We start from the raw sequence: 115,343 nt of genomic DNA, 5'->3' as shown, positions 1-115,343 counted from the left end.
TGCTGCTCGACGAACTGCTCGACCCGAATACGCTCTATCAGCCGACGGCGACGGATGCTTACCGCGACGAGCTGCGTCAGTATCTGCTGCGCGTGCCGGAAGAGGACGAAGAGCAACAGCTTGAGGCGCTGCGTCAGTTTAAGCAGGCACAGATGTTGCGCGTGGCGGCGGCAGATATCGCCGGTACCCTGCCGGTAATGAAAGTGAGCGATCACTTAACCTGGCTGGCGGAAGCGATCATCGACGCGGTGGTCCACCAGGCGTGGGTGCAGATGGTGGCCCGCTACGGGCAGCCGAAGCACCTTGCTGACCGTGAAGGCCGCGGTTTTGCGGTGGTGGGGTACGGCAAGCTGGGCGGCTGGGAGCTGGGCTACAGCTCCGATCTGGATCTGATTTTCCTGCACGACTGTCCGGTTGACGTGATGACCGACGGCGAGCGCGAAATCGACGGGCGGCAGTTCTACCTGCGCCTGGCCCAGCGCATCATGCACCTGTTCAGCACTCGCACCTCATCCGGCATTCTGTATGAAGTGGATGCGCGTCTGCGCCCGTCCGGCGCGGCAGGCATGCTGGTTACCTCCACGGAGGCTTTCGCCGACTATCAGAAGAACGAAGCCTGGACGTGGGAGCATCAGGCGCTGGTGCGCGCCCGCGTGGTGTACGGCGATCCGCAGCTCAAAACGCAGTTCGATGCGATCCGCAAGGCGGTCATGACGACCCCGCGCGAAGGCTGTACGCTGCAAACCGAAGTGCGGGAAATGCGTGAGAAAATGCGCGCGCACCTTAGCAACAAACATCGCGATCGCTTTGATATCAAAGCTGATGAGGGCGGGATTACCGATATTGAGTTTATCACTCAGTATCTGGTGCTGTTGCACGCGCACGATAAGCCGAAGCTGACCCGCTGGTCGGATAACGTGCGCATACTGGAACTGCTGGCGCAGAACGACATTATGGATGAGCAGGAGGCGCAGGCATTAACCCGCGCCTACACCACGCTGCGTGACGAGCTGCACCATCTGGCCTTACAGGAACAGCCGGGCCATGTGGCGCTGGACGGTTTCACCGATGAACGCGCGCAGGTGACCGCAAGCTGGCAGAAGTGGCTGGTGGAACCGTGCGTAACAAAACAAGTGTGATATTATCGCGCGCAAATTGTGAATCTTTCTGGAGTCAGGAATGAAAGTAACACTGCCAGAGTTTGAACGTGCTGGAGTTATGGTTGTCGGGGATGTGATGCTGGATCGCTACTGGTATGGGCCGACCAGCCGTATCTCTCCGGAAGCGCCGGTGCCGGTAGTTAAGGTCGACACCATTGAAGAACGTCCAGGCGGCGCGGCAAACGTGGCGATGAACATAGCCTCGCTGGGCGCGCATTCGCGTCTGGTGGGCCTGACCGGCATTGACGATGCGGCGCGTGCGCTGAGCCAGTCGCTGGCGGACGTGAACGTGAAGTGCGACTTCGTTTCTGTTCCGACCCACCCAACCATCACCAAGCTGCGCGTGCTGTCGCGTAACCAGCAGCTGATCCGCCTCGACTTTGAAGAAGGGTTCGAAGGCGTTGATCCTGAGCCGCTGCATGAGCGCATTAGCCAGGCGCTGGGCAATATCGGCGCGCTGGTGCTGTCTGATTATGCCAAAGGCGCGCTGGCGAGCGTGCAGACCATGATCCAGCTGGCGCGCAAAGCCAGCGTTCCGGTGCTGATCGACCCGAAAGGCACCGATTTCGAGCGCTATCGCGGCGCAACCCTGCTGACGCCCAACCTCTCTGAGTTCGAAGCGGTGGCGGGCAAGTGCAAAACTGAAGAAGAGCTGGTTGAGCGCGGCATGAAAATCATCGCTGATTTCGAGCTGTCTGCGCTGCTGGTGACCCGTTCCGAACAGGGCATGACGCTGCTGCAACCGGGCAAGGCGCCGCTGCATATGCCAACCCAGGCGCAGGAAGTGTACGACGTGACCGGTGCCGGTGATACGGTGATTGGCGTGCTGGCGGCGACGCTGGCGGCGGGGAACTCCCTGGAAGAAGCGTGCTACTTCGCGAACGCCGCGGCGGGCGTGGTCGTCGGTAAACTCGGAACCTCCACCGTTTCGCCAATCGAGCTGGAAAATGCGGTGCGTGGGCGTGCGGATACCGGCTTTGGCGTCATGACCGAAGACGAGCTGAAAGTGGCCGTTGCCGCCGCGCGCAAACGCGGTGAAAAAGTGGTGATGACGAACGGCGTGTTCGACATCCTGCATGCGGGTCATGTCTCGTATCTGGCGAATGCGCGCAAGCTGGGCGACCGCCTGATTGTGGCGGTCAACAGCGATGCCTCAACCAAACGACTGAAGGGTGAAACGCGTCCGGTGAACCCGCTGGAGCAGCGCATGATAGTACTCGGCGCGCTGGAAGCGGTGGACTGGGTGGTCTCATTTGAAGAAGACACCCCGCAGCGCCTGATTGCCGGAATTCTGCCTGACCTGCTGGTGAAGGGCGGTGATTACAAGCCAGAGCAAATCGCAGGTAGCGAAGAGGTCTGGGCGAATGGCGGTGAAGTGATGGTGCTCAACTTTGAGGACGGGTGTTCAACCACTAACATCATTAAGAAGATCCAGAAAGACAGTCAGTAAAAAACGGGCCAGTTGGCCCGTTTTTTTATGTCGGGTGGCGGCTGCGCCTTACCCGACCTACGCGTTCATGTAGGCCCGGTAAGGCGTAGCCGCCACCGGGCACAACAGGCCGCACTATGCCTGGTCATCCACCGGTGGAATAGCTGGCGCTGGCTTCACCTCTTCCGGCGCATTGCGGCTCTCCAGCTCGCTCAGACGCTGTTCCAGCAGCGCCAGCTTCTCGCGGGTGCGCAGCAGCACCTGCGTCTGCACGTCAAACTCTTCGCGGCTGACTAAATCAAGGCGAACCAACTGTGCCTGCAACGTCTGGCGAATTTTCTTCTCAACGTCATCACCAAACTCACGAATACCTTTCGGCATGGACTCATGAACCTGACGCGCGATCTGCTCAATTTTCTTTGGGTCAATCATTGTCGTTTCCCTTGATGAAAAGGTGTTAGTGCCTATTGTAGCGCGTCATGCCGCGGGTTAAACAAAATTGTTTGAAGCTTATGCATTGCCCAGGGTAATCAATAGCGTTATAGTTATCTCGCTTATTCTCAGGGCGGGGCGAAATTCCCCACCGGCGGTAAATCAGCTTAACGCTGAAAGCCCGCGAGCGCTTTGGGTGAATTCTCAAAGGTCAGCAGATCCGGTGTAATTCCGGGGCCGACGGTTAGAGTCCGGATGGGAGAGAGTAACGATCCAGTCGGGCAAGGCCCGCTCACGTTATTTTTTTGCCGCTTGTACGGCGCTCCTAAGACTGCCCTGATTCTGGTAACCATAAAGTTAATGAGGTTTTTTTACCATGAATCAGACGCTACTTTCCTCTTTTGGCACTTCAACTCAACGTGTTGAACATGCACTGGATGCACTGCGCGAAGGCCGCGGTGTGATGGTGCTTGACGATGAAAACCGTGAAAACGAAGGCGACATGATTTTTGCCGCCGAGAACATGACCGTTGAGCAGATGGCGCTGACCATCCGTCACGGTAGCGGCATCGTATGCCTGTGCATCACCGAAGACCGTCGCCAGCAGCTTGATCTGCCGATGATGGTTGAAAACAACACCAGCGCCTTTGGTACCGGCTTCACCGTGACCATTGAAGCGGCACATGGCGTCACCACCGGGGTGTCGGCGGCTGACCGCCTGACTACCGTGCGTGCAGCGATTGCTGATGGTGCAAAACCCTCCGATCTGCACCGCCCTGGTCATGTCTTCCCGCTGCGCGCGCAGCCGGGCGGCGTGCTGACCCGTGGTGGTCATACCGAAGCGACCATCGATCTGGTGACGCTGGCTGGCTTCAAACCCGCAGGCGTGCTGTGCGAACTGACCAACGATGATGGCACCATGGCGCGCGCGCCGGAGTGCATCACCTTTGCGCGTCTGCACAATATGCCAGTGGTGACGATTGAAGACCTGGTTGAATACCGCCGGGCGCATGAGCGTAAAGCCAGCTGAACATGCTGATGTGAAAAAGCCGGGGAAACCCGGCTTTTTTGTTTCTAGTGGTAGTTAATTTTGAACAGTACCACGGTTTCAAACGGCCCGGACTGAATCGCTTTTCCTTCATCCCGCGAAAGTTCAGCCGTGTAGTTTTGCTCAAGATTCATCATATCGCCCGTAAAATCGGCGTATTCCTTGTACTGGTTGAATGTGTAAGGCTCCGTTCCGTTAAGAATACGCAGCTTTAACCCATTCCCTATCAGTACCGCGGTGTCGTCTGCGCTGAGCGTTTCGGTTGTGTAAAATGACGAGTCCATCTTAAATCCGTCCGAGCACTGGGCATCCTGCACTTTGGTGGTTCGAATTGAAAACGTGCGAATACGCTTCTGCTGATTCACAATGTCGCGCGCACTGAAGGTGCCGAAGTCGATCTCCTGATTCTCAGGGTAAATGCTAAACGTCGCCCCGCAATCAAGTACCGTAATGTTTTGCAGCCCGTTGATGTGATACTTCAGGTTCTTCGCGTCGGCCATCTGATTAACGCCACCCTTACCGTCAAATTGCACAACGATGTAATCGCTGAGCGAACTGACATAGCCATGCGGCGGCACAGCCTTTATTCTCACGAAAAGTCGTAATCGGGCGACGAACGTGCGCGAAATATGGATATCATCCGGATTACCAGAGCAAATGCGATTCTCCCAACCCATCTGGCGGATTTGAGCAGGGGTGTAAATAGTGATGTTATTGTTGTCCAGACACTGGCGGGTATCCACGCCGTTGGGCTGACCTGTAGCATCGTAATCTATACCTTCATAGGTGACGCCCAGCTCATAATAGGGATCAGTTGCGGCAGGATAAGGGTTTACCCAGGCAAAGACATCTTCCGGCTTAAAATTGCTCGAGACGTTGTTGTCACACGTCACCGGAATCCTAATGTCATCAGACTCCCATATTTTTTGGCCAATTTGGGCGTTGCTGGGTATGGCAAAGGGGGAGATCGTTTTTGTCTCCTCGACGGAACCGCCAGAGCCACCCAGATAACAGTTAAGCGCCATCGCATCTTCCAAAGGTAGCGCTGAAAGCAGCAATGTAAGCAGGACACTAGCGAGCTTTCGCATCTTTATCGATTTTCCGTTCGGTAAGTTTACATTGCGCCGTTCCGGTGCACTGCACGTCGACTTTTTTCAGGGCACCGTAATCGTCGATATAGCCAATGCTGTAATAACTACCGTGGTAATCGCCGGTAGACGCGGTTGCCGTGGCGAAAGGCGCAATCATCAGACTGTCAAAACCCGGCAGCATGGTTTTAGCATTTTTGCTCAGCCACGCCAGCGTGATGTAGTACGGCGTAGGGTTGTGGACCGTGAGCCCATTCGCGTTGGCGGAAATTTCCATTCGCATTTCAGTCAGTTCGCCGGATTTTTTGCTAATCGCTTCTGGACGCCAGAACAGCTTAATTCGGCTCTGCATTGCTACCTGCATCACGCTGCGCTCCTCGCTGGCGCTGGTGTTTTTTGGCGGTACTTCACGCAGGTTGAAATAAAACAGCGATTCCCTGTCTCCTGGCAGCTGGCGAGTAGCGGCTTGTTTAACAATCCTTATCTGCGACGAGGTGCCCGCTTCGATACGTTGAATGGGGGGAAGCGCCATAAAGTGCGTATCTTCTTTTTGTCCCTTTTCATCTTCAATCCAGGAGAGCGCCAGATAAGGCAGCACCTTGCTCTGGTTGTCCACTTTCAGGCTGCTGGCCTTGTCGCTTTCTGGAAAAACAATGCGCGTGCGGTCCAGATTAATGGCTGCGTGGGTAGCAAATGCTGTGCTGGTTAGCATCAGGCACAGGCTTTTAAACGGCGTTAATTTCATGATGATTTCTTACTGACACGGCAGTATCAACTGCATATTGTTTTCTAAGTGAGAAGGTAACGAGAAGCGACACTGTTGGTTGTCGCCCCATGTCACGCGAAACTGCTGTTCTGGCTCAACGGCGGCCAGCCAGACGCGGCCTTCATCGGCCACCATCCCAACCTGCAAATTGCTTGCTTCCAGGCGAACAATCGCCCCGAGAGGTGGCGCTCCTGATGACATTCGCAGAACGCCTGTCACGTCCTGACCTGCGCGCGTGGCAATCTGACGATAACCAATGGCTCCCTCAGTCCAGGTTGAGGTCACGACGCGGTTGTCTACGTCCACGCCATCAGGGAGGTTGTTCAGATTGACCTGCACGCTGGAGGGGGAATAGCTGGAGAATGACGGTAAAACGCCGATGCCAAAACGGTTGGTCTCATCTCGCGACATGTTCAGCGGGATATTGCCTACCCCGTCGGTGCTGACCATCACACGAGGTTCATTACCGTAGCTGCGCCGGTGCAGCGCGGCGCCTTTCGCCGTTGAGGTGAAGGAACCACTCCAGCTCGCGCTGAGGGAGTTATATTCGTCAGCTTTATAGCTGCCTGAGAGATTGAGATCGCCGTACGTAGAATAATGCTGATAATTCCCGCTGACCTGCGCGCCGGAATCTGGCTTTCCGCTCTCCGCGCCTGCGGAAACGCCCCAGGTATTATTGCGATCCGACGTGTCATACCACGACACGTTATGACTCAGCGTGTCGCTGTTACGCAGGTCATAGTTAAGACGATGATCGGGATCGAGCGGTACGCTGAGCGAGAGATAGAACTGAGTATCGTCACTTTCGTCTTCCTCATCGTAATGCGTTTTACTCCAGGACAGGGTTACGCCGAGGTTCTTCCAGCGGCCCATATCAAAGTTGTAGCCCGCCGTGATGCTGCCGGTCGTGGAAGGTGAATCATTCCACCATGTCTGACGCAGCATGTTGACGTACAGGTTCAGGGATAACGCCGAAATGTACTGGCTTGCCGTCACGCTCAGGGTTTGTTTCTCCGACTGGCGGTCACCGTCGTCATAATCAAGGTAGCGGGCGTAGCTCAAAAACTGGGGGTCTGAGTAGCGGTAGCTGGCAAGCGTAAGCTGACTGCCGGTGGTATCGAAACGCTTGCTGTAGTTAATGCGATAGCTGTAACCCGTCTGACTGCGCTGGTGTGGCAGCTGGCTGGTGGCCTGCGTGACGTCAAAAGAGAGCGCCCCCAGCCAGGCCATATTCTGGCCGATCCCGGCAGCGACGGAACGATAACCGTCGCCATCGGTCAGCGTGCCGCCATACAGGGAGGTGTGTGACAGCACGCCCCAGGAAAATTCGCCGCTCATGAAGGCGTTATCTTCGACGTCATGGGAGGCACCCTGGCGCGCTTTACCCGCCGCGAACTTGTAGCGAACCTGACCCTTGCGCGTTAAAAACGGCACGGACTCGGCAGAGACCTGGAAGGTGCTGACGCGGCCGTCCTCTTCCGTGACTTTGACGTCCAGCGTGCCCTGAACCGACTGGTTAAGATCCTGAATAACAAACGGGCCTGGTGGCACTTTACTTTGGTAAATCACGCGATCGGCAAGGCTTACGGTCACCGTGGCGTTGGTTTGCGCTATCCCGGTAATCTGCGGGGCATAGCCGCGCAGCGACCATGGCAGCATACGTTCTTCGCTGATAAGCGATGCGCCGGTATAGGTAAAGGCGTCAAAAATTGCGGACTGGAAATCCGTTTCACCCAGCGTCAGTTTCGCTCCGATTGAGGGCAGAGGGCGGAACATATAAACGCGTGAAAAACGGCCATCCTGCTCTGAGCCTGCTTCAGTATCGCTTCGCGTGTACTGGTAATCGCTTCGCAGGCGCCACGCGCCCATGTTCGCACCGACGGTGCCATAGGTATTGGCGTTGTTATTGCTGCTGCCGCTATTGGGCTGATAATGGCTGGCAAAAAGATTGTAATCCAGCAGTACGCCCGGCACGCCGTTGTCCCAGGTGGATGGCGGCATCCAGTCCACCGCACGGTATTGCAGCCATGCCTAGGGGATCGTCACATTCAGGGATTGGCTATCTTGCTCAAACGTAAATCTGATGTCTGGTCTGGCGGCGAAATCAACGCATCCCTCTTTTTCTGGCAAAGCGTGACGAACCTCATCCTGTAACGCAAATGTATCGGCCAGTTCGGGAGGAATACACACTTGAACTGCATTATTTATTTCTCTCCAGCGAAGGAGCCAGCCATTTGCCAGCGGAATATCATTAACTGAAACCGTAACGAAATAGCTTCCCGGCGTAACCGATATTTGATCTTTAAAACGTGATAAATCGACGCTGCCGCGCTGATCTTTATCGATGGCGTTTATATTAAATTCAGTGGCAGAGGTAAGTCTCGTCATTAACAGGGATGCAATGATGATTATCCATTGTAATTTGTATGTCATCATCCTGTTACTCGAATATATAAAGGATGCCGACCGGCATGAATTACCAGTCGGCTAATACTGTGACGTAACAGAACTATTTGTACAACAGGACGTAGTTAGCCGTGGCTTCAACCTGGCCTGCCGTCGCAGTTTTACCCGTGGGGACTTCCATAACCGCTTTGAAATGCAGCGTCTGGGTGGTTGATCCTGCCAGCAACTCAACCTCGTTGGATTCTCCCAGCGTGATAGCAGCCTCCGCATTATCCAGCAGACGTACACCCACGTTCTGCGCACCACTTGCATAGGTGTTACTCATCAGGCTGGTGTCTGTCGCGTCTGTCGCTGCGCTGGTGAAGGTGACATCCACTTTGGTAATTGGCGTGTCGGTTTCGTCTGCCGGATCGTCAAGCTGGCAGTTTTCCAGATTAATATCGACCGGAACCGGCGTGGATTTTTTGTTGGCGTTGATAACGGCCGTAGTCACTTCACCCAGATCGACTTCTTTATCAACGCTGTCTGGTGCGATGCTGCACGGTGCGTCAATAACAACACCTTTGAATTTGATTTTGCCAGAGCCTTGATCTTCAGCAAAAGCAGAACCCGACACAATGCCAGCCATAGCCGCTGCTAACAGTAATTTCTTACCCATATACATGGAAATATCCTTTTTCAGAGTGATTCATAATGTGAATATTAATTTCAGAATACTTGCAAAGTATACGGATTGGGGTGGGAATACGCGATTAACGTGACTTAAATATATTTGTAGGCGCTTTTAATTAATATTTTCAGGCTATCTTAAGAGACGCCTTTTTTTGAAATTCTAATGGGTTTATATTTGGTGAGTTATTATAGGATAAATATATAGGATTGTTATTTTGAATAGTATAATGCCTCCGTATGAAACGGAGGCATTAATTCTTAACCTATACCTGCCGTTTGTAGCAGAACCAGACTCATCCCCATCACTGACATTCCACACAGCACGCCGTAGCTTGGGTTATTGTTGGGATCGATCTCTTTTGCCAGCGGCATCAGCTCATCGACAGATAGCGCGACCATAATCCCGGCCACGGCAGCCATAATTGCAGCCATTACAACCGGGGATACGAGGCTACCGAGGATCAGCCACGCCAGCACGCCGCCGAGAATTTCAGCCATCCCGGAGATACCCGCCCAAAAGACAGCTGTACGTTTTGAACCCGTGGCGGCATAAACGGGCCCGGCAACGGCAAGTCCTTCAGGAATATTGTGCAAAGCAACGGCCAGCGCGACACCAAAACCCATTTCCAGGTTGCTGCTGGCCGTGACATAGGTGGCGATACCTTCCGGAAAGTTATGCAGGCTGATACCCAGCGTCAGCAGAATGGCCGTGCGTTTGATATTGCCAGGGATGGGGGCAACGCTTTTTTGCATTAGATCCTGCGGGTGCGCGTGAGGAAGGATACGGTAGAGTGCAAAATAACCCAGCAGGCCAATGATAAACATGCCATAGCCCAGAACAGGCGACATCCCTTCGGCGTGAAGCGCGGCGGGCAGCATCTCCATCAGCGAGATAAGCAGCATAATCCCGGCGGCGAAACCCAGAGAGAAGGCCAGCAGGCGATTAGAGGGTTTTTGACCGAGTACCCCAAGGAACGCACCGATAAAGGTCGCGGCGCCCGCAAGTAAGGTCAAAATCAACGGTACTGACATGCATTCTCCTTAAGCGATATCTGGCATTCAAATTTCCTGATGATGATCTTCACGGTTATCTACGTTCATCTTCACCTGAATGCGCGTAATGTAGGCCCATCACTTTGTCACTTCCTCTAAGGATATCACCATGTCTCCTTCTCGTATGCCAGCACTGTTTTTAGGCCATGGCAGCCCCATGAACGTTCTGGAAGATAACGTCTATACCCGCGCCTGGCGTCAGCTGGGTAAGACGTTACCGCGTCCGAAGGCAATTGTGGTGGTCTCTGCGCACTGGTTTACCCGGGGTACCGGCGTGACGGCCATGGAAGCGCCAAAAACGATCCATGATTTTGGCGGTTTTCCGCAGGCGCTATACGATACGCATTATCCGGCCCCCGGTTCGCCTGAGCTGGCGCAAACGCTGGTGGATTTGCTGGCACCTTTCCCGGTCACCCTGGATAAAGAGGCCTGGGGCTTTGACCATGGCTCGTGGGGCGTGCTGATTAAGATGTATCCTGATGCGGATATCCCGATGGTGCAACTGAGTATCGACAGCACCAAACCGGCTGCCTGGCACATGGAGATGGGGCGTAAGCTGGCTTCGCTTCGTGATGAGGACATCATGCTGATTGCCAGTGGCAACGTGGTACACAATCTGCGTACGGTACGCTGGCACGGTGAAAATACGCCGTACCCTTGGGCAACAGCCTTTAATGACTATGTAAAAGACAACCTGACCTGGCAAGGGCCGGTCGAACGGCACCCTTTGGTGAACTATCTGGATCACGACGGCGGTTCGCTCTCTAACCCGACGCCGGAACACTTCTTGCCATTGCTGTATGTATTAGGCGCATGGGACGGTCAGGAGGTTATTACAACACCGGTCGACGGTATTGAGATGGGGAGCTTGAGTATGCTGTCGGTGCAGGTGGGGTAAAACATGCCCGGTGGCGCTGCGCTTACCGGGCCTACGCTCAACATGTAGGCCGGGTAAGGCGAAGCCGCCACCCGGCAAGTCTTATTCAATAAAAATATGCGGGTAGAAACGCGACAGATCCTGCGTAATCAGCGCGCGATCTTCGCGAATACCAATCCCGGCAGGCTGATCGTTAATAAGCCAGCTGCCGATCAGCGTATAGCTGTCGCCAAACTTCGGCAGTTGATAAAACGCCTGGACGATCATCCCTTCCTCACCGTACGGCCCTTCAACCGCTTCCAGCGTTTTACCGTTTTCGATAATCGAGACGTTCGCGCCTTCACGGGAGAAGATTGGCTTAACGACGTATTTCTCCATCGGCGGGAAATCATCTTCGGCAAAGTAAGCAGGCAGCAGGTTCGGGTGGTTCGGGAACATCTCCCACAGCATTGGCAGCAGGGCTTTATTGGAGATAATGCTCTTCCAGGCTGGTTCCAGCCAGCGCACACCGGCGTCTTCCAGCTTGGTAGAAAACATTTCGCGCAGCATGTATTCCCACGGGTAGAGCTTGAACAGGTTGCTGATCACCTGATCCTGCGTGTCCGTAAACTGACCTTTTTCACCTAAACCGATCTCTTCGATATAGAGGAATTCCGTCGCCACTTCCGCTTCGGCTGCGCAGTCCTGCAAATACTGAACCGTACCGCGATCTTCTTCGGTATCGCGACAGCAGGCGAGGTGCAACAGGTTGAAACCGTGCTGTTCTCGCAGTTCGGCGAAACGCTCAATCAGTTTTTCCTGAAGGCTGTTGAACTGGTCGCTGCCTTCCGGCAAGTTTCCGGCATTCGCCTGATCTTCCAGCCAGATCCACTGGAAGAACGCGGCTTCGTACAGGGAGGTTGGCGTATCTGCGTTGTTTTCTAAAAGCTTCGGTTCACCCACGCCATCCCATGCCAAATCGAGGCGAGAGTAGAGCGAAGGCTGGTTCGTTTTCCAGGACTGACGAACAAAGCTCCAGGTGTGCTTCGGAATGCGGAATTTGGTCATCAGCTCATCGCTGTCGATGACTTTCTCTACCACCTTCAGGCACATCTGGTGCAGTTCTGCGGTCACCTCTTCAAGCTTTTCGACCTGCGCGAGCGTGAGCTTATAGTAAGCGTCTTCACACCAGTACGGCTCGCCGTACATGGTGTGAAAGTTGAAACCGTATTCGGTGGCTTTTTCGCGCCAGTCCGGGCGCTCGACAATGCTGACTCGTTCCATGATCAGCCGCCCATTGAGCGAGTCGAAGAGCCGGTCGCACTACGCTGCATGGTGGTTTGTTTCGCCACAGACTCACCGAAGCCGCCACGGGTAATGGTGCTGGTAGTGGCTGGTTTCGGTGCCATCGCGGTTTTCGGTACGGTCATCGTACGGCCAGGCGTTGCCGCACCGTAACCCTTGCCGGTGGCATCGGTGTATTTACCGTACGCCGGGCTGTTTGGGTTTTTAGAACTAAACAGCGGTTGCTGCTGGTAGCCCGCGCCGCCGCTCATCAGACGGCCCATCATATAACCCGCCATCAGAGGCATCCAGAAGCTACCGCTGGACTGTGCCTGCGCCTGGTTTTCTGGTGCCATACCTGCCTGAGCAGGAGCCTGCTGGCACTGGCCTTCGCCGAATTCGGCTACACAGTCTTCGCGTGAGGCATATTTCGGCGCGGTACGTTCTGCCTCTTTCAGGGCGTTGTTATAGGCCGTCGTACACTCGGCGGCTTTACCGGTTGCGCTCGCACAATCGTCAGCGTTTTGATAGAGCGACACCGTTTCGTCGCTTTGCTCACAGCCTGCCAGCATAAAGACGGCGGTGACCGCCAGCGCGACAGGTGTCAGGTGGCGTGCGTTCCAGCTTTTGCGGAACGACGCGTGATTCATCGTTTTTGTCCGTTTCATATTTGTCTTCCAGGACCCAGGGGTATTAACGCTCAGGATAGAGGATGAGTGGTTGAAAATGAAGCGAAGAGGGGCGAAATCCGGGGGATCTTTACGTTGGCTTACGTTCGGGGGGGATTAGTGTGCTCCCTCTCCCTGTGGGAGAGGGCTGGGGTGAGGGCATCAGGCCGCACTGGGCCTGATGACACACTTAGTTGCGGAACGGATTCGTGCCGCTGCTGGCAGGTGAGGTGCTACGCGCTGCCGCTGGCTGTGCAGCCGGGGCGCTGCCGTTAGCGTTGAAGTTATCAACCGCGGCATCCTGCTCTGGATTTTCCGGCGCCACGCTGTCAGGCGACGTGGATACCGGTTTACCCAGCGTACTGTTCAGCATTTGCAGATCCTGCTCGTTCAGCGTACCCAGCGCCTGCTTGATGTTCAGCTGGTTAATCAGGTACTGGTAACGTGCGCTGGAGAGCTGCTGTTTCGCGTTATACAGCGTGGTCGTTGCGTCTAACACGTCAACGATGGTACGCGTACCGACGGAGTAGCCTGCTTCCATCGCGTCCAGAGAGCTTTGCGCAGAGACAACGGCCTGTTTGTAAGCGTTGATGCTACTGATAGAGGCATTGACGTTGTTAAAGGAAGAACGCACGGTCTGCACCACGTTACGGTGCGCGCTTTCCAGCTGCTCGCTGGCGCCCACAAAGTTGTACTGCGCCTGTTTCACCTGAGAGTTAACCATCCCGCCCTGGTACAGCGGCAGAGAGAAACTAAGGCCCACTTTGTTCTGGCCAACGTTGCTGTCGTCATAGGCCTGAGACGTCGTTTTAGACCCGCTGTAGCTGGTATCCGATACGCCGGTAGAGGCGCTCAGGCTCAGGGTTGGCAGGTGACCATCCTGTGCAAGGCGGATCTGCTCGCGTGCCAGATCCTGGCTCAGGCGCGCCTGCAATAAGGTCAGGTTACGGTTTTCCGCTTCTTTCAGCAGAGCATTAACCGCCTGCGGTTTGTCCGTTTTGAAACTGTCCACGTTCAGAGAGGCCAGCTCAGGATAGTAGTTACCGGTGACCTGACGCAGTGCTTCCAGTGCGTTGTCGAGGTTGTTACGTGCGGTCACTTCGTTAGCCAGTACGGTATCGTACTGTGAACGGGCGTTCTGCACGTCAGTGATCGCAACCAGACCTACGTTAAAACGCTGGGTGGTTTGATCTAACTGGCGGTAAATCGCCTGTTTCTGCGCTTCGGTATAGGAGAGCGCGTCAATCGCGCTCAGTACCTGGAAATAGGCGGTCGCGGTATTCAGGATCAGCGTTTGCTGATCGGTCTGATAGGTGACATCCTGAATGCCTGCGCTCTTTTCCTGCAAACTCAGTTCACGCCATTTGGACATGTCGAACAGGGTCTGTGTAAGCTGTAAAGAGGCGCTGGTGGCATTCGAGTCGATGCCATTGTTATCGCGAAAACCGTTAGTGTAGGTATAATCTGCACCTAAGCCTAACTGCGGCAACAGTGGACTACGTGCTTCGTTAATCTTTTCAAACGCAGCATCACGATCGGCCGCTGATTTACGTAAATCAGGGTTGCCCAGACGTGCCTGCTGGTAGACCTGTAACAGGTTCTCTGCCTGGCTCATTGCACTGAAGCCCGTCAGGCTCAGGCCGATAAGGATGGGGAGCAATTTCTTCATTTGCATTCCTTGTTGTGAAGCAGTATTAGCGCTGATCTAATTAAAAATAATTGCCGATTCTAACAGAATCATCCACACCAAAAGGTTGGCGTAACGTGCCATCTGGCGGTAATTTGCTCCAATCTACCATATAGCCATACAAACGGCAGCCAAACAGCCTTGAAATTCACAATTTCATCACCATTGCTACCAGGACTCGACCGATGCAAAAACCAGAAAACGTGCCTGTCACCTTCGCCAAAAACGATGTAGAAATTATTGCACGAGAAACGCTTTATAGCGGTTTTTTTTCAATGGAACTTTACCGTTTCAGGCATCGCCTGTTTAACGGTGAAATGAGCGGTGAAATCAAACGCGAAATTTTTGAGCGCGGGCATGCGGCAGTCTTGCTACCCTTTGACCCAGTGCGTGATGAAGTCGTGCTGGTCGAGCAGGTCCGTATTGCGGCGTATGATACCAGCGAAACGCCGTGGTTGCTGGAGATGGTGGCCGGGATGATCGAGGAGGGTGAGTCGGTCGAAGACGTCGCTCGCCGCGAGGCGCTGGAAGAGGCAGGCCTGGCGATCGGTCGGACGAAACCGGTGTTGAGCTACCTGGCAAGTCCGGGGGGAACAACGGAACGCTCATCTATTATGGTGGGCGAAGTGGACGCCACGACAGCGAAAGGGATCCACGGTCTGGCAGATGAAAACGAAGATATTCGGGTTCATGTGGTGAGTCGGGAGCAGGCTTACCAATGGGTAGAAGAGGGTTTAATCGACAACGCAGCGTCTGTCATCGCCTTGCAATGGCTGCAACTGCATCATCAGAATTTACGAAACGAGTGGAAAAAATGAAGCGCTATACACCTGACTTCCCAGAAATGATGCGCCTGTGCGAAACCAATTTCGCCCAGCTGCGCCGCCTGCTGCCGCGAAACGACGCGCCCGGCGAAACGGTAAGCTATCAGGTGAGCAACGCGCAGTATCGGTTAACGATAACAGAATCAACGCGCTACACTACGCTGGTGGAGATTGAGCAAACGGCGCCGAGCATCAGCTACTGGAGCCTGCCGTCAATGACGGTACGTCTTTATCATGATGCGATGGTCGCTGAAGTGTGTTCAAGCCAGCAGATCTTTCGCTTCAAAGCGCGGTATGATTATCCGAATAAAAAGTTGCATCAACGCGACGAAAAGCATCAAATTAACCAGTTTTTAGCCGACTGGCTAAGATATTGTTTAGCACATGGAGCAATGGCGATTCCGGTTTGTTAGCGTCATAAACCTACCTAAGGACACCATTTGGAAAGCCTGTTGAACCTGACTGTTGCTGGTGGGGCGCCAGTCAGGATATTACAAATCACCGACACCCACCTTTTTGCCGAAAAGCATGAGACGCTTCTGGGCGTGAACACCTGGGAGAGTTATCAGGCGGTTCTTGACGCGATCCATGCTGAAAAGCGGCCATGCGATCTGATCGTCGCGACAGGCGATCTGGCGCAGGATCAATCCTCCGCAGCCTATCAGCATTTCGCCGAAGGAATTGCGAGCTTTAGTGTGCCTTGCGTCTGGCTACCGGGCAATCACGATTTTCAGCCCGCCATGTACAGTTCGCTTCAGGAGGCGGGGATTTCGCCGGCAAAATGTGTCTTTACGGGGGACCAGTGGCAAATTCTGCTCCTCGACAGTCAGGTGTTTGGCGTTCCGCACGGTGAGTTGAGCGACTATCAGCTTGACTGGCTGGAGACAAAACTGGCCGCCGAACCGAATCGTAATACGCTGCTGTTACTGCATCATCATCCGCTGCCGGCGGGCTGTAGCTGGCTTGATCAGCACAGCTTACGCAACTCTGCGGCGCTGGATAGCGTGCTGGCGAAATTCCCGCGCGTGAAAAATTTGCTGTGTGGGCACATTCACCAGGAACAGGATCTCGACTGGAACGGTCGCCGCCTGCTCGCGACGCCGTCCACCTGCGTGCAGTTCAAGCCCCATTGCGCTAACTTCACGCTGGACACCATCGCACCGGGCTGGCGCTGGCTGGACCTGCATGCCGACGGCTCGCTGACCACCGAAGTGTGCCGTCTGGCTGGCGCGCAGTTCCGCCCGGATACCGCTTCAGAAGGCTATTGATGTCGACGCTCCTCTATCTGCACGGGTTCAACAGTTCTCCGCGTTCCGCAAAGGCGACGCAGTTTCGCCAGTGGCTGAGCGAACATCATCCGCACGTGGAGATGATTATTCCGCAGCTGCCCCCTTATCCGGCGGACGCGGCAGAAATGCTGGAATCGATTGTGCTTGAACACGGCGGCGAATCGTTTGGCGTTGTTGGCTCGTCCCTCGGCGGCTACTACGCCACCTGGCTGTCGCAATGCTTTATGGTGCCCGCTGTCGTCGTTAACCCGGCGGTCCGGCCATTTGAGCTGTTAAGGGACTTTCTTGGCGAAAACGAGAACCCCTACACCGGCCAACAATATGTGCTAGAGTCACGCCATATTTACGATCTCAAAGTTATGCAGGTCGACCCGCTTGAAGCGCCCGATCTTATCTGGCTGCTGCAACAGACGGGAGATGAAGTGCTGGATTACCGCCAGGCAGTGGCGTATTACGCATCCTGCCGCCAGACTGTAGAAGAGGGCGGAAACCATGCTTTCACGGGCTTTGAAGATCATTTCACCCAGATTGTCGATTTTCTTGGACTGCACAGCCACTGACAATCAATGCGAATTGCTAGCTTAAATCATGACGCAAACCTATAACGCTGATGCCATTGAGGTACTCACCGGGCTTGAGCCGGTTCGCCGCCGCCCGGGGATGTACACCGATACGACGCGCCCAAACCACCTGGGCCAGGAAGTAATTGATAACAGTGTGGACGAAGCGCTGGCAGGTCATGCCAAACGCGTGGACGTTATCCTGCACGCCGATCAGTCGCTGGAAGTCATCGACGATGGCCGCGGCATGCCGGTGGATATTCACCCGGAAGAGGGGGTTCCTGCCGTTGAGCTGATCCTCTGCCGTCTGCATGCGGGCGGTAAGTTCTCCAACAAAAACTACCAGTTCTCTGGCGGCTTGCACGGCGTGGGGATCTCTGTGGTTAACGCCCTGTCAAAGCGCGTGGAAGTGAACGTCCGTCGCGACGGCCAGGTGTATAACATCGCGTTTGAAAACGGCGAAAAAGTGCAGGATTTGCAGGTCGTCGGGACGTGCGGTAAACGCAACACCGGCACCAGCGTCCATTTCTGGCCTGACGAAAGCTTCTTCGACAGCCCACGCTTTTCTGTTTCCCGCCTGACGCACCTGCTGAAAGCCAAAGCGGTGCTGTGCCCAGGCGTAGAAATCACCTTTAAAGATCACGTTAACAACACCGAACAGAGCTGGCGCTACGAAAAGGGTCTGAACGACTACCTGTGCGAAGCGGTTAACGGCCTGCCGACCCTGCCGGAAAAACCGTTCGTCGGGAATTTCGAAGGTGATACCGAGGCGGTGGACTGGGCGCTGCTGTGGCTACCTGAAGGCGGTGAGCTGCTGACGGAAAGCTACGTCAACCTGATCCCAACGCTGCTCGGTGGGACGCACGTCAACGGCCTGCGTCAGGGTCTGCTGGATGCGATGCGCGAGTTCTGCGAATACCGCAACATTCTGCCGCGCGGCGTGAAGCTTTCCGCAGAAGATATCTGGGACCGCTGCGCCTACGTGCTTTCCGTGAAAATGCAGGATCCGCAGTTTGCCGGTCAGACTAAAGAGCGCCTGTCGTCACGCCAGTGTGCGGCGTTTGTTTCCGGCGTGGTGAAAGATGCGTTTACCCTGTGGCTGAACCAGAACGTTCAGGCCGCAGAAATGCTGGCTGAAATGGCGATCTCCAGCGCCCAGCGTCGTCTGCGCGCGGCGAAGAAAGTGGTGCGTAAAAAACTGACCAGCGGCCCCGCGCTGCCGGGCAAGCTGGCGGATTGTACCGCGCAGGATCTCAACCGCACCGAGCTTTTCCTGGTGGAAGGGGACTCGGCGGGCGGATCGGCCAAGCAGGCGCGCGATCGTGAGTATCAGGCGATCATGCCGCTCAAGGGTAAGATCCTCAACACCTGGGAAGTCTCGTCTGATGAAGTGCTGGCCTCGCAGGAAGTACACGACATCTCCGTGGCGATCGGCATCGATCCGGACAGCGACGATCTGAGCCAGCTGCGCTACGGCAAGATCTGCATTCTCGCGGATGCGGACTCCGATGGTCTGCACATCGCCACGCTGCTGTGCGCGCTGTTCGTGAAGCACTTCCGCACGCTGGTGAAAAACGGTCACGTCCACGTGGCGCTGCCGCCGCTGTACCGTATCGACCTTGGCAAAGAAGTCTACTATGCGCTGACGGAAGAAGAGAAAGCGGGCGTGCTGGAACAGCTGAAGCGCAAGAAGGGCAAACCGAACGTGCAGCGCTTTAAAGGGCTGGGCGAGATGAACCCGATGCAGCTTCGCGAAACGACGTTGGATCCGAACACGCGCCGTCTGGTGCAGCTGACGATCAGCGACGAAGACGAACAGCAAACCAACGCCATGATGGATATGCTCCTTGCCAAGAAACGTTCGGAAGACCGACGTAACTGGCTGCAGGAGAAAGGCGATATGGCGGATATTGAGGCCTGATGCTGAAAAAGCCCTGCGATGCAGGGCTTTTTTTTGCCCGGTGGCGCTGCGCTTACCGGGCCTACGATCGATCCCCTCGCCCCTCTGGGGAGAGGGTTAGGGTGAGGGGAACGCCTCGCACTGACGTCAAAACTCCATCTTCACCGTAAACTGCACTTCACGCGGGTCGCCAATCTGGTTGCCCAGGTTGTTGGTCGCAATCGACGACGTGTAGTAGGTCTTATCAAACAGATTCTTCACGTTCACCTGTAGCGTCACCGGATATTGCAGCTTCATTTTGTACGCCGCAAATGCATCCGCCACGAAATAGCCCGGCAGATAATAATCCGCACCGTTAGTCGCTGAACGACGGCTCACGCCGTGCCCGCCGCCGCCAATTGTCAGCGTATTCCCGGCAAACGCATTGTGAATATCGTACGTCAGGAACAGGGAGCCGGTATGGTGCGGCACGTTCGGCAGCGGTTTGCCCGCGTAGTCCGGGTCTTCCAGCACCTTCGCATCGGTATAGCCGTAGCTGGCGATAATGTTGGTGTTCTCGGTCAGCGATCCGGCGAGATCCACTTCGACACCCTGCGAGCGCACGCGGCCCGCGGTTTTGGCGACGGTTTCATCACCGATGCTCTCGGTGTACAGCACGTTGCGCTTGTGGATATCAAACAGCGCGATGTTGGCAGTAATGCCGTCGAACAGGTCGAATTTAGCGCCTATTTCATACGCGTTCGACGTTTCCGGCGGCAGGTCGCCGATGTAGCTCGCAATGGACGACTGCGGCATAAACGTCTGGGAATAGTTAGCAAACAGGGAGACTGCCGGCGTGAGCTTGTATACCAGGCCCAGCTTCGGCGTCCACTGGTCGTCGCGGCTGTCGGTGTTGACGTTAAACGGACGGCCTTTGCCCGCGTACTGGGTGTAATACTGGTAGCGCAGTCCGGCAACGGCGATCCATTTATCGGTCAGGTACAGCGCGTCCTGCGCGTAAGCGGAGTAGCTCTCCTGCTTGATGGTTTGATCGCTGTCGGATGCCGAGACGGTGGTGCACTTGCCGAGGCTGCCATAGCTCGGGTTGTAAATATTGAAATCCTTAACGTTCTTACAACGGATCATGTCCGTACGCAGCAGATCGTAATTCTCATACGACACGCCGGTCAGGATCTCATTGTAAAAGCCCGCGATGTCCACGTTCCCCTGCAAATCTGCCCGCGTTGTGTGCATACGCTGGGTCGAACCCTGGGTCGCATCCACGCGGCGGGTCAGGTTGCCGGTTTTTGAATCGTAGGCCATCACGCGAGCCTGGTTATCGCTGTACTTATCCTGGCTGTAGCTGTAGTCGAACTTCGCGGTCCACTGGCTGTTAAGGCGATACTCCGCGTTAAGCTGAGCGAGGTCGGACTGACCGTCGGTCACGTTAAATGGCTCATCAAAGCGGGTTTTGCGATCGACGTCGACGGCCTTTTTGGTGTTGAGATCGAAGATCGTTCCGCGATCGAACGGCGTTTTATAGTCGCGATGCGAATAGAGCACGGTCACGGTGGCATCATCGCCGAACCAGGTCAAAGACGGGGCGATAAAGGTGCTGCGTTCGGTGCCGTAATTACGCCAGTAATCCTCGTCCTGATACTCCCCCGTCAGGCGATAGGCCAGACGCGTACCTTCAATCGGACCGGTGACGTCAAACTGTCCGGTACCGCCGCCAAAGCTGGTTGATGTGGCAGAAATCGAGCCGCCGAAGGTTTTCTCCGGGCGTTTGGTCACTACGTTAATCAGGCCGCCGGGGTCGAGAATACCGTAAAGGGTCGAGGCCGGGCCTTTTAGCACCTCCACGCGCTCGGTTGCGGCATTGAAGCTGCGCGGCAGCACGGTGCGCAGGCCGTTGGTCATGATCGAGCCGTCGCGGTTTGCGCCGAAGCCACGGCGCACGAAAGCATCCTGCGTGCCGCCCAGGGTGTTGGTCTGCACCACGTTGCTGACGTTATACAGCGCCTCGTCGAGCGTGGTCGCGTTTTGGTCTTCCAGCACTTCATCGCTGACGGTATTGACCACCTGCGGGATGTCCAGCATCGGCATGTTGGTCAGCGTGGCGGTGGAGGTGTTCAGGGGCTGATAGCCGCTGGTGGCGTCGGTGGAAGCGTAAGGGTCGGCAGTGACGGTAAGCGTCTCACCGTCTTTTGCTGCTGCGTGCACCAGAGGCGCCATGAACAGGAGTGAAAAGAGCGCGCGCCCTTTTACCCCGGCGAATGAAGGTGTGAACTTAGCCATTACATCTGTTTTCCCAAAATATCCTGCGATGAAATGCTCGCGGAAGAATGTGTGAGTCATTGCCCTTACGGTCTGTCCGTTAGCCTCTACGGCATCGGACTTGTAATTGAGAATCATTCAAGCATGAGGGGGTGTAGTAGTAAATGGAATAAATAAAAATTTCGCTACAGAGGTTTCTCTCTGGCTAATACGCGTTGGTTTCTTGTTTAAGGCATTGAAAATACTTGATAAAAATGAATTTTAATTTGTGCGGAGATGCTCAATTATCCCTGGGGTTTACAGGGTGTATCTTCGCTTGACTACTACATGGCGCGGCGGCAAACTCACAAAAGAGAATGAGTTTTATTTTTATTTGTTGGTTTTTTTTCTTACGTTGGCGTTCACGTGGCTCACTACATCAAAAAGCCGGGACTGGTTCTTGAGAACCTCTCCGCGGGTTACCAGAAAAAAATCATCGTTGATGATATCTCCCTTGCGATCCCCCAGCAGAAAATGACTGTTCTGGTGGGCGCAAACGGCTGCGGAAAATCGACGCTGTTAAGTACCCTCGCGCGGCTGCTTCAGCCGCTCGGCGGCAGCGCGGTGCTGGACGGCAAAGCCATCCACTCGCAGCCAACCAAAGCGGTCGCCCGCCAGCTCGGGATCCTGCCGCAGTCTCCGCTGCTTCCAGAAGGGTTAACCGTATTTGAGCTGGTCTCGCGCGGACGTTTCCCCTGGCAGAACGTGATGCGCCAGTGGAGCGAAGAAGACGAGCGGGCCGTGGAGGAGGCGTTACGCCTGACCGGAACGGCAGAGTTTGCCCATCATCTGGTTGAAAGCCTGTCCGGCGGCCAGCGCCAGCGCTGTTGGATCGCCATGGTACTGGCGCAGCAAACGCCCTATATCCTGCTGGATGAACCCACGACGTACCTCGATCTTCGCTACCAGGTGGAGATCCTCGAACTGTTGCACACGCTGACTCGCCGGCACGGGCGCACCGTGGTGGTGGTTCTGCACGATCTCAACTTCGCCGTGAACTACGGTGATTCGCTGGTCTTTTTACGTGAGGGAAAGGTTGAGGGGGTACTGCATGAGGGCGACGCCTGCACGCCGGAGCTGATCAAAGCGGTGTTTGATGTCGACGTGCATATGTCGGTTAACCCGCTGACCGGCAAGCCGTTCTTTATGCCGTTCCGTCAGGCTGTCGACAAACCATGATGCGCACGTCTGTGGCCTTTATTCTCTTTACGCTGCTGCTTCTGGCAGGCGCGATTGCGCACCTGAGCATCGGGGCGCGCGTTATCGCCCCCCGGACGGTAGTAGACGCATTTTTCCACTTCGACCCGCGCAATTTTGAGCATAGCGTGATCGTCAGGCTGCGCTTGATGCGACTGTGCGCCGCCCTGGTGACGGGCGCGGCGCTCGGCGTCGCGGGCGTGCTGCTGCAGTCAGTGATCCGCAACCCGCTCGGCGAGCCGCATATCCTGGGGCTAAATGCAGGGGCGGCGCTGGCGGTGGTGCTGACGAGTGCCCTCGGGCTGTCGCTGCCGTTTGGCCGCCCTCTGATAGCCGCAGCCGGCGCCGCCGCGCTCTTTTTGCTGGTGCTAACGTTCTCCTCATCCGGGCGTACCGGTCTCACGCCGATGAAAGTCACGCTGTGCGGCGTGGCGATGTCGGCATTTGCCTCATCGATAACCGCCACGGTGTTGATTCTGGATGAACAGACGCTGCTGGCCATGCGGACCTGGCTTGCGGGGGATGTGGCGGGAGTCATCGGCGAGACGACCGCTAGCGCCGCGGGGGCCGCTGCCGTGGGTTTTGCGCTGGCGCTCTGGCTGTCGCCGTCGCTGAACATGCTGGCGCTGGGGGACAGAATGGCGCAGGGGCTTGGCGTGTCGCTGCTGAAAACGCGCCTGCTCGCGCTGCTGGCCATCGCCCTGCTGTGCGGCGCGGCGGTTTCAGTTGCCGGACCGATCGGGTTTATCGGACTCGTTGTGCCGCAGCTGATTCGCCGTCTGGTATCGGTGGACCTGCGCGTAATGGTGCTGCTCTCAGCCCTCTGCGGGGCGCTGGTTCTGCTGATGGCGGATATCGCCGCCCGCACGCTGTTTACGCCGTATGAGCTGGCAACCGGCGTGATGACTGCGCTGGTCGGCGCGCCGGTCTTTATCCTTATGGCGTCAAGGATGTTCAAATGAACCGGGCTGGATTGAGGGCAGTACGATTTTCCTCCTTCTCGGCGCTGGTTCGCCCGAGGGCGCTGCTGTATCTGACCGTTTTAACCCTTGCCGTTTTACTGCTGCTAAGTTTTGGCCTGACGCACGGCTCGCTGCCCATTCCTGCTTCCGCCATCGGACGTGCGCTGTTTTATCCTGAACGTCTGACGGCGGATGCGCATTACATTGTGATGGATATCCGCCTGCCGCGCCTGCTGATGGCGGTGCTGTGCGGCGCGATGCTCGGCATGGCGGGGGCGGCCATGCAGTCCATTACCCTCAACGGCCTTGCTGACCCCGGACTTATCGGCGTGAAAGAGGGCTGTAGCGCGGCGGTGCTGCTGCTGATTTTTCAGTTTCCGGGATTGGGGCCGTACTGGCGTCCACTTATCGGCATGGCCGGTGGGCTGCTGACCGCGCTGCTGGTAGTGGCGCTGGCGCGTGATATCTCGCGCCCGCGATTCATCCTGATCGGCATCGGCGTGTCATGGGCGTTTGCCGCCGCGATGGGGGTCTTTATGACGACCGCCGACGTGCGCGACGTCCAGACGGCGATGCTGTGGCTGGCGGGGAGTCTGCATGCGGCAAGCTGGACGCTGGTCAGCATCGCTGCTGCCTGGACAGTGCCGGCGTTTGCGCTGCTGCTCTTTTCCGCGCGCGCCGCAGACGTAGCCTTGCTCGGCAACCACACTGCGACGGGGCTGGGCGTGCGGACTTCACGCCTCGCACTGCTGCGCGTGTTTGCCCCCGTGGTGCTCACCGCGGCCTGCGTCTCCTGCGTGGGGAGTATCGGCTTTGTCGGGCTGATTGCCCCGCACATGGCGCGCCTGCTGCTGCGCGGAGGGCAAACGGCACTGCTGACGGGAAGTGCCGTACTGGGCGCGCTGCTGGTGCTGCTGGCGGATAACGTCGGGCGGCTGGCATTTCTCCCGTTGCAGCTGCCGGCGGGAATTGTCATTTCACTGATTGGCGGACCGTTTTTCCTGCTGCTGCTCTGGCAGCGTCGGGATCGATTTTAGGGGATAGAAATGCGCGTATTTTTTGCAATGCTGGTGCTGGTGGGTTTTGCTGCAGGAGCCGCAGAGCCAACGCAGACGTTTACTGACGACCTGAACCGCAAAGTGGTGGTGCCGGTTAACCCGAAGCGGATTGTGTCCCTGCACGACCTGGATATCACCATTCCGCTGATCGAGCTTGGCGTACCGCCGGTTGCCAGCCATGGCCGTACCCGACCGGACGGCAGCCATTTTCTGCGCTCCAGCGGCATGCTGACGGGCATCGATTTTGATAATTCCGACATCACATTCATCGGCACCGCCGATATCGATATTGAAGCCATCGCCGCGGCGAAGCCGGATCTTATCATCACCGAGCCGACCCGCAACACGCCGGTCGAACAGCTGGAAAAAATTGCCCCGACGGTGAGTATCGATCACCTCGACGGCGGCGCGCCGGAGATCTACCGCAAGCTGGCGCAGCTTACCGGGACAGAGACGCGGCTGAAGATTCTGGAGCGTCGCTATCAGGAGCAGATCGAGGCGCTAAAGACGACCATCGATACGAGCAAACTGACCGTCTCGGTGATTCAGGCCAATCAGGGCAAAATCAACGCCATGCACAGCTACCACTCGCTTGGGCGCGTGCTGCGCGACGCAGGGTTCAGGTTCCCGCCGCTAATTGAGAGCATCCCGGAGGGCGGGCGCATCGACGTCAGCGCCGAGCGTCTGCCGGAGCTGGATGCTGACTTTGTCTTTGCAACCTGGCGCGGGGACACCGGCGGAAAACCGCAGGACGAGCTGGCGGCGATGGATGCGGTGATGCCGGGCTGGTGTCAGTTTCTCAACGCCTGCCGAACCGGGCATTACGTGCTCATCTCCCGCGAGGAAGCGATCTCAAATTCATTTGCCTCGCTGGGGCTGATGGCCGCGCAGGTGCAGTCGCAGATAGCGGGCCGTCCGCTGCCGGAGGCCGCTCGATGATCCGAAAAATTGATGTCTACGGCGACCGCCTCCGCTCGCGGGCGCACCAGCTGACGCCGCGCCTGCTGCAGGTGGCGAGCTATATCAATGAAAATCGTGAAGCGGTTATGGAGCAGACGGCAATGGAGATTGCCGCTGTGCTACACACCTCGGACGCCACCGTGGTGCGTGCCATTCAGGCGCTTGGGTTTGGCGGGCTGCGGGATCTCAAGCAGACCCTGGAGCAGTGGTTTGGCCCGGTGGTCACCTCCAGCGAGAAGATGTCCACGACGGTAAACACGCTTACCAGCGACGTCGACGCGAGCATCGATTTTGTGCTGGAAGGCCATCAACACACCTGCGCGGTGTTGTCCGAACCGGGCAACCGCTACGCGATGGCGCAGGCGGTGTCGCTGCTGGCGCAGGCGAGACAGGTCGCTATTTTTGGCATTGGCGCATCCGGCATTCTGGCTGAGTACACCTCGCGACTGTTTAGCCGTATAGGCCTGCCTGCGATCCCGCTCAACCGCACCGGTATTGGCCTCGCCGAACAGCTGATTGCCCTACAGCGCGGTGACGTGCTGGTAATGATGGCGCAAAAATCCGCGCACCGGGAGGGACAGACCACGCTGCGCGAAGCGAAGCGCCTGGGTATTCCCACCATTTTGCTGACCAACGCCACTGACTCGCGCTTTAGCAAAGAGGCAAGCGTAGTGATCCACGTCCCGCGCGGCGGCGAGAAGGGCAAAATCCCGCTGCACGGCACGGTGCTGCTGTGCCTGGAGATGATTATTCTGTCCGTCGCCTCCACCGAGCCGCAGCGCACCATCAAGTCGATGAAGCGCATCAACGAGTTACACCGCGGATTAAAGCCGGGCAAGAAGAGCGGTTGATTTTCCCCCTCTCCCCGTGGGCTGAGGGATCCCCAGTAATTTTTTTATGCAGAAGCAATAAAGTTGCTTTCTAAATGACTGAGGGCTGTCAGCGATGCCCTGGTCCGGCTGTAAATCGCTGAGGCGTTTGCCTTCCGGCCGGGGCGAGGCGCAGGGATGCGCCGAGAGGGCGGCTTTACAGGGACGTTGCCTCCGCCCGTACCCGATAAGCCGGAAGGAATAAGCCGAGGGCACCGCGAAGCGGCGATTTACCGCCGGGAGCCCGGGTCGCCAGGGTGGTGGCGACTGAGCCACCCTGGCACGTTCACCGGTCATGTCGTTACAGAGTAGCAAGGAACATAAAGTGAACGGAATGACCACCACCGCCGTATGTTCCCCTCACCCTAACCCTCTCCCCGGAGGGGCGAGGGGATTGCTCAGTGCTCGCATTAATTTGTGGGGAACCCTCAGCCCGGTGGGTGAGGGCGTCAAACCGCACGATGGTTCTTCCGGTACTGCAGCGGCGTCTCGCCAATCCCTTTTTTAAACGCGCTGATAAACCACGTCACGTCGGAAAAACCCGTCTGTGCGGCAATGTCACGCACGCTCGAATCAGTGTGGAGTAAACACTCACACGCCTTACGCAACCTTAGCGTATTCAGGTAGTCGTGAATTTTTTCGCCCGTTTCCGCATGGAATTTTCGCGATACGTAGCTGCGGGATTTTCCCAGCTCATTGGCCAGCGCATCCAGACGAAATTTCTCCTGATAATGCTCGTCGAGCCAAAACATCACCTGGCTGGCGATCCCCTGGCTGTTTCCCGGCTCGCCGTCGCGATCGTCGGGCAGCATCGCGAACAGGCCGATCAGCAGGCTGGCGATGCTCTCGCCGTTCATCGGCGGTTTATAGCAGCTAAACAGATGGTCGATATGGTGATGGAAGTGGGCTAAATCGGCGACCCACGCTTCGCCGCCACGGCGTGACAGCCGCTCCAGACGCTGCCGGGTCTGGGGAAAATCCCGCAGGATCTTCAGCACCGCGTGCTGGTCGAGATGAATAATGGTGCGGCGGTAAATTGCCTCCGCCTGTTCGTCCACCATGACCTTGTGCAGCGTAAAAGGCGGGAAGAAAAACAGCCGTCCGGGGCGCATGGTGTAGTGACGATTATCGACAATCGCCACGCCAAAGCCCTCTTCCACATAGAGGATCTCCAGACACTGGTGCCAGTGATGGTAGCGCACGGTATTGGCAAACAGGCGGCTGAACGAGGCCACGGTATCGTTCAGGGCGATCAGTTCCAGAAGATCGGATGTCGGCGTGTCGCGCATAGTGCAATAAAACTCAACTTTTTCCCGTCTGACCGTCTTTATAAACCACCTTTTTAAATTTTCTCAACTGGAGGTTTATTCATCGTTCATGCCTGTGACACGGCTAACATTTCTGCCCCTTGGGGATTCACTATGCTTTGCCGCAGTTGATTACGAGGGCGAACCGATGTGGGCGGCAAACAAAGAAAAATCAAATCCGTTGTCTTCACGCCAGGAGGTAGTGGCGTCGTTGAATGCACTTTTACAGGCGCTGGACACGCAATTTCCGGCGAACCTTTCACGATTCTCGCTGGGTGATACCTGCGCCCATTACACAGCGGATATTGCGCAGATGGAGGGACTTTCCCGCGCGCTGTGGGGGCTGTTTCCGCTGATGGCATCCGGCGAAAGCACGCCGTTCAGCGAGAAGTACCTTACTGCCATTAAGCTTGGTACCGACCCGCAAAGCACCGGCTACTGGGGTGAAACCGGCCCGTACGATCAGCGTCTGGTGGAGATGGCGGCCTACGGTCTGGGGCTCGCTCTGCTGGGGGAGACGCTCACCGCGCGCTTTACCGGACGCGAGGTGATGAACCTGCACGCGTGGCTCAACCAAATCACCGACGCGCAGATGCCGGACAGCAACTGGAACTATTTTGCCATTATGGTTCAGCTCGGCTTTAAGCGCGCCGGGCTGCCGTACGACCAGGCCGCCATTGACCGTCGCTTTACGCTGATGGACGCCTACTACCTCGGCGACGGCTGGTACTCCGACGGTCCCGGCCGCCCGAAAGACTATTACATCTCCATGGCTTTCCATTTTTATGGCCTGATTTACGCCACCCTGAGTGACGACGAGGCGAGGGCAAAGGTGCTGCGCGAGCGCTCGCGTCTGTTCGCGGAAGACTTTATCTACTGGTCCGCCGCCGATGGTGCCTCGGTGCCGTTTGGCCGCAGCCTGACCTACCGCTTTGCCATGGTTGCCTTCTGGAGCGCGGTGGCTTTTTCTCAGCTGGACGTCTTCACCCCGGGTATCGTGAAGGGCATTGTGCTGCGGCATCTGCGCTGGTGGCAGCAGCAGTCGATTGTCGATCGCGACGGTATTCTTACCCTGGGGTTTGCGTATCCGAACCTGGCGATGTGCGAGGATTACAACTCCCCCGGTTCACCGTACTGGGCGCTGAAAACCTACCTGATCCTGGCGCTGCCGGAGGCGCATCCGTTCTGGCAGGCCGACGAGCAGCCGCTGCCCGCGCTTGCTGAAAAACATGTGATCCCGCATGCGCAGCAGATCCTGATGCATTCGAAAGCTTCGCAGCACGTCGTCATGCTCACCGCTGGTCAGCTGGAGCTGAATAACTACGTCAACACCGAAGCGAAATACACCAAATTTGCCTACTCCAGCCGCTTCGGATTCACCATTGAGCGCGGGCGTTTTGGCCTGAAGCATGCCGCCTGCGATTCCATGCTGCTGCTGGCGGACGAAGATGACTATTTCCGCGGTCGTCGCGAGTGCGAAGAGGTTCGGGTGGATGAACATTACATTTTCTCGCGCTGGTCGCCGTGGCGCGACGTGCAGATTGCGACCTGGCAGATCCCGTTCGGGGAGTGGCACCTGCGCCTGCACCGCATCAACAGCGCGCGCACTCTGCAAACCGTCGAGGGCGGCTTTGCGGTGATGAAAACCGCCCACCAGGTGCGCGATCGCGGTTGTTATCTGATGGCTGAAAACGGCAGCAGCGTCATTGTCGATCTTTCGCCGGTCATTCACCGCCAGCCAGACAGCATCGTCACGCCGCCGAACAGCAGCATTATGTTTGCGGAGTGCGCTTCCATTCCGTTGTTAAAGGCCGACCTCCCGCAAGGGGAAAGCTGGCTCTGTTGCGCCGTTCTGGCTGACGGAAAACAGCCCGTTGCGGCGACGCCGCAGCTGAATATAACCCATAGCCGGGTCGTCATTAGCGAACCCGGAAGCGAACGTAAGCTGTCGTTCACATTATAAAAATCTGGCCCTACACGTCGGCGAGGATGATATGAAAAGCACATCGACAACTAACAGAACTGAATATTACAAAATCAGTAGCTTTATCTTTCTCTATTTCTTTACCTGGTCTGCCAGTATTGGACTGCTGGCGATCTGGCTTGGCCAGAAAGCCAATCTCAGCGGCTCGGTGATTGGAACCGTTTTTGCGGTGAACGGGATATTCTCCGTTATTCTTAAACCGATCTACGGCTATATTCTCGATAAGATCGGCATGAGCAAATACCTGCTCTATTTTGTGGTGATCATGTCGGCCCTGATGGCGCCGTTCTTTATTTACGTATACCAGCCGCTGTTAATGTCTAATACCCTGCTGGGGATTATTATCGGCGCGCTCTATTTAAGCTTTGCCTGGTACGCGGGTGTGGCGGCGTGCGAATCGTATTCTGACCGCTTTAGCCGCTTAAACGGCATGGAGTTCGGGCAAATTCGCATGTGGGGTTCGCTCGGCTGGGCGGTGGCATCGTCCTTCTCCGGCCTGCTGTTTAACCTCTCACCGGCGTATAACTTTATTCTCGGCAGCGTGGCGTCGGTGGTGATGCTGATCGTCCTGCTGAGCCTGAAAGTGAACACTAACTCCATTCACGCGGGCGAGGTGCTGACGAAAGAGAAAATCGCCCCGTCAGACGTTTACGCCCTGCTGCGAAACCGCAAATTCTGGGCCTTCTGCCTGTACGTGGCGGGCGTGGCGTGGATGATGTTTATCGCCGAACAGCAGTTCTCGCGCTATTTCGTCACCTTCTTCGATGATATTCATGAGGGCAACGCGGTATTCGGTTATCTCGGGACCGTGCAGTCGGGCATGGAATTTGTCATGTATATGGTGGTCCCGCTGTTTGTGAACTTTATTGGCGCCAAACGCGGGCTATTAATTGTCGGGCTGGTGGTCGGGGCGCGTCTGATTATTTCCGGCATGTGTGATTCTCACCTGTTAATTTCAGTGCTTAAGCCGCTGTACGGTCTGGAAATTTGTCTCCTGCTGGTGTCGGTATTTAAATATATCGCCGAGCATTTCGACAAGCGCGTCAATGCCACCATGTATTTACTCGGCTATCAGGCAATGCTCTACGTTGGCAACGTGGTGGTCTCTTCCCCAGCCGGGTATATGTATGACCGTATTGGCTTTGAGCACACCTATATCATCATGGGCGCAACGGCGCTGACCTTTACCCTTATTTCTGCTTTTACGTTATCCGCCTGTCAGAGCAAATGGCGCGGGGCTCGTGCGCTGAACGTAGCAGAAACGTCAACACGATAAATTACGCCGTCAAAGAAGGAACCGAAATATGTTAAGTCGTATCAAAGAAGAACGTCTGCCTGTTATCGCTGCGCCCGTTGACTCCCGCGCATTCAGCGATGAACTGAATTCGGCGCGCAGCCACGTTCTGGACCTGATTAGCCGTCATTTAACGGAGTTCGGCGACAAATTCCCGGCGGAAACCTGCCAGAACGGTTTTTATCCGCTGACTGACAACGTGGAGTGGACCACCAGCTTCTGGACCGGGCAGCTATGGCTGGCATGGGAGATGAGCGGCGAGGAAAAATTCCGCGCGATGGCGGAAAAACACGTGCGCTCGTTTGGCCTGCGCATCGCCGGGCGCAACGACACCAACACCCACGATTTAGGCTTCCTCTACACGCTCTCCTGCGTAGCCGCGTGGCGGCTGACCGGAAACCGCGAGGCGCGCGGCTTCTCGCTGCTGGCGGCGGAAGCTCTGCTGGAACGCTTCCACGAGAAGGCGAAGATCATCCAGGCGTGGGGCGATCTCTCCGATCCGGACCAGGCCGGGCGGATGATCATCGACTGCAACATGAACCTGCCGCTGCTCTACTGGGCAACGGAGCAGACGGGCGATCCGCGCTTTGCCGACGCCGCAAAAGCGCACGTCATGCAGGCGGCGACGTACCTCATTCGTGACGATGCCTCCACATTCCACACCTACTATATGGATGTGACAACCGGCGCACCGCGCTACGGCAACACCCAGCAGGGCTACGCCGACGACTCCTGCTGGTCACGCGGGCAGGCGTGGGGAATTTACGGCTTCCTGCTGAGCTATATCTATACCGGCGACGAGACGATGATCGCCCTGTCAAAACGGCTGGCGAACTACTTCCTCAATCGCCTGCCCGAAGACTACGTCTGCCACTGGGATCTGGCGCTGGTGGGCACCGACGCGCTGCGTGATTCTTCCTCGGCGGCGATTGCGGTATGTGGGCTGCTGGAGCTGGTGAAACACCTGCCGGTCACGGATCCGGATCGCGAGCGCTATATGGAGTGGGCTAAAGGGATTATGTCGTCACTGACGAAACACTATCTGATGGGGAGAGAAGAAAAGGGCAACGGGCTGCTTAAACACTCGGTTTACCACCTCGGGAGCAACAAAGGCGTGGATGAGTGCGCAAGCTGGGGAGATTACTTCTACGTTGAGGCGCTGGTGCGTTTCACCCGGAGCTGGAAACTGTACTGGTAACTGGCCGGGGGATTACCATCCAAGCACGTCTTTAATGACGCGCCGGTAGGGCGTATCAAGCTGGGCAGGCACGCGGCAAATATAGTCCCGCGCATGGCTGCGGGTCTCTCCGCTGAGGCCGTCGAGATAAGCGATGGCTTCGTCCACGGCAGGAACCCTGCCTTCCTGTGACGCGCTTCTCGGCGGGAGCCCGGTCCAGATGATCGCTTCAATACCTTTCTCCCTGGCCCATGTTGTCAGGATACCCGTGTCGCGTCCGGTGATTAGCAGCGAGCCAATACCATCGCAGCGATCCTCGGGAATGGCTTCGCGCTCACGCAAAGCGCGGCAGGCCACGCTCAACGTTGTGGCCTCCAGCCATGCCCAAAGCACCGGCACGGCAGGGGCATTCATACAGATGGCGGTCGCCAGTTCACCGCCATCGCTGACCCGACAGAACTCGACGGGCAAAGAAGGCCCGTCGGTCTGCCACTCACCGGCTACCGGTAACGCGCCGCTTTTCCAGATTAACGAACCCCAGCCAAGACAAGCTATTTTCATTCTGTTCCTCTGCGCGACGTGAACCGACTGTTTTAGACGTTATGCTTTAGGAATACGCAGCGTCTGGCCGGGATAGATTTTATCGGGGCTGGAGAGCATAGGGCGGTTAGCCTCAAAAATCTTGTTGTACTGGTTAGCATCGCCGTACACGGTTTTAGAGATCGCGCTCAGGGTATCGCCGGATTTTACCGTATAGTAAGTAGCTTCATCTTTGGCATCTGTCGCGGTGATGTTGTTCTCCACCTCGCTGACGCCTGCGATGTTGCCGACGGCGACCTGGATTTTTTCTTTCTGCTCCTGCGTCAGCCCGTCGCCCGTCACGCTGGCTTTGCCGTCGGTGACGTCAACCTGAACCTTATCGGAACCGGGAATGTTGAGTTTCTTGAGGTGCTCGGTGATTTTGTCGCTCTGACCCTTATGATCGGTCAGATTGTCCCACAGCTTTTCGCCTGCTTCTTTTACGAAATTAAAAAGACCCATTCCATCCTCCTGTTTAACATGAAGTCAGAATAAGCATAGCAGTTGAGTGTTAAGGTGATAAAAAAAGCCCGGTGGCGTTAACGCTTACCGGGCCTGGGAGGGAAGTTGTAGGCCGGGTAAACGCAGTGCTACCCGGCAAATTTCACAGAACTTAGACCCCTTGCTCCAGAATACGAATATGGGTTTCCAGAACGTCCCCTTTCACCGCGTCGCTCCACGCTTTCATATGCGCGGTCTGCAAATGCGCTTCAAGGTGCGCGACGGTTTCCCACTGCTCAACCATGATGATCGAGTCTGGCGCGGTCGCCTGGAAGCTTGCGCTGGTGGCGGCGTCCACCATTGGCGCGTAGCCGTGGCAGCCTTCTTCTTTCAGTACGGTCGGGATGATCTTTGCGAACTCATCCAGCACCGCCTGGCGGTGATGTTGGCCAGGACGCGTACGGATTTCAGCAATAACGGTAAGCATAATTAACTCCTTCTAATTCCAGGCTACCAGTTAAGCAAAAATTTCCGCGAGATGCTTGCGATATTCTGCGATATAGCGTGGGACGTCCGGCATTTTAATTACGTCATTGACGATAAAGGTCGGCAGCGGCTCCATAGCCAGGAACTGATTCGCCTTGTGGAATGGCAGATACGCGCCGTCTACGCCTACGCCTTCAAAGAACTGATCTTGCTCGGTGAACGCTTCAAGCGGGGCATTCCAGGTCAGGGAGAGCATGTATTTCTTGCCCTGCAACAGGCCGCCGGAACCGTATTTTTTAGACGCGTCTGAGCGGGTGCGGCCGTCGCTGGCATACAGCGAACCGTGACCTTCGGTAAACACATCGTCCATGTATTTTTTCACGGTCCACGGTGCGCCCATCCACCAGCCCGGCATCTGCCAGATAACCACGTCGGCCCACAGGAAGTTCTGCACTTCGGCCTTCACGTCGTAATCGCTGTCCGCGCGCACAACCTTAACATCATGTCCGGCGTCGCGCAGGAAACCATCCGCGACCTCGGTCAGGGTGTCATTGAGCTGGCCTTTAGAGTGCGCAAATTCTTTCGCGCCGTTGATAATCAGAATGTTGCTCATTATTTGTCCTCGATGCTGAGAGTATGCTAGGTATTCTACGCGCGAGGACGGAGCGGAAAAATAAGCAAAATGTGCAAAGTCTTTTGCGCTCATCGCAATAATGGCTACCAGCTGACGGTCACCTCAAAGCCCCCTTCAGGCGCATTGCCCAGCGAGACGCGCATCCCGTGTAACGCCGCGATGCGCTTCACGATAGACAACCCCAGACCGCTGCCGGTGGCGTCCTGGCCCGGTGGACGATAAAAGCGCTCGCCGAGACGCGCCAGCGCATCGGTTGAAATGCCCGGGCCGTTGTCGCGCACGGTAAAGCTTTGGGTGTTCAGCGTCACGTCCACCACGCTGCCGCGCGGGCTGTAACGAACGGCGTTGTCCAGCAGGTTACGCGCCAGCAGGCTCAGCAATAGCGGCTGTCCGTGACGCATCACCTCGGGCGCGTTGACGTTGAGCCGAATATCAATGCCCGCCTGCTGCGCCGGATGCCAGATATCAAGCACCGCGGATTGCAGCAAATCGGCCATCATCACGGGTTCGACGTCATCAAGATTATCCAGTGAATCCAGGCGCGACAGGGTGAGAAGCTGATCCACCAGCCGGGAGGCGCGGTCGATGCCCGCATGCAATTGCCCCAGCGCTTTAGACTGCGCCCCGGGATCGTCAAGGGAAAGCTGCGCCACGTCGGTTTGCACCTTCAGCGCGGCAAGCGGGCTGCGCAACTCATGAGCGGCATCCGAGGTGAAGCGGCGCTCGCGGGCCATCATCTCCTGCGTACGGGCGAAAAGATGGTTAAGCGCATCAAGCAGCGGGCGAACCTCCGTCGGCACGCCGTGGGTGGGCAGCGTATCGGTCGCATCCGGCGAGCGTGAACGCAGGGTCTGCGCCAGGTTTTTCAGCGGTTTCAATTCCCGGCTCAGCAGGACAATCAGCAACAGAAGCATTACGGGCAGCGCCACCAGCCACGGCGTCAGCTGCGAGCTGACCACGTCCAGCGCCATATCCTGTCGGTACTCCCACTCCTGGCCAACCACCACGCGGTATTTCCCGTCCGGGGAGGTCAGCCACAGGAAACGCCATTCGTCGTTGTCATCCTGCAACCTACCGTCATCAAATCCGTCCCGGCGGTAGTGATAAGGTATGTCGCGCCCGTTCTCACCGTCGTTAAGCACCATGCTGCCGTCTGCGGTGAAGATTGCGAAGGCCAGCGCATCGTCGTCAAGATGGCCGTGTTTGGCTTTTTTCGGCACCTCGCGCATGCGTTCCGGGGCGCGGAGTTCGTCCACGTCCATCGTCAGCAGCCGTTTGGCAAACAGCATCTGCTGGGTATCGAACAGCTTATCGAGCTTGTCGGTCGTCTGGTGCCAGGCCACCACGCTTGCGGCAAACCAGGCCGCCAGGGACAGCAGCAAAAAGAGGAGCGTCAGGCGCAGCTTCAGGCTCAGGCGTTGGGTCAGTTTCATGCGTCACCCAGGGTATAACCGATGCCGTGCACGGTGCGGATAAATTCGCTGCCGAGCTTGCGGCGTAAATGATGAACGTGGACTTCGACGGCGTTGCTGGAGACGTCATCATCCCAGTTGTAGAGTTTCTCTTCGATGGCCTTGCGCGGCAGCACGCGGCCCGCGTTGCGCATCAGCAGTTCCAGCAGGGCGAACTCTTTGGGTTTGAGCACCAGCGTTTCGCCCTCCAGCGTGGCGACAAGACTTGCCGGATCGAGCGTGACCTTGCCGTGACGCAGCTCGCTGCGCGCCTGCCCGTGGCTGCGGCGCACCAGCGCTTCGAGGCGGGCTGCCACTTCAATCAGCGCGAACGGCTTACACAGGTAATCATCCGCCCCCAGGCGTAACCCTTCGACGCGCTGATTCAGCGCATCCCGCGCGGTGAGGATCAGCACCGGTTCGCTCTTACCGCTTTCGCGCCAGGCGCGCAGGATCTCAAGCCCGTCGATTTCCGGCAGCGTCAGGTCCAGCACCACGGCATCGTACGGCGCGGTGTACAGGGCCGCCTGCCCGGTTTTACCGTCGGTAAACCAGTCCACGTTAAAGCCCATTTTGCTTAAGCCCGCTTTGATGCCATCGCCGATGAGCTTGTCGTCTTCTACCAGTAAAATGCGCATATTTCCTCCTTGATGCCGTCAGTAAACCTTCTGCAAGCGCCTGCTGTACAGTAAAAATAAATAAATTTTCCCCTTAAGAAGTTGTTAAGGTTTACCCTGTTTAATGGATTGTGAAACGACATTAAAGGGAGAGATTAAGATGAAAAAATACGCTGCAATTGCTGCCATTATGATGATGACCACTGCCCCTGTTTTTGCTGCACAGGGTGGCTTCTCTGGCCCATCTGCGACACAGACCCAGACGCAAACCCAGCAGGGTGGCTTTGTCGATAATAACGCCAACCTCACTACCGCGGCTAAAGTCAAAGATATGAAGGACGACAGCTGGGTGAAGCTGCGCGGTAATATTACCGAGCGCCTGTCCGATGACCGTTACACCTTCCGCGATGAAAGCGGCACGGTGGTGGTGGAGATCGACCACAAGCGCTGGAACGGCGTGACGGTGACGCCCCAGGATAAAGTCGAACTGCAGGGTAAAATCGATAAAGACTGGAACGAGTTTGAAATCGACGTGAAGCAGGTTATCAAGCTGAACAAATAACCCGGAAAGGGCCGCATGAGCGGCCCTTTTTCTTTGTGACTCAACTCGCCAGATGAGGTAGTATCTGCGGCAATATTGCCTGAAACCCATCGGTTTCTGAGTTGAGGAATCACACGTAATGAGCGATATGGCAGAGCGCCTCGCGCTACATGAATTCACGGAAAACGCCTACCTGAACTACTCCATGTACGTCATCATGGACAGGGCGTTGCCGTTTATCGGGGATGGCCTGAAGCCCGTTCAGCGCCGCATCGTCTATGCGATGTCCGAACTGGGGCTGAATGCGACCGCCAAGTTCAAGAAATCCGCCCGTACCGTCGGTGACGTGCTGGGGAAATACCATCCGCACGGTGACAGCGCCTGCTATGAAGCGATGGTGCTGATGGCCCAGCCGTTCTCTTACCGCTATCCGCTGGTGGATGGTCAGGGGAACTGGGGGGCGCCGGACGATCCGAAATCCTTCGCGGCGATGCGTTATACCGAATCCCGTCTGTCTAAATATGCCGAAGTGCTGTTGGGCGAGCTGGGGCAGGGTACGGTCGACTGGGTGCCAAACTTCGACGGTACGATGCAGGAGCCGAAAATGCTGCCTGCGCGTCTGCCGAACATCCTGCTGAACGGCACGACCGGTATCGCCGTGGGCATGGCGACGGACATTCCGCCGCACAACCTGCGTGAAGTGGCGAAAGCCGCCATCACCCTGATTGAGCAGCCAAAAACCTCGCTGGACGATCTGCTGGATATCGTGCAGGGGCCGGACTATCCGACCGAAGCCGAGATCATCACCTCGCGTGCGGAAATCCGTAAAATCTACCAGAACGGCCGAGGCTCCGTGCGCATGCGCGCGGTATGGACCAAAGAGGATGGCGCCGTGGTGATCACCGCGCTGCCGCACCAGGTCTCCGGCGCGAAGGTGCTGGAGCAGATTGCCTCCCAGATGCGCAATAAAAAGCTGCCGATGGTGGACGACCTGCGTGACGAATCGGACCACGAAAACCCGACCCGTCTGGTGATTGTGCCGCGTTCTAACCGCGTGGATATGGAGCAGGTGATGAACCACCTGTTCGCCACTACCGATCTGGAAAAAAGCTACCGCATCAACCTGAACATGATTGGTCTGGACGGTCGTCCGGCGGTGAAAAACCTGCTGGAGATCCTCACCGAATGGCTGGCCTTCCGCCGCGATACGGTGCGCCGCCGTCTGAACCATCGGCTGGAGAAAGTGCTTAAGCGCCTGCATATCCTCGAAGGTTTGCTGGTGGCGTTCCTCAACATTGACGAAGTGATTGAGATCATTCGTACCGAGGACGAACCTAAGCCTGCCCTGATGTCGCGCTTTGGCATCAGCGAAACCCAGGCCGAAGCGATCCTCGAACTGAAGCTGCGCCATCTCGCTAAGCTGGAAGAGATGAAGATCCGCGGCGAGCAGAACGAGCTGGAAAAAGAGCGCGATCAGCTTCAGGCGATTCTGGCGTCCGAGCGCAAGATGAACACCCTGCTGAAGAAAGAGTTGCAGGCCGATGCCGACGCCTTTGGCGACGACCGTCGTTCTCCGCTGCATGAGCGCGAAGAAGCGAAGGCGATGAACGAGCACGACATGCTGCCGTCCGAGCCGGTGACCATCGTGCTTTCCCAGAGCGGCTGGGTGCGTAGCGCCAAAGGCCACGATATCGACGCGCCGGGTCTGAGCTACAAATCCGGTGACAGCTTCAAGGCGGCGGTGAAGGGCAAGAGCAACCAGCCGGTGGCGTTTATCGACTCCACGGGCCGCAGCTACGCCATTGATCCGATCACGCTGCCGTCCGCGCGCGGGCAGGGCGAACCGCTGACCGGCAAGCTGACGCTGCCGCCGGGCGCCACGGTTGACCATATGCTGATGGAAGCCGACGATCAAAAACTGCTGATGGCGTCTGATGCTGGCTACGGCTTTATCTGCACCTTTAACGATCTGGTGTCGCGTAACCGCGCCGGTAAAGCGCTGATCAGCCTGCCGGATAACGCCCACGTCATGCCGCCGCTGATCATCGAGAACGAAAGCGATATGCTGCTGGCGATCACCGCTGCCGGACGCATGCTGATGTTCCCGGTCAGCGATCTGCCGGAGCTGTCGAAAGGGAAGGGCAACAAGATCATCAGTATCCCGTCAGCGGAAGCGGCAAAAGGCGAAGATAGCCTGGCGCATCTCTTCCTGCTGCCGCCGCAGAGCACGCTGACCATTCATGTCGGCAAACGTAAGATCAAACTGCGTCCGGAAGAGTTGCAGAAGGTGGTTGGCGAGCGCGGACGTCGCGGCTCACTGATGCGTGGCCTGCAGCGCATCGACCGCGTGGAGATCGACTCGCCGGCGCGCAGCAAAGCGGACGACAGCGAAGAGTAACCTGTTTCATCCCCCCCTCTTTCCGGAGGGGGATTACCATAAAATTTCCCGTAAAAACGTTGTTAATTCGTGCGTTGCGATTAACAATACGCGCTCGTAATAAAGTCCTTACCTGGCCACAGGTGAAGTATAATTGTCAGCTGTCAGGGCTTCAGAGGTCGCTATGCTATACATTGTTCGTCTTATTCTTACCGTTATTTACTGCATTCTGGTCTGTATTTTCGGATCGATTTATTGCCTGTTCAGCCCGCGTAACCCAAAACATGTCGCGACGTTCGGGCACATGTTTGGTCGCCTTGCGCCATTGTTCGGCCTGAAGGTTGAAAAGCGTCTGCCTGAAGGGGCGGAGAATTTCGGTAACGCCATCTATATCGCTAACCATCAGAACAACTACGATATGGTGACGGCCTCAAATATTGTTATTCCGCCGACCGTAACCGTCGGGAAAAAGAGCCTGCTGTGGATCCCGCTTTTCGGCCAACTGTACTGGCTCACCGGTAACTTGCTGATTGACCGCAACAACCGTGCGAAAGCGCATGGCACCATTGCGGAAGTGGTGGATCAGTTTAAAAAGCGCCGGATCTCAATCTGGATGTTCCCGGAAGGGACGCGCAGCCGCGGTCGCGGCCTGCTGCCGTTCAAGACCGGCGCGTTTCATGCTGCAATTGCGGCAGGCGTTCCAATTATTCCCGTGTGCGTTTCCAATACATCGAATAAGATTAATCTTAACCGTCTGAAAAACGGACTGGTCATTGTCGAAATGCTACCGCCGGTGGATACCTCCAAATACGGTAAAGACCAGGTGCGCGAGCTGGCCACGCACTGCCGCGAGCTGATGGCTCAGCACATTGCACAGCTCGATAAAGAAGTTGCAGAGCGAGAAGCCGCCGGTAAGATTTAACCCGGTTTCGTTCAAGGGAAAACGAATTCCCGCGTTGTTAGTCGTTTCAGATGGAGCTTATATGTCACTCAGTCGGCGTCAGTTTATTCAGGCTTCGGGTATCGCCCTTTGTGCGGGTGCGATGCCGCGGACAGCCAGCGCCGCCGGGCAGCAACAGCCGCTGCCTATTCCGCCGTTGATTGAATCCCGTCGCGGACAGCCGCTATTCCTCACGCTTCAGCGTAGCCACTGGTCCTTTACCCAGGGAACGCGCGCGCAGGTATGGGGCATTAACGGACGCTACCTCGGGCCGACCATTCGCGTGTGGAATGGGGATGACGTCAAGCTCATCTACAGTAACCGGACGACGGAAAATGTCGCAATGACCGTCAGTGGGTTGCAGGTGCCGGGGCCGCTGATGGGCGGCGCGGCGCGCATGATGTCGCCGAATGCCGACTGGGCGCCCGTCCTCCCGATTCGTCAGAGCGCGGCGACATTGTGGTATCACGCCAACACCCCGAACCGCACCGCCCAGCAGGTCTATAACGGCCTGGCCGGGATGTGGCTGATTGAAGATGAGGTCAGTAAAACGCTGCCGATCCCGAATCACTACGGTGTTGATGATTTCCCGATCATTATTCAGGACAAGCGTCTGGATAACTTCGGTACGCCGGAGTACAGCGAGCCGGGCAGTGGTGGCTTTGTGGGCGATACGCTGCTGGTTAACGGCGCGCAAAGCCCGTATGTCGAAGTGTCTCGTGGCTGGGTGCGCCTGCGTCTGTTGAATGCCTCTAACTCGCGCCGCTACCTGCTGCAAATGAGCGACGGCCGCGCCCTGCATGTGATTTCAGGCGATCAGGGGTTATTACCTGCGCCGGTGTCGGTCAAACAGCTGGCGCTGGCGCCGGGCGAACGTCGTGAAATCCTCGTGGATATGACCAACGGGGATGAAGTGTCCGTGACCTGCGGCGAAGCGGCAAGCATTGTTGACCGCATACGCGGCTTCTTTGAACCGTCGAGCGTTCTGGTCTCCACGCTGGTGCTGACGCTGCGCCCGACCGGCCTGTTGCCGCTGGTGACCGACAGCCTGCCGATGCGCCTGCTGCCGCAGGAAATTGTGACCGGCCCGGCAGTACGCAGTCGCGATATCAGCCTCGGCGACGATCCGGGCATCAACGGTGCGCTGTGGGACGTAAACCGTATTGATATCACCGCCCAGCAGGGAACCTGGGAGCGCTGGACCGTCCGCTCGGAGATGCCGCAGTCGTTCCATATTGAAGGGGTGTCATTCCTGATCCGCAACGTCAACGGGGCGATGCCGTTCCCGGAAGACAGGGGCTGGAAAGATACCGTTTGGGTGGATGGGCAGGTAGAACTGCTCGTCTACTATGGACAGCCGTCATGGCCGCACTTCCCGTTCCTGTTCCACAGCCAGACGCTGGAGATGATGGACAGGGGGTCGGTAGGGCAGATGCTGGTGAATCCGGCACCGTAAAACGAGTCGGGTGGCGGCTTCGCCTTACCCGACCTACAGGCCCGTAGGCCCGGTAAGCGTAGCGTCACCGGGCAATAAATACCCCTTCATTTCCCCCGATAAACCAGCGTATAATCCCGCTCCTTTTGTCTATTTTTTCTTCGGAAGCATTATGAGCGCAATTTCCCTGATCCAGCCGGATCGCGACCTCTTCTCCTGGCCCCAGTACTGGGCAGCCTGCTTTGGACCGGCGCCGTTCCTGCCGATGTCCCGGGAAGAGATGGATCAACTGGGCTGGGACAGCTGCGATATCATTCTGGTGACGGGTGATGCGTATGTCGATCACCCGAGCTTTGGCATGGCGATCTGCGGCCGTATGCTGGAAGCTCAGGGTTTCCGCGTGGGGATTATTTCTCAGCCTGACTGGAACAGCAAAGACGACTTTATGCGTCTGGGTAAACCTAACCTGTTCTTTGGCGTGACCGCGGGCAACATGGACTCGATGATCAACCGCTATACCGCGGACCGTAAGCTGCGTCATGACGACGCTTATACGGCAGATAACGTGGCGGGTAAACGTCCCGATCGCGCGACCCTCGTCTACACCCAGCGATGCAAAGAAGCATGGAAAGACGTGCCGGTGATCCTGGGCGGCATCGAGGCGAGCCTGCGCCGCACCGCGCACTACGACTACTGGTCTGACACCGTGCGCCGTTCGGTGCTGGTGGATTCGAAAGCCGACATGCTGATCTTCGGCAACGGCGAGCGTCCGCTGGTGGAAGTGGCGCATCGCCTGGCGCAGGGTGAAGCGGTCAGCGAGATCCGCGACGTGCGCAACACCGCGATCATGGTGAAAGAGGCGCTGCCGGGCTGGAGCGGGGTGGATTCCCGCATTATCGATATGCCGGGCAAAATCGACCCTATCCCGCATCCGTACGGTGACGATCTGCCGTGCGCGGATAACAAACCAGTTGAGCCGAAGAAAGCGGAAGCAAAGGCCGTGGTGGTGCAGCCGCCGCGTCCGAAGCCGTGGGAAAAGACCTATGTGCTACTGCCGTCATATGAGAAGGTCAAAGCTGACAAGGTGCTCTACGCACACGCCTCCCGTATTCTGCACCATGAAACCAACCCGGGCTGTGCCCGCGCGTTGATGCAAAAGCACGGCGAGCGTTATATCTGGGTTAACCCGCCGGCGATCCCGCTCTCTACCGAAGAGATGGACAGCGTTTTTGCCCTGCCGTACAAGCGTGTGCCGCATCCGTCATATGGCAACAGCCGTATTCCGGCGTACGAGATGATCCGCTTCTCGGTCAACATCATGCGCGGCTGCTTCGGCGGGTGCTCCTTTACTCTTGTTTTTATGTATTTAGAGTTAAACTCTACTTTTCTATTTTTAGAATTCAAGCTATTCATCGTAATTGAGAGATATCCTTTTAATGTTCAGCAAGCCTGTTAAAAGCACTTTATCTGAACCGCGTTTTGCCTAAATCCTGCTCAATATATACTCTCCCTGAGTTCTGAAATCCTCAAATTCCCCAATCTTAAAGCATTGATACATAGATGATGTCAGATAATGCGCAATCATCTCACCGCCAATATGGATCCGTTCCGGGTGTGAGTATGTCGCCTGTATAGCCCTTTGTTCATTCATCATTACAGGAATTGTCTGCAACAAATCCCCATCCAGGATTTGGCACTCAGGTTTTACTCCTGTTCCGTATTGTAATTGCTCTGATTCGAAATCATGGACTGAGCGATAGGCGAACGAAACGATATTTCCTGTTTCCTCGCAAATTGCGAACTGATAAACACTGGTTGTCACCGTTGAAGAAGAGGGAATTGCATGGTCATGCTTGTATTGTTTCCACAGCCTCCTTAGACAGGCCGATGTATGATAATTGAGATTTTGTATACCTGATACGACCATTCTGGTTGATGCTTCAAGCAACCAGGTGTTAGAAAATCCACCTGCCCCCGTACCTGCTATGATGGTTCTTAGCTGGGGGATGTAACCTGCTTTGGAAACAAAAGATAACGGCTCCCCATTATCGGTGACGGCAAGGGTATCTGTTACAATCAGTGCTTGTGCTTCGTCTGTATAAAATATCAGTGATGACATATTTTCCTCATCCAGAAAAGACATTACATGAATCACAGAACAGGTCACTACAACCACGTGAAAGGGAGTCAGACCATTTTCCAGAGGTAAATATATTCTTGTGTTTGGACGCGTTGCGGTTCTCTGTAAAAAATATATAGCACAAACAAAAGTCCCCGCAGGGATAAAAATAGTTTTATGCGCTTTTTCTGCTGGCTTTTACAATTGAAAGTGACAGGTAAACGAAATGTGTTACAGGTTTCTTTTGCTTTTCGTTGGGTTCTGTATATGCGAATTTACCCTGTGTGTTATTTTTGCAATGGACTCAGGCTGTATTCAATCAATTAAGGTTTACTTCTGGCATTAAGATGTATCCGTTGCCTGTTTTTTAAGGGCACGGTTTGTGCCGGGAAATGAAAATCACATCTTAAGTTCTTCACTCAAAGGATTTGTGATGTTTATCACGTATGGTCCGGGTAACGTGTTGAGGTCAATGTATTGCATCGTGATGGTGTCGTTACATCTTTTACTTTCCTCCTGATTTGCATATTCACTCCCGGCAACCTGGTTGTTTGTTTTTTCTTCTTCCGGATTTATAGTGTAGGCATGAGGTGGCGTTTCAGGGCGACAGACTGTGAGGATAATCACTAACATTCATGCGCGTTATGGGCGTGTCAGCAAACTGGATGCAACAGAGCCGAAACTGAAATTTGAACCCGGATTTCTGTATGCTGAAATACCTTATATTAGCGGCATCCAGAATCGAAAACTGAGCCGATATGTACACTTTTATCTTATGGATAAAGCTATCCTGCAGGCCAGGGATTTAAAGCCTTTAGCCCGGGCATTTTTACGCTGGATAAGGTGGCTGGAGGATAACGGACTTGACCCTTTCACCCCGGGAACGTTGAAATACCAAAGCCCTACATATGGCTTCAGGGAGTATCTTCTGGGGGCCGTAAGGCAGGGGCGCATCGCCTCATCCACCGCGGCGGTGTACATCAGCGTTATCCGACGGTTTTACGTATTTCTGGGCAAGTGTGGTGAGCTGGCTGCCAGCTCATTTTTTACGTTGGTCGAAAAAGTCGTTGACGGGCGACGCAAGGTGATAAGTTCGGATCTTGCCATCAGGATAACCAGCACAACAAAAAGGACAATCAACCCACTGAATGATGCAGAGGTTCATATCCTGGATGAGGCACTGAAATCTGAGTCCGGGTTGTTCAGTTTAATGATTGTGCTGATGAAAAATTGTGGGTTACGGCTGGATGAAATGCTGACCCTGCCGTCGTCACTCTTTACTGAAGAGTACCTTGCCAGTGTCCCTGTATCTGAGTTGACCATCAGGGGGCTTCATATTGGTCCGAGATGCGGAGTTCATACGAAGTTTGGGATGACGCGAGAACTCTTCATCACCAGACGATTGTACGAGCAGGTTCTGGATTATCTGGCGGATGAGGAGTATGAAAAGAAGATCCAAAAATGGCGTGCACGACAGGGTGGGGAAGGGCGGCACGAGCCTTTATTTTTAATGGCAAACGGGAAACGGATGTCTGAAAAAGCCTTTTACTCCCGCTGGTACAGTTTTCGCCATCGCCTGGCCCGGTCTGCTCCGGGAAATGTGTTCAGACATAAACCCCATGATTTGCGGGCAACGTTTGCGACCCATTTTTTACGCTCGGCACTGAGTTGCTATCCCGATCAGGCCGCAAATGCGCTGGGTACAGTAAAATACTGGATGGGCCATAAAAGCGAAAATACGACGATGAAATACATCGTCTTTCTTCAGCAAAACCAGATTTCTGATGCAGTCGCCGGGGTCATGGACGCATTGATTGACGGTGCTGCAGGTCGCGATGGAGCCATATATGAGCCGGAGTGAAACGCAGATAACGTGGATGGCCGAAAATGTGCTGTCATGGGAGACGGTCAGCGGACACATCACTCAGCGGGATCTGAACCGATATTATTTACTTGACGTTTATCTTCAGGCTCATTTTTCAGATTATGTGTTGCTCCCCGGATGGTTTAGTGAACATTCGCATCTTGCCCGCCCTGAAAAACGCGATTTTATTGCCTCTCTGAAACGATTTCTTCTGTCTTACCGTCCCGCCGGAAGGTTAACCATTTTCCGTTATCTCAATATGTTTTTTATATGGCAGTCAGTCAATCAGTATGACTATGGCACGGCTGAAGGCGTTGAAATGTATATTAAACATCTCATGAACGATATTCGTCGGCGAAAAATTTCAGTCAGGATGGCAAGACACTACTTGTCCGTGGTCAACCGGTTTTTGCTTACGGGCGGGCAGATTCAGAGGCGGTATGAATATGAATTCTTACCGAAAGGAACGTATCAGCAGCAGGGAAGGGATAGCTATACCAGGAATGAACTTTCCGAGATCCTGAGGCAGTTGTCATCCATGAATGAGTTCCTTGCGGGATGTATCCGGGAGCATATCGCTAAATCGGAAAAAGGGGTGCGGCATTTCTCACCGTCTTTGCTGGCACCTGTTTATGAAGCGTATTTCCGGTATCCGGGAGAGAACGGGGTCAGCAGGGCAGAGATCATCATCAGGGACGTTCTGGAAAATTACTTTCTTACTTCTTTTTTTCTGTTCTGTTACCACACATGGGGAAACACCTCTCAGGTTCTGGGTCTGACGCGGGATGATATACATCTGGATGAAAAGGGTATCAGCACTGATTATGTTTATAAGGGGAGAGCGAATAAGTATATACGTCTGACGATAGGTAAATCGGAGTATGTGACCAAACGTGCGGGCTATTACTGGTTTCTGTCTTTTATCAGGCTCAGGGACGACATCGTTAACTATCTGGTTTCCGCAGATAACTTCCCTCCGGTACAGGCGCTGTTTCTGAGTGAGCCGCAGGTGAAATTCCGTAAGCTTTATTCTCTTAATCCCAGTCATCTGACTAAATTTTCTAACTCTGAGGGGGCGTGGGCCACGATGCGGCAGCTTAATCCCTCGCTTCCATCAATTACCGTTTCTGGCTTGCGCAAAACGTCTGAGCAGTATACGGACAGAACATTAAAGAATGGTCTGATTACGGCGGAAAAAGCACAGCATAACTGGGGCACTTACAGGCGGAATTATGCTGCAGGTAACCCACAGGGGGCGAAGGAAAACTTCAGTGCTGCACTTGATACGCTTATGAATCAGGGGATTGCGACACGTGCGTTATCCGAGCGGGTAAAAGTTGCTGATGAGCTGGGGATCGATCTGCGTGGAAGCGATGAGGGTGTGGATCTTTTATTGAATGGCCTGGGATGTCGATCGCAGGAGCCGCCTACAGATATTGAATTGCGCTTTATAAAAAAGCAAAAACGATTTGGCCGGACACCAAAGGCTTGTGCGGATTTTTCTCATTGTGTCGAATGTTCAAAAAGTTGCGTTGTGGAAACGCTGGAGTCTGTATGGCTCCTGCTGTCATTCAGGCATGCTATCGAGTATGGAAAACCGTTGTACATCGGTTCGGTCAATGCTGTGGAGCGTTATGAAACGTTACTCCTGAAGATTGATTTACGGCTTGGGCTGGTAGATGAGGCGATCCTGAAAAAAGCGCGCGTTAAACTTCAGCGAGAAGGTGTGGCTCCGGTATGGCAGATTTGAAGAAAAAAGAGGTAAGCCGTAGTCGAATGGCGGAGTTTCCTGCCGGAACGCCGCTTCGTTCAGGGGATGAGTTTCCGACTGAGGATATCATCTGTGAGGCACTAGAAAACAAAAGCTTTGAACGTCTGAATAACTGCCTGGTTATCGCCAGCTCAGATGAACATGATATGCGTTTTATCAATGAGGAGACGCTGAATATTTATTTCAGGGATGATGTCTGGACCAATCGCTATGTCAGAACCCATATTGGTGAAACGTTAAGAACCGTTAATTTTTCAGGCATACGGGATCCTGAACTGCGTCTTGAAGCCAAAATCATCTCAGCCAGCCTGCTCTGGATTGTCGGCAGGACCGCGAAGACGCAGTCCCTGATCCGGAAATGTGCAAACATTGTGGCGGGAGCCCGTATTATTGAGTCTATGGGGTATCGCAGTCTGTTTCAGCTTCGTTTTCCGCTTGTCCGGAATGCTTTCATTGTAAAGATGAAGGAGGAGGATGAGCACGGCAGGAAGCGTTCTGAAAGAACATTACGTAATTACTTTATGGACCTGGCGGATATCTCGCTGACAGGTCATACCCGTCTTCGAAAATACGGTTACTTTCCTGATATTAGCTTCGACAGTTACAACAGTGTGGATGATTCAAACCAGACATATTGTATGCCTTTCAGTCTTATGATGTCTGTCTGGGAAGGGCTGATTACTGAACTGGATGCTGAAATCAGTGATTTCGATTTTGACGGGTTTTCCCGGCTGTGCGCTATCATAAACGGTTTTTATGATTCGCCTTACTATACGTCGATGCTGGAAGCCCGTAAAAGAGGGACAGCAAAAAGCATACCGGATTACCGGGCCGCGTATTACTACAATATTGTTGCCGGGGAAATTCGGGCGCTTTTCGCGACACTTGGCCCCGGGATGCAGGGCTGGTTCTCGGTACATAAAAATAAGCGCTGGAGATCTGATTTTATTGGCGTTGATCACATAAAGCTGAACACCTGGCATTTTGAGCTGACGTTAAAAGTCATGAATGTGATACAGGCCATGTCGGGGATGAGACACAGCGAAGTGCTTGGCGTGATGCACGGTTCACTGATTTATGATGGTGATATCCTGGGACTTCGTTCGGTGTTGCATAAGTTCGCCCCGGAAGGTGGAAGTCACGAAGACTGGGTTGTTTGTCGCTATGTGGAAAAGCCTTTTCAGCATTTACGCAGAATTAATCAAATCATGACAGGCCTGGACGGGAAGACGCTGGACAATGTTCCATTGTCTTTAAATATCAGGTCGTGGTTCTCGGAGCAAAAACTCTCTTTTATGGGGACGCAGCGCCAGACTGAGTGGGCAAAGAAATTTGTGAAAAGACACCATCTGTTCATCCGACGTGACCATATTGATGAGTTCAGGCTTTTAAATCCAAACATACGTGATGATGAACGCGTTGCGATGGAGATTCGGGAGGGGGCTTTCTGGCCATTGCGAACCCATCAGTTTCGCCGTTCACTTGCTGTACACCTCAGGCGTCTTGATCTGATTTCTACTAATGATCTTATCCGGCAGTTTAAGCACTTAATCAGAGGCATGACGGAGTGGTATATGTCCGGTGCACTCAACGCTTCGCATTTTAGCCGGGCGATCCCTCAGGCATTCGCTGCCGAGATTGAGAGGGTTGATACCGAACTCTCAGCTTCCAGGGCTGTTTCTTATCAGCATGAAGGCCTGCTTTATGGCGAAGGCGGGAAGTTACTGATGTCCCAGAGAGGTGGGCACTTACATCAGATGACGTTTCCTACACTGAAAAAAGCGATGAGCATGGCTAAACGAGGCGGGCAAAAACTGGTATCTCTTGGAAACGGTTTTTATTGCATGAATGGCCATGACTGCGAGTTTAAGGCGGTTGTTCAGTCAGCGTCCTGCAATCCGGGATGTGAGAACATGCTGGCCGGAGCTGATTCTGTTCCCGTGTGGAAACGCAGGATGGCTCATTATGACAACCTTCTGGAGATTGCCGTGCGAAATAATGCTCCTCAGGCTGACAGGGATTTTCTGATGCTTGAGAGAGATTTTTATGCAGATGCTGTCCGTTTTTTTGAAAAGGATGAATAGAGCATGACGAACGAACAGTCGGGGGTTAAAAAAACACAGGCAAGAGCAGAGCAGGCCCTGAGGGAACTGATGTTATCAGGGGAGCGTATCAGCCAGTATGCTGTGGAAAAACGAGCGGGGCTGGCAAACGGCACCCTGAATTATAACTGTCCTGAGTACAGGCAGGTCAGGGAGGCTATCCGCAGTCTGAAAAAAACGTGCCAGGGCACCGCGCCGGTTGATGAGCAGGGCATTGAGCAGCAGATCAAGCTGAAAGAAAAGTATCGCCGTCAGAGAAATGAGCTGAGGGAAGAAATCAAAAAGATGATGGCTGAAAATGTAGAGCTGTTACATAACCTTATACTTTTACAGCAGTATGTCAGGGAGCTTGAACGCAACACCGGGAGGGAGAAAGGGGACGTCATTCCGTTCTCGGGTGGTGTCAGGGACTGAGGCTATACTGAACGGAAGGACGCGAGGTGAATCGCCACAGGTTTAACAGACACCTCAGAGTCATTTAAGATGACTTAAAGAGAGGTGCCCATGAGCGGTAAGCGTTATCCTGAAGAGTTTAAAATTGAAGCAGTCAAACAGGTTGTTGATCGCGGTTATTCTGTTGCCAGCGTTGCAACGCGTCTCGATATCACCACCCACAGCCTTTACGCCTGGATAAAGAACTACGGTCCGGATTCTTCCACTAATAAAGAACAGTCAGATGCTCAGGCCGAGATCCGCCGTCTTCAGAAAGAGCTGAAGCGGGTTACCGACGAACGGGACATATTAAAAAAAGCCGCTGTAGATTCAATTGGTCAACGCAACAGTTATGTGAAAACATGGGGTTGCGGAGGTTTTTTGAATGAGACGAACATTTACAGCAGAGGAAAAAGCCTCTGTTTTTGAACTATGGAAGAACGGAACAGGCTTCAGTGAAATAGCGAATATCCTGGGTTCAAAACCCGGAACGATCTTCACTATGTTAAGGGATACTGGCGGCATAAAACCCCATGAGCGTAAGCGGGCTGTAGCTCACCTGACACTGTCTGAGCGCGAGGAGATACGAGCTGGTTTGTCAGCCAAAATGAGCATTCGTGCGATAGCTACTGCGCTGAATCGCAGTCCTTCGACGATCTCACGTGAAGTTCAGCGTAATCGGGGCAGACGCTATTACAAAGCTGTTGATGCTAATAACCGAGCCAACAGAATGGCGAAAAGGCCAAAACCGTGCTTACTGGATCAAAATTTACCATTGCGAAAGCTTGTTCTGGAAAAGCTGGAGATGAAATGGTCTCCAGAGCAAATATCAGGATGGTTAAGGCGAACAAAACCACGTCAAAAAACGCTGCGAATATCACCTGAGACAATTTATAAAACGCTGTACTTTCGTAGCCGTGAAGCGCTACACCACCTGAATATACAGCATCTGCGACGGTCGCATAGCCTTCGCCATGGCAGGCGTCATACCCGCAAAGGCGAAAGAGGTACGATTAACATAGTGAACGGAACACCAATTCACGAACGTTCCCGAAATATCGATAACAGACGCTCTCTGGGGCATTGGGAGGGCGATTTAGTCTCAGGTACAAAAAACTCTCATATAGCCACACTTGTAGACCGAAAATCACGTTATACGATCATCCTTAGACTCAGGGGCAAAGATTCTGTCTCAGTAAATCAGGCTCTTACCGACAAATTCCTGAGTTTACCGTCAGAACTCAGAAAATCACTGACATGGGACAGAGGAATGGAACTGGCCAGACATCTAGAATTTACTGTCAGCACCGGCGTTAAAGTTTACTTCTGCGATCCTCAGAGTCCTTGGCAGCGGGGAACAAATGAGAACACAAATGGGCTAATTCGGCAGTACTTTCCTAAAAAGACATGTCTTGCCCAATATACTCAACATGAACTAGATCTGGTTGCTGCTCAGCTAAACAACAGACCGAGAAAGACACTGAAGTTCAAAACACCGAAAGAGATAATTGAAAGGGGTGTTGCATTGACAGATTGAATCTACAGCGGCGTACTTCGCAAAGCTGTCCGACTGAGGTACGCCTTTATTCGTGACAACACCTATTGCTGGCCTGTTCGCCTGCTCTGTCGGGTGCTGGATGAACATCCCAGTGGTTTTTACGCCTGGCTTCAGCAGCCGCATTCACAACGCCATCAGGCAGACCTGAGACTGACAGGACAGATTAAACAGTTCTGGCTGGAATCGGGATGCGTCTATGGTTATCGCAAAATCCATCTGGATCTGCGGGACAGCGGGCAACAGTGCGGAGTGAACAGAGTCTGGCGACTGATGAAACGTGTCGGGATAAAGGCTCAGGTCGGATACCGGAGCCCGAGGGCATGTAAAGGCGAGGCCAGTATCGTGTCGCCCAACAAGCTCCAGCGACAGTTCAATCCGGATGCTCCGGATGAGCGTTGGGTAATCACAGCGTGGTTTCCTCAAACCCTCGCTGTGAATTAACTGAAATACTTCATTGAAGCTGTAACCAAACAGTTAACTGAAAGAATGAGCCCGCAGAGCATTGCACAGCGATGACACCATTTGTTGAGCTTCACCGTTTTCGCATACAACCGTCCGGAATTTGGAAAAGCACTGTCTTTTTGTACTGACCGATCATGATTAAGTGACACCTCTTCGAAAAAGAGAGCGCGATGAGCGATTAATATATGGCTCGAAAGACAATTATGTTGGGCTTTTATGACCGCTGTCAGAGGTATTATCTTACCCGGACGGCAACAGGGTCGGAATGTCATCAGCGGCACTGTAACAAGCTATCCGCCATCTTAAATATCTGCAGGTCCTTGCACCGAGTATGCACACCAACCGACAGAGTGATTTGACCCAAACTGGTGGATATTTTGCAAAACTATTAGCCTCTTATGACCGGTCTGCAGCCTGATATTGAGGAATTAGTGCGCTTTCATGGAATGCCTGCCGGGATCGCAAGTACGAACCCCCGGTACTGTTACACTGAATGTGCTCAGTCCTGTATCAGATTGTATTTTTCAGCAACTCAAGAACAACCCTTATTTTATCATTGTCACGTTTGTAGTACGTCCAGGGACCGATGCGCTGAGAAGTAACAAGTTGTGCCCGTTGAAGAGCTGAGAGGTAAAGAGAAACGGTAGACTGTGAGAGCCCGACCTTTTCCTGAATGATACTGACACACACACCGAACTCGTCCGCATCAGCATAAGGCTGATGGAAGTGTATTTTCGGTTCCTTGAGCATATGCAGAATTTTTCTTCTAACAGGGTTTCCCAGCGCCTTAATCACGTCATTCAAATCAATATCAGGCATAAACTCTGTCACTTGTCGCATTGAGGAATTGCAATGTTACGATACTTCTCTACGTTAAGCATCAGCTTTTGAAAAGCTGATGCTCATAAGAATGGTTAGCCAAAGGCGGGATAATCTGTGTAGCCTTTTGCCGTTCCACCATACATGGTTGTTGGATCGACCGGATTCAGTGGCCATTCATGATAAAGGCGCTGCGGTAAATCCGGATTAGCTATGAACGGGCGGCCAAATCCGATAATGTCTCCCCAGCCAGCACCGATAATCCGTTCGGCTTTTTCTTGCGTATATCGCCCGGCATACATAATTACACCGCTGAATAACTTACGGACTTCAGCTCTGAATGCTTCAGGCAATTCGGGAGCATCATCCCAGTCGGCTTCAGCAAGAGAAATATAGGCTATTCCGATTTCTTCAAGAATTTTAACGGCTTCGGTATAGGTTTCATGGGGATCATCTTCCACCAGGCCAAGATAGACCCTTACTTCATCCGTGGTCTGAAAGAGCGGAGCAAAACGGACTCCCACACGGTCTTTACCGACCACATCAGCGACAGCCTGCGTCACTTCGCGCAGAAACCGCAGCCGGTTATGTAATGAGCCACCATATTCATCCTCTCTTTTGTTGCTATGGGATGACATGAACTGGTTAACCAGGTATCCATTTGCACAGTGAATTTCCACACCGTCAAAACCGGCATCAAGGGCGTTCTGAGCTGCCCCGGCGTACATCCTGACAATCTCACTAATTTCCTCTTTTTCCAGTGCGCGGGGGCAGGAAGCGGTAGCCAGCGCACCCTCTCCCGGCCCGGTTTCGATGAATACCTTAACGTTTTCCCCTGCCGGTATCGCCGACGGAGCGACAGGCGAGGCGTTACATGGCTGCAGGGAGTTATGGGATACTCTTCCGACATGCCAGAGCTGGGCAAAAATGATGCCTTCTTTTTCATGCACTGCCCGCGTCACTTTCTTCCAGCCTTCCACTTGCCGTGAGCTGTAGATCCCCGGGGTCCACGCATAACCCTGCCCACGAGGTTCGATTTGTGTTCCTTCGGTCACCATAAACCCGGCACTGCTGCGCTGTGCGTAATATTCAGCCATCAGTTCGTTCGGAATATCACCCGGTTGTGAGCTCCGTGAGCGGGTTAAAGGCGGAAGTACAACACGATTCTTCAGGGTGTAGGGACCTAGTCTGGTGGGAGAGAACAGGTTTTTCGTCTTCATTACATATCCTGATATAGCGAATTTTCAATATCACTGAAACGCCATGTCTCAGCATTTACGACCTGGCATGTCGTCGTTCGGCCGATGTAGCCGCAGAACCACGACACTTTATTCCACATATTGAGATTTACCAATATCTAGATTTATAAAAATTATGATCGGATGAGCGGAACGGGGGGGTTGCCTGATGGCTCACAGAATCGGCATCATGAACCTAAATGGTTCTGATAATGTTATCGGAGATCCTGAACGGGAACGGTATGCGTCACGATTTTAATGACTATGTTGCATTCATGGCAGTAGCACAGGAGTGCAGTTTTTCACGGGCTGCTGTCCGCCTCGGGATCTCGGCATCCACGCTTTCACACACGATACGTCGTCTCGAGGAGCGCGTTGGCATGCCGTTACTTATGCGTACAACCAGGCGGGTGGCTGTCACCGAAGCCGGTAAACAATTATTACTGACGCTTGAACCCGGTCTTGCGCGCATTGAAGCGGGCGTGACAGCTCTTCAGAGACTGCGCCATACACCGGCTGGGCTGGTCAGACTTACGGTATCAGATCACATGATTCATGAATGTCTCTGGCCACGATTGTCACCGTTACTAAAAAAATATTCGGATATCAAGGTGGAAATGTCGCAGCAGAACGGTTTTGTCGACATTGTTGAGGGCAATTTTGATGCCGGAGTCCGAATTGGTGATGACATATTAAAGGATATGGTGGCCGTCCGAATCGCACCGGACATACGGTTTGTCGTCATTGGATCGTCCACCTATCTTGCAGAAAGAGGTCTGCCGCTACATCCCTCTCAGCTGGAAAAACATGACTGCATCAATATACGTCTGTCACCCACAGGCCCGCTGTATGGCTGGGAATTTGTCAGGCAGGGGGAGATTGTGAAAAAAGTGGACGGGCAGCTTACTTTTTCAAGCATTTATCCAATGCTTCAGGCAGTAAAAGATGGCTACGGCCTGGCCTACCTGCCGGAGTCTTCTGCCCTGGCGGGGATTGAGGCGGGACACTATTGTCGGGTGCTTGAGGACTGGTCAGAGGCTTTTCCCGCCGACATGATAATTCCAATAATGTCCATTACAGGCTCCGGTAAAGATAATACCGACACCTTACATGAGAAAGGCAAAAGCAATATAACCTGCTGTGCTCCGGATTTTAAGAATGAGCGGTTTACGTAGCAGGATGAGCAGTTCGAACCAGAAATTTCGTTACTATTGCTAAAGTAAAACCTGATGACCTCTAATCGTAACGGAGACCAATATGACTTCACAACTGAACTGGCAGGCCCCGGCTATCAATCGCAAAAAAGTAGGTGACATGACTGTGACCATGCTGAGTGATGGCTATCTGGACGTATCTTTTGAGCTGCTGTCTGGTATTGACGGCTCACGTGCCGAGGATTTACTGCAGAAGCGCGGTGTGCCAGCAGTACCCCGTATTAATATCAACGTCTACGTTATCCAGACGCCTGAGCGAACCATCCTGATTGACAGTGGTGCCGGAGGTATCAATGGCTGGGGCGGTCGGCTTCAGGTAGCCCTGGCCGCGGCAGGCATTGACCCGCTTCAGATTGATACCCTTCTCCTGACTCACGCGCATCCTGACCATATCGGCGGGCTTGCAGGCCCCCTGCAGACTCCCGTTTTCCGCAATGTTCAGCAGTTGTTTGTGCATGAGAAAGAACTCGCTTTCTGGCGTGATGAAACCATTTCCGCTGGCGCGCCTGACGCATTCAAGCCGTTCTTTGAAGTAGCAAGGAACGCCTTCAGCGCTTATGACGACAAACTGGTGCCATTCCGCGAGGAAGCGATTTTACCAGGTATTCAGACTGTACCGCTGTTCGGCCATACACCAGGACATACCGGTTATCTGCTGGGTGATGAAAAAGAGTCGCTGCTCATCTGGGGTGATATTGTTCACTTCCCGCACATTCAGGTTGCTCAGCCTGACGTTACTATCGCGTTCGACAGCGATCCTGCGGCGGCGGCGGCCATCCGTAGCAAAGTGCTTGACCGCGCAGCGAGCGATAACCTGGCTGTCAGTGGTATGCACTTCAACCTGCCTACTACCGGTAAGGTTATCCGTGAAGGTAACAGCTTCGCACTGAATTACGACCTGTGGTCACCCGCAGTCTGATCACCTTCCTTCCCGGTGCACACAATAGTGACCGGGAAGATCCCCTTTCATATCGCCCGACAAGAACCCACCTGCAATACTATGAATATCACTGCCTCACAAAAAAATGGCTCATTACTCTTGCGCCCTGGCTTTTTGTATTCCTCTGGAGTCAGGGTTTGTCGCAGCCAAATTTACCGTGCAGTACAGCGCGCCGTTTCATCTTTTATTCCTGCGTGGCGCATTTTCCTGTCTGGTCCTTCTGCTGCTTACACTGGGGTTCAGGGCCCGTTTTCCGTCCGGCAGAGGAATGGTTCGCAACCTGATTGTCGGACTTTTCCTGCAGAGCTTCTTTCTGGGCGGATGCTTTTATGCCATCCATCGTGGCATGCCGTCAGGCATTGTGGCGCTCATCACCGGCCTGCAGCCGGTACTGACTGCAATACTGGTTTCACTCATGCACCGTCAGTCCCTGCATCCCCGGAAATGGCTGGGTATTGCGATTGGCTTTGCGGGCGTTTTCCTGGTGCTCTCGCCAGGCCAGCATAGTTTTGCACTGGATCCTGTGGCTTTTGGGTCGGTCATGCTGGGGTTATTTGGCGTAACGATCGGAGCGCTTTATCAGCGCCGTGCTCAGGGAGATGGACATATCTTTGCGAACACGTTTTTACAGTACGTCACTTTGACAATATCGATGGGTGCAATTAGCCTGATGTTCGAATCTGCTCCGACGCAGTGGAGCTTATCATTTGCGCTGGGTCTGGGCTGGCTGGTTATTGGCGTATCGGTTCTGGCGATTATGTTGCTGATTTTTATGATACGAAGCGGTGAAGCAACCAAAGTCGCTACTTACTTTTACCTGGTTCCCATTCTCACGGCAGCTGAAGCGTGGTTGCTGTTTGGAGAGGCCATTACATTGCCCATGCTTGTGGGTATGGCAATAACTATAATCGGCCTGATTTTTGTCATCCGGGAATAGACAACCGCACGCGTCGCTGTATGCTTTTGTATATGGCGACGTATAATAGCGGTCAAAGTCAAATTCCGGATGAATATGCAAACAGTCAGCTTTTCCGATTCTCCCGTTGATGATCTCCTCGCTGAGCTTCTTACCCTGGCACGCTCCCGTTTTCCACTTCCCTGCGATTGCCTTCGCGCAGAACAGACGCATCAGGTAAAGAAGTTCGAGGTGGAAGGTGCGACCCTTTCCTTCCCGCTGGAAGGAGAATTCCGGTATCGTGAAAATGAGAAATGGCACCGGGTGATCCCGGGCGAGATTATGGTCGTCCCGAATGCCCGTAGCATCGATATAGAATATGCCCCTTCAGAACAAAGTGGTGAGTTTGTTGCCCTGAGCGTGGTGCTCGCGGAGGAACAGCTTGAAGCAGCCAGGCTGTTACTTGCCGCACCACCACCACAGGACACCGGCAGCATCGCAGCCATTTCCGTATCAGCTCTTCTTTCACCCCTTAACCGCTGGACAGCCGCAATGCGGGAAGGGAAGCGTCCGCTTTCCCTGCACGCCATGGTTGAAGTGGTGCTCTGGCTTTATGGCATGGGATACCATGCTTTGCTGCGAGCCCGGCAGCCAAGTCTGGCCATGAAAATCCGTCAGATGGTAGCGGACAAACCGGCTCATCCCTGGAGTGCTGCTGAAATTGAAGATCTGACGGGACTCAGTGGCCCCACGCTTCGGCGCCACCTGGCCAGTGAGTCAACCAGCTTACGCTCAGTTATCGCCGATGCACGTATCGCGGAGGCTCTCCGCCTGCTGATGACATCGACGCTGCCGGTAAAAACGGTCGCGGGGCGGGTGGGTTACAATTCACTATCGAGCTTCAGCAAGCAGTTTTCTGAACGCTATGGAATCGAACCTTCAGGGTTCCGCTGACTTCAGTTCGTTCAAGGTACACATTGCGTCCCTCGCACTTCAGTAACTTGCGTGGATCTTTCGAATATAACGGAAGATATTGGCCGGCATTGCGTGTAACCGGTTCAGGAGTTCTCATCGTGACGGGAGAGCTAAATCGGTACGGCTGTTGTTCTCAGCTATAAGAACAACTGAGTATCTGACCAGCTGTCTGGTGCTGGCAGCAGCATGCAGTGCAATCGGTCAGGCTCAAAGGAACTGACCTGATGTCAGGTTATAATTTCGGACACATCATAACCCCAGAAGGAGACAACTGTGGTTCATGTTTTCATTATCGGTGGTGCAGGCAAAATCGGCCAGCGTCTGTGCAGGATCCTTTCAGGTAGGGGGCATGCTGTTCGTGCCCTCTACCGTAAGCCAGAGCAGCAGGCATTGCTAGGCGAGCTGGGTGCTGAGCCCGTCAGTGGGAGCCTGACAGAGCTGGATGCAGCTGCGCTGGCGATGCACTTTGCAGGTAGTGATACAGTGGTGTTTACTGCCGGTGCCGGCGGTAAGGGGGGACAGGAGATGACCAATGCGGTCGACGGCGAAGGGCTGAAAAAGTCGGTAGCTGCCGCCCTCAGTGCCGGTGTGTCTCGCTTTCTGCTCGTTTCTGCATTCCCGGAGTCCGCACGGGGAGAAACCACTTCTGAATCATTCGAAAATTATATGCGTGTTAAAAAAATGGCCGATGTGGAACTAGCACAAAGCGAGCTTGACTGGGTGATCCTGCGCCCCGGCGCGCTGCAGGATAAGACTGGTACGGGTTATGTACGTGCCGGCCTGGCCATCCCGTATGGTAACGTGCCCCGTGATGACGTGGCGGCTACGCTGGCTGAACTCATTGAGCAACCTGCCGTCAGCCGCGTCATCATTGAGCTGACGTCTGGCGATGCTCCTGTCCGTGAAGCCATACAGAAGCTGGCGGGCCGATAAAAGGCAGCGCACGTACCAGCAGGCTGCAGGCCCCCAGGCGTTTACAATAAACTTTCCAGCCAGTCGGTAAACGCCCGTACTTTTCGGGAGAGATGGCGGTGCGGATACAGAAGTTACAGTTTGCGATTCGGGGACGTATTATCTGGCAGAACCTCTACCAACAGCCCGCGATCGAGATAAGGCTGCAAAAAAATATTCATGCCCTGTAGTATTCCCAGCCCCGCCAGGCCTGCTGCAATGTAGGCTTCTGAGTTATCCACGACAAGCCTGCCTGGAAGTTCAATTTCGGTGGAGCCCTCTGACGTCCCGAATGTCCAGGGCATAACTTGTCTGTTGCTGCTGTTAATCCAGTTGACGGCCTGATGCTGCTGCAACTCGTCCATTGTTTCCGGGGTGCCGTGTTGATCAAGATACGCAGGACTGGCGCAGGTCGTCATTTTAACGGTTCCCACCTCCTTTGCGATATAGTCGCCATCGTCCAGCTCCCCCACCCTCAGTATGCAGTCCAGGCCATCATGCAGCATATTCCGTCGGCGGTCTGAGCTGCTCAGGATAATTTCAATTCCGGGATGCTGGCGATAAAAATCAGGCAGGTTGGGTATAACAAGTAAAGCCGCAAACGCGACAGGCATATCTATGAGCGAATAGCGGGCGTCAAAATGATAGCGACAGGAAAGTTCTGCCATATTAAACATAACAACCCTTGGGCGCACCGCCGCAGGCGCCCTCAGCACGTTTCTGCGGCCTCCCGCCTGTTTCCGGCACCTTTCAAACGCCCCTGATGATTTCTGCGCGTCTGCATGGCTATGCAGTGAGATCTGCTCTCCACCGATTAGTGCATGCAGATTTTGGAAACGTCCAATTCTGGCACGAAGCGGTCACCCCGGCGGGGTGCAGTCCGCTGTCAGCGAAAACGGACATTGAGCCAATCAAATAATCTGTGCCAGAATTTGTCATTGAGGCTAGTACTTTCGAGTAGATCTATTTCCCGCCCGTACTCTTAAACTCATCTATCTCATCCTTCTACGACTTATTACCGGGAATATAAAACCCCGCCGAAGCGGGTTTGGTAATTTGAGTTTTTCTCAGGCGGCCATCTTTCTGCATTGTTCGGCGCAGTGATGACAAGCGCTTGAGCAATCCTGACAATGGTCATGTTCATGCTTTCCACACTCGTCACCGCACTTCTGACAAACATCAGCGCAAAGACGGCAAAGATCCTGGGCAGACCCGCTATTTAGTGTCATGAATTGAGCTGCAAGACGGCAGATATTTGCACACTGCATATCCAGTTTTATGCACTCGCGCATCATCTCCAGATTCTCTTCGTCGAGACACGAAGCCGCACAGTTATCACATGCCGTTGCACATAGATAACAGGCTTCGATGCATTTTTTGTATTCGTCTAACATAATTTCTCCTTAGCTAAGGTTACGTATTAAGCATGGAAGAGATAACTGATTATTCAAATTTTGAATTAGTTAATTACCTTTTCAGCATTTCATATCATTGATTCAAAGTGCATCTCTAGGGTTACCTAATTCACCTATGTCTACTTCTGGCACAATGCAGAAATGAGATAGATTTACTTTATCCGCTTCTCGCTCAAAGCTGTCCGTAATCCCTTGCCTGCTTAAAAAAACCGGATTAACGTGTGATGTTTTTACGTTTTCCAGGCAGCCTTCATCGGTAAGTACCTGTCTTACAGACTTCAATGCACTTAGTTAAGAAACATCCTAATCGTCCTTTCGCCGATCGCGAGATCTGTTATGGCAGCTAAACTCGATTGATACCCCAATCCGCGGGGCAGCATTTCCTTTCCGCACGCAAGAAGGAGAAGATCATGAAAGCAGTAATTTACAACGGTCCTTATGATGTAAAAGTAAAAGACGTACCGGATGCGAAAATTGTCCGCCCCACGGATGTACTCGTCCGCATCACCACCACCAACATTTGTGGGTCGGACTTGCACATGTATGAGGGCCGGACCAGCTTTGAACAGGGACGGATTCTGGGTCACGAAAACCTGGGTGAAGTGGTCGAAATTGGCTCAGGCGTTGAACGTATTAAGGTGGGCGACTATGTTTGTCTGCCGTTTAACGTGGGATGTGGTTTTTGCGAAAACTGTGAAAAAGGTCTGACCGGCTTTTGTCTCACTACCAATCCGGGTACGGCAGGCGCAGCTTATGGTTTTGCTGAAATGGGTCCCTGGGAGGGAGGTCAGGCGGAACTTCTTCGGGTGCCATTTGCCGACTTTAACTGCCTTGTTCTTCCCCCTGATGCGGCAGAAAAAGAAGATGATTATGTGATGCTCTCTGACATTTTTCCTACCGGCTGGCATGCAACAGAACTTGCCGGATTGAAGCCTGGTGAAAGCGTGGCCATTTATGGCGCGGGGCCGGTCGGTTTGATGGCAGCTCATTCGGCGATCATTAAAGGTGCTTCACAGGTGTTTGTGGTTGATACGCACACAGACCGGTTGGCTCTGGCTGAAAAAATGGGGGCGACGGGCATCAATGCTACTGGCGATGAAGCTGTACAAAAAATTCTCGACCTGACGGATGGACGCGGTACGGATTGTGGCTGCGAATGTGTTGGCTATCAGTGCTGTAACAAACATGGCCATGAAGATAACTCTGTTACCATGAACAGTCTTGTTGCGTCGACGAAAGCAACCGGGGGAATTGGTGTGGTTGGCGTCTTTATTCCTCAGGATCCGGGGGCTGAATCGGAGCTTGCCAGAGAGGGTAAGATGCCATTTGATTTTGGGAGTTTCTGGTTTAAAGGACAGGCAATCCGTACCGGCCAGGCGAACGTTAAGGCCTATAACCGTCAGCTGTCTCGCCTCATCCATCACGATAAAGCCAGTCCGGGCAAAATAATTTCTCATCGTCTTTCGCTTGAAGAGGCTCCTGCCGGATATAAGCACTTCGATGAGCGGGATGAAGGATGGACGAAGGTTATCCTTAAGCCTTAAATAGAGTTATCCGGTATGAGAAAGCAAAAACCGGGAAAGAATGTATGACTTTTGACAGGGTGCAATAAAATATCCTGTCAGGGCGTTATTATTCATACTTTCAGCTGCCAGGCGCTTCCATATCCAGACTTGTTCCCTGATTTTGCCGACGAGATAGCAAAATTAATACATTCAGGAGGAGGCATCTGCGGTTGATCTGTTCCGTATTTATTAACGCCCTGTGCTGTAAGTATTGTCTGCCTCTACCACATAGCAGACATGTGCGCAGGAACGGTCCGCTATGAGCGAAAAGCGGACTTCCGGTCCTTGCGCAAACTCCCGTTCCGAGAAGTTGCAGTTCACAAATCACCTGTTAAAGAAGGTATGGTAGCCCACAGCATTAATTTTGCTTCCATCTTCAGTCAGACTGGCCGGTACCGGCTTCCGATAAGTTTCGTCGGCTGAGGCCCGCTAAAGTAGAGAGGTCAAAAAATAACCTTGACGTACAATAATTTTCGATATCCAAACTGACCCCTAATTAGGTGGACACCTGATGACTGACTTAAAATTTCTATCACGCCAGCGTTACACATCCGCAGTCGCATCTTGCGGGGTTCAGCGGGGTGTTGCAGGCGGACGTGCACGTGCGGACGCCCTCTGACACCACGACCGAAGCGCTGTGCCGTATCGGCGAGCTGTATGGCATCGAGGCGGGCATCCGGGGCAAAAGCGCGGCGGAACGGCTGGCCATTCGGCAGGAAAAAGCGGTACCGCTGCTGACCGCGCTGGAGGGCTGGCTGCGTGAAAAGCAGAAAACGCTGTCACGGCACTCGGAGCTGTCGAAGGCGTTCGCGTACGCGCTGAACCAGTGGGATGCGCTGAAATTATACCTGCGGGAGATTACTGATACAGAACACGCCGGGAATGTGCCGCCATTGACGCAATGACGACACAGCCCTTTTTAACCGTTCCGTGAGAGTTCCCTGGCAATATACTGTGCGGTACGGCTTTCTTTGACCTGCGATACCTGTTCGGGAGTTCCTGCGGCAACCAGGCGTCCTCCCTCATGTCCCGCTCCAGGACCGATGTCGATAACCTGGTCTGCCTGAGTAACCGCCCGCATATCGTGTTCAATCATTATCACCGTATTTTCTGCATCAACAAGCCGCTGCAGCTGCACAAGGAGGCGGTCGGCGTCTGAAGCATGCAGGCCGGTTGTCGGTTCATCTAGGATATACAACGTGTGGCCACGTTGGCTACGTTGTAGTTCGGTTGCCAGCTTGATCCTTTGCGCCTCCCCTCCGGATAACTCGGTTGCTGGTTGTCCCAGACGCAGGTAGCCCAGACCAATTTCACTCAGCAGACGGAGGGGACGAGCCACTGGTTCTTCAGTCGCAAAGAACTGACTGGCTTCATCCACCGTCATATGCAGGACCTCCGCGATATTTTTGTCCTGCCAGCAGATCCTGAGAGTATCCCGGTTATACCGCGCGCCATGGCAGGTCGGGCACGGTGCATACACGCTCGGCATAAACAACAGCTCCACGCTGACGAATCCTTCACCTTCACAGGTTGCACAGCGGCCTTTTGCCACATTGAAAGAGAATTGACCCGCATCGTAATGATGGAGTTTGGCGTCAGTCGTTCCGGCAAAGAGCTTACGAACAGGATCAAACAACCCGGTATATGTCGCCAGGTTTGAACGGGGGGTCCTGCCTATCGGTTTCTGGTCAACCTGAACCAGACGCTTTACCAGTCCGGTATCACCGGTCAGGGTACCGTACGTTTTCTCCGTTACGGATGGCCCCTCAGCGTCGCTGGCTTCGGAAAGCACGTCTTCTGGCTCACCGCCAAGTGAAGAAAGCACCAGTTCCGGTAAGGCCTGGGCAATCAGACTGGATTTACCGGAGCCAGAGACTCCCGTCACGGCTGTCAGCACACCCAGAGGAATATCAACATCGATCCACTTAAGATTGTGGCGATGGATCCCCTGCAGTTTCAGCCACCCGGATGGGATACGGGCAAAAGATTGTGGTGGCCGGACTTCATCAAATAAATAACGCGCGGTACGAGATTGGGTGACGGCTTTCAGATCTTCAGGAATACCACTGTAGAGAACATGTCCTCCCTGTTCACCAGCCGACGGTCCCACATCAACAAGCCATTGCGCCCGTCGCATCAGGTTAAGATCATGTTCAACGACAAACACCGAGTTGCCGGCATCACGAAGGTTCTCAAGCGCATCGTAAAGCGCTTTACTGTCTGAGGGGTGCAGACCCGCAGACGGTTCATCAAGAACATAGACCACACCAAACAGCATCGAACTGAGTTGCGTGGCAAGACGCAGTCGCTGAAGCTCTCCTGCAGATAGAGTTGGGGTTGCTCTGTCCAGCGTAAGATAACCCAGCCCCAGCTTCTGCAACTGATACAACCGGGCCATGACACCACCGGTCAGCCGTTGTGCCGCCAGTCGTTTCTCTTCCGATAACGCCGATGTCCGGCAGACATCGGCGTTATCGGAATGGACCGCTTTTCCGGATGCAGCACGCTCTGTCAGATCCCGACGGGTGATATCCCTGTCGGCATCTGCGCCGGCGTGGTGGGCACTGAAATCCCCCCGGGAGATTGGAAGGAGCAATTCCGCCAGCTGGTCTAAGGGCATCTGCATAAATTCACCAATGTCCACACCGGCAAAGGTGACGGACAATGATTCTGACTTCAGTCTTTTCCCGTGACAGACCGGACACAGCTTGCCTTCCATAAAACGGGAGACTCGTTTTCTCATCAACGCGCTTTGCGTGCTGGCGAAGGTATGTAGCACATAACGACGTGCCCCGGTGAAGGTCCCCATATAACCCGGCGTCATTTTTTTCCTGACGGCTTCGCGCGTATCTTCCGGACTCAGTCCCGGGAAAACCGGTACAGTGGGGGTGTCTTCGGTAAAAAGGATCCACTGACGGTCTTCCGCTGGCAGATTTTTCCAGGGAGTGTCGATGTCATACCCCAGCGTCACCAGAATATCCCGCAGATTCTGTCCGTGCCAGGCCGGGGGCCAGGAAGCAATAGCCTTTTCACGGATACTAAGTGAGGGATCGGGCACCATCAGTGTTTCAGTTACCTCATAGATATGGCCCAGACCATGGCAAGAAGGGCATGCCCCCTGCGGCGTGTTGGGAGAAAAATCCTCGGCATACAGCATCGGTTGTCCGGCAGGATAAGCGCCCGCCCGTGAGTACATCATTCGCACCAGACTGGATAAGGTGGTCACGCTGCCGACAGAGGAGCGCGCGTTACTGGCACCGCGTTGTTGCTGAAGCGCAACGGCTGGCGGCAGTCCGTCAATGGCATCCACATCCGGAACCCCGACCTGATCAATGAGGCGACGAGCGTAGGGGGCAACCGATTCAAAGTAGCGCCGTTGCGCCTCAGCATAAATGGTGCCAAAGGCCAGTGAAGACTTACCCGAGCCTGACACACCCGAAAAAACAACCAATGCGTTGCGCGGAATGGAAACATCCACCTCTTTAAGGTTGTTCTCGCGAGCACCGCGAATCACAACTGAATTGTTGTCGTCAGTCAGGATGGGATGATAACCGAAAAGTTTCTTTGCCATAGAATTTCCTGTGCTAGGTGTGTCCGCTCTTAATAAGGCCACCTCTTGTGACGGTATCTGGTGTGCCGGACCGCTCGATCAGAAAGCCCGTCGAAAAAAGCGTTTGTGTGACTGGAAACAGATTGCTGAAGCTGGGCCCGGTGGTACCATGTGGGACACCGCTGAAGTTTCAGCGGTACCCTGCGGATCCGCCTTCTGTATGAGAACTGGCTGGCGGCGTACCCGGGACCGGAGATTTGGCTCCCGTGATAATGCGGGCTCCCCGGTACGCGACGCTGTGGTTCCAGACCCAGCTGATGGCGACACTCAGGCGGTTTCGGGTACCAATTAAAAAATACAGATGAATAATGCACGTGATTTCATATGTCATTTCCTTTCATTACAGTTTTAGACCCCATCAGACATCTGCCTGGCAGAGTTAACGGAGATAGGAGCGGACTATCGAAATGGTGTCGTCGATTGACCTCTTCTGCGACTCATTTCGTTTGCCCGTATCGGGGAATTCCTCCCGAAGATAGCTTTCCAGAACAACCGCCATCAGGTCGTTAACGGCTCCCTGGACTGACCCCGCCCCGGTAGACGATCCTGCCCTATAGTTTGAGTATAGGAGGAGCGTATGGGCACACCACGATTTACACCTGAATTTAAGGAAGAAGCCGTCCGTCAGATAACGGAACGCGGTTATTCCGTCGCCTAAGTATCTGAGCGTCTGGGCGTCTCTGCACACCGCCTCTACAAGTGGCTACGGGCTATCAAACCTGATAACAGCGAGCAGCATGCCCGGGATTTACTGGAAGCTAAAAGCGAGATCCTGAAACTCCGGGCGCAGCTAAAACGCACCGAAGAAGAACGGGATATCCTGAAAAAGGCCGCGCGGTACTTTGCAAAGGAGCCCGACTGAAGTACCGCTTTATCAATGAGCACCGAACTGTATGGGGTGTGATGACGATGTGTCGGGTACTGAATGTCGCCCGGGCCGGGTTCTATGCGTGGCTGCATAACCCTGTCTCGGCGCGTGATAAAGATAACCAGCGCCTGCTGATGCTTATCCGCGACTCATATTCCCTGAGCGGAGGCGTATACGGTTACCGGCGGGTTCATGGCGATCTGAACGAAATCGGGGAAACCTGTGGTAGAAACCGGGTGGGTCGGATCATGCAACTGGACCGGATTAAAGCTGTGCGCGGCTATAAAGCGCCACGTCGTATCGCTGGCAGGCCTTCAGTCGTTGCTCCTAATCTCGTGCAGCGGCAGTTCACCGTTGTCCGGGCCACCCAGGTCTGGGTCACCGATATTACTTATATCCGCACCTGGCAGGGCTGGCTGTATCTGGCGGTGGTTATCGATCTCTTCGCCCGTAATGTGGTCGGCTGGTCGATGAAACCCACTCTCTCACGCGAACTGGCGCTCGACGCGCTGATGATGGCGGTCTGGCGCCGAAAACCAGACAGCGAGGTTATCGTACATAGCGATCAGGGCAGCCAGTACGGCAGTGACGACTGGCAGCGCTTCTACCGGGCCAATAACCTGGCGCCGAGCATGAGCCGGCGTGGCAACTGCTGGGATAATGCGGTGGCCGAATCGTTCTTCAGTTCGCTGAAAAAAGAACGGATCAGAAAACGCATATATAAAACCAGGGATCTGGCCCGGGCGGATCTTCGATTACATTGAAGTCTTCTATAACCGGTCCCGGCGCCACAGCCACCTCGGCGACGTCAGTCCGGAGGCCTTCGAACAGGCCTCGTCGTGAGGACAGGATTTGTCTACAGGCGTGGGGTCAGTCCAAACTATAGGGCAGGATCGTCTACCGGGGCGGGGTCAGTCCATCAACGGCTCGGAAGTGTCTAGATTATCCGTGGCGATTCAGTTACAGTACATCTCAGGTCTGCAGGGTTCAGGCCCTGTTCAGGCCTGAAAATTAAGCACATTTTCTGAGGCTGGAAATCAACTCATGCTGACAGCCTGAGCCTGTTGGCATGGTAAGCAATGTGCTCACCAATAAAGCTGGAAATGAAATAATAGCTGTGGTCGTATCCAGTATGATATCGGAACGACGCATTGAGGTTCATCTCATTGCATACTCTCTCAAGGATTTTGGTGCGCAGTTGCTCTTCATAAAAGGCGTCACTCAGCCCCTGATCAATGAAGATTTCTGGTAATTTTTCACCCTGTAAAATGAGGCTGACTGGATCGTAGGCTTCCCACGTTTTTCTGTTTTCACCCAGGTAAGCGCTAAATGCCTGTTGCCCCCATGGCACCTGAGAAGGCGATACTATCGGGGAAAATGCTGATACGCTCACATATTCACCAGGATTTCGCAGAGCCAGCACCAGAGCACCCAGCCCTCCCATAGAATGACCGGATATAGATTTTCTTGCCGTTGCAGGAAAATGATTCATGACGACATCCGGAAGCTCTCTGAGAATATAGTCATACATCCTGTAATGAACATTCCACGGCTGTTCCGTCGCGTTCAGATAAAAACCGGCCCCCTGGCCAAGATCGTAACTGTCGGCATCCGGGACATTATTACCCCGGGGACTGGTATCCGGGACAACAACGATGACGTTATGCCGGGCTGCATAATGCTGCATACCTGATTTGGTGATGAAATTCTGCTCAGTACAGGTCAGGCCCGACAACCAGTATAGTACCGGCAGTTTTTCTGTTACTGCTTTGGGAGGAAGATACACACCGAAATTCATTTCACAATTAAGGGATTGTGAATAATGCCGGTACACGTTTTGCCAGCCGCCAGAGCTGGCATGCTGCTCAATGAGTTCCATCAGCCGTTATCTCATGGTTATTTCCCCTGACCGAAGCCAGGGGAAGTATCTTTAAATCCGGACGTCAGATAAACGTATACGCCGTGATTTTGTTACCCGCCGGATCCCGCAGGTAGGCAGCATAGGCCCCGGGAAGGTGACCACGCGGGCCAGGTTGACCTTCATCAGCTCCACCGGCGGCAAGGCCGGCAGCATGGAAAGCATCAACCTCTTCCGGGGTGGCAGCAGCGAAGCCGACAGTCACCCCGTTAGCGGAAGGTGCTTCACCGTTGCCCGGACGGGCAATGATAAATGCCGGCTTTTCGCGGCCATAGAGTACCCAGCCGTTGCCAAACGGGCCGAGGTTATTGATACCAAGCGTGCCCAGGACGACATCGTAAAATGCGGAGGATTTCTCGACATCGGCTGCGCCAATGAACACATGAGAAAAGATGCCGTCACCAGAAATTACCGGAGTTGTCATTTTCCACTTCCTTCAGTTTGAGTTGATTAAAATTCTGATGGGATCAGTAATGAATCACTGTCCGGATAGATTTGCCTTCATGCATAAGCTCGAAGGCGTCATTGATTTCATCCAGTGTCATCGTATGGGTTACAAATGGCTCAAGGTCAATATCCCCCTTCATGGCATCCTCGACCATACCGGGGAGCTGAGTGCGGCCTTTTACTCCGCCAAACGCGGAACCTTTCCATACGCGCCCGGTGACCAGCTGGAAAGGACGGGTGGAAATCTCCTGTCCGGCCCCTGCGACACCAATGACAACGGACTGCCCCCACCCACGGTGAGCACTTTCCAGCGCTGCACGCATGACGTTAACGTTACCGATACATTCAAAGGTATGGTCAATACCCCACTTGTTGATATCCAGCAGAACATCTTTAATCGGTTTGTCATAATCATTCGGGTTAATGCAGTCAGTGGCCCCGAACTGACGGGCCAGGTCAAATTTTGTCGGATTAGTATCGATAGCGATAATACGTCCCGCTTTTGCCTGACGGGCCCCCTGTACCGCAGCCAGACCAATTGCCCCCAGACCAAAAATGGCAACTGAATCGCCCGGCTGCACTTTAGCCGTGTTATGGACGGCGCCAATACCGGTAGTCACGCCACAACCCAACAGGCAGACGTGTTCATGGTTCGCCTCCGGGTTAATTTTTGCCAGAGAAACCTCGGCCACAACGGTGTATTCACTGAATGTGGAACATCCCATGTAGTGGTAAAGAGGCTGACCGTTGTATGAAAAGCGAGTGGTCCCGTCAGGCATCAGTCCTTTGCCCTGAGTCTCGCGAACCGATACACAGAGGTTCGTTTTACCGGACTGGCAGAATTCACACTCCCCGCATTCAGCGGTGTAGAGCGGAATAACATGGTCACCCGGCTTCACACTGGTGACGCCTTCACCAACTTCAACGACGATACCGGCTCCCTCGTGGCCGAGAACCACCGGGAAAACGCCCTCAGGGTCATTCCCTGAGAGGGTAAAGGCATCGGTATGGCAGACACCTGTGTGGGTGTTTTTAATCAGCACCTCGCCTTTTTTAGGCGGAGCAACATCAATTTCAACAATCTCCAGGGGCTTCCCTGGTGCAAATGCAACAGCGGCACGTGATTTCATACGTAATATATCCTCAATGTAATAATGGCCTCACCTATTTAAGATAGGCACGAACCAGCTCAATCGTATCGTCAACTGATTTACTGACTTCATGACTGTAGCTGTCATTCTGGTCAAAGGTTTCCCGTATGTGGCTCTCCAGCACCTCTGCCATCAGTCCGTTAGCGGCGCCCCGGACGGCGGCGATTTGCTGGAGAACGGAACGGCATTCAGCGCCACTTTCAAGTGCTCTTTCCAGAGCATCAATCTGACCCCGGATACGGCGAACCCGGGTTAGGACCTTTTTTTTCTCTTCAGGAGTACTGGGCATTGCTTACCTCACTGCTCTGTATTTCTTATACTATAGGGGAGTATTACATTAAGATCAACACATACCCCACTATAGTATAATAAATATATCAGAGCACCGGTAATGACTCCAACTTACTGATAGTGTTTTATGTTCAGATAATGCCCGATGACTTTGTCATGCAGCTCCACCGATTTTGAGAACGACAGTGACTTCCTGCCCAGCCTTGCCAGATGCTGCCTCAGATTCAGGTTATGCCGCTCAATGCGCTGCGTATATCGCTTGCTGATAACGTGCAGTTCTCCCTTCAGGCGTGATTCATAAAGCGGCCAGCCATCCGTCATCCATACCACGACCTCAAAGGCCGACAGCAGGCCCAGAAGACGCTCCAGCGTGACCAACGTGCGTTCACCGAATACGTGCGCCACAACCGTCCTCCGTATCCTGTCATACGCGTAAAACAACCAGCGCTGGCGTGATTTAGCGCCGACGTAACCCCACTGTTCGTCCATTTCCGCGCAAACAATGACGTCACTGCCCGGTTGTATGCGTGAGTTTACCGACTGCGGCCTGAGTTTTTTAAGTGTCGTAAAATCGTGTTGAGGCCAACGCCCATAATGCGTGCACTGGCGCGACATCCGACGCCATTCATGGCCATATCAATAATTTTCTGGTGTGTACCGGGCTGAGAGACGGTGTAAGTGAACTGTAGCTGCCATGTTTTACGGCAGTGAGAGCAGAGATAGCGCTGATGTCCGGCAGTACTTTTACCGTTACGCACCACGCCTTCAGTAGCTGAACAGGAGGGACAGCTGATAGAAACAGAAGCCACTGGAGCACCTCAAAAACACCATCATACACTAAATCAGTAAGTTGGCACCATTACCCGAATTACCAGCGTCTGCTCTTGGCACGGAGCGGACCTATTTACTGAGCCGAAGGTCCGCTCAGACTAACTCATTAAAGCCTGGTTGTTTTATCGCATCATCAGCCGTGTTCTGAAGCATTAGCTATGTATCTTCAGGGATGCTGATTTTCCCTCTGCACCAGATAAACCAGAATACAGTTTGATGTCGGTCAAAAAAGACAGCTTTAAGTGCATGAAATGAATAATGTTTCTTGAATGCTGGCAAAGCACTGGGATAGTAGTGTTGATTATTAGACGATCGGTCAATATTATTTATTGACGACTTAATGACTGAACGGTAAACGCCCGGACAAACGAGGTGAACGTGTTTAAATCTTTATTAATCAACAAAACAGATGGACGCTATAGTGCGCAACTTGCTGAAATCGCTGAAAGTGAACTACCGCAGGGGGATGTGGAGGTCAATGTTGACTATTCATCCATCAACTACAAAGACGCACTGGCCATTACGGGCCGGGGCCCAATCGTCCGACGCTTTCCCATGGTGCCCGGCATTGATTTTACCGGTACAGTGTCCGCCAGTTCACATCCCGAATATCAGGCCGGAGATAAGGTTCTCCTGACCGGCTGGGGTGTTGGGGAAAAACACTGGGGCGGACTATCCGAAAAAGCACGGGTAAATGGAGACTGGCTGACGCCGCTCCCGGCTGGCGCTAACGGCAAACACGTAATGGCAATCGGAACAGCTGGGTTTACCGCGATGCTGTGCGTAGACGCACTTCTGAATCATGGTATTAAGCCTGAAGATGGTCCGGTACTTGTTACCGGTGCCAGCGGCGGCGTCGGGAGCATTGCGGCCATGATCCTTGCATCAATGGGGTACCGCGTTACGGCGTCTACTGGACGCCCGGAAGAGGCTGCCTGGCTCTATAAAACGGTCGGTGTGGACGAGATTATTAACCGTTCCGAGCTCTCCTGTCCCGGAAAACCGTTACAGAAAGAACGCTGGGCTGCCGCCATTGATACAGTCGGTAGCCATACGCTCTGCAATGTATGCGCCGGGGTGCGTTATGGCAGTATTGTTGCAGCCTGCGGCATGGCACAGGGGATGGAACTAATGGGGAATGTGGCTCCGTTTATCCTGCGTGGCGTCACGCTGAAAGGGATTGACAGTGTCATGTTCGCGAAGGAAAAAAGAGCGGCGATCTGGCAGCAGGCGGTACAGTATTTACCGGAGTCCAGACTGGATAGCCTGACCACCGTTTATCCGCTGAGTGATGCCATCAATGTGGCCGAAAAACTTCTGAGTGGCGGAATTCGTGGCCGGGCAGTAATTCAGTGTAGCTAATGAAGTGGAAGCCAGGCTCAGCCTGGGTTTGATAATTATTATCAGGGGCTGCGGCCCCTTTTTTACTTTTCAACAGCCGTGTCCTTAGAGGGCTGATAGCGTACTGACTTTTTGAAATAGCTCCAGAAGTCGTACACAGGCTGGGTTGAGCAATAAAGTTTGGCACGCATTACGGCACCCTCCCAACTGCTCCAGAAAATGGCCGCCAGTTGCGTATTATTCATATCGGAACGGATTTCGCCCGAAGATAACGCGTCGGACAGACAGCACGCCACAAGCGCCTGCCAGCGCTCAAGTATTTCGTGGAGCTGTTTGATAAAGGACAGTGGAAGACCCGGACTCTCCTGCATCATATTGCCAACCAGACAGCCCCGGGTGAAATTGTACTTTTTAATGCCGTCGCAGGCATCGTCGATGAAATTTTCCAGACGCATCATTGGTGTGAAGGATGATTCATACAGATGTTTTTGGAGTTTATGCACAAAGAAACTGTCATAGGCGCTCAGAACAGTCTGGGCATACTCTTCTTTGCTCTTGAAATAGTAATAAAATGAGCCTTTAGGAACACTGGCATTTTTGACAATGGCATCGACTCCCGTTGAAAGAAAACCATTCTGCGTGAGCAGTTCAAGCCCGCTTCGGATCAGGTCATTACGGGTATCTGTATAGGTACTCTCTGTTTTTCGTGGCCTGCCTCGCCCACGAATTTCGCCAGTCATGACTTTGCTCCTGCATTTTATTAACGGAAAAGAATAAGTGATTTTGCGCGGAGGCTTCAATCAGTTTATCCCCGGCGGTGACGAGGTGGCCACCTATGCCGACTGGACAGGGGACTGACTATTGCCATAACGCCATCGCAGGTTGCTTCAGTAAACCTGCTAATCCCGTACAATGGCGAATTCGCTATATCCGCTTCTCGCACTTAGCTGCCATAAATCGGCCAGGCAATCACAGGTCATTTCTGTCTCGCAAAGAAGGTGCCGTTTCTGCTTTGCGTTGACACCCCTAAATATTAGAATTAAAAGGAGAGAGTTACTGGAAAAAGGCAGCGGAGGCAGTGACAATCGTGGCTTGAAGCCACTACTCGATGGATGCGGACATGTAGTTGGCGTCATTCGACAAAACTAGCAAACTTCTAATAGTCACCATTTCTCCCGTCTGGCGGGAGTGCTGTCAAATGCCCCCCTCATCTCTGTGTGGGAAATGAAGGGTGAAGGGGAAATAGATGACAGCGTTATTTCTACGCCCAGAATACTGAATACCTTGTACAGACGATCAATACTGGCGCTAGCAGGGTTTGCTTCCAGGCGGGCATAGGTTTGCTGCGTTACGCCAAGCCTCTCAGACACATCTTTTTGCGTGAAGCCCTTGATTTTGCGAAACCCGATTAGCACAGGTCTGAGCTGGTTCAGCGTTTTTATCGGGAACTGATTATTCATAAGTGACCTGCCTCGCAGACTGAGTAGGGAGTACCGCCCTGTAATACAGCAGGTAAGGTGTATTTTGTGTTATACAGACTATAGGCTGTAAAACCTTTATTGAAAAGATGCTGATGTTCCAGGGGCATGCCGAGCATGGACGATTTTCTGCGGGGCGGTATTTCGCTACGGGGGAGATTGCGTTCGGGCAATGTACCGGTGTAAAAAACGTCAATTTTTCAAAACCGCTGTTATCGGGATAAGCTGAAAACTCCGAAGGCAGACACAGCCACGAATAATGTCAGACTTAAACTCTGTAGCTGTCTTCTTTTGCCTGTAAATAACGTCTAGTTTGACTCTGATGAAGGCTGTACCAGGCAGAGAACATGTCACTCTCGGGGCCGGATGATAAAATGTGTTCAACTGGCTGGGCAGGGTAATAGCGAAGAACGTTCTCTGAAATTCGATTCAGCTCAGCGTAACGTGCGCTGTAGGTATGTATAATCCATTGCATCAATTTTGCATCCGTATTATTCGCAGATTACACACAAGAAGCTTAACAATGGCTGAAAGAGTGAGCAGGGATATGTAACAAAAACAAGGGCTTCAAGATGAACTGGATAAAACCGGAGCAGAGCAAGCCCTGTTCCGGTTTGTCAGGCTTTGGAATTTCTTCCAGGCCCCTGCAGCTAGTCACAACAAACACATTAATGTTTTCATTGCTTCAATTCAATATTATTGTGTGAAAGGGATTCCATCGAAATCGGCTTATGCATGCTTAAAACTAAACTGCCCCGGCTGCAGTCATTTGGTTGCTGTGGGCTCTGTACTGTGTCTAATAGTGAAAGAATCTTACGTTATAACGAAGGAAATTGCTGAATGACTCTACGATTGCAGACGGAATCACCCGCTGACCAGGATATGTTTAGAGGCAGCAGTCATGAAAAAGTTGCAGAGAATGTGGCTCAGATCATCAGGACACCTGATGTCAATATTATTGGTCTGGAAGGTGAGCTGGGTTCAGGTAAGTCAACAATATTGAAGTTCCTGCAGAAAAAGCTTAAAGATGATTTTACGTTCATTAACTTTGATGCAGAACGTTACCATCATGGCTCAACTAAAAAAGCGCTTATCGATGTCATCCACCACGGGGTCAGCCTACAATGTCCGGGCTCCCGGGATGTGTTGGATAAGTATAAAAATCTGGCTCTGGGTAACATCGTTGAATACGACAAGAGGGTCAGCAGCAGGCTAAGCTGGTTGACCGTCGTTTTTATTTTACTGTCATTGCTTTCCGTGCAGATGCTTCGTTATGTGCTAACAGACCTTAATCAATATTTTACTAACAATGATCTTACCCACGAATAGTGGACACACGACTAAGTGAGTAAACTCTTAACCAGAGGTGACTCATGACAAAACCAGCATCAACCAGTAAGAAGCCCCGCAAACAGTACACGCCTGAATTCCGCAACGAAGCCCTGAAGCTTGCGGAACGTATCGGTGTTGCTGCCGCTGCCCGGGAACTCAGCCTGTACGAATCCCAGCTCTACGCATGGCGCAGTAAGATTAACAATGCCCGCAGCTCTTCCGAACGTGAGCAGGAAATGTCCGTTGAAATTGCCCGTCTTAAGCGCCAACTGGCGGAACAGGCAGAGGAGCTGGCCATTCTCCAAAAGGCCGCGACATACTTCGCGAAGCGCCTGAAATGAAGTATGTCTTTATTGAAAAACATCGGGCTGAGTTCAGCGTCAAAGCCATATGCCGGGTACTGCGGGTCGCCCGTAGCGGCTGGTATGCGTGGCGTCTGCGTCGTCAGCAGATAACACCACGTCAGCAGTTCCGGCTCGTCTGTGATACTGCTGTCCGTCAGGCATTCACTGAGGCAAAACAGCGTTATGGTGCGCCTCGTCTCGCTGACGAACTGCCTGAGTACAACGTCAAAACCATTGCCGCCAGCCTGCGGCGTCAGGGGCTTCGCGCAAAAGCGGCCCGGAAGTTCAGCCCGGTCCGATACCGCGAACATGGCCTGCCGGTGTCTGAAAATCTGCTGAAACAGGATTTTTACGCGAGTGGCCCGAATCAGAAGTGGGCGGGTGACATCACGTACTTGCGCACGGACGAAGGCTGGTTGTACCTGGCGGTGGTCATTGACCTGTGGTCCCGTGCTGTCATCGGCTGGTCGATGTCGTCGCGGATGACAGCGCAGCTGGCCTGCGATGCGCTACAGATGGCACTCTGGCGACGTAAGCGCCCGGAAAATGTCATCGTGCATACGGACAGAGGCGGGCAGTACTGTTCGGCAGACTATCTGGCGTTACTGAAGCGGCATAATCTGCACGGTAGCATGAGTGCCAAAGGATGTTGTTACGACAATGCCTGCGCGGAAAGCTTCTTCCACTCGCTGAAGGTGGAATGTATCCACGGGGAACGCCTTATCAGCCGGGAAATCATGCGGATGACGGTGTTTAATTATATCGAGTGTGATTACAATCGGTGGCGCCGACACAGTGCCTGTGGCGGACTCAGTCCCGAACAATTTGAAAACCAGAACCTCGCTTAGGGCCGTGTCCACATTACGTGGGTAGGATCACAAGGAGTCATTATTAGGGTGGCTTTTTTATGTTGAGGTGGCCGCGTTTCTTTCTCCTGCCATTATGGTCGCAGGACTGGCATGCCTGCAGAACATGGAATGGTACAGAAAGAAAGGGTATTCGAGTATTGGTGATTTGTTCAAACGCAACAGTACTGACAGGATTGAAGAGACTTGGCTAGTTAATAAGGAGGTCGGAGCTATTGAGCTGGCTGAAGCTCTGCAGGGATTTACCTCCAAAGAGGTCATTTCCCATGGAGATCGCTTCATCCTTATCATTGATAATCTGGACCGAATCAGTGCAGACAAAGTGAAAGAGCTCTGGAGTGATATGGAGCTTATTGCCGGAGCCACTCATGAACACTTCAGGATAGTGGTGCCCTATTCGGCAAGACAGGTTTCAGCCTCACTTTCTGTGGCGGGTTTCAGCGGGCGTGAGTTTATTGCAAAGCGGATTCCTGTAAGTTTTCAGGTTCCTCCTCTTATTTCGGCAGGATGGCAGGAAGCGTTAAGGCAGTACTGGAAAGAAACAGTAAATGAGGATGCAGGGATAGCGTGCCGGGAAGCAACGGTGTTGCTTGAGCGCTGGAAACCCTCTGAGTATCCTCGTATCACACCGCGATTAATGAAGAAGTTTGTTAATGATATTCATATTCTGAACCTTACCGTTCCTGCAACAGAAGATCATCGCCATATTCTTATTGCTCTCTACTTACTGGTGGTCAGATACGGGGAGCGAGATATTAAAGTATTACTTCGCGATCCCAAAGCTAGTCAGACCGAACCCGGTATTGCTCCGGATGATTTTGACGAGATGCTCTCGCTAACTTATCAACAAATATCCCGAATTTTTAATAACGATACAGAAAGATGGAGCGAATTTCTGATGAGCATCCACTATCAGTCCACGGTGGAGCTTGCCAGGAGCGAGTTGCTTGATACGCCTCTTAAAGACGCGATTGGTGCTATAAATATCCCACGGCTTGAAGAACTGACGGCCTTGTGGGGTTTCGCTGAAGCATGGCAGCGAGTGGCACCACATATTCAGATGCGAGACTGGCTGGTTTCTTATAGCCGGATGGATGAGAAGTGTCAGGCTCTCGCCGAACCGCAACTCAAAGTCGCAGTGCAAATGCTGAATCAGAGTTATGCTGTTTCACTCAGAGAAAAGAATGATGAAGGTTTCGTATTGAGTCTGCAGAAACTGATGGCTGACGGGCGGATAAGCCTAGAGCCTTTCGTCGAAAGGCAAATATCGTTTATTGTGAGTAAACTTGATGAAATTCAGGATTCAGAAAAATTGGAGGCTGAATCCACGCAGACGTTGCTGCAGGAAGCTGATTCATACTCTGTTCTGGCCGGTGAATCACTACTGAATAAAATGGAGAATTTTGTAGATGGCGTATTTTATGTGGAATACCTTGTCAATAATGAAGAGACCTTGTCAAACCTGAAAATTGGCACACTAGATATCGGAAATCACGGTCGGGAGGAGATGTTACGCTATGGAGCTGAGCAACCTCAGATAGACCTTTTTAATCCGGGAATTATCCGGCATATCAATATTGCATCGAAGGCGGTACAGAACGTAATTGGAAAGAATGATGGTACAGGTGGGGCTCAGGTTAGCTCTGCAATAATGACGCTTAAAAATCGTCAGGTTGTTGAGGACGTTATCCATTTCAGAAAAATTGTTCTGAGCCCGGACTGGAATAATAATGTTTTAAATCAATATTATCTTAATAATACGGCGACGAGGAATCTCTTCCCTGCGGAATTTGCTGCACAGGCTGTTGCTCACATGGTGCTCCATGGTAACTATGCCGGTATCGAGTCGTACAGTGAACATATTGGTGAGGAACGGTTTGACCTGGCTTTGGCTGCATATCTTCGTTATCTACGTACTGCCGAGAGTATCTTTATAGCACTTAAGGATAAAAATGTTCTGCCGTACATCAAAAATGCTGTTGGCAGGATTGTTGATTTAGGTCTTCTGGTGAATATACCTGTCCTGAGCTTTGTTAAAGGTCAGTATGACGTCATCAAAGAAGCTACAAATGCAACCTCTCTTTTAATATTTGTGCGAGAGCGTCAAAAAGCACTGTCAGAGAAAATAATTGAGTCTGATGTGAATGCTATGGGTCCAGTATTTCTCCATGACGTATATCAGTCAGGTGAGCAGTTTGATATTTTGAAGAAAAAGCTGAACGCCCTGGCATGTGGAGTATTTAGTTCTTCTGAAAGGCTTATTGAGTGTTTTACGGTTCTTCCTGTGAACATGCGCTTTATCCTTGAACAAATGCAACTTCAGGGGCAGCATATCCGGATGGAAGGTAGTGTGGGTATCTTTGCATCATGGTTCCGTGATGCAGAGCCAGACGTTGTCACAAATGCCGAGAACATTCATTTCCTGTGGTCTTGCCTCGACGATACCCAGAGAGAGACTGTACTTGATGAGTTGCACGATGTCTTACTTGAAAGACATATTCGTATTGACAGCCGTATTGCGATTATTACCCGTTTTCATAATGAGTTGTCGTTTATTGAACCTGAGAAGGCCGTTGAACGCAGGGCTATTGCGGCGCTGTTTAGCGCTTCTGTTGATAATGTATTATTGTCTCAATGGCTTGACCGTCAGACGTTTTCATTTTCATCATGGTCTCCGGAGGACGCCCGTACGGCAACGAGTTGTATAATGAATAACTCGGAGATTTTTCCTCTCATCTGCAGGAATTCACAGTATATTAAAAACAGAATGTTACCAGAGAAAGCGGACGTTACAGAAGATAGTGATACGTTTCCGGACTGAGTTCGTTCTTTAAATCCTATACCTGAAGACCACAGCGGTGGTCTTTGGGAGTTTTTTTATTGCCTGATATACATTAAGCATGTTATATCTTGCTAAGAAATAATCATTCAGGGATTAATCATAACTACTGAAGTTATGTTGTGTTCTTTTCTTTTAAAAATAAATTATTCAGATTTATTTTCTATTGATTTAATGAGGTAGGGAATGACAGAAAGTGCTTTGCTTTTGCGAGAGGCATTTAATGAATCGGTTAACTATATGACATGGTCTTTTTATTCACTGATAACTGCTTACGTTTCGATGGCTTTTTATGATAGAGTTGAGGTTAAGACCCGAATAAATAATTATCTGAATAAGTTACTTTTCGTGATTGCTATGTCCGTTTTTATCCCAAATATGTACTTTGTTTCAATGGTGTTCAGTCAGAAGTTAGGCACCGCAGCTGGCGTTGCGTCATTCATTATTGGGCTACTTTTCATGATGTTAAACTCGGCGCCTGTAATTACTGGTATCGTACAGCAGCGCAAAGATTGAGTTTTATGAGTATAGTCAGTTGGGTTTTCATCTGTTTTATCAGACTTAGAAAAATGAAATCTTTCAATTCATTGATTTTAAACGCAAAAAAATTTCTAAATGATCAGAATTATAGGGTGCTCGCTCTGTTCGATCACCGAACACGAAGGTCGTATTATTCAGAGCCGTTCCGAAGAGTCGATTGTTAACGAGATCGAAGCGATTCGCGACACGGTCCCGGGCTTTACCGGCGTAATCTCCGATTTGGGTGGTCCAACGGCTAACATGTACATGCTGCGCTGCAAATCGCCGCGCGCTGAGCAGACCTGTCGTCGTCTCTCCTGCGTCTATCCGAGCATTTGCGAGCATATGGACACCAACCACGAGCCGACGATCAACCTTTACCGTCGCGCCCGTGACCTGAAAGGCATCAAGAAGATCCTGATCGCCTCCGGCGTGCGTTACGACATTGCGGTGGAAGATCCGCGCTACATCAAAGAGCTGGCGACGCACCACGTTGGCGGTTATCTGAAGATCGCCCCGGAGCACACCGAAGAGGGCCCGCTGTCCAAAATGATGAAGCCGGGCATGGGCAGCTATGACCGCTTTAAACAGCTGTTTGATACCTTTTCAAAACAGGCGGGGAAAGAGCAGTATCTGATCCCATACTTCATCTCCGCGCACCCCGGCACCCGTGATGAAGACATGGTGAACCTGGCGCTGTGGCTGAAGCAGCGTCGATTCCGTCTGGATCAGGTGCAGAACTTCTACCCGTCGCCGCTCGCTAACTCGACGACCATGTATTACACCGGTAAAAACCCGCTAAGTAAGATTGGCTATAAGAGTGAAGACGTGGTGGTGCCGAAAGGGGATAAACAGCGCCGTCTGCACAAAGCGCTGCTGCGCTATCACGACCCGAAAAACTGGCCGCTGATCCGTCAGGCGCTGGAAGAGATGGGGAAAAAGCACCTGATCGGCTCGCGTCGTGATTGCCTGGTGCCTGCGCCAACGCTGGAAGAGATGCGCGAAGCGCGCCGCCAGAACCGCAATACGCGCCCGGCGCTGACCAAGCACACGCCAATTGTGCATCAGCGTTCGAACGGTGGGGCTTCGGGGACGAAAAAAACGGGAAAACGTAAGATCGGATAACGATGATGCCCTCACCCCGGCCCTCTCCCACAGGGAGAGGGTGGAAAGCATTCCCTCTCCCTGTGGGAGAGGGTTAGGGTGAGGGGAAACTACCCGCCAAACTGATCCGGATCCGGGCCTAAACGTTTACCTTTATCCAGCTTCGCAATCTCACCCAGCTCGTCTTTATCCAGGCGGAAATCCCAGACGTCGAAGTTCTCGGCGATACGCGATGGCGTGACCGATTTCGGGATCACCACCAGACCGCTATCCAAATGCCAGCGAATGACGATCTGCGCCGGCGTTTTGCCGTACTTATCCGCCAGCTCGCGGATAATTTTCTGGTCAAACACCCCTTCGCCGCCCTGAGCCAGCGGGCTCCAGGATTCGGTCTGGATCTTGTGCGTGGCGTTCCACGAATGAAGCTGGCGCTGCTGCATCAGCGGGTGTAGCTCAATCTGGTTAATCACCGGCGCGACGCCCGTTTCATCAATCAGGCGTTGCAGGTGATGAACCTGGAAATTACAGACGCCGATGCTTTTAATCAGCCCCTCTTTTTGCAGCTCAATCATCCCTTTCCAGGCATCAACGTAATGGTCGATAGCCGGTACCGGCCAGTGCATGAGATAAAGATCGACGAAATCGAGCTGGAGTTTCTCCAGGCTCTCCTGCAACGCTTCGCGGGGACGCTTTTGATCGTCGTTCCACAGCTTGGTGGTGATGAATAACTCATCGCGGGGAATGCCAGCGCTGGCAAGCGCGGTCCCCACGCCGTCCTCGTTTTTATAGGCGGCGGCGGTATCGATGGATCGATAGCCGACTTCCAGGGCTTTATGAATGGCGGAGACGACCTCGTCGTTACCGGCTTTCCATACACCTAGCCCCAGCTGGGGCATCACGTTGCCGTCCTGTAGCTTGATTACGGTTTGGTTTGCCATTTTTCCTCCTTCAGGTGCTCATCGCCGGAGGGAACCTCCGACGATGTGATGTGCATTAAGTCTGGACGAAATGTCAAAAAACGAAAGTCAGGATCCTAAAAACGCTTAGCGTGCCGCTTCGTAAATACGACGGCTGACGTCCAGGGTGATGTCGCCGTGCTCGCCGATCTGCGTCATACCGTGTGCTTCCAGCTTCGCCAGCAGGGCAGGGATGGAGCTGCCGTCCAGGTCGTAGTCAGAGAGACGCGTTGGCACACCCAGGCTTTCAAAGAAGTGACGGGTGGCTTCAATTGCGGCATCAATACGCGCATCGTCGGAACCCTCGGTGATGTTCCAGACGCGTTCGGCGTACTGGAGCAGTTTGGCGCGTTTAGCGTCACGTTTTTCATTCCACAGCGCAGGCAGAACCACCGCCAGCGTCTGGGCGTGATCCAGGCCGTGCATCGCCGTCAGCTCGTGACCGAGCATATGGGTCGCCCAGTCCTGTGGCACGCCTGCACCGATAAGGCCATTCAGTGCCTGTGTTGCAGCCCACATCACGTTAGCACGCACGTCATAGTTTTCAGGCTCTTTCAGCGCTTTCGGACCTTCTTCAATCAGCGTCAGCAGAATGCCTTCCGCGAAACGATCCTGAATTTTGGCGTTTACCGGGTAAGTGACGTACTGCTCAACGGTGTGAACAAAGGCGTCGACCACGCCGTTCGCCACCTGACGCGCAGGCAGGGTATAGGTGTAAACCGGATCGAGGATCGCGAACACGGGCTGAACGTGTTCGTTCATAAAGGCCTGCTTGTCACCGGTGGTTTTACGGGAGATGACCGCGCCTTTGTTGGACTCAGAGCCGGTGGCCGGCAGCGTCAGCACGGAGCCCATCGGGATCGCACTGCTGATGTCGCTGCCGCCCGTTTCCAGAATATGCCACGGGTCGATGCCGTCAGCGTAATGCGCTGCCGCCGCGATGAATTTGGTGCCGTCCAGCACGGAACCGCCGCCCACCGCCAGCAGGAAAGTGATCTGCTCGTCACGGGCGATTTTTACCGCGTTCATCAGCGTTTCATAAGACGGGTTAGGCTCGATACCGCCGAACTCGCGTACGTCCAGCCCTTCCAGAGCGCTGTAAACCTGATCCAGTACGCCGGTTTTTTTCACGCTGCCGCCGCCGTAGGTAATCAGGACGCGGGCGTCCGTCGGGATTTGCGCGCGCAGGTCAGCGATAGCGTCTTTACCAAACAGAATGCGGGTTGGGGTGTGAAGATTAAAGTTGTTCATGGCTTGTTCCCTGTAGTGGGTAAAAAATCGTGGTGGCGCAGAAGGCAACCTGATGCTGCACATTGTGGCGGGCAGGCGCTATCCTCTCAATGCACATTCCTGCCGATGTCTTGCCCATTTCTACAGCGCTCTGGAGAAACGGTAAGAAAATGCGCACACTGTCAGCGTCGGAAACCGTACCCGGAGTAACTGAAAATGAACCGTGATGCCATCTGCCGCCAGCTAACGTCGCAGATTAAAAGACTGATAGATAACGGAAATGATTCGGCTGAGCTGTTGCCGGATATCCGATTGCTCTACGGTACCCAGCCCGGAACGCGCACCCCGGTGATGTATCAGCCCGGCATCGTGTTTCTCTTTTCTGGCCATAAGATTGGCTATATCAATGAGCGCGTGTTCCGTTACGACACCAATGAATATCTGCTTCTGACTGTACCTTTACCCTTCGAATGTGAAACTTTCGCGACAGAGGAGGTACCGCTGGCCGGGATCCGCGTCAACGTCGACATTCTCCAGTTGCAGGAGTTGCTGATGGAGATTGGGGAGGACGAACTTTTCCGGCCGTCGATGGCGGCAAGCGGTATCAACTCCGCGACCTTATCGGAGGAAATTCTCTGCGCGATTGAACGCCTGTTAGACGTGATGGAAAGGCCTCTGGATGCGCGTATTCTCGGAAAGCAGATTATCCGCGAAATTCTTTACCATGTGCTGCTGGGACCGGGCGGCGGGGCGCTGCTGGCGCTGGTAAGCCGGCAAACGCACTTCAGCCTCATTAGTCGCGTGCTGAAGCGCATCGAGAGCCAGTACACGGAAAACCTCAGCGTTGATCAGCTGGCGGCGGAAGCCAATATGAGCGTCTCGGCGTTTCACCATAACTTTAAATCCGTCACCAGCACGTCGCCGTTGCAGTACCTCAAAACCTACCGTCTGCATAAGGCGCGGATGCTGATGATCCACGATGGCATGAAGGCCAGCGCCGCGGCGATGCGGGTCGGGTATGAAAGCGCGTCGCAGTTTAGTCGGGAGTTTAAGCGTTACTTCGGCGTCACGCCGGGGGAAGATGCGTCACGTATCAGAACCATGCAGGGAGCGTGAGGGGAAACGGAGGCCGGGTAAGCGGTAGCGCCACCCGGCTTTTATTTATGCGCTGCAATACTTTTTCTTGATCACCACCGCAATGGTACCCACCAGCCCTGCAACCAGCAGGAAAATCGGCAGGATCATCAGGAAGGTCATCACCTGGTCTTCATGGCGCTTAACAAAGGGGATCATATTCAGCGCGTAGCCGAGCGTGGTAACCACGCCCACCCAGAGCAGGGCGCTCAGCCAGTTGAAGAACTGGAAGCGGCGGTTAGAGAGGCCTGAAATACCCGCCATGGTAGGCAACAGGGTGCGAACGAACGCCAGAAAACGCCCGGCAAGCAACGCCAGCAGGCCGTGACGGTCAAACATGCAGGTCGCGCGCTGATGATATTTATGCGGCAGCTGCGCCAGCCAGCCTTTCACCACGCGGGTGTTTCCAAGCCAGCGCCCTTGCAGGTAGCTCAGCCAACAGCCGAGACTGGCCGCAGAGGTGAGGATCACCATTGTCGGTGCGAAGTCCATCACGCCCTTGCCGATTAACGCCCCTGCGAGCAGGAGCAGGCTGTCACCGGGTAAAAATGAGGCTGGCAGTAATCCATTTTCCAGAAACAGCGTCGCGAACATCACGAAATAGACAATCCCGACGACATGTGGGTCCGCCAGCGCGGCAAAATCGTGTTGCCAGAGCGCCGTGATGATATTTTGAATAACAGCCATGGACTTTCCTGTGGAACAGCAGATATAACGCTATTGTACTCCTAATTTTGCCTGTCGGGGTTGATCGCAGGCGCATCTCATACAGACTTTTCTGCTTGCGGTGTTCAGAATAGCGTCCAGGGAGTACATGTCAGCCAGCACTTTACACGATGCGCTCAAATCCTGCCGATAAATCCGCAATTAAATCGTCCACATTTTCCAGCCCGATATGCAGGCGGATTAAGGTCCCCTCGAAGTCCACCTCGCCGCCCGGGCGCAGGGCCGCAATCTGCTCCGGCTGATTGGGCAGGATCAACGATTCAAACCCACCCCATGAATAGGCCATGCTGAAGAGGGTAAAGTTATCCAGATAGCTTGCCAGCTCGGCGTCATTCAGGCGCTTCTTAAGAACAAATGAGAACAACCCGCTGCTGCCCGTAAAGTCACGTTGCCAGTATTCGTGGCCCTTGCTGCCCGGCAGCGCCGGATGGTTAACGCGCTCCACCTGCGGATGCAGCGCCAGCCACTGTGCAATTTGCAGGCTGCTTTCGTGATGCTGACGCAGACGCACGCCGAGCGTACGGATGCCCCGGCTGGTCATGTAGGCGGTATCGGCATCCACCATCTGGCCCATCAGGTAGGCGTTTTCACGCAATTGATCCCAGCAGCGGGCATTAGATACCGCCGTACCGATCATGCCGTCTGAGTGGCCAATCAGGTATTTGGTCGCCGCCTGAATGGAGATATCGATGTCAAATTCCAGGGCTTTAAACAGCACACCTGCCGCCCAGGTGTTGTCGATCATGATGATCGCTTCCGGCGCTATGCTGCGCACCGCCTTCACGATGGCCGGGACGTCATGCACTTCCATAGTGATGGAGCCGGGAGATTCCAGGAACACAACGCGCGTGTTGGGCTGAATAAGCCCGGCAATACCGGCCCCAATCAGCGGATCGAACCAGCTGGTGGTGACGCCGAGCTTGCTGAGTATTTTGGTGCAGAAGTCCTGGCTTGGCTCGTAGGCGGTATTGGTCATCAGGATGTGGTCACCCTGTTCAACAAACGCCAGAATGGTATTGGCGACCGCCGCCGCACCGCACGGGAACAGCGCGCAGCCCGCGCCGCCCTCCAGTTCGCACATGGCTTCCTGCAACGAGAAATGGGTTAACGTGCCACGGCGACCGTAAAACAGCCCGCCCTTCGCGCGATTACGCGTGGCGATTTTTTTATCTTCGACGGTATCAAACACCAGCGAGGAGGCACGCTGGATCACGCTGTTGACCGAGCCCTGAGTGTATTTTTTACTGCGTCCTGCCTGCACCAGCGTGGTTTCAAGCTGCTTTTTAGTCATGTTCGCCAACCCTATTTTTATACGTCTGGACGTCCAGACTACCACGATTGTCAGAATGTGCATCCGGATGCTTATCGAATAAGCAGAAAATATTATCAAATATTCGCATAAGAAATTTTTACTGCGTAAGCGCAAGGAAAGTGAGCGAAAATTACGGCACTATGTAAATACTAATGAGAACTACTATCAATTCGACGACGTTTTGATATTATTACGTTCAGATTGTGTGATTTGCGTCCTGGAGATACAGAGTGGGTAATAATTTGATGCAGACGGATCTCTCCGTTTGGGGCATGTATCAACATGCTGACATCGTCGTTAAGGTTGTGATGATCGGCCTGATTCTGGCGTCCGTGATCACCTGGGCTATCTTCTTCAGCAAGAGCGCCGAACTTCTTTCACAAAAACGCCGCCTCAAGCGTGAGCAGAAGCAACTGGCGGAAGCCCGCTCTCTGGATCAGGCTTCTGATATCACCTCATCCTTCCATGCGAAAAGCCTGACTACCCTGTTAGTGAACGAAGCGCAGAACGAGCTGGAACTCTCCGCAGGCAGTGAAGATAACGAAGGCATTAAAGAGCGTACCGGCTTCCGTCTGGAGCGTCGCGTTGCGGCCGTGGGTCGTCATATGGGCCGCGGTAACGGCTACCTGGCGACTATCGGCGCTATCTCCCCGTTCGTCGGCCTGTTCGGTACCGTCTGGGGCATCATGAACAGCTTTATCGGTATCGCCCAGACGCAGACCACTAACCTTGCGGTCGTCGCGCCGGGTATCGCAGAAGCGCTGCTGGCAACGGCTATCGGTCTGGTTGCCGCTATCCCTGCGGTAGTTATCTATAACATCTTCGCGCGCATGATTGGCAGTTACAAAGCCACACTGGGTGACGTTGCCGCGCAGGTTCTGCTGCTGCAAAGCCGCGATCTGGACCTGAACGCCAGCGCCGTTAAACCGGTGCATGCGGCGTCCAAACTGCGCGTAGGTTGATTGTATGGCAATGCGTCTTAATGAAAATCTGGACGATAACGGTGAAATGCATGAGATCAACGTGACGCCGTTTATCGACGTCATGCTGGTTCTGCTGATTATCTTTATGGTTGCCGCGCCGCTGGCGACGGTGGACGTGAAGGTGAATCTGCCTGCGTCCTCCAGCCAGCCGCAGCCGCGTCCGGAAAAGCCTGTCTACCTGTCCGTGAAGGCCGATAAGTCCATGTTCCTGGGCAACGATCCGGTGACGGATGCCTCGGTTATTCCGGCGCTGGACCAGCTGACCGGCGGCAAGAAAGACACCACCGTCTTCTTCCGCGCAGATAAAACCGTCGATTATGAAACCATGATGAAGGTAATGGACACGCTGCATCAGGCGGGATACCTGAAGATTGGTCTGGTCGGCGAAGAGAAAGCGGCCGCGAAGTAAAACGAAGGCGAAGCCGCCTTCCGTGCCGGGTGGCGGCTTCGCCTTACCCGGCCTACAATCTCAGGCTAGCGCCGCCGGGCGAACCACGTTGTCAGCAGTTAGAAGATGTTGTTGACGCCTCTTCATCGAGCGCCACGCAGGTGACGTTTGATGTGCGATAGTTGCCTTCCAAGAGTTTACGGGTCAGGCGCAGGGTGGCTGTCTCGCGTGCCAGCAGGTACTGATAGTTCGTCTCCAGTCGCCCAAGGATCTTCTCTTTAAGCTCAGGGCGCAGCTCAATAATGGCGTTCATCACCGCGCCGTGAATCTCCTCTTTGGCCTGCAAGGCATAAATCTCCCGACGGTTCTGCCATTTCAGGCGCACCAGCGTGGCCGGAATCGAAACCAAGTCCTGCGTTATTCGCGTCATCTCGTCATTTTTTATCTTTTTCAGGGCGTCGAGATTCTGCTTTAAGATAAATTCATCGCTTTTCTTATCATCTAAAGTCAAATAAACGTTATTACCGCTATCATCATTCACGTTAATCATCCCCCAGGTTATAAAAAATGGGATTGTTTTTTTCACGCGTAATTAAGTTAAGCCAAATTTCATTGCCAGCTTCATTTATTTGCTGTGTTTTCTCGGCCATTATTTGACTTAGAGCCTGGGCATCTATTTCCCCTTCGGCCTGTAAATCATTTAGCAGATGAACTAAGGCTTCAATCTTGATGGCACGAAATAACCGTTCTTTTAAATGGCGATCGTGCTCTTCCAGCACCATATTACGGGATTTGCCGGTGCGTGAAACACCAATTAATATATCGGCTTCATAGTCGGAGAGTTTTCTTTTTCCTTGAGTGAAATTCGCCTCTTTATCTGCTTCCGTCGAAGGCCGTTCCACAGGCGTAATGTGGTACTTTGCCGGGACAAGATTGTCGGGCAGCATTTTAATTTCCTTTAATTTCAAAAGGGTGGGGTTGGAAAAAGGGTGAGATTCGTTGACAATATCATGAGGCAATTTTAAAATCAAAAAAAATGGAGCCTACCCATGAACAGCATTTTCTTCACGGTCGTAACGTTACTATTACTGACCGCTGGCGTGCTTTTATTGATGCAAGAGTTCAATAAAACGAAAGTGTCAAATGACGCCAGTGAACCACCGCAGCCTGAATTGATGTCCAAAGAGGAGGGGGAAGATCATTTCTCCGTCTTGATGAACGCCGTGACGCCAGTCTGGTACTGGCGGGTGAATCACGAATATATCGATTTTCTCCATGCGACAATTAAGCGAATGAAAATGGACGAAATTAATGATACGCCCGGCCTGTTCGACGCGCAGCGCCGCTGTAGCGACCTTAATTCGGCGGTCTATAAATATTACGACAATATCAAAAAGCGCTGTCTGAATGGCGAGAAGGTGTCGTATTCCGATTTAGACGTATTAAATCTGCGCCAGTGTTTTCGCGAGTTTAGCCTGGAAGCCTACCCGGAACTGGTCGCGCTGGTCTGGCCGGAGTATGCGCGTCCGGATGTGGATCCCAACGAGGTATAGTTGAGATATACTGAGCGCTGGTTTCGTTTGCAGACAGGATTTTATGGAACGCTTCTTTGAAAACGCAATGTATGCCTCTCGCTGGCTGCTCGCACCCGTCTATTTTGGTCTCTCTCTGGCGCTGGTCGCCCTGACGATCAAGTTCTTCCAGGAGATATTCCACGTCCTGCCAAACATTTTCTCCGTGGCAGAAGCCGATTTGATTCTGGTTCTGCTGTCGCTGGTGGATATGACGCTGGTAGGAGGATTACTGGTGATGGTGATGTTCTCCGGTTATGAGAATTTCGTCTCTCAGCTTGATATCGCCGAGCACAAAGAAAAGCTCAACTGGCTGGGGAAAATGGACGCCTCATCGCTGAAAAATAAAGTCGCGGCGTCGATTGTGGCGATTTCGTCTATTCACCTGTTACGTGTCTTTATGGACGCGAAAAACGTCCCGGATAATAAGCTGATGTGGTATGTGATTATCCACCTGACGTTTGTACTGTCGGCGTTTGTGATGGGGTATCTGGATAAGATCAGTAAGAAATAAATTTACCAGGCCCCTCACCCTGCCCTCTCCCCAGAGGGGAGAGGGTGTTCAAGTTCCCTCTCCCCTCTGGGGAGAGGGTTAGGGTGAGGGGCGAAAGCATCGGACCGCACTATTTATCCGACGACGCCTGCCACAAATTCAGCTCACCATCCGCCACGTGCTGGTCAATCCGCGTCAGTTCATCTTCGGTAAAGCACAGGTTATTCAGCGCCTGAACGTTCTCTTCCAGTTGCTCCGGGCGGCTCGCGCCAATCAGCACTGACGTTACACGTGTATCTTTCAACAGCCAGCTTAGCGCCATCTGCGCCATCGTCTGCCCGCGCGCATGCGCCATCTCGTTCAGCAGACGAAGGCTGCTCAGGTTGGCTTCGGTCAGCATTTTCTCCGTCAGGCCACGCACTTTTTTCCCTTCGCGCTGCATACGTGAACCGTCCGGAATACCGTTCAGGTATTTCCCGGTCAGCAGGCCCTGCGCTAGCGGGGTAAAGGCGATACAGCCCGTTCCGTTTTTCTCCAGCGCGTCCAGCAGACCAGTCTTGTCGACCCAGCGGTTAAGCAGGTTGTAAGACGGCTGGTGGATCAAAAGCGGGATCTTCCACTCGCGCAGCAATTCGGCCATCGCCGTCGTGCGTTCCGTGGAGTAGGACGAAATGCCGACGTACAGCGCTTTTCCGCTCTGCACCGCGTGTGCCAACGCGGCGGCGGTCTCTTCCATCGGCGTGTTTTCGTCTACGCGGTGAGAATAGAAAATATCCACATACTCCACGCCCATGCGTTTCAGGCTCTGGTCGAGGCTGGCGAGCAGATACTTACGTGAACCGCCCGAACCATACGGTCCTGGCCACATGTCGTAGCCCGCTTTGGTGGAGATGATCAGCTCGTCGCGATACCCGGCAAAATCTTCTCGCAGCAGGCGGCCAAAATTTTCTTCAGCGCTGCCTGGAGGGGGGCCGTAGTTGTTGGCAAGGTCAAAATGGGTAATGCCGAGATCGAAGGCCTTACGCAGCAGCGCGCGCTGGGAATCGAGCGCCTGAACGTGGCCAAAGCTGTGCCACAGACCCAGCGACAGCGCCGGTAAGCGCAGGCCGCTTTTGCCGCAGTATCGGTACTGCATGTTTTCGTATCGGCCGGTGTAAGGGTGCCAGGACATGATGTCTCCTTTCTTATCGGTGAATTTTCGAAACAGCGTTTTTATTCTAAGCTTATCAAATCATAAATCATGGAGATAAGCGATGACGCGCCTGACTGCCAAAGATTTTCCGCAAGAGCTGCTTGATTACTATGACTATTACGCCCACGGTAAAATCAGCAAACGCGAATTTCTGAATCTCGCGGCGCGCTATGCCGCAGGCGGCGTAACGGCGCTGATGCTGTTTAATATGCTTAAACCCAACTACGCCCTCGCGGAGCAGGTTAAATTCACCGATCCCGATATTCTTCCGGAATACATCACTTATCCCTCGCCCAATGGTCACGGCGAAGTGCGCGGTTACCTGGTGAAGCCGGCCAAAGCCACCGCGAAAACGCCCGCGGTAGTGGTCGTGCATGAGAACCGGGGGCTGAATCCGTATATTGAAGACGTGGCACGACGCGTGGCGAAAGCGGGGTATATCGCGCTGGCTCCCGACGGCCTGAGCTCGGTGGGGGGATACCCCGGCAACGACGACGAAGGAAAGGTTTTGCAGCAGAAGGTCGACCCGACAAGGCTGATGAACGACTTTTTTGCCGCCATAGAGTTTATGAAAAATCATCCGGAAGCCACCGGGAAGGTGGGGATTACCGGTTTTTGCTACGGCGGCGGCGTATCGAATGCCGCCGCCGTAGCGTATCCGGAACTCGACTGCGCGGTGCCCTTCTATGGTCGTCAGCCGCGGGTGGAGGATGTGCCAAAAATTAGCGCGCCGCTCCTGCTTCATTATGCCGAGCTGGACAAAAATATTAACGAGGGCTGGCCTGCCTATGAAGCCGCGCTGAAATCAAATAATAAGGTTTATGAAGCGTATATCTACCCTGGCGTAAACCATGGATTTCACAACGATTCTACCCCACGCTATGACCAGCCCGCAGCCGAACTGGCCTGGTCGAGAACGTTAAGCTGGTTTAAAAAATATCTGGAATGATAAGCCCTGCTTAAATAAATCATCACAAAGGGTTATCTTTTCCCCTGTCCCTGCCGATAACGAGGGTAGTACTCGCCTCTGGGCGAATTCACCCTCACGGCAAGGAATACTCAATGAAGATGCTTCGTAATTTCACCATCCGTTTCGTCATGCTGACGGTACTGGGGATCTTTTGTGTCATGTGGGCAGGCGTGGGGCTTTACAGCACCTGGTCTCTGTCTCGTGTTTCTGATGGTAATGACGTTGACCGCCAGCTGGTCAGGCAAATGACGGTGCTGAGCCAGGGCAACGATCAGTATTTCCGTTTCGTCACCCGCCTGAGCCGGGCGATGGAAGCTAAAGCAGCGGGCGGCACGCCGGACCTGGCTCCTGCTCAGCAGGCGCTGGATAACATGAGTAAAAAGCTGGCAGAGATGAAGGCTATCTCCCCGGGCCCGATGGATGAAAAGGTCTCTGCGCAGGTGATTTCCACCTGGCAGGCGCTGCTCGATCGGGGCGTTACGCCTCAGATGGTGCAGGCAAAGCAGGCGACGCTCGAAGGCTATCGTCAGCATGCCAACAACGTTACGCCGCCGCTAAGCCGCGCTTTTGGCGCCGCGGTTGAGAACTTTAACAATTCTGCGGTGAAGGCGCTCGACAGTACGCGCGTTGTGGTCGACAGCCTGACCAGCATGACCCGGACGGTGATTATCACCGCCACGATCGTGGGTCTGCTGATCCTGCTGTTCACCGACCGCTACCTGGTGGCGCTGCTGGTAAAACCGCTGGAGCGTATCCGTCAGCAGTTCCGCCAGATTGCGCAGGGCGATCTCAGCCAGCCGATTGAGCCCATTGGCCGCAACTGCGTGGGGCAACTGGTTCCGCTGCTAAGCGCCATGCAGGACAGCCTGCGGGAGGCGGTCAGCACGATTCGTTCCGGCAGCGAGAATATCTGGCGCGGGGCAACGGAGATCTCCAGCGGGAATAACGATCTCTCTTCGCGTACCGAAGAGCAGGCCGCTGCGCTGGAAGAGACCGCGGCCAGCATGGAGCAGCTTACCGCAACGGTGAAGCTGAACGCCGAAAGCGCGCGCCAGGCCAGCCAGCTTGCGGATGTCGCCTCCAGTACGGCCAGCCGCGGCGGGTCGCTGGTAGACGATGTGGTCACGACCATGAGCGGCATTTCGGACAGCTCGAAGAAAATTGCTGAAATCACTACCGTTATCAACAGCATCGCCTTCCAGACCAATATTCTGGCGCTGAACGCCGCGGTGGAAGCGGCTCGGGCCGGGGAGCAGGGGCGCGGTTTTGCGGTCGTGGCGGGTGAGGTGCGTAATCTGGCCAGCCGCAGCGCGAATGCGGCAAAAGAGATCGAAGGGCTGATTGCGGATTCCGTTGCCCGCGTGGAGCAGGGGGCGCAGCTGGTGAACGATACCGGCACGACGATGGAAGCTATCCTGCGCGACGTGACGGAGGTGACCGTCATTATGAAGCAGATCGCCACCGCGTCAGAGGAGCAGAGCAAAGGTATTTCTCAGGTCGGCGTAGCCATCACGCAGATGGACGGCGTGACCCAGCAGAATGCCTCGCTGGTGGAGCAGGTTTCCGCCGCCGCGGCCGCACTGGAACGGCAGACCGAAGAACTCCAGCGCTCAGTGCAGAAGTTCCGTCTCTCCGCGTAACATCATCGCGTCAGGCCGTCTCTGGCGGCCTGACATTTATCGCTCTGAATAATCTGTGTCACCTGCGACAGCTGACCGATTTTCACTTCGCTTGCCCGCATAAATTTACTTTTGTCGATCAGCAGCAGCGACTGGCTGGCCCGGTTTAACAGCAGCGCCTTAAAGCCCGCGTTGTGCTCGGACGGATCCCAAAGGACGCCATGCTCATCAACCCCTTCACACGAGAAGATAAACAGATCGATCTCCAGCCCTTTAAGCTGCGTCACCAGCGCCGGATTAACATAGCAGCGATACTTACGCTCAAGCGTTCCACCGGAACAGATAAGCGTGATCCGCTCGCGCTTCGCCATCTCGTGGCAGACAGGCAGGCTATTGGTAAACACGGTGAGTTCGATATCCGGAAGCTGGCGCGCCAGATGAAAGCAGGTCGAGCTTGCGTCGAGGGCGATGGTCATCCCTTCGCTGATCCAGCCCAGCGCGTGTCGGGCAATATCGGCTTTGTCGGCATAATGGCTTTTCAGGCGTGCGCCAAAGGGTTCACCGCTGTCGCGGCTGTCCGGGTGAATCAGACGCGCACGCCCGTGCTGGCGCAGAAGTTTCCCCTGCTGCTGTAACGACTTCAGATCCCGGCGGATCGTCTCTTTGCTGACGGAGAGCTTTTCAGCCAGGGCATCGGTGGTCAGCCAGTCACTTTTACTCAGCAGGGTGATGATGCTCTGCTGTCGGGTCGCTTTTAGCGTCTGGTCTGACATTCGAGGATCCTTGCGCACGCGTGCTGACTCATTTTTCTCATCGCAGAAGAGGGGCGGCGAACCGCCCGGTCATGGGTCAACCCTGACGTTTATCTTCCGTCTGGGTATCGAAGTCGCTCGCTGAATGGCGCTCATGCAGCTGCTCGTTCAGCTCGCCGTTGGTGCGGTTAACAATGCGCCCGCGTTTAACGGCCGGGCGATTCGCCACATCTTTTGCCCAGCGCTGCACGTTGGTGTACTTCCCGGCGTCGAGGAATTCGGCGGCGTTGTAGACGCTGCCCAGCGCCACGCAGCCAAACCATGGCCAGACTGCCATATCCGCAATGGTATATTCCTCACCCGCTACATAACGACCGCGCCCCAGCTGCTTGTCCAGCACGTCGAACAGGCGTTTAGCTTCCATGGTGAAGCGATCGATAGCGTACTCAATCTTCACCGGCGCGTAGTTATAGAAGTGGCCAAAACCGCCGCCGAGGAACGGGGCCGCGCCCTGTAACCAGAACAGCCAGTTCAGGGTTTCCGTTCGTCCTGCCGGATCTTTTGGCAGGAAGTGACCAAATTTCTCGGCCAGATAGAGCAGGATATTGCCGGATTCAAAGACGCGCGTCGGCGGGGTGGTGGAGTGGTCACGCAGTGCCGGGATCTTCGAGTTCGGGTTCACGTCGACAAAACCGCTGGAGAACTGATCGCCCTCACCGATGCGGATTAACCATGCGTCGTATTCCGCGCCCGTCACGCCCAGCGCCAGCAGCTCTTCCAGCATGATGGTAACTTTCTGTCCATTCGGCGTACCCAGAGAGTACAGCTGGAGCGGGTGCTCGCCCACAGGCAGCTCTTTCTCGTGCGTAGCGCCCGAGACGGGACGGTTGATATTGGCAAACGCGCCGCCGTTATTCTGTTTCCATTCCCACACTTTCGGTGGCTGATAGGTGTTATCTGACATGTTGGCCTGCCTTTTTGGTGTTGTGTTGAGGCAGTGTAGCAGGAGATAGGGGAACCGTTTAACGATGCGAGCGTAATGGGCAGGGCGGGTGTATGATAACGCCACCTCTGTCAGTTAATTACAACGTGCAGACGACGACAACCCCACAAAAAAATTGCCGCCTGCCTGTTTTAGGTTGGACACATGCGTAAAGGAACGTTAAGCAGTGACGCACCCTTCGGGACGTTATTAGGTTATGCGCCGGGTGGCGTGGCGATTTACTCTTCAAATTACGGCAGTCTCGATCCGCGGCACTACCCGGAAGACGCGGAATTCCGCAGCTATATCGGCAACGAATACATGGGCCATAAATGGCAGTGCGTTGAGTTTGCGCGCCGTTTCCTGTTTCTCAACCACGGGTTTGTCTTTACCGACGTCGGGATGGCGTGGGAGATCTTCTCCCTGCGTTTTTTACGCCAGGTGGTAAACGACAACATCCTGCCGCTACAGGCCTTTGCTAATGGCTCAAAACGCGCGCCGCAGGCCGGTGCGCTGCTCATCTGGCAAAAGGGCGGTGAGTTTCAAGAGACCGGCCACGTCGCCGTCATCACCCAGTTGCTGGACGACAAAGTGCGCATTGCCGAGCAGAACGTTATTCACTCTCCGCTGCCGATGGGGCAGCAGTGGACGCGCGAGCTGCGTCTGAGCGTTGAGAACGGTTGCTATACGCTTCATGATACGTTCAGCGATACCGAGATCCTCGGCTGGATGATCCAGACGGAGGAGACGGAACACAGTATTCCTCAGCCGGAGATCGACGGTGAGCTGCTGAAAATCAGCGGCGCGCGGTTGAAGAACAACCGTCAGTTCGACGGAAAATGGCTCAATGAAAACGACGCCCTGCAACAGGCGTACGTTCGCGCGAACGGCCACGTTATTAACAACGATCCCTGCCAGTACTTCACCATTACCGAAAGTGCCGAGCAGGAGCTGATCAAAGCCACCAACGAACTGCACCTGATGTATCTTCATGCCACCGACAAGGTGCTGAAAGACGACAGCTTACTCGCGCTTTTCGACATCCCGAAAATTCTCTGGCCGCGTCTGCGCCTCTCCTGGCAGTGGCGTCGTCACCATATGATCACCGGTCGTATGGATTTCTGCATGGATGAGCGCGGCATTAAGGTTTACGAGTACAACGCGGATTCCGCCTCCTGCCATACCGAGGGCGGGCTGATTCTTGAAGAGTGGGTGAAAAACGGCTATCGCGGCACCGGCCACAATCCGGCGGAAGGGCTGCTGGAAGAGCTGACCGGCGCCTGGAAGCACAGCCACGCGCGGCCGTTCGTCCATATCATGCAGGACAACGATATCGAAGAGGATTACCACGCGCTCTTTATTCAGCGCTCGCTGATCCAGGCCGGGTTTGAAACCAAAATCCTGCATGGACTGGGCGCGCTGAGCTGGGATGCCGCCGGGCAACTGATTGATGATGAAGGCCGTCACGTCAACTGCGTATGGAAAACCTGGGCGTGGGAAACGGCGATCGAGCAGATCCGCGAGGTGAGCGAAACCGAGTACGCCGCCGTGCCCATCCGTACCGGTCACCCGCAAGGTGAAGTGCGCCTGATTGACGTCCTGCTGCGCCCGGAAGTGCTGGTCTTTGAACCGCTGTGGACGGTGATCCCAGGTAACAAGGCGATCCTGCCGGTGCTGTGGCAGCTGTTCCCGAACCACCGTTACCTGCTGGATACCGATTTTGAGGTGAATGCGCTGCTGAAACGGACAGGCTATGCCGTTAAACCGATAGCCGGACGCTGCGGGAGCAATATCAATCTGATCGGCGCCCAGGATCAACTGCTGGACCAGTCCAGCGGCAAGTTTGTTGACCGCAAAAATATCTACCAGCAGCTATGGTGCCTGCCAAAGGTTGACGGCAGATACATACAGGTCTGCACCTTTACCGTGGGCGGAAACTATGGCGGAACCTGTCTGCGTGGGGATGACTCGCTGGTGGTGAAGAAAGAGAGCGATATTGAACCGCTGATTGTGGTGAAGGATAAATAACGTCTCCCTGTTATAAAAAAGCCCCCGCAGGGTATGCTGCGGGGGCTTTTTATTACTCTTCTTCCTCGACCTGCTGCTCGCTGATCTTCAAATCAATGATCCGGCCGATCTGGTCATGATAGACCGTCAGCAGGTTGTACTGGCTCATCTCGGACATAATGTGCGGCGTGACGTTAAAACTTTGGGCAAGCTCGTCATGGCGCAACATTTGCGGATGACGCCGCCTCACATGCGCGCGGCGGCGATTGTACTGATACCACAGGATCAGCAGCCAGCCGTTGAACGCGGCAATCAGCAGATAAACCAGCACTGTATTAAAGGAGGCGATAATCATGCTCCAGCGGTGATCGCTCGCCTCGGTTAACTGCATCCACAGCCTGGCATACAGGAAAAACAGGAATCCTCCCCAGGCTATCAGCGTTAATGCGGCATCGAAAAGACGCGGTGCCAGCCGATGTTCAGTCAAAATTAACGTATTCTCGTTCATTGAATGCTCCCTTTTCCCCGGTCCGGACTGATCCAGCGCGCGCGGGCGCGTTTACGTTTAAGCATGACTTTCGGAAATGCCACGAGGGTGGTAAACAGGCCAATCATCCAGTACACCATCGGGAACCAAATCACCCAGAACAGCGAGCCTGCCACTTTCCGCTCGTAGCGCCGCTCGATATACAAACTGACGAGGAATTGCAGCAGGCACATCACCCCCAGCAGCAGCCCGGTAAACGCCGGGGGAAACAGGCTCGCAACGGCCAGGTTCGTGGGAAGAGGGATAATATGGCTAAGAATGAACAACACCACGGTCGCTCCATAGGCAAACGCCCACAGCGTTGACAGCGCGTATTCGAGAAACAGGGGCCACATCCGATGATGCTCCCAGCGGGCCATTTTGCGCAGGTTAACCAGAAACACCTCTGCACCGCCCTGAGCCCAGCGCAGACGCTGTTTCCACAGCCCCTTGAGCGTCTCCGGCATCAGGATCCAGCACAGCGCCCGCGGCTCGAAAAAAATATCCCAGTGGCGCAGCTGAAGCTTCCAGCTTATGTCAATGTCCTCTGTGATCATATCCGGGCTCCAGTACCCTACATCCGCCAGCGCCTGTCGGCGAAAGGCGGCGATGACGCCGGAGACCGTAAAGACCCGGCCATAGATCCGCTGCGTTCGCTTGATAAGACCAATAATGGAAGAAAACTCGCCCACCTGAATACGACCAATCAGCGTTGAGCGCGTGCGAATACGCGGATTTCCGGTGACGGCCCCAACGTGGGGATACTGAATCAGCGGTGCCACCAGATACGCGGCCGTATCGCGATCGAGCAGGGCGTCGCCGTCAATGCAGACCAGCAGATCGCCCCGGGCCGCCGCCGCACCAGCCTTGAGCGCCACGGCTTTCCCCTGATTCTGCGCGAGATTAATCACCCGCAGGCGCGGCTGCTCCTGCGCCAGTTGATGCAGCACCTGCGCGGTATTGTCCGAAGAGCCGTCGTTGATGGCGATAACCTCAACATTCCAGTACCGCTGACCCAGCGCGGCGCTAATGGTCTCCCGTGCGTTGCGTTCCTCATTAAAGCAGGGAATAAGAATCGAGATTAACGGTTCACCGGCTAAGGCGGGCGCGGGTGTTGCGTTATCCCACGACCAGTGCCGTTCAAGCTGAAACCAGAAATAGAGGCCGCCGGTTACCCAGAGCACGGACATAAACAGCGGCCAGAAAAAGACAAAGTCCAGAATCAGTTCGCCGGTAAACAGCGCGGCTACGCCTAACGGCAACCCGAATACCAGACACAAAATAGAGAAGGCGATAATGCGATCAGTCATTGTCAGGATACCAGTACGAAGAAAATTCAGGCCTGATACGCGAAATATCAGGTTGGTTGTTGAGGAAGTCGTCGGGGTAATAACCGTAATTTTTGATGCCGTTCAGCTGGAGCACCTGCATCCACTCCACCAGACGTTCATCGGCTACGGCACGCTGCGGTTTCTGCGCCCAGTCCCTGGCCTGTAGCTCAAAAATCGTTTTATTCAGCGCGCCGGGGCGTGCGGCGACGGCGTTGACTAAACGCGTCAGCCAGGCATTGCTCTCTTCTGCCGGGACGGACTCCATCAGTGGCATTGCCATCGGCACCGTCCAGTCGTAGGCCGCCAGAAAATCATCCAGATTTTGCGCAAACCACGCTTCGCTTTCGGGCTGCAGAATGGGGAGGGCGAACATATTGCGCGCGGTTTTGATCTGCGGGCCACGGATGTTTTTCACCGCCTGGCTCAGGGTGCGGGTAAAGCCGATAAGCTGCTGGCTCTTCTGCCGGGTCGTCTCCTGTCCGGCATCATCAACGTCCGTCAGCACCGCGTCGTCATGGAACAAGATCCCGTTGAAGCTGGCATAGCGGGCCAGATCTTCATAGATCTCCGTCACCTGTTGGCGAACCTGTGGACTCCAGGGGGAGAGCCGGATATAGGGCTCGGCGGCCACGGTCAACTCTCCCGTTTGGCGATCCCGGCGCTGCACGCGCGGCAGGGCTGGACTGAGATCGAAAGAGAGGACCGGCATCCACGCAAAGACTTTCACTCCCGCGCGGGTTTGTAGCTGCCAGGCGACAAAATTAAAAAGATCGGCCCGGACCGGAAGCCGGCGGTTGGGGAAATAGAGCGCGCCGATCCTGCCGTCGCCCCGCGGATCCGAAAACGCCTGGAGAAACACATGGCTGATTTTCATGTCGTAGACCCGCTGGACGAGTTTGTTGATGTTTTTCGTCTGCTGGGCCGGATCGGGATCGTAGACATAATCGAGATCAACATGCATGACGCGCACCGGGTCAAACTCCTGAACGCGGCTAACCGTGTTGGCAAAGGTTTTTATCGACGGATTTCCGGCAATCAGCAGGCGCGGGATGTTGCCGAGGTCGCGCACGTTTGCCAGCCCGTCCTCCAGGGTAAAGGCCAGCTGATAGCCCTGTTTCTGGGCGATAGCGAGCGATGTACCGTTGGCAGCCCCATAGGGCCACACCCAGGCACGCGGCGCTTTTCCCGTCACCTGGGTGATTTTTTCGGTGACTTTCCGTACGTCTGCGGCGATCCGCTGGTTGAAGTGTTCATCGGTTTCGTAATGCCCCGTCGCGTTATCGAAAAAACGGTTGGCGATAGCGGGTTCACGGCTTCCCTGCGGGTTGGCCGGGATGCCGTAATGCGAGGCCCAGGTATGCGAGCCAATTTCAACCAGCGGGGAGCGGCTGAGCTCGCGCACCATGTCCCATGTCGCGAACCGATCGCGGGGCGTCATCAGACCGCCGAAGTTAACTTTTTGATTTGCCGGCGTATCCACCCAGCTGCCCACCGGCGCCCACAGCGCAGGAACGTTCCAGGCCTGAAGCAGGGGCCAGACGCGGGTGTAAAAGCTGCTGTAGCCGTCGTCGAAGCTGAGCAAAACGGCTTTCGGCGGCAGCGCTTTTTTTCCTTCATGCGCATCCACAATGTCCTGCACGCTGATGGCGTGATAGCCGTTGTGCAAAAGCCAGCTTATCTGCTCGTTTAACGCGCTGGTGCGAACGGAGAGGTAGCGCTGATCGGCAGCATCATCTTCGACGTCGTGGTAGGCCAGGACCAGAAACTGATTCTCCGGCCAGGGTTTGCTGGCCTCCAGCTGCGGCCTCTCTTCAGGAGCCATAAAGGAGAGCGGCTGCGCGCAGAGACTCGCGCTGAGGCAGAGCCAGCCGATGACGAACAGGCTTACAGAAAAACGTGTATTCAGCATATTCATCCTTAAAAGCGTAAAGTCGCATCTAACGTGACGGAGAGATTGCTCTCGCGTTTGCCGTCGTAAGGGCGTTTATCCCAGTTCAGCATCACGCCAGTATCGACAACGTTATTCCACTGAATGCGTTGCCCGTAACCCAGCAGGGTAATGGCGCCAGGCGACTGATTTTTCTGCCAGTAGCTGCCGCCGCCTGCCACGAACTGCTGGCTCCAGAGGGTGTCGTAGTGGCGGTACATCTCATGGTCAACGGACAGGGCTGCCGTCACGGACAGATCCCGTGCCGGGTTGTAATAGAGCGTATTCCGCAGGCTGTTTTTACTGGCGGCGATCCCCGGTTCGAGATCCAGCGTCAGGGTCGGGGTCTGCCAGAGACGCTCTTTCCCAGAGAGGGTGTATTCCTGACGGCGGTTGTGGTCTGAGAAGCGGCTGACGGCGGCGTTGAACTGGTATTCACGTCGCTCGTTTTGATACCAGCGCACCCCACCTTCACCCCGGTTGGCGCTGATCCCATTGCGTAATGCCCGTAAGGGTGTCGCGCGTGATAAGCGCTCGAGGCTACCGCTGACCTGCCAGTTATCACTCAGGCTGTAGGTTGTTGAGAGCCGTGCACCCGGCCTGTTTGTGCCGTGATAGCGGTTGCTGGAGAGCTCGGCTTCGAGCGTGAGGTCACGTGGGCGCCACTCAACGCCGCCCAACAGGTGGCGGCTGATGCCTTTACCTTCGTCGAAATTCCCCTGTGCATAGCGGGCGCCAGCAAATAGCCGCCAGTTATCCGCCACGGGTGGGCCATAGAGCGTGGCGTCCCAAGTCATGTCGTGGCTACCGCTGACGGGGTTATCTGAGTGCAATCCTTTACCCGCGTTCAGACGCAGCTCTGACATATGGTGAACCGCTCTGAGCCTGTCCAGGCGGCGGGCGCTGCGATCGGCGGGGGCGCGAGCAATTACGTCATCAGCCAGTAAATCCATCTGGCGCCACTCCTGAAGGTCCATTGCGACGTAAGCCTGCTGTTTTTCAAGCTCCAGATTCGTGGGTTCGAGCGCCTCTGCTCGTTTAAGCTTTTGCTCGGCCGCGCGCGGCAGGCCCCTGGCCTGAAGCAGGGCGGCATAATCAATTTGTAATCCCTGATTTACCGGCGCCGTTGACGCCAGACGATACGACAGCTTTTCGGCCTCGGGCAGGGCGTTGGTCGCCAGCAAATAGTTAAGTTTGAGTGACTGTCCGGTGAGCCAACTATCGTTCGGCTGAGCGGTCGGGGATCCGAAATCGTAGCGGGTCCAGGGAACGCTGCGGGTCTCGCGCTCAACGTAGCGGCGGGCGGTTTGATACTGCCCCGTATCCAGCCAGGCGTAGAAAAGCGCATGCTCCTCATCCTGCGGATCGGAGGCGTAGTGTGGATAGCGTTGTACAAGCGAGAAGGCGGCGACGGTGTTTTTCTCCTGCAAATATGCAGAGATCACCCAGCCGATGGCCCAGTCCGGCACCGGATGCTGTGCGGTCGTCAGCGCCTCATATTCGCTAATAACCTGCCGGTAATCACCCTGCGCATACAGCGCGCCAAGCCGATCGATACGGGCAAGGATGATGTCTTCAGCCGCCTGCGGTTCGTTTTGCCAGCGGGAAAGCAGGACGTGATAGCGATCTAATGCGTTTTGTGCCAGCCGCAGCCGCTCTTTCTCCGTTCTGCCAGGCACATCCGCCAGGCGTACCTTTTCAGCCGCGGCGTTACGCTCAAGGCGGCGACGCTCCGCGGGGGACATCGCTGCGCTTTGCGACAGCCAGAGTGCGGGTGTGCTTACCCGGTTATCCGTTAACGCATCGATCGTCTCGCGAAGAAGGGCGTTATTCCCTGGTGCGGCGTTTAGCGCGCGCATGTCCGCCAGCAGCCGGTCCCCGTTTTTTCCCTGGCGCATCCAGACATAGGAGAGCGTCTCAAGGTGCGCGGGAGAAGGATTGTCCTTAACCAGCTGCCGGGCTTTCGAAAGCGCGAGGCGATCTCTGCGGGCATCGGCCAGGGTCTTAACATAGCCGATGCGGTAATCGTCGTTATCCGGCGCAAGGCTGAGCGCCTCTTTCCACAGCGATAAGGCGGATGGCCAGGCTTTTTGGTTTCTTCTGGACTGGGCGACAGCAGCGATGGCGCGAGCGGGCAGCGGCATATAAATACCATAACGCTGCCAGACTCGAATAACCTCATCATCGCGTCCTGCCCAGGAGGCTACCTGTAACCAGTCCGCAACCTGTCCAGTTGTTAAAGCATGCTGTTGCTCATAGCGCTGTAGGTAATCAAGAAACAGAGCGTAATTACCGTTACGTGCCTGTTGTATCTGATGCTCATAAACGGATTCATCAGCCTGAACCAGAACAGGAAAGAGTAAAAGCAGGAACAATAATATTGTGGTGCGATAAAAGAATAACGTAGTGAAGCTAAGCGATCTTTCCATATCTATTTGCCATTTGTTTATCGTGAATCCATTGCATAACACGGCCGCCTTTTAACTCTGCGTTAAAGGGCATAAAGGAGAACATTAAATCTGAATGATGCTACGTTATGGGGTACTTACTTAAAGGTAATTATGCGCCCTCATCTCAGTGGTCTGATTGGGCTTAATGTACACCCGATGTGTTGGGGGATAAATAAGTTGAAAAGCGGCTGGGAGGTTTTGAGATAATTCTGGAAGAAGTAAGTTTTTTAGATAATTCAGTGCAGGATTGTTCTTTTTAACTGATTGATATTAAATGCTTTTTCTTTTGCTGTTTGCAGTTTTTTTATATTTGAAATGAAGTTCCGCTGAGTTAATTAAAGTACTTTCTGGTGCATGTTTGGGAAGTTTCATGACAAAAATTCTTAATGTTCAGAGAAGTGACTTTTCTGAAATTCTTTTTTATTTATAATTAGCGACAGGCATTGAGTGATAGTCTACAAAAAGTCTAGCTCACCAATGTCATATTGAGGGATGATCAAAGCCAGAAAACATTTGCCGTTAATGTAAAGCGCTATAAACGAAAGCGTCCTTGTTTCTTAAGAGGCGGGCTTGCTTTAATCTAAAAGGGATGATTAGTGGCGACTTCAATAGTGTTAGTGACTCAGGATTGTTTCCTTGTCAGGGGGATGCGGCTATTTTTCCCGGATATAATTTGCCTCTGTTCGATAGACAGAAACATATTTGATACCGACGCAAATGAATATACTGTACTGATTGATAGCCGTACGCCGCTCCGTTTATATGATTACCTGATACGCCATCCGGCCAGAACGAGAAAAACCATCTGCTGCGTTATGCTGGATATGCGCCCTCGAGAGGAGGATCTGCACAGTATGAAGCTGTTTATGAACACGTCGCTTACGCCTCCGGATATGGCGTCGTTATTCAATCTGGTGCTTGATATGAAAGGCTGGCGTCTGACAACCAAATGGCTGCTTAACTTACGGCTGAGTAGACATGAAGCGATAATGCTCCGGTTGCTGAAGGCAGGGAGGTCAATGGAAGAGATTGCAGATAAGCTGAATATGTCGGTTAAAAGCCTCTATCGCAAGCGAACGGCGCTATCGGAGCGGTTAGGGGCAGGGAACTTCAACGAGGCGTGTTTGTTTATCTTTAAAAACAAACTGCTGGACGCGGCTGGGAACGATCCCTAGCTTCGTCAGAAGCCAAAAGCACAAACCCGCCACGAGGGCGGGTTCTTTTAATGGAAATAATTCAGAACGACCAGCGCAGATTGGCGTTAACAGAGTTGACGCGGGTATCCGCACCATATTGTCCCTGGTAACCTACATCCAGCGTCGCAGCACGCGACAGCTGTACGCTCACGCCGATATCACCCACCATTACGTCCTCATCCACGGCTTGCCCCTGAGTAATGAACGCGTCGCTGCCCGCAAACGCCATGCGCGAAGAGGTATTCTTATCGCCATAAGCGTGCTGCCAGCCCAGCGAACCGTAGAGGTTAACGTTCTTCGGCAGCTCGGTCACACCGCGCACCCCGAGTGTGGAATAGAAGGTGTTCATCGTTTCGTTACGGACGCTCAGCGCAGCGGCACCGCCGTCTTCCCTGAAGCTGTCGGTATGCAGCCGGATGTACGATAAATTGACGAACGGCTCAATATTCCTGTCTGGCTGGCCGAAACGGTAGCCCGCTTCGGTAAATGCCAGCAGCGAGTTAGCGTCGTAATCTGACTTCAGCCGATCCGAGAAGCCGCTGAAATCAACATTGCGCTCGCCCTCGATCTTGTGCCAGGTGTAACCCAGCGCGCCGCGAAGGGAGAACGCATCCTGTTGACCCGCCGCATACAGGCCAAGGTGATAGTTGTCGGTATCCGTTGAGGAGCGACGGCTGTCGACGTCGTAATCACCCCGGCTGTAGCCGAAGTAGCCGCCGACACGCACGTTATGGTCCGCCAGCTTGCGATCTGCCCCCAGCAGGAAGCCGGTGGTGTTGCCGTCCAGCTTGCCCACGTTTCCGTCGCCGCTGTTTCGGCTCCAGGAGCTGAAGGTCTGGCCCCAGACGCCATTGTTTTGCGGCTCCGGCTGCTGCACCAGCGACATGGCTAACGGTGGGATCGGCAGGCTGTCGTTATCAAACGCGCGCTGCATACGCTGGTTTAACACGTTAAACACCTGCGTGCTGCCAGCGATCAGGTTGGACTGCATTGATGGATAAACTTCGCCAGACAGCTGGTTGAACGCCTCGCGCGCTTCCGGCGCGCTCAGCAGCAACAGCGAGTTATACAGCGCCAGCGACGGGCCACTTTGCGTCAGCGTGGAGAGCGCGCCAGCGGTATTCCACTGGTTGCTGCTTTGGGCCACGGTCTGGAAAATGCCCGGCTTGCCGCTGCCCGGGTTTTCGCCGCCAGGATTCTCACCGCCCGGGTTTTCACCTCCGGGGTTTTCACCGCCCGGGTTCTCGCCTCCGGGATTTTCACCGCCCGGGTTCTCGCCTCCGGGATTTTCACCGCCCGGGTTCTCGCCCCCAGGATTTTCGCCTCCGGTCTCTTTCTGCGCGATGGTCAGATCGACGGCGTTGGTGCTTTGCTCAAGCGCCACGTCCAGGAAGGCGGATTTGGAAATCGCTCCGGCGAACTCACCGTCAATTCCCCCGTCGGAGGTCAAAATGCGGTAGCTTTGGCCCGTTTTATAGCTGGTTTGCGGATCCAGCGCGGTGACCTGTACCTTAGCCCGATCGCTGATGGTGGTTTTGCCCGATACCAGTAGCTGGTCGCTGCTGCCATCGCCCGCGATATCCACGTCATAGAAGGATTCGCCGATAAAGTTCAGATAGCGTTTCAGCGTCAACGTACCGATATTGCCGTCGCCAGGCGAGATATGCCCGCCAGACAGGATCTCGGTCTGGCCCAGCGTGCCGTTGCCGCCCAGCGTGCCGCCGGACTTGATTGACGCGGCGCTGCTGTAACCGACCCCGTCGCTGACGTCTGAACCCGCCGTCGCGTTGAGGATCAGCGTACCGCCGTTCTCGGCGCTAAGCGTCTGAACATCAAAGATATCGTCTTCTGGCTGGGTATTAATATTGCTGGCAATGATGACTTTACCGCCCCGCGCGGTTACGTTCGCCTTGAGTGCGGAAAGATCGCCGTTCAGCGTCGTCTGCCCGGAGGTATTGATCACATCACCTTCACCGCTCATCGTGTTGCTGAAGAGGTAATTTCCGTCGGTATGGTTGAAGTAGACATAGCTGCCGAACAGTCCGCCACGCAGGCTGATTGCCGTCTTCGCATCGAGGGTACCTGCGCCGCCCGCCGTGCCAGGCGTTGGCTCAGTTAAACCCGTGCCGGTGTCCATATTGCCGCGGCTGCCGATGATGAGCGCACCCCGGTTCGAGCCGGAACCCGATGTCCCCACGATCAGCGCATTGCTGCCAGCGGAAAATGAACCGCCGTCAATCACAGACAGCACGCCATTGCCGTAATCGCCCACGCTCACGCTGCTGCCGCTGGTAAAGCGCGAGTCCTTGCCCGCAATAACCAGCTCGGCGGTTTTCCCTGCGCCGGAGACGCCTGCCACCTGCACGCCGCCAACGTTAACCGCTCCGCCGTTCAGTACGTCCAGGTCGCCATTAAGCGTCAACGTACGGCCAACGTTCCACTGTGAGCCGCTCCCGGTGACGGTGGCTTTCGGGCTCAGCGTGTCGGTTTCACCCGGCCCGGTACCATTCCCGATGCGCGCATCGTAGGCGGTATTGAGCGCCGCGCCGTCCTCAATTGCCAGCGTGGAGCGTGCGCCCAGATCGGTGCCTACGCTCAGAAAATTACTGGTCACGCGAGAGCCGGCACCCGTGGCGATAAGGTGGCTGTCGTAGCCCCGGGTGGTGCCGACAACAATCTCCTTTGCGCTTGCCAGCGCGCCCTCTTCAACTCGCAGGGTGCCGAGGCCAAGATTCAGGTCGCCGCGCAGGACGTACCGATCGTTCACCGCGTTAAGCTCAGCGTCTGGCCCACGGACCGTGACCACGCTTTCATAAATTTTGCCATCGAACAGCCGACCGATATTGATGTTATAGGCGGTGATTTTGCCATTATCGATCAGCAGGTTTCCGCGTTGATTACGTCCAACATAAACATCTCCGGTGTAACCCAGCGTTTCGGTAATACGCGAGTCGCCATCAAAAAAGACATCGGCTGCACGCGCGATATCGGCAGGTAAAAACAGTAACAGCGGCGCGGAAAATAGAGCGAGGTAAAGTCTGGAAAGCGGCGTCTTAACCGCTAAAGCATGCGATGTAGAGTTATTCACGGGCTATCTCCGTACTCATTAGCGTGATGTCTGGAAAATCGTTTTTATGAAAACTCAGATACGTCAAAAATGTAAAAGGCGTTATTTATGTACGCCTTTTGATGCGGCGTTAATTATTTATGTGTGACAACAGGTGTACAGGTTGGCGCGCTTAGCGTCGGTGCGGATCCTAAAATCCCCGGCATCATCATTGATGAACAATCGAAAATACGCCCTTTTTCTGTCGTGGCGCGATAAGACAGTTTTTGTCCTCCCAGTGCGTCCGGCTGGGCGCCATTAACGTTGGTCACGGTTATTTCATCCGATGAGCCCAGTCCCAGCATTTTAGCGGTCTCCGCTTGCAGGAGTGGAATAGCCTGATCGGTTTTCAACGTGGAACAACCGGCTAGCATCAACGTAACGGTTAAAACGATTAGTGGTTTTTTCATAAATTATCCTTTATATCCAACCAGTTAATTTCACTGATTGTATTTATGTTTTCTTTTACCCAAATCAGCGAATAATATATTTCTCTTTCCTAATCGAAAAAACCCTCCTAAAGTAGGGTGGGTAGATAATAATTCATCTGTACTCTAAGATATGCGAAGGTAAAAGGAGGCTCCTTTGGGACAGAATTATGCGTTAGTCGTTGATGACCATCCATTGGTAGCAAGCGGCATCGCCAATTTTCTGATTACACATTGCCAGTTTAAACAGGCGTGTGTGGTGACGAATGAGGATGATTGCTACCGCCAAATTAGGGATCATGGCCCGCCACGTTTGCTGGTAATCGATTTTTGGCTCTCTTCCGGAACGGCCCTGAAATTACTCAAAGAAGTAAAACAACTTTACCCACAGGTACGACTCCTGGTGGTCAGCGGGGATGACAATAATGACATCTGGCGCAAAGTTAATGCCGCCGGGGGACACGGTTTTGTATTGAAAGGCGAGCCACCTGAGATGTTCTCGCGGGCCGTTTTCGCACTCACTGATAATCAGACCTGGTTTCCTGAGGGAAACGAAATTTCCGTTAAGGCAAATAATGAGAAGTTAAGTAAATTTAACTTAACGCCGCGACAAATAGACGTATTAAATATGATTATGCGCGGCCTGCCAAATAAACGAATCGCCGCGCAGCTTTCAATTTCTGAGCCCACGGTCAAAGAACACATCAGCAATATATTGAAAAAGATAGGTGTTAACAGCCGGGTCGAAGCCATCACGCTTCTGCACGGCAAGCAGGAACCGTCGGAATGAGGTTTTTCCAGAGCTTACAAAACGAAGGTATCTCTGCTCCGGCGCAGATCCGTTTGCTAAACAACACCTTTCTGCGGCTGGTATTTAGCTTTAGTGCTGTGCCCTTTGTGGGTATTCCTTTCGCCATCTGGATTTATATGCTTGGGGACGACCTCGGCCCAACGATTATCTGGATAATTATTTATCTGCTATGTGCCGTGGCGATACGACTATTGCACCGACGCTATCAGCGTGAAGCGAAAGAAAACGGTGATAGGGACGTCCTGCGACGCTGGCTTCCGCGTATTAATAATATCGCCTTTATTCACGGGCTGGGCATTTCTTCGCTCTATTTAATTACTCCACAGACGCAGAATTTTGACTTTTTCCTGTTACTTAATATCAGCATCGCCGCTATCGTCGCCGCCAATGCGACGCATCTGACGCCGGTCATCAGCACCTTTACGCGCTTTTTCTTCGCCTCCTGGGGGGTGCTGAACCTCGGTATTATCTGGCGGCTGGATGAGTTGATGTTCATCGTGCTCATGCTGAATCTGCTTTACGGCTTCGCAATTTACCGCCATGCGTTAACTTCCCATGCGTTCTTTATTCAGCAGGCACTGCTTGAGGAAAAAAGCTCACGCCTGGCGGAACAGTTTCGTCAGGCCAAAGAGGACGCGGAGCAGGCACTGCTGGATAAAAATCAGTTTCTGACCACCGCCAGCCACGATCTGCGCCAGCCCGTACACGCTATGGGCTTTCTGATCGAAGCCATCCTCCACCGAAACCGGGACGACAGCCTGACGCCACAGCTTCTTGACCTGCAGCAGAGCGTTCGCTCGGTACATTTAATGCTCAACTCTCTGCTCGATCTCAGCAAAATAGAATCCGGGAATGTCCTCTCTGTCCCGACCAAAGTGGATATCGGTGCTCTGCTCGACTCGGTCATCACGCTGTTTCGCGAAGAGGCCAACAGCCGCGCGCTTAGGCTGTGCATCCGGCGGCCTAAACGCCGTATCTACGTGATGGGCGATTCGCTGCTGGTACGACAGTCCCTGATTAACCTGATTCAAAACGCCCTTCGTTACACGCTCCAGGGCGGGGTGCTGGTCGCCATCCGACCGCGCGGTGACGAGTGTATGGTGGAGGTGTGGGACACGGGAGTCGGTATCGCCGATGAAGAGAAGGGCAAAATCTTCTCACCTTACTACCGCCCCGAGCTGGCATGGAAGATCGACAGCGCCGGACACGGGCTGGGACTGGCCGTAGTGGCCCGTTGTGCCAAGCTGATGAAGGTGAAATACGGGATGCAATCCATTGAAGGTAAAGGTTCACGCTTCTGGATGCGCTTCACCCAATATGCTGGCGAAGACATCGCGCCGGATATCCCGCCCGCCGCTGACAACACCGCCACGCCGGTACGCTATGCGCCCCTGCACGGTTCCTGCCTGGTCGTCGATGACGACCCGCTGGTGACGTCTGCCTGGGAGAGCCTGATGAACATCTGGGGAATCGACGTACGCTGTGCGGCCTCGGCTGAAGAAGCGTTTGCCATAATCGACGACGGCTTTACGCCGTTCGCCGTGCTGTGCGACCAGCGTCTGCGATCCGGCGAAAGCGGCTTCGATATCCTGAAAGCGCTTTTTGACCGTCTGCCGGATATGAGCGGCGCCATAGTCAGCGGCGAATTTAATTCACCGGTTCTGCTGGAGGCGGAGCAGGAAGGGTATCTGGTGCTGCGCAAGCCTCTGGAGCCGGCTAAACTGCATGCGCTGCTGACGCAATGGTCAGGGTGTCGTGGATAGGGGAATAGATAATAGCAGCATTGCGCTCCACTGTAGGGCCAGATAGTACGCGGTGTCCTGCTGTGATGCCAATGTGTCGGTATGGTTGAGCCGCTGAGGGAGGATTTCGCGGGCCTGATTAATGATTTCATCGTGCATGATTCAGCCTCCTGTGGTGATCTGCATGTTGCTTCTACCGGGCAGGGCGGGAGATGTTGGAAACGGTCCCGAAGGAGTCATTAGAGTTGCTACCAGCGAAGTTCCGCAGTGGGCAATAATGTCAGTTTTCGAGCGTATACTCTAAGATATCTTCAACTCGTTGATATATATAGATTTGACGAATATCGTCAGGTAGCGATTTATCCGCAAAATTAAGTTAAACTTCGTCACAGGTTTCAGTGAGTTATGGGACGGATAATAGAATGACCAGCGAAGAGGCACTTTTAAAATCAGGTTTTAGCAAACGAGATCTTCAAAAGTTAAAAAACAATATTGAAAATTACGGTGGTTCGTTTGATAGCGTAACTCATGATCTGGCCAATCGTTTTAAGGCTATGAAGTGGATAACTATTATTGCCTTCATCATACTGGCTTTAACTCTTTTACTTGCATCCAAGGATACAAGCCTGACACTTGCGCTCACATTATTGATTGTACTACCTTTCATCTGGTATATAACGCCAGCAAAACTTGGCTACAAATCCTGGCGTTATCGTAAAATGCTGACTAATTCTGGGACGGGTCGCTGACGGACAACAGATCAAAAATAATCTTAGCTTTCACGCCATAACCCGCTATTTTCATTGTAAGCTGCGGGCGGCTCAGTGTGCTCACCTTTCGGTAATAGTCAGCAGGGAGATAACGAAACAGTCGCCAGGTACCAGGTCGCCGTAACAAGCCAAAAATGGTGTACGCATTAGCGGCCAGTGAAATTGATTTGTAGACACCTAACCCATTCTCACGACTAAAGCCCATAAACTCAGCTGTAGACATCGCGGCATTCGCGACCAGCCCTTCACTGGTAGTGTTGTTAGTTGCGTAGCGAGCCACTTCTTTACTGATGCTGTTTGTCCCGTCAGTAACCAGAATCGCACCAGCAAGAACCCCGAGAGGGGTCATAGTGCCTATGAGGGTAAATCCTGCGGCTATTTCAGCACCGGCCAGGACAACACTAACAGCCGAGATCACATACCCAACAATTTTGTTATTCTCTCGGATAAACTCGACTTTAGCGCAAAGCTTCGCTGCCTTCGTTCTTAATTAACGCGCTTGTTCCAGCAGGTTACTGTTTTCTTCTCTGAGAATTTTAACGCATTCCATGCATTCTTCATCTGATTTAGCCCGACGAGCTAACGTAAACTGATGTTCTATGAGGTCCCGAATTTCCTGAACAAACTTCATTCGAGTCAAACTATCGCTGAGATGAAAAGCCGACAGAGTGTTGGCTGTATTTACCAGTTTCCTGGCTTCCATATTCACCATAGTTTCCGCCCAGGCTTTATTTCTTCCATCTGAGCGCATCATGTTAAGTAATGCTGCATCCATTGTAGTTCCTCTCAATTGCTTTACCGGCCTCTGCTTAGACTGATAAACGCCCCCATGACAGCCATGCGTGCCAACGCACACACAATATAGTAGCAATGTGGTTACGGTGTCTGAAGTAGAAGTCGCTTTTTACAGCTTCGTTCCTCGGCCTACTTTACTGCGGTTAGCCAGGGCCTGTTCCAGCAGTGTACGGAACGCCGAAAGGTCACTTTTCAGGATGTCCCGGATGGATTTACCACCGATGAATCTAATAAAACAGTTAGCCGATGGGGGGTAATCACGGATACGTGATGCCGCTCTGTCGGGCTCTGTCCAATTGATATGTGCATTTGTAATGCTCAAATAGATCGGTGAAGGTCAGGTTTTTCTGCTTCTGTGTGGCGGTAAAGGCGGTAAACAACGCCAGTTGTACCACCGGGAAGCGGGGCCGGAGGAGAGATAAGGGCGGTAACTACTGTTCAAACAACGAGTTGCTGACTCAGAAAGCAAAAACCCCCGCCGAAGCGAGGGTTATAAATAAGTGGTGCCCGGACTCGGAATCGAACCAAGGACACGGGGATTTTCAATCCCTTTGAAACTGCTTATGAACTGCTTTTTTCAACTTTTGAGAAAGGGCTTTTTGGCTGGATTGCCTTGCAAAAGACACACATTCTCACCAATGTATTATGATTAAATCGTTTATAAAGAAATCAATCTAACCCTGCCAGAATCCTACCATGTGATATCTATCATAGATCACCCTACTTTGGGTAATGACTCCAACTTATTGATAGTGTTTTATGTTCAGATAATGCCCGATGACTTTGTCATGCAGCTCCACCGATTTTGAGAACGACAGCGACTTCCGTCCCAGCCGTGCCAGGTGCTGCCTCAGATTCAGGTTATGCCGCTCAATTCGCTGCGTATATCGCTTGCTGATTACGTGCAGCTTTCCCTTCAGGCGGGATTCATACAGCGGCCAGCCATCCGTCATCCATATCACCACGTCAAAAGGTGACAGCAGGCTCATAAGACGCCCCAGCGTCGCCATAGTGCGTTCACCGAATACGTGCGCAACAACCGTCTTCCGGAGCCTGTCATACGCGTAAAACAGCCAGCGCTGACGCGATTTAGCCCCGACATAGCCCCACTGTTCGTCCATTTCCGCGCAGACGATGACGTCACTGCCCGGCTGTATGCGCGAGGTTACCGACTGCGGCCTGAGTTTTTTAAGTGACGTAAAATCGTGTTGAGGCCAACGCCCATAATGCGGGCGGTTGCCCGGCATCCAACGCCATTCATGGCCATATCAATGATTTTCTGGTGCGTACCGGGTTGAGAAGCGGTGTAAGTGAACTGCAGTTGCCATGTTTTACGGCAGTGAGAGCAGAGATAGCGCTGATGTCCGGCAGTGCTTTTGCCGTTACGCACCACCCCGTCAGTAGCTGAACAGGAGGGACAGCTGATAGAAACAGAAGCCACTGGAGCACCTCAAAAACACCATCATACACTAAATCAGTAAGTTGGTAGTATCACCAAGCCCTCATAAGGTGCTAAACTCCCGCAATTTAAGATTGCTCTTATCACCATGAAGTTTAAGCGATGTATCAGATGGATATGAACTTATCAACTATTTACAAGAACCAAGCATTACGGTACTGCATGGTAGGCGGCATGAATACCCTCGTTACAGCCTTCGTGATTATTACTCTCACGGCGCTTGGTTGCGGCCTATACCTTTCTAATTTGTTTGGATATGTTGTGGGTATCTTAGTTAGTTACGCCCTCAATACATATTTCACCTTTTCCTCACGACCTACGCTGCGAAGATTAACAAAGTTCATATTTTGCTGCGCATACTGTTATCTTATTAACATAATAGCCATGAGGCTTGCCATAGGAATAGGTATGGAAAACAAATATATCATCCAGTTGATAGGGATGTTTTTTTACACCGCATCAGGTTTTTTTATAAATAAACTTTGGGTAATGAAATAATGAATGCGCCAGTTCTTTCAATAGTCGTGCCTTGCTATAACGAGCAGGAGGTTTTTAATCTTTGCCTATCTGAGTTATCTTCGCGCTTAGAAGAAATGATAGAAAATAATAAAATTGCAAGAACAAGTGATATTGTTTTCGTTGATGACGGAAGCAAAGATGACACTTGGGCTTTAATTGAAAAAGCATCTATTTCTAGCCATCATGTCAAGGGCGTTAAGCTATCTAGAAATAAAGGCCATCAGACAGCATTAATGGCAGGCCTTTCCTCATGCACTAAATCTGATATCACAGTAAGTATCGACGCAGATCTTCAAGATGATACATCTGTAATTGAGAAAATGGTTGATACCTATCATTCTGGCAGTGACATTGTATATGGCGTTAGGAATGACAGAACTTCAGACAGTTTATTTAAGAAAATCACCGCTGAGACTTTCTATAAAGTGATGACAAAACTTGGTGTAAATCAGGTAGAAAATCATGCTGACTTCAGATTGCTAAGCCGTAGAGCACTTGATTCACTTTTGCAGTACAAAGAGCAGAATCTATATATTCGAGGCCTTATACCTCTTATTGGATATCCTAGTGACAAAGTTTACTACTCACGACACGAACGAGTTGCTGGTGAGTCAAAATATCCCCTAAGAAAGATGCTTGCCTTAGCTCTTGAGGGGATAACATCTTTTTCCGTGACCCCACTAAGAATTGTCACTGCACTCGGTTTTATAATATCAATATTTTCTACAGTCGGCGTTTTCTATACATTAATGCAGTATTTCTTGGGGCATACAGTAAGTGGCTGGGCGTCGATGATCTTGGCAATTCTTTTTATTGGTGGGGTTCAGATGCTTTGCCTTGGCATTATTGGTGAGTACGTAGGCAAGATTTATATGGAAAGCAAGAAAAGACCTAAGTTTTTCATCGAAAAATCAACACATCAGTAAGGTTAAAAAAATGACATCTAAATTCAGACCTTTCCCTTTTTTCTTTGCTGTGCTTGG

At 53.6% G+C, this 115,343-nt stretch carries 95 protein-coding genes, 9 pseudogenes and 1 riboswitch (1 of these 105 running past the window's edge); of the genes and pseudogenes, 57 read left to right on the top strand and 47 right to left on the bottom strand.

Going from position 1 to position 115,343, the window contains the following annotated elements:
* Positions 1-1,139 carry the final stretch of a bifunctional [glutamate--ammonia ligase]-adenylyl-L-tyrosine phosphorylase/[glutamate--ammonia-ligase] adenylyltransferase gene (glnE, locus tag L350_RS05565; RefSeq protein WP_032626305.1) on the top strand. 1,717 nt of this gene lie to the left of the window's left edge, so the window shows 1,139 of its 2,856 coding nt (coding positions 1,718-2,856); its start codon lies off the left edge, out of view; its stop codon occupies positions 1,137-1,139.
* Between the two features lie 40 nt (positions 1,140-1,179).
* Complete coding sequence (gene hldE / locus L350_RS05570; RefSeq protein WP_015571898.1) at positions 1,180-2,610, top strand: bifunctional D-glycero-beta-D-manno-heptose-7-phosphate kinase/D-glycero-beta-D-manno-heptose 1-phosphate adenylyltransferase HldE; 1,431 nt, start codon at positions 1,180-1,182, stop codon at positions 2,608-2,610.
* A gap of 114 nt (positions 2,611-2,724) precedes the next feature.
* Here hldE and ubiK read toward each other — a convergent pair whose 3' ends face one another.
* The gene (ubiK, locus tag L350_RS05575) at positions 2,725-3,021 is read right to left on the bottom strand and encodes a ubiquinone biosynthesis accessory factor UbiK (RefSeq protein ID WP_000566823.1); all 297 of its coding nucleotides are present in this window, start codon (positions 3,019-3,021) and stop codon (positions 2,725-2,727) included.
* A gap of 120 nt (positions 3,022-3,141) precedes the next feature.
* Positions 3,142-3,292, top strand: a riboswitch (FMN riboswitch).
* 105 nt (positions 3,293-3,397) lie between these two features.
* Here ubiK and ribB point away from each other — a divergent pair.
* Positions 3,398-4,051 (top strand): 3,4-dihydroxy-2-butanone-4-phosphate synthase, encoded by a 654-nt coding sequence (gene ribB, locus L350_RS05580; protein ID WP_003862538.1) that lies wholly within the window; start codon positions 3,398-3,400, stop codon positions 4,049-4,051.
* A 44-nt stretch (positions 4,052-4,095) separates the two neighbouring features.
* Here the strand turns inward: ribB and L350_RS05585 are convergent, their stop codons facing one another.
* From L350_RS05585 to zupT, 5 genes and pseudogenes are all read right to left on the bottom strand, one after another.
* Positions 4,096-5,157 (bottom strand): type 1 fimbrial protein, encoded by a 1,062-nt coding sequence (locus tag L350_RS05585; RefSeq protein ID WP_032626303.1) that lies wholly within the window; start codon positions 5,155-5,157, stop codon positions 4,096-4,098.
* Positions 5,141-5,902, bottom strand: coding sequence for a fimbrial biogenesis chaperone (locus L350_RS05590; RefSeq protein ID WP_023298622.1), 762 nt, complete (start codon positions 5,900-5,902; stop codon positions 5,141-5,143). Before L350_RS05590 ends, L350_RS05585 begins: the two co-directional genes overlap by 17 nt.
* Before the next feature lie 9 nt (positions 5,903-5,911).
* Positions 5,912-8,356: pseudogene (locus L350_RS05595) on the bottom strand (fimbria/pilus outer membrane usher protein).
* A 76-nt stretch (positions 8,357-8,432) separates the two neighbouring features.
* The gene (locus tag L350_RS05600) at positions 8,433-8,993 is read right to left on the bottom strand and encodes a fimbrial protein (RefSeq protein ID WP_022649431.1); all 561 of its coding nucleotides are present in this window, start codon (positions 8,991-8,993) and stop codon (positions 8,433-8,435) included.
* A gap of 266 nt (positions 8,994-9,259) precedes the next feature.
* Positions 9,260-10,033, bottom strand: coding sequence for a zinc transporter ZupT (zupT, locus tag L350_RS05605; RefSeq protein WP_032626301.1), 774 nt, complete (start codon positions 10,031-10,033; stop codon positions 9,260-9,262).
* 130 nt (positions 10,034-10,163) lie between these two features.
* Here zupT and ygiD point away from each other — a divergent pair, with 130 nt between their 5' ends.
* On the top strand, positions 10,164-10,952 hold the full coding sequence (gene ygiD / locus L350_RS05610; RefSeq protein ID WP_032626298.1) for a 4,5-DOPA-extradiol-dioxygenase: 789 nt from the start codon (positions 10,164-10,166) through the stop codon (positions 10,950-10,952).
* An 81-nt stretch (positions 10,953-11,033) separates the two neighbouring features.
* On the opposite strand, the gene L350_RS05615 is transcribed toward ygiD, so the two are convergent.
* The 3 genes from L350_RS05615 to tolC form a co-directional block, all read right to left on the bottom strand.
* Positions 11,034-12,194, bottom strand: a complete 1,161-nt coding sequence (locus L350_RS05615; RefSeq protein WP_022649428.1) for a glutathionylspermidine synthase family protein — start codon at positions 12,192-12,194, stop codon at positions 11,034-11,036.
* 2 nt (positions 12,195-12,196) lie between these two features.
* Positions 12,197-12,862, bottom strand: coding sequence for a DUF1190 family protein (locus L350_RS05620; protein ID WP_006811983.1), 666 nt, complete (start codon positions 12,860-12,862; stop codon positions 12,197-12,199).
* A 190-nt stretch (positions 12,863-13,052) separates the two neighbouring features.
* Positions 13,053-14,531: an outer membrane channel protein TolC gene (gene tolC / locus L350_RS05625; RefSeq protein WP_023306968.1), complete on the bottom strand. Its 1,479-nt coding sequence runs from the start codon at positions 14,529-14,531 to the stop codon at positions 13,053-13,055.
* Positions 14,532-14,734: 203 nt separating this feature from the next.
* Here tolC and nudF point away from each other — a divergent pair, with 203 nt between their 5' ends.
* Genes nudF through parE form a run of 5 tightly spaced genes read left to right on the top strand, consistent with a single transcriptional unit; the run spans position 14,735 to position 19,143 of the window.
* Positions 14,735-15,367, top strand: a complete 633-nt coding sequence (gene nudF / locus L350_RS05630; RefSeq protein ID WP_022649425.1) for an ADP-ribose diphosphatase — start codon at positions 14,735-14,737, stop codon at positions 15,365-15,367.
* Entirely contained in the window at positions 15,364-15,786 is a 423-nt protein-coding gene (locus L350_RS05635) for a DUF1249 family protein (RefSeq protein WP_003862516.1), read from the top strand. Before nudF ends, L350_RS05635 begins: the two co-directional genes overlap by 4 nt.
* Before the next feature lie 27 nt (positions 15,787-15,813).
* Positions 15,814-16,641, top strand: coding sequence for a 3',5'-cyclic-AMP phosphodiesterase (gene cpdA / locus L350_RS05640; protein ID WP_023298619.1), 828 nt, complete (start codon positions 15,814-15,816; stop codon positions 16,639-16,641).
* Positions 16,641-17,222, top strand: a complete 582-nt coding sequence (gene yqiA / locus L350_RS05645) for an esterase YqiA (RefSeq protein ID WP_022649423.1) — start codon at positions 16,641-16,643, stop codon at positions 17,220-17,222. Before cpdA ends, yqiA begins: the two co-directional genes overlap by 1 nt.
* A gap of 28 nt (positions 17,223-17,250) precedes the next feature.
* On the top strand, positions 17,251-19,143 hold the full coding sequence (parE, locus tag L350_RS05650; RefSeq protein WP_023306966.1) for a DNA topoisomerase IV subunit B: 1,893 nt from the start codon (positions 17,251-17,253) through the stop codon (positions 19,141-19,143).
* 126 nt (positions 19,144-19,269) lie between these two features.
* Here the strand turns inward: parE and L350_RS05655 are convergent, their stop codons facing one another.
* Positions 19,270-21,399, bottom strand: coding sequence for a TonB-dependent siderophore receptor (locus L350_RS05655; RefSeq protein WP_032626295.1), 2,130 nt, complete (start codon positions 21,397-21,399; stop codon positions 19,270-19,272).
* A gap of 384 nt (positions 21,400-21,783) precedes the next feature.
* On the opposite strand from L350_RS05655, the gene L350_RS05660 reads away from it, so the two are divergent.
* The 5 genes from L350_RS05660 to L350_RS05680 are packed head-to-tail and all read left to right on the top strand — an operon-like array spanning position 21,784 to position 26,445.
* On the top strand, positions 21,784-22,596 hold the full coding sequence (locus tag L350_RS05660) for an ABC transporter ATP-binding protein (protein WP_032626292.1): 813 nt from the start codon (positions 21,784-21,786) through the stop codon (positions 22,594-22,596).
* The gene (locus tag L350_RS05665) at positions 22,593-23,576 is read left to right on the top strand and encodes a FecCD family ABC transporter permease (protein ID WP_032626290.1); all 984 of its coding nucleotides are present in this window, start codon (positions 22,593-22,595) and stop codon (positions 23,574-23,576) included. Before L350_RS05660 ends, L350_RS05665 begins: the two co-directional genes overlap by 4 nt.
* Positions 23,573-24,613, top strand: a complete 1,041-nt coding sequence (locus L350_RS05670; protein ID WP_032626286.1) for a FecCD family ABC transporter permease — start codon at positions 23,573-23,575, stop codon at positions 24,611-24,613. Before L350_RS05665 ends, L350_RS05670 begins: the two co-directional genes overlap by 4 nt.
* Before the next feature lie 9 nt (positions 24,614-24,622).
* Entirely contained in the window at positions 24,623-25,573 is a 951-nt protein-coding gene (locus L350_RS05675; RefSeq protein WP_032626284.1) for an iron-siderophore ABC transporter substrate-binding protein, read from the top strand.
* Positions 25,570-26,445, top strand: a complete 876-nt coding sequence (locus L350_RS05680) for a MurR/RpiR family transcriptional regulator (protein WP_015571883.1) — start codon at positions 25,570-25,572, stop codon at positions 26,443-26,445. Before L350_RS05675 ends, L350_RS05680 begins: the two co-directional genes overlap by 4 nt.
* A gap of 467 nt (positions 26,446-26,912) precedes the next feature.
* Here L350_RS05680 and L350_RS05685 read toward each other — a convergent pair whose 3' ends face one another.
* The gene (locus tag L350_RS05685; RefSeq protein ID WP_022649417.1) at positions 26,913-27,752 is read right to left on the bottom strand and encodes an AraC family transcriptional regulator; all 840 of its coding nucleotides are present in this window, start codon (positions 27,750-27,752) and stop codon (positions 26,913-26,915) included.
* 166 nt (positions 27,753-27,918) lie between these two features.
* Between L350_RS05685 and L350_RS05690 the strand changes: the two genes are divergently transcribed.
* Genes L350_RS05690 through L350_RS05700 form a run of 3 tightly spaced genes read left to right on the top strand, consistent with a single transcriptional unit; the run spans position 27,919 to position 32,246 of the window.
* Positions 27,919-29,733 (top strand): DUF2264 domain-containing protein, encoded by a 1,815-nt coding sequence (locus L350_RS05690; protein ID WP_032626281.1) that lies wholly within the window; start codon positions 27,919-27,921, stop codon positions 29,731-29,733.
* Positions 29,734-29,764: 31 nt separating this feature from the next.
* Entirely contained in the window at positions 29,765-31,030 is a 1,266-nt protein-coding gene (locus L350_RS05695; protein WP_022649415.1) for an oligosaccharide MFS transporter, read from the top strand.
* A 28-nt stretch (positions 31,031-31,058) separates the two neighbouring features.
* The gene (locus L350_RS05700) at positions 31,059-32,246 is read left to right on the top strand and encodes a glycoside hydrolase family 88 protein (RefSeq protein WP_023298612.1); all 1,188 of its coding nucleotides are present in this window, start codon (positions 31,059-31,061) and stop codon (positions 32,244-32,246) included.
* 12 nt (positions 32,247-32,258) lie between these two features.
* Here the strand turns inward: L350_RS05700 and L350_RS05705 are convergent, their stop codons facing one another.
* The 6 genes from L350_RS05705 to qseB form a co-directional block, all read right to left on the bottom strand.
* A complete protein-coding gene (locus L350_RS05705; RefSeq protein WP_023298611.1) occupies positions 32,259-32,786 on the bottom strand; it encodes a hypothetical protein in 528 nt (175 codons plus the stop codon).
* Between the two features lie 39 nt (positions 32,787-32,825).
* Entirely contained in the window at positions 32,826-33,266 is a 441-nt protein-coding gene (lysM, locus tag L350_RS05710; RefSeq protein ID WP_022649412.1) for a peptidoglycan-binding protein LysM, read from the bottom strand.
* A gap of 151 nt (positions 33,267-33,417) precedes the next feature.
* The gene (locus L350_RS05715; RefSeq protein ID WP_003862506.1) at positions 33,418-33,732 is read right to left on the bottom strand and encodes a putative quinol monooxygenase; all 315 of its coding nucleotides are present in this window, start codon (positions 33,730-33,732) and stop codon (positions 33,418-33,420) included.
* Between the two features lie 30 nt (positions 33,733-33,762).
* On the bottom strand, positions 33,763-34,344 hold the full coding sequence (locus L350_RS05720) for an NAD(P)H-dependent oxidoreductase (RefSeq protein WP_022649411.1): 582 nt from the start codon (positions 34,342-34,344) through the stop codon (positions 33,763-33,765).
* Between the two features lie 104 nt (positions 34,345-34,448).
* Positions 34,449-35,798 (bottom strand): quorum sensing histidine kinase QseC, encoded by a 1,350-nt coding sequence (qseC, locus tag L350_RS05725; protein WP_023306956.1) that lies wholly within the window; start codon positions 35,796-35,798, stop codon positions 34,449-34,451.
* A complete protein-coding gene (qseB, locus tag L350_RS05730) occupies positions 35,795-36,454 on the bottom strand; it encodes a quorum sensing response regulator transcription factor QseB (protein ID WP_022649409.1) in 660 nt (219 codons plus the stop codon). Before qseB ends, qseC begins: the two co-directional genes overlap by 4 nt.
* A 139-nt stretch (positions 36,455-36,593) precedes the next feature.
* Here qseB and L350_RS05735 point away from each other — a divergent pair, with 139 nt between their 5' ends.
* From L350_RS05735 to L350_RS05755, 5 genes and pseudogenes are all read left to right on the top strand, one after another.
* Positions 36,594-36,995: a YgiW/YdeI family stress tolerance OB fold protein gene (locus tag L350_RS05735; RefSeq protein ID WP_022649408.1), complete on the top strand. Its 402-nt coding sequence runs from the start codon at positions 36,594-36,596 to the stop codon at positions 36,993-36,995.
* A 118-nt stretch (positions 36,996-37,113) separates the two neighbouring features.
* Complete coding sequence (gene parC / locus L350_RS05740) at positions 37,114-39,372, top strand: DNA topoisomerase IV subunit A (RefSeq protein WP_023298608.1); 2,259 nt, start codon at positions 37,114-37,116, stop codon at positions 39,370-39,372.
* Between the two features lie 163 nt (positions 39,373-39,535).
* A complete protein-coding gene (gene plsC, locus L350_RS05745) occupies positions 39,536-40,273 on the top strand; it encodes a 1-acylglycerol-3-phosphate O-acyltransferase (protein ID WP_022649406.1) in 738 nt (245 codons plus the stop codon).
* Between the two features lie 61 nt (positions 40,274-40,334).
* A complete protein-coding gene (gene ftsP / locus L350_RS05750; protein WP_023298607.1) occupies positions 40,335-41,747 on the top strand; it encodes a cell division protein FtsP in 1,413 nt (470 codons plus the stop codon).
* Positions 41,748-41,898: 151 nt separating this feature from the next.
* A pseudogene (locus L350_RS05755) lies at positions 41,899-43,074 on the top strand (YgiQ family radical SAM protein); the annotation flags it as partial.
* Between the two features lie 135 nt (positions 43,075-43,209).
* On the opposite strand, the gene L350_RS05760 reads toward L350_RS05755, so the two are convergent.
* Positions 43,210-43,845: a hypothetical protein gene (locus L350_RS05760; protein WP_023279901.1), complete on the bottom strand. Its 636-nt coding sequence runs from the start codon at positions 43,843-43,845 to the stop codon at positions 43,210-43,212.
* Positions 43,846-44,458: 613 nt separating this feature from the next.
* On the opposite strand from L350_RS05760, the gene L350_RS05765 reads away from it, so the two are divergent.
* The 7 genes and pseudogenes from L350_RS05765 to L350_RS0122600 all read left to right on the top strand — a co-directional run.
* Entirely contained in the window at positions 44,459-45,706 is a 1,248-nt protein-coding gene (locus L350_RS05765) for a tyrosine-type recombinase/integrase (RefSeq protein ID WP_007897923.1), read from the top strand.
* Positions 45,693-47,459: a hypothetical protein gene (locus tag L350_RS05770; protein ID WP_032607906.1), complete on the top strand. Its 1,767-nt coding sequence runs from the start codon at positions 45,693-45,695 to the stop codon at positions 47,457-47,459. The genes L350_RS05765 and L350_RS05770 overlap by 14 nt, the downstream gene beginning before the upstream one ends.
* A complete protein-coding gene (locus L350_RS05775; RefSeq protein WP_017384059.1) occupies positions 47,447-49,564 on the top strand; it encodes a hypothetical protein in 2,118 nt (705 codons plus the stop codon). Before L350_RS05770 ends, L350_RS05775 begins: the two co-directional genes overlap by 13 nt.
* A 3-nt stretch (positions 49,565-49,567) precedes the next feature.
* On the top strand, positions 49,568-49,996 hold the full coding sequence (locus L350_RS05780) for a hypothetical protein (RefSeq protein ID WP_017384060.1): 429 nt from the start codon (positions 49,568-49,570) through the stop codon (positions 49,994-49,996).
* A gap of 90 nt (positions 49,997-50,086) precedes the next feature.
* Positions 50,087-50,335: pseudogene (locus L350_RS23995) on the top strand (transposase); the annotation flags it as partial.
* A 64-nt stretch (positions 50,336-50,399) separates the two neighbouring features.
* The gene (locus L350_RS05790) at positions 50,400-51,551 is read left to right on the top strand and encodes an IS30-like element IS30 family transposase (protein ID WP_001254932.1); all 1,152 of its coding nucleotides are present in this window, start codon (positions 50,400-50,402) and stop codon (positions 51,549-51,551) included.
* Positions 51,552-51,560: 9 nt separating this feature from the next.
* Positions 51,561-51,998 (top strand): annotated as a pseudogene (locus tag L350_RS0122600) (IS3 family transposase); the annotation flags it as partial.
* Between the two features lie 546 nt (positions 51,999-52,544).
* Here L350_RS0122600 and L350_RS05795 read toward each other — a convergent pair.
* Together L350_RS05795 and L350_RS05800 are read right to left on the bottom strand one after the other, a co-directional pair.
* Complete coding sequence (locus L350_RS05795; protein ID WP_032415288.1) at positions 52,545-52,853, bottom strand: ArsR/SmtB family transcription factor; 309 nt, start codon at positions 52,851-52,853, stop codon at positions 52,545-52,547.
* 95 nt (positions 52,854-52,948) lie between these two features.
* Positions 52,949-54,073 carry an alkene reductase gene (locus L350_RS05800; RefSeq protein ID WP_023279877.1) on the bottom strand — a complete coding sequence of 375 codons (1,125 nt, stop codon included), beginning with the start codon at positions 54,071-54,073 and terminating at the stop codon, positions 52,949-52,951.
* A 260-nt stretch (positions 54,074-54,333) separates the two neighbouring features.
* On the opposite strand from L350_RS05800, the gene L350_RS0122595 reads away from it, so the two are divergent.
* The 5 genes from L350_RS0122595 to L350_RS05820 all read left to right on the top strand — a co-directional run bounded on the left by L350_RS0122595 (position 54,334) and on the right by L350_RS05820 (position 59,048).
* Positions 54,334-55,266, top strand: a complete 933-nt coding sequence (locus L350_RS0122595; RefSeq protein ID WP_158002126.1) for a LysR family transcriptional regulator — start codon at positions 54,334-54,336, stop codon at positions 55,264-55,266.
* Positions 55,267-55,348: 82 nt separating this feature from the next.
* Positions 55,349-56,224, top strand: coding sequence for an MBL fold metallo-hydrolase (locus L350_RS05805; RefSeq protein WP_017384065.1), 876 nt, complete (start codon positions 55,349-55,351; stop codon positions 56,222-56,224).
* Between the two features lie 106 nt (positions 56,225-56,330).
* A complete protein-coding gene (locus L350_RS05810; RefSeq protein ID WP_023279882.1) occupies positions 56,331-57,182 on the top strand; it encodes a DMT family transporter in 852 nt (283 codons plus the stop codon).
* 75 nt (positions 57,183-57,257) lie between these two features.
* Positions 57,258-58,094, top strand: coding sequence for a helix-turn-helix transcriptional regulator (locus L350_RS05815; RefSeq protein ID WP_023279881.1), 837 nt, complete (start codon positions 57,258-57,260; stop codon positions 58,092-58,094).
* A gap of 294 nt (positions 58,095-58,388) precedes the next feature.
* Positions 58,389-59,048 carry an SDR family oxidoreductase gene (locus L350_RS05820; RefSeq protein ID WP_007897903.1) on the top strand — a complete coding sequence of 220 codons (660 nt, stop codon included), beginning with the start codon at positions 58,389-58,391 and terminating at the stop codon, positions 59,046-59,048.
* 41 nt (positions 59,049-59,089) lie between these two features.
* Here L350_RS05820 and L350_RS05825 read toward each other — a convergent pair.
* Both L350_RS05825 and L350_RS23545 read right to left on the bottom strand, forming a co-directional pair.
* Positions 59,090-59,686 (bottom strand): annotated as a pseudogene (locus tag L350_RS05825) (LysR substrate-binding domain-containing protein); the annotation flags it as partial.
* Positions 59,687-60,133: 447 nt separating this feature from the next.
* Positions 60,134-60,460: a four-helix bundle copper-binding protein gene (locus tag L350_RS23545; protein ID WP_022649401.1), complete on the bottom strand. Its 327-nt coding sequence runs from the start codon at positions 60,458-60,460 to the stop codon at positions 60,134-60,136.
* 431 nt (positions 60,461-60,891) lie between these two features.
* Here L350_RS23545 and L350_RS05830 point away from each other — a divergent pair, with 431 nt between their 5' ends.
* Both L350_RS05830 and L350_RS05835 read left to right on the top strand, forming a co-directional pair.
* The gene (locus L350_RS05830; protein ID WP_022651297.1) at positions 60,892-62,025 is read left to right on the top strand and encodes a glutathione-independent formaldehyde dehydrogenase; all 1,134 of its coding nucleotides are present in this window, start codon (positions 60,892-60,894) and stop codon (positions 62,023-62,025) included.
* Positions 62,026-62,594: 569 nt separating this feature from the next.
* Positions 62,595-62,894: pseudogene (locus L350_RS05835) on the top strand (transposase); the annotation flags it as partial.
* A 71-nt stretch (positions 62,895-62,965) separates the two neighbouring features.
* Here the strand turns inward: L350_RS05835 and L350_RS05840 are convergent.
* A complete protein-coding gene (locus tag L350_RS05840) occupies positions 62,966-65,617 on the bottom strand; it encodes an excinuclease ABC subunit UvrA (RefSeq protein WP_012561117.1) in 2,652 nt (883 codons plus the stop codon).
* A gap of 616 nt (positions 65,618-66,233) precedes the next feature.
* Between L350_RS05840 and L350_RS05845 the strand changes: the two are divergent.
* Positions 66,234-67,367 (top strand): annotated as a pseudogene (locus L350_RS05845) (IS3 family transposase).
* 199 nt (positions 67,368-67,566) lie between these two features.
* Here L350_RS05845 and fghA read toward each other — a convergent pair.
* From fghA to L350_RS0122580, 5 genes are all read right to left on the bottom strand, one after another.
* Entirely contained in the window at positions 67,567-68,403 is an 837-nt protein-coding gene (gene fghA, locus L350_RS05850; protein ID WP_012561110.1) for an S-formylglutathione hydrolase, read from the bottom strand.
* Between the two features lie 64 nt (positions 68,404-68,467).
* Positions 68,468-68,866 carry a VOC family protein gene (locus tag L350_RS05855; RefSeq protein WP_012561111.1) on the bottom strand — a complete coding sequence of 133 codons (399 nt, stop codon included), beginning with the start codon at positions 68,864-68,866 and terminating at the stop codon, positions 68,468-68,470.
* Positions 68,867-68,909: 43 nt separating this feature from the next.
* Complete coding sequence (gene frmA / locus L350_RS05860) at positions 68,910-70,019, bottom strand: S-(hydroxymethyl)glutathione dehydrogenase (protein ID WP_017384070.1); 1,110 nt, start codon at positions 70,017-70,019, stop codon at positions 68,910-68,912.
* Positions 70,020-70,053: 34 nt separating this feature from the next.
* Positions 70,054-70,329 carry a formaldehyde-responsive transcriptional repressor FrmR gene (frmR, locus tag L350_RS05865; protein WP_017384071.1) on the bottom strand — a complete coding sequence of 92 codons (276 nt, stop codon included), beginning with the start codon at positions 70,327-70,329 and terminating at the stop codon, positions 70,054-70,056.
* Positions 70,330-70,442: 113 nt separating this feature from the next.
* Positions 70,443-71,140 (bottom strand): IS1 family transposase gene (locus L350_RS0122580; RefSeq protein ID WP_223195083.1). Its coding sequence is split into 2 segments (ribosomal slippage): positions 70,443-70,891 and positions 70,891-71,140, totalling 699 coding nucleotides; the frame shifts between segments, so codons are not numbered across the junction.
* 400 nt (positions 71,141-71,540) lie between these two features.
* On the opposite strand from L350_RS0122580, the gene L350_RS05870 reads away from it, so the two are divergent.
* The gene (locus tag L350_RS05870) at positions 71,541-72,524 is read left to right on the top strand and encodes an acrylyl-CoA reductase (NADPH) (protein ID WP_023280857.1); all 984 of its coding nucleotides are present in this window, start codon (positions 71,541-71,543) and stop codon (positions 72,522-72,524) included.
* 62 nt (positions 72,525-72,586) lie between these two features.
* Here L350_RS05870 and L350_RS05875 read toward each other — a convergent pair whose 3' ends face one another.
* Complete coding sequence (locus L350_RS05875; protein WP_023280966.1) at positions 72,587-73,243, bottom strand: acrylate utilization transcriptional regulator AcuR; 657 nt, start codon at positions 73,241-73,243, stop codon at positions 72,587-72,589.
* Between the two features lie 423 nt (positions 73,244-73,666).
* On the bottom strand, positions 73,667-73,963 hold the full coding sequence (locus L350_RS05880) for a helix-turn-helix transcriptional regulator (protein WP_017384073.1): 297 nt from the start codon (positions 73,961-73,963) through the stop codon (positions 73,667-73,669).
* A gap of 858 nt (positions 73,964-74,821) precedes the next feature.
* On the opposite strand from L350_RS05880, the gene L350_RS05885 reads away from it, so the two are divergent.
* From L350_RS05885 to L350_RS05910, 5 genes and pseudogenes are all read left to right on the top strand, one after another.
* Positions 74,822-75,310, top strand: a complete 489-nt coding sequence (locus L350_RS05885; protein WP_023280967.1) for a P-loop NTPase fold protein — start codon at positions 74,822-74,824, stop codon at positions 75,308-75,310.
* Positions 75,311-75,354: 44 nt separating this feature from the next.
* Positions 75,355-76,505 (top strand): IS3 family transposase gene (locus L350_RS05895; protein ID WP_087855188.1). Its coding sequence is split into 2 segments (ribosomal slippage): positions 75,355-75,613 and positions 75,613-76,505, totalling 1,152 coding nucleotides; the frame shifts between segments, so codons are not numbered across the junction.
* Positions 76,506-76,572: 67 nt separating this feature from the next.
* Complete coding sequence (locus L350_RS05900; RefSeq protein WP_032415320.1) at positions 76,573-79,344, top strand: P-loop NTPase fold protein; 2,772 nt, start codon at positions 76,573-76,575, stop codon at positions 79,342-79,344.
* Between the two features lie 204 nt (positions 79,345-79,548).
* Positions 79,549-79,878: a hypothetical protein gene (locus L350_RS05905; protein WP_000140246.1), complete on the top strand. Its 330-nt coding sequence runs from the start codon at positions 79,549-79,551 to the stop codon at positions 79,876-79,878.
* Between the two features lie 114 nt (positions 79,879-79,992).
* Positions 79,993-81,006, top strand: a pseudogene (locus tag L350_RS05910) (radical SAM protein); the annotation flags it as partial.
* Positions 81,007-81,095: 89 nt separating this feature from the next.
* On the opposite strand, the gene dkgA reads toward L350_RS05910, so the two are convergent.
* Both dkgA and yqhD read right to left on the bottom strand, forming a co-directional pair.
* Entirely contained in the window at positions 81,096-81,923 is an 828-nt protein-coding gene (gene dkgA / locus L350_RS05915; RefSeq protein WP_023298605.1) for a 2,5-didehydrogluconate reductase DkgA, read from the bottom strand.
* Between the two features lie 105 nt (positions 81,924-82,028).
* Positions 82,029-83,192: an alcohol dehydrogenase gene (gene yqhD, locus L350_RS05920; RefSeq protein WP_032626276.1), complete on the bottom strand. Its 1,164-nt coding sequence runs from the start codon at positions 83,190-83,192 to the stop codon at positions 82,029-82,031.
* Positions 83,193-83,387: 195 nt separating this feature from the next.
* Here yqhD and L350_RS05925 point away from each other — a divergent pair, with 195 nt between their 5' ends.
* Positions 83,388-84,287 carry an AraC family transcriptional regulator gene (locus tag L350_RS05925; RefSeq protein WP_017382749.1) on the top strand — a complete coding sequence of 300 codons (900 nt, stop codon included), beginning with the start codon at positions 83,388-83,390 and terminating at the stop codon, positions 84,285-84,287.
* A 45-nt stretch (positions 84,288-84,332) separates the two neighbouring features.
* On the opposite strand, the gene yghB is transcribed toward L350_RS05925, so the two are convergent.
* Together yghB and metC are read right to left on the bottom strand one after the other, a co-directional pair.
* Entirely contained in the window at positions 84,333-84,992 is a 660-nt protein-coding gene (gene yghB / locus L350_RS05930) for a DedA family general envelope maintenance protein YghB (protein WP_015571869.1), read from the bottom strand.
* Between the two features lie 142 nt (positions 84,993-85,134).
* A complete protein-coding gene (gene metC / locus L350_RS05935; RefSeq protein WP_032626274.1) occupies positions 85,135-86,322 on the bottom strand; it encodes a cystathionine beta-lyase in 1,188 nt (395 codons plus the stop codon).
* Between the two features lie 251 nt (positions 86,323-86,573).
* Between metC and exbB the strand changes: the two genes are divergently transcribed.
* Together exbB and exbD are read left to right on the top strand one after the other, a co-directional pair.
* Positions 86,574-87,305, top strand: coding sequence for a tol-pal system-associated acyl-CoA thioesterase (gene exbB / locus L350_RS05940; protein ID WP_023298602.1), 732 nt, complete (start codon positions 86,574-86,576; stop codon positions 87,303-87,305).
* A gap of 4 nt (positions 87,306-87,309) precedes the next feature.
* Complete coding sequence (exbD, locus tag L350_RS05945) at positions 87,310-87,735, top strand: TonB system transport protein ExbD (RefSeq protein ID WP_023298601.1); 426 nt, start codon at positions 87,310-87,312, stop codon at positions 87,733-87,735.
* A gap of 91 nt (positions 87,736-87,826) precedes the next feature.
* Here the strand turns inward: exbD and L350_RS05950 are convergent, their stop codons facing one another.
* Together L350_RS05950 and L350_RS05955 are read right to left on the bottom strand one after the other, a co-directional pair.
* On the bottom strand, positions 87,827-88,264 hold the full coding sequence (locus L350_RS05950; RefSeq protein WP_032626272.1) for a hypothetical protein: 438 nt from the start codon (positions 88,262-88,264) through the stop codon (positions 87,827-87,829).
* Complete coding sequence (locus L350_RS05955; RefSeq protein WP_032626269.1) at positions 88,257-88,661, bottom strand: hypothetical protein; 405 nt, start codon at positions 88,659-88,661, stop codon at positions 88,257-88,259. The genes L350_RS05950 and L350_RS05955 overlap by 8 nt, the downstream gene beginning before the upstream one ends.
* Before the next feature lie 102 nt (positions 88,662-88,763).
* On the opposite strand from L350_RS05955, the gene L350_RS05960 reads away from it, so the two are divergent.
* Together L350_RS05960 and L350_RS05965 are read left to right on the top strand one after the other, a co-directional pair.
* On the top strand, positions 88,764-89,267 hold the full coding sequence (locus tag L350_RS05960) for an ESA_00282 family adhesion-associated protein (protein ID WP_032626267.1): 504 nt from the start codon (positions 88,764-88,766) through the stop codon (positions 89,265-89,267).
* Positions 89,268-89,310: 43 nt separating this feature from the next.
* The gene (locus L350_RS05965) at positions 89,311-89,799 is read left to right on the top strand and encodes a TIGR00645 family protein (protein WP_006811956.1); all 489 of its coding nucleotides are present in this window, start codon (positions 89,311-89,313) and stop codon (positions 89,797-89,799) included.
* Between the two features lie 109 nt (positions 89,800-89,908).
* Here the strand turns inward: L350_RS05965 and L350_RS05970 are convergent, their stop codons facing one another.
* Positions 89,909-90,949: an aldo/keto reductase gene (locus L350_RS05970; RefSeq protein ID WP_023306937.1), complete on the bottom strand. Its 1,041-nt coding sequence runs from the start codon at positions 90,947-90,949 to the stop codon at positions 89,909-89,911.
* A gap of 82 nt (positions 90,950-91,031) precedes the next feature.
* Between L350_RS05970 and yghX the strand changes: the two genes are divergently transcribed.
* The gene (gene yghX, locus L350_RS05975; protein ID WP_023306936.1) at positions 91,032-91,919 is read left to right on the top strand and encodes a YghX family hydrolase; all 888 of its coding nucleotides are present in this window, start codon (positions 91,032-91,034) and stop codon (positions 91,917-91,919) included.
* A 113-nt stretch (positions 91,920-92,032) separates the two neighbouring features.
* Entirely contained in the window at positions 92,033-93,580 is a 1,548-nt protein-coding gene (locus tag L350_RS05980) for a methyl-accepting chemotaxis protein (protein WP_022649391.1), read from the top strand.
* A 2-nt stretch (positions 93,581-93,582) separates the two neighbouring features.
* Here the strand turns inward: L350_RS05980 and fucR are convergent, their stop codons facing one another.
* Both fucR and yghU read right to left on the bottom strand, forming a co-directional pair.
* The gene (gene fucR, locus L350_RS05985; RefSeq protein WP_023298593.1) at positions 93,583-94,332 is read right to left on the bottom strand and encodes an L-fucose operon activator; all 750 of its coding nucleotides are present in this window, start codon (positions 94,330-94,332) and stop codon (positions 93,583-93,585) included.
* 76 nt (positions 94,333-94,408) lie between these two features.
* Positions 94,409-95,275: a glutathione-dependent disulfide-bond oxidoreductase gene (gene yghU / locus L350_RS05990; RefSeq protein ID WP_032626264.1), complete on the bottom strand. Its 867-nt coding sequence runs from the start codon at positions 95,273-95,275 to the stop codon at positions 94,409-94,411.
* Between the two features lie 183 nt (positions 95,276-95,458).
* On the opposite strand from yghU, the gene gss reads away from it, so the two are divergent.
* The gene (gene gss, locus L350_RS05995) at positions 95,459-97,321 is read left to right on the top strand and encodes a bifunctional glutathionylspermidine amidase/synthase (RefSeq protein WP_032626262.1); all 1,863 of its coding nucleotides are present in this window, start codon (positions 95,459-95,461) and stop codon (positions 97,319-97,321) included.
* Positions 97,322-97,373: 52 nt separating this feature from the next.
* Here the strand turns inward: gss and pgaD are convergent, their stop codons facing one another.
* Genes pgaD through pgaA form a run of 4 tightly spaced genes read right to left on the bottom strand, consistent with a single transcriptional unit; the run spans position 97,374 to position 103,513 of the window.
* Positions 97,374-97,808 carry a poly-beta-1,6-N-acetyl-D-glucosamine biosynthesis protein PgaD gene (pgaD, locus tag L350_RS06000; protein WP_032626258.1) on the bottom strand — a complete coding sequence of 145 codons (435 nt, stop codon included), beginning with the start codon at positions 97,806-97,808 and terminating at the stop codon, positions 97,374-97,376.
* Positions 97,805-99,136 (bottom strand): poly-beta-1,6-N-acetyl-D-glucosamine synthase, encoded by a 1,332-nt coding sequence (gene pgaC, locus L350_RS06005; protein WP_032626256.1) that lies wholly within the window; start codon positions 99,134-99,136, stop codon positions 97,805-97,807. Before pgaC ends, pgaD begins: the two co-directional genes overlap by 4 nt.
* Positions 99,129-101,066 (bottom strand): poly-beta-1,6-N-acetyl-D-glucosamine N-deacetylase PgaB, encoded by a 1,938-nt coding sequence (gene pgaB, locus L350_RS06010; RefSeq protein ID WP_032626253.1) that lies wholly within the window; start codon positions 101,064-101,066, stop codon positions 99,129-99,131. The genes pgaC and pgaB overlap by 8 nt, the downstream gene beginning before the upstream one ends.
* An 8-nt stretch (positions 101,067-101,074) precedes the next feature.
* Positions 101,075-103,513, bottom strand: a complete 2,439-nt coding sequence (gene pgaA, locus L350_RS06015; RefSeq protein ID WP_032626251.1) for a poly-beta-1,6 N-acetyl-D-glucosamine export porin PgaA — start codon at positions 103,511-103,513, stop codon at positions 101,075-101,077.
* Positions 103,514-104,181: 668 nt separating this feature from the next.
* Between pgaA and L350_RS06020 the strand changes: the two genes are divergently transcribed.
* Positions 104,182-104,709: a helix-turn-helix transcriptional regulator gene (locus L350_RS06020; protein WP_045308383.1), complete on the top strand. Its 528-nt coding sequence runs from the start codon at positions 104,182-104,184 to the stop codon at positions 104,707-104,709.
* Between the two features lie 61 nt (positions 104,710-104,770).
* Here L350_RS06020 and L350_RS06025 read toward each other — a convergent pair whose 3' ends face one another.
* Positions 104,771-107,818, bottom strand: coding sequence for an autotransporter family protein (locus L350_RS06025; protein ID WP_032626249.1), 3,048 nt, complete (start codon positions 107,816-107,818; stop codon positions 104,771-104,773).
* Positions 107,819-107,931: 113 nt separating this feature from the next.
* Positions 107,932-108,246, bottom strand: a complete 315-nt coding sequence (locus L350_RS06030; protein ID WP_003862457.1) for a lipoprotein — start codon at positions 108,244-108,246, stop codon at positions 107,932-107,934.
* 175 nt (positions 108,247-108,421) lie between these two features.
* On the opposite strand from L350_RS06030, the gene L350_RS06035 reads away from it, so the two are divergent.
* The 3 genes from L350_RS06035 (at position 108,422) to L350_RS06045 (ending at position 111,566) form a co-directional block, all read left to right on the top strand.
* Complete coding sequence (locus tag L350_RS06035; RefSeq protein ID WP_032626246.1) at positions 108,422-109,054, top strand: response regulator transcription factor; 633 nt, start codon at positions 108,422-108,424, stop codon at positions 109,052-109,054.
* Positions 109,051-110,838: a hybrid sensor histidine kinase/response regulator gene (locus L350_RS06040; RefSeq protein WP_032626244.1), complete on the top strand. Its 1,788-nt coding sequence runs from the start codon at positions 109,051-109,053 to the stop codon at positions 110,836-110,838. The genes L350_RS06035 and L350_RS06040 overlap by 4 nt, the downstream gene beginning before the upstream one ends.
* 401 nt (positions 110,839-111,239) lie before the next feature.
* Positions 111,240-111,566 carry a hypothetical protein gene (locus L350_RS06045; protein WP_023298582.1) on the top strand — a complete coding sequence of 109 codons (327 nt, stop codon included), beginning with the start codon at positions 111,240-111,242 and terminating at the stop codon, positions 111,564-111,566.
* Here L350_RS06045 and L350_RS24495 read toward each other — a convergent pair.
* Both L350_RS24495 and L350_RS06050 read right to left on the bottom strand, forming a co-directional pair.
* Positions 111,544-112,362, bottom strand: a pseudogene (locus tag L350_RS24495) (DUF4225 domain-containing protein). The gene L350_RS06045 and the pseudogene L350_RS24495 sit on opposite strands and share 23 nt — an antisense overlap.
* A 763-nt stretch (positions 112,363-113,125) precedes the next feature.
* Positions 113,126-113,823, bottom strand: a protein-coding gene (locus tag L350_RS06050; protein WP_103215986.1) for an IS1-like element IS1A family transposase whose coding sequence is annotated in 2 segments (ribosomal slippage) — positions 113,126-113,574 and positions 113,574-113,823 — 699 coding nt in all. Because the reading frame shifts where the segments join, the coding sequence is not laid out codon by codon here.
* A 120-nt stretch (positions 113,824-113,943) separates the two neighbouring features.
* Here L350_RS06050 and L350_RS0122570 point away from each other — a divergent pair.
* The gene (locus tag L350_RS0122570) at positions 113,944-114,339 is read left to right on the top strand and encodes a GtrA family protein (RefSeq protein ID WP_306792277.1); all 396 of its coding nucleotides are present in this window, start codon (positions 113,944-113,946) and stop codon (positions 114,337-114,339) included.
* Complete coding sequence (locus tag L350_RS06055; protein WP_032626190.1) at positions 114,339-115,286, top strand: glycosyltransferase family 2 protein; 948 nt, start codon at positions 114,339-114,341, stop codon at positions 115,284-115,286. The genes L350_RS0122570 and L350_RS06055 overlap by 1 nt, the downstream gene beginning before the upstream one ends.
* Positions 115,287-115,343 lie beyond the last annotated feature (57 nt).

This window comes from Enterobacter sp. MGH 4 (genome assembly GCF_000534735.1).
Classification (GTDB): Bacteria; Pseudomonadota; Gammaproteobacteria; order Enterobacterales; family Enterobacteriaceae; genus Enterobacter; species Enterobacter intestinihominis.
The sequence above is the reverse complement of the archived record's forward strand: the minus strand, read 5'-3'. Positions and strand labels throughout refer to the sequence as shown.

Excerpts from the sequence above, each read along its gene's own strand:
- yqiA (WP_022649423.1), top strand. The coding sequence starts at position 16,641 with ATGTCGACGCTCCTCTATCTGCACGGGTTCAACAGTTCTCCGCGTTCC.
- L350_RS06045 (WP_023298582.1), top strand. The coding sequence starts at position 111,240 with ATGACCAGCGAAGAGGCACTTTTAAAATCAGGTTTTAGCAAACGAGAT.
- L350_RS05735 (WP_022649408.1), top strand. The coding sequence starts at position 36,594 with ATGAAAAAATACGCTGCAATTGCTGCCATTATGATGATGACCACTGCC.
- L350_RS05905 (WP_000140246.1), top strand. The coding sequence starts at position 79,549 with ATGACAGAAAGTGCTTTGCTTTTGCGAGAGGCATTTAATGAATCGGTT.
- yghU (WP_032626264.1), bottom strand. The coding sequence starts at position 95,275 with ATGTCAGATAACACCTATCAGCCACCGAAAGTGTGGGAATGGAAACAG.
- pgaC (WP_032626256.1), bottom strand. The coding sequence starts at position 99,136 with ATGACTGATCGCATTATCGCCTTCTCTATTTTGTGTCTGGTATTCGGG.
- pgaD (WP_032626258.1), bottom strand. The coding sequence starts at position 97,808 with ATGAACGAGAATACGTTAATTTTGACTGAACATCGGCTGGCACCGCGT.
- qseB (WP_022649409.1), bottom strand. The coding sequence starts at position 36,454 with ATGCGCATTTTACTGGTAGAAGACGACAAGCTCATCGGCGATGGCATC.
- L350_RS05790 (WP_001254932.1), top strand. The coding sequence starts at position 50,400 with ATGAGACGAACATTTACAGCAGAGGAAAAAGCCTCTGTTTTTGAACTA.
- L350_RS05775 (WP_017384059.1), top strand. The coding sequence starts at position 47,447 with ATGGCAGATTTGAAGAAAAAAGAGGTAAGCCGTAGTCGAATGGCGGAG.
- L350_RS05955 (WP_032626269.1), bottom strand. The coding sequence starts at position 88,661 with ATGCTGCCCGACAATCTTGTCCCGGCAAAGTACCACATTACGCCTGTG.
- pgaA (WP_032626251.1), bottom strand. The coding sequence starts at position 103,513 with ATGGAAAGATCGCTTAGCTTCACTACGTTATTCTTTTATCGCACCACA.
- L350_RS05705 (WP_023298611.1), bottom strand. The coding sequence starts at position 32,786 with ATGAAAATAGCTTGTCTTGGCTGGGGTTCGTTAATCTGGAAAAGCGGC.
- L350_RS05585 (WP_032626303.1), bottom strand. The coding sequence starts at position 5,157 with ATGCGAAAGCTCGCTAGTGTCCTGCTTACATTGCTGCTTTCAGCGCTA.
- plsC (WP_022649406.1), top strand. The coding sequence starts at position 39,536 with ATGCTATACATTGTTCGTCTTATTCTTACCGTTATTTACTGCATTCTG.
- parC (WP_023298608.1), top strand. The coding sequence starts at position 37,114 with ATGAGCGATATGGCAGAGCGCCTCGCGCTACATGAATTCACGGAAAAC.
- L350_RS05695 (WP_022649415.1), top strand. The coding sequence starts at position 29,765 with ATGAAAAGCACATCGACAACTAACAGAACTGAATATTACAAAATCAGT.
- L350_RS06030 (WP_003862457.1), bottom strand. The coding sequence starts at position 108,246 with ATGAAAAAACCACTAATCGTTTTAACCGTTACGTTGATGCTAGCCGGT.
- ftsP (WP_023298607.1), top strand. The coding sequence starts at position 40,335 with ATGTCACTCAGTCGGCGTCAGTTTATTCAGGCTTCGGGTATCGCCCTT.
- exbD (WP_023298601.1), top strand. The coding sequence starts at position 87,310 with ATGGCAATGCGTCTTAATGAAAATCTGGACGATAACGGTGAAATGCAT.
- L350_RS05795 (WP_032415288.1), bottom strand. The coding sequence starts at position 52,853 with ATGCCTGATATTGATTTGAATGACGTGATTAAGGCGCTGGGAAACCCT.
- L350_RS05715 (WP_003862506.1), bottom strand. The coding sequence starts at position 33,732 with ATGCTTACCGTTATTGCTGAAATCCGTACGCGTCCTGGCCAACATCAC.
- frmR (WP_017384071.1), bottom strand. The coding sequence starts at position 70,329 with ATGCCCAGTACTCCTGAAGAGAAAAAAAAGGTCCTAACCCGGGTTCGC.
- L350_RS23545 (WP_022649401.1), bottom strand. The coding sequence starts at position 60,460 with ATGTTAGACGAATACAAAAAATGCATCGAAGCCTGTTATCTATGTGCA.
- metC (WP_032626274.1), bottom strand. The coding sequence starts at position 86,322 with ATGACTAAAAAGCAGCTTGAAACCACGCTGGTGCAGGCAGGACGCAGT.
- L350_RS05840 (WP_012561117.1), bottom strand. The coding sequence starts at position 65,617 with ATGGCAAAGAAACTTTTCGGTTATCATCCCATCCTGACTGACGACAAC.
- L350_RS05720 (WP_022649411.1), bottom strand. The coding sequence starts at position 34,344 with ATGAGCAACATTCTGATTATCAACGGCGCGAAAGAATTTGCGCACTCT.
- L350_RS05960 (WP_032626267.1), top strand. The coding sequence starts at position 88,764 with ATGAACAGCATTTTCTTCACGGTCGTAACGTTACTATTACTGACCGCT.
- L350_RS05700 (WP_023298612.1), top strand. The coding sequence starts at position 31,059 with ATGTTAAGTCGTATCAAAGAAGAACGTCTGCCTGTTATCGCTGCGCCC.
- L350_RS05885 (WP_023280967.1), top strand. The coding sequence starts at position 74,822 with ATGACTCTACGATTGCAGACGGAATCACCCGCTGACCAGGATATGTTT.
- L350_RS05600 (WP_022649431.1), bottom strand. The coding sequence starts at position 8,993 with ATGTATATGGGTAAGAAATTACTGTTAGCAGCGGCTATGGCTGGCATT.
- L350_RS06040 (WP_032626244.1), top strand. The coding sequence starts at position 109,051 with ATGAGGTTTTTCCAGAGCTTACAAAACGAAGGTATCTCTGCTCCGGCG.
- L350_RS05875 (WP_023280966.1), bottom strand. The coding sequence starts at position 73,243 with ATGACTGGCGAAATTCGTGGGCGAGGCAGGCCACGAAAAACAGAGAGT.
- L350_RS05805 (WP_017384065.1), top strand. The coding sequence starts at position 55,349 with ATGACTTCACAACTGAACTGGCAGGCCCCGGCTATCAATCGCAAAAAA.
- L350_RS05970 (WP_023306937.1), bottom strand. The coding sequence starts at position 90,949 with ATGTCCTGGCACCCTTACACCGGCCGATACGAAAACATGCAGTACCGA.
- ubiK (WP_000566823.1), bottom strand. The coding sequence starts at position 3,021 with ATGATTGACCCAAAGAAAATTGAGCAGATCGCGCGTCAGGTTCATGAG.
- parE (WP_023306966.1), top strand. The coding sequence starts at position 17,251 with ATGACGCAAACCTATAACGCTGATGCCATTGAGGTACTCACCGGGCTT.
- yghX (WP_023306936.1), top strand. The coding sequence starts at position 91,032 with ATGACGCGCCTGACTGCCAAAGATTTTCCGCAAGAGCTGCTTGATTAC.
- L350_RS06020 (WP_045308383.1), top strand. The coding sequence starts at position 104,182 with ATGCGGCTATTTTTCCCGGATATAATTTGCCTCTGTTCGATAGACAGA.
- L350_RS05780 (WP_017384060.1), top strand. The coding sequence starts at position 49,568 with ATGACGAACGAACAGTCGGGGGTTAAAAAAACACAGGCAAGAGCAGAG.
- gss (WP_032626262.1), top strand. The coding sequence starts at position 95,459 with ATGCGTAAAGGAACGTTAAGCAGTGACGCACCCTTCGGGACGTTATTA.
- L350_RS06055 (WP_032626190.1), top strand. The coding sequence starts at position 114,339 with ATGAATGCGCCAGTTCTTTCAATAGTCGTGCCTTGCTATAACGAGCAG.
- yghB (WP_015571869.1), bottom strand. The coding sequence starts at position 84,992 with ATGGCTGTTATTCAAAATATCATCACGGCGCTCTGGCAACACGATTTT.
- L350_RS05690 (WP_032626281.1), top strand. The coding sequence starts at position 27,919 with ATGTGGGCGGCAAACAAAGAAAAATCAAATCCGTTGTCTTCACGCCAG.
- ribB (WP_003862538.1), top strand. The coding sequence starts at position 3,398 with ATGAATCAGACGCTACTTTCCTCTTTTGGCACTTCAACTCAACGTGTT.
- L350_RS05670 (WP_032626286.1), top strand. The coding sequence starts at position 23,573 with ATGAACCGGGCTGGATTGAGGGCAGTACGATTTTCCTCCTTCTCGGCG.
- frmA (WP_017384070.1), bottom strand. The coding sequence starts at position 70,019 with ATGAAATCACGTGCCGCTGTTGCATTTGCACCAGGGAAGCCCCTGGAG.
- L350_RS05810 (WP_023279882.1), top strand. The coding sequence starts at position 56,331 with ATGGCTCATTACTCTTGCGCCCTGGCTTTTTGTATTCCTCTGGAGTCA.
- L350_RS05815 (WP_023279881.1), top strand. The coding sequence starts at position 57,258 with ATGCAAACAGTCAGCTTTTCCGATTCTCCCGTTGATGATCTCCTCGCT.
- L350_RS05760 (WP_023279901.1), bottom strand. The coding sequence starts at position 43,845 with ATGTCATCACTGATATTTTATACAGACGAAGCACAAGCACTGATTGTA.
- L350_RS05925 (WP_017382749.1), top strand. The coding sequence starts at position 83,388 with ATGAACCGTGATGCCATCTGCCGCCAGCTAACGTCGCAGATTAAAAGA.
- L350_RS05685 (WP_022649417.1), bottom strand. The coding sequence starts at position 27,752 with ATGCGCGACACGCCGACATCCGATCTTCTGGAACTGATCGCCCTGAAC.
- fghA (WP_012561110.1), bottom strand. The coding sequence starts at position 68,403 with ATGGAACTCATTGAGCAGCATGCCAGCTCTGGCGGCTGGCAAAACGTG.
- L350_RS05880 (WP_017384073.1), bottom strand. The coding sequence starts at position 73,963 with ATGAATAATCAGTTCCCGATAAAAACGCTGAACCAGCTCAGACCTGTG.
- L350_RS05830 (WP_022651297.1), top strand. The coding sequence starts at position 60,892 with ATGAAAGCAGTAATTTACAACGGTCCTTATGATGTAAAAGTAAAAGAC.
- L350_RS05675 (WP_032626284.1), top strand. The coding sequence starts at position 24,623 with ATGCGCGTATTTTTTGCAATGCTGGTGCTGGTGGGTTTTGCTGCAGGA.
- L350_RS05615 (WP_022649428.1), bottom strand. The coding sequence starts at position 12,194 with ATGGAACGAGTCAGCATTGTCGAGCGCCCGGACTGGCGCGAAAAAGCC.
- L350_RS05980 (WP_022649391.1), top strand. The coding sequence starts at position 92,033 with ATGAAGATGCTTCGTAATTTCACCATCCGTTTCGTCATGCTGACGGTA.
- L350_RS0122570 (WP_306792277.1), top strand. The coding sequence starts at position 113,944 with ATGTATCAGATGGATATGAACTTATCAACTATTTACAAGAACCAAGCA.
- lysM (WP_022649412.1), bottom strand. The coding sequence starts at position 33,266 with ATGGGTCTTTTTAATTTCGTAAAAGAAGCAGGCGAAAAGCTGTGGGAC.
- tolC (WP_023306968.1), bottom strand. The coding sequence starts at position 14,531 with ATGAAGAAATTGCTCCCCATCCTTATCGGCCTGAGCCTGACGGGCTTC.
- zupT (WP_032626301.1), bottom strand. The coding sequence starts at position 10,033 with ATGTCAGTACCGTTGATTTTGACCTTACTTGCGGGCGCCGCGACCTTT.
- L350_RS05635 (WP_003862516.1), top strand. The coding sequence starts at position 15,364 with ATGAAGCGCTATACACCTGACTTCCCAGAAATGATGCGCCTGTGCGAA.
- ygiD (WP_032626298.1), top strand. The coding sequence starts at position 10,164 with ATGTCTCCTTCTCGTATGCCAGCACTGTTTTTAGGCCATGGCAGCCCC.
- nudF (WP_022649425.1), top strand. The coding sequence starts at position 14,735 with ATGCAAAAACCAGAAAACGTGCCTGTCACCTTCGCCAAAAACGATGTA.
- L350_RS05655 (WP_032626295.1), bottom strand. The coding sequence starts at position 21,399 with ATGGCTAAGTTCACACCTTCATTCGCCGGGGTAAAAGGGCGCGCGCTC.
- yqhD (WP_032626276.1), bottom strand. The coding sequence starts at position 83,192 with ATGAACAACTTTAATCTTCACACCCCAACCCGCATTCTGTTTGGTAAA.
- L350_RS05665 (WP_032626290.1), top strand. The coding sequence starts at position 22,593 with ATGATGCGCACGTCTGTGGCCTTTATTCTCTTTACGCTGCTGCTTCTG.
- L350_RS05855 (WP_012561111.1), bottom strand. The coding sequence starts at position 68,866 with ATGACAACTCCGGTAATTTCTGGTGACGGCATCTTTTCTCATGTGTTC.
- L350_RS0122595 (WP_158002126.1), top strand. The coding sequence starts at position 54,334 with ATGCGTCACGATTTTAATGACTATGTTGCATTCATGGCAGTAGCACAG.
- L350_RS05965 (WP_006811956.1), top strand. The coding sequence starts at position 89,311 with ATGGAACGCTTCTTTGAAAACGCAATGTATGCCTCTCGCTGGCTGCTC.
- hldE (WP_015571898.1), top strand. The coding sequence starts at position 1,180 with ATGAAAGTAACACTGCCAGAGTTTGAACGTGCTGGAGTTATGGTTGTC.
- L350_RS05590 (WP_023298622.1), bottom strand. The coding sequence starts at position 5,902 with ATGAAATTAACGCCGTTTAAAAGCCTGTGCCTGATGCTAACCAGCACA.
- qseC (WP_023306956.1), bottom strand. The coding sequence starts at position 35,798 with ATGAAACTGACCCAACGCCTGAGCCTGAAGCTGCGCCTGACGCTCCTC.
- L350_RS05620 (WP_006811983.1), bottom strand. The coding sequence starts at position 12,862 with ATGAAACGGACAAAAACGATGAATCACGCGTCGTTCCGCAAAAGCTGG.
- L350_RS05680 (WP_015571883.1), top strand. The coding sequence starts at position 25,570 with ATGATCCGAAAAATTGATGTCTACGGCGACCGCCTCCGCTCGCGGGCG.
- L350_RS05950 (WP_032626272.1), bottom strand. The coding sequence starts at position 88,264 with ATGATTAACGTGAATGATGATAGCGGTAATAACGTTTATTTGACTTTA.
- L350_RS05770 (WP_032607906.1), top strand. The coding sequence starts at position 45,693 with ATGAGCCGGAGTGAAACGCAGATAACGTGGATGGCCGAAAATGTGCTG.
- pgaB (WP_032626253.1), bottom strand. The coding sequence starts at position 101,066 with ATGCTGAATACACGTTTTTCTGTAAGCCTGTTCGTCATCGGCTGGCTC.
- dkgA (WP_023298605.1), bottom strand. The coding sequence starts at position 81,923 with ATGGCAAACCAAACCGTAATCAAGCTACAGGACGGCAACGTGATGCCC.
- fucR (WP_023298593.1), bottom strand. The coding sequence starts at position 94,332 with ATGTCAGACCAGACGCTAAAAGCGACCCGACAGCAGAGCATCATCACC.
- L350_RS05800 (WP_023279877.1), bottom strand. The coding sequence starts at position 54,073 with ATGAAGACGAAAAACCTGTTCTCTCCCACCAGACTAGGTCCCTACACC.